Consider the following 84,895-nt stretch of genomic DNA (forward strand, 5'->3'; position numbering starts at 1 on the left):
CGGGGCACGGATCCGGGCGCTGAGCAGGACGGCGAGGACGAGCAGCCGGTACAGGGGCTGCGGGGTGTCCTTCAGCCGGATGCCCGCCTCCTCCGCGTACGTCCGCCCGTGCGCGGCGACCAGCTCGGCGAGGACCCGCCCGGACCTGCCGGTCTCGCCGGTCTTGTCGGCGCGGCTCATGGCTTTACGGCTTGAGCGGGTCGTGGCCGAGGGTCATCAGCCGGTGCCGGCGGCGCGTGTCCTCGGGCGAGTTCTCCGGTTCCGGCTCGTTCTCGACGTCCGCCAGGTCGCTGACGCGGTCCACGACCCTGTGCATCACGCGGACGTCGTCGTCGGTGAGGTCCGTGCGCCGCTTCTGAAGGATGGCGAGGACGTGCTGCCCGGTGGGCGTGCCCGCCTCCTCCGGCAACGGCTCAGCGTCCTCGTCGGCGTCGCGCACCCGCAGCCAGGCGGCGAGTTCCGCCGAGGTCATGTTCACCGCGCGGTGGAAGTCCTCCCACAGCGCGTCCATCTCGAGGGCGTCGGTCATGCTGTGTTCCCTTCGTTCCCGCGGGTCACTTGTCCTCGCGCGGCCAGTTCTCGGCCTCGAACATCCAGCGCTGCTTCTCCAGTTCGGCGGTGATGCCGATCAGCAGGTCCTGGGTGACCGGATCGGCCTTCTCGGTCGCGTCGATCCGCGCCCGCAGCCGTGCGATCGCCGCCTCCAGGGACTCCACCAGCAGCCGCACGACCTCCGTGTCACGCAGCCAGCCGTCCTTGGTGCCCGGCAGCGCGAAGGTCGCCGCGATGGTCTCCGGCCGCCCGTCCGGCGCCACGCCCAGCGCCGCGGCACGTTCGGCGACCGTGTCGGCGTAGGCGCGCGCGGTGTCCACCACCTCGTCGAGCTGGAGGTGGATGGACCTGAAACGCGGCCCCACGATGTTCCAGTGCGCCTGCTTGCCGACCAGCGACAGACCCAGCAGGTCCACAAGGGTGTCCTGGAGAGCAGGGCCGGTGACGCGGAGCGCCTCATCGGGCAGCGTGCTCTTCACCACGGTCATAGAACGCTTCTCCCTTTCTCGAGCTGTCCTTCGTCCCTCGACATGCGCCTGGGCATGCCTCTGGACGCACGGAGCTGTGCGTCGCGCTCCTCCTCGCAGGTACCACCCCACACACCCGAGGTCTGCCCGCACGCCAGCGCGTATGTCAGGCACTGGGTCGTCACGGGGCAGCGGGCACAGACGCGCTTGGCGGCAGCTGCGTCCCGCAGCGCCGGCCCGGTCGTGCCCACCGGGAAGAACAGCTCGGGGTCCTCACCCACACAGGCGGCAGCGCGCAACCACTCCATGGGGGCGCGGGTGCCCCCGGCGCACACCCGCAAACGCGGTGCTGAGCGGGCCGGAACCGGGTCTTCGGCGCCTCGTGCTAGAGCCCGGGCAGCCCGTCGAGGAAACCGGTCACGTCCGCGAAGACCTCCGCCCGGTTCGTCTCGTGGAACACCTCGTGCCGGGCCCCGGCGTAGATCCGCTCGGCCGCCCGGCCCCCGGTCAGCCGCTCCACGCCGGCCCGGCTGCCGGGCAGCGGGACCAGCCGGTCCTCGTCGCCGTGCAGCCACAGCACCGGCAGCGGGCCGACGTCACCGCTGTCGCCGACGGTCGCCAGGGTCCGTACGAAAGCCTCCAGCGTCGGCCGTTTCATCGGGCCGTGCCACACCAGCGGGTCGGCGGCGTACGCGGCGCCCACCGCCGGGTCGCGGGAGAGCGCGGCCGGGCTGATCGGCCGGTCCGGGATCTCGGGGAGGGCGAGGAGCCGTCCGGGCAGCTCCCAGGCGCCGATCACCGGCCCCGAAAGGACGAGCGCGGTGAGCTCGTGGCCGTACCGCTGGGCGTGGCGGGCCGCGATCAGGCCGCCCATCGAGTGGCCGACCAGGACGAGCGGGAGGCCGGGATGCGCGGCGCGGGCGAGGGCGGACACGCCGTGCACGTCGGTGACGACGTCCTCGAAGTCCTCGATCACCACGCGCTCACCGGCCGACCTGCCGTGCCCCATGTGGTCGGCTGCGTAGACCGCCGCGCCGTGCTCGGTGAGGACACCCGCCAGCCCTTCGTACCGGCCGGCATGCTCGCCGTAGCCGTGCACGACGAGGGCGACGTACCGCGGCTCGGCGTGCTGCCACACGCGGGCGGTGATCGTGCCCCGGGTCCCGGTGAGGACGTGCTCGCGGGCGTCGGCCATGGCTCCTCCGGCTGCGTCGGTGAAGGTACCCGGGGATCTTCCCAGGGGGCTGCCCGGCGGTCTATAGTCCAAAACTAGCGGTGCTAATTAACAGCGGTGCCGATCAGCGGTGCCGGTCAACTCAGTGCTGATCCACAGCGTCGTCGGTCAGGAGTCCTCCCGTTGCGTCCCGTCCACTTCGCGGCCGCCCGCCGCACCCCCATCGGCAAGCTGCGCGGAGCCCTGTCCCCGGTGCGCCCGGACGACCTCGCGGCGACCGTGATCCGCCGCCTCGTGGCCGACGTGCCCTCCCTCGACCCCGCCCGGATCGACGACGTCTACTGGGGTGCCGCCAACCAGGCCGGCGAGGACAACCGCAACGTCGCCCGCATGGCCGCCCTGCTCGCCGGCCTGCCCGAGACGGTGCCCGGCGCCACGGTCAACCGGCTGTGCGCCTCGGGCCTGGAGGCGGTCACCCTCGCCGCGCGCACCGTCGCCGCCGGCGAGGCCGACATCGTGCTCGCGGGCGGCTCGGAGTCGATGAGCCGCGCCCCGTTCGTGCTGCCCCGCCCCGACGAGGCCCTGCCGCACCGCATCGAGACCGCCGACACCCGCCTCGGCTGGCGGCTGGTCAACCCGGCGATGAAGGACCTGCACGGCCTGCTGTCCATGGGCGAGACCGCCGAGGAGGTCGCCGCACGGTACGGCATCCCGCGCGAACGTCAGGACGAGTTCGCGCTGCGCAGCCACCAACGGGCCGCCGCCGCCCGCAAGGACGGCCACTTCGACGACGAACTCGTGCCCGTCGAGCGCCCGGACGGCGTGGTCGTCACCACCGACGAGTGCGTCCGCGAGGACACCTCCATCGAGAAACTGGCGCGGCTGAAGCCGGTCTTCCGCGAGGGCGGCACCGTCACCGCGGGCAACGCCTCGCCGATGAACGACGGCGCCGCCGCGCTCCTGCTGGTCAGCGAAGTGGCCCTGAACGAACTGGGCCTGGAGTCCCTGGGCCGCTATGTCGCCGGCGCCTCGGCGGGCGTGCACCCGGACGTGATGGGCATCGGCCCGGTGCCCGCCACCCGCAAGGCGCTCACCCGGGCCGGCTGGGAGATCGAGGGCATCCGGGAGGCCGAGTTCAACGAGGCCTTCGCCGCCCAGGCCCTGGCCTGCGTCGACCAGCTCGGCATCGACCCCGACCTGGTGAACCCCAGCGGCGGCGCGATCGCCCTCGGCCACCCCCTCGGCTGCTCCGGCGCCCGCATCCTCACCACCCTGCTGCACCGCATGCGCCGCACGGGCGCGGCGCGCGGGCTGGCGACGATGTGCGTGGGAGTGGGGCAGGGGAGCGCGGTGCTGGTGGAGCGGCACTGAGCGCTCCGCTGGTTGTGCCGTGATGTGCCGTCGTCCGACTGCGGCGCCGCCGTGGCTGGTCGCGCAGTTCCCCGCGCCCCTTTGGGGTGCTGCCGAACCGTGGCGGAGTTGGCCAACTGGCGAGACGGCGCTTACGCCGCAAGATGCATGCGCATAGCATCGGCCCGGCATGAACACGATGACGCTCTGGCACATATCCGGGTGGGGATTCACCGCGCTGGCCTTCGCGGCGCTGCTCGTCGGCTTCTCCAAGACCGCCGTCAGCGGGGCCAACACCGTCAGCCTCGCCGTCTTCGCGGCGGTGCTGCCCGCCCGGGCCTCCACCGGGGTGCTGCTGCCGGTGCTCATCGCGGGCGATGTGCTGGCCGTGCTCACCTACCGGCGGCACGCCCACTGGCCCACGCTGTGGCGGCTGTTCCCGGCGGTGGCGGCCGGGGTGGTCGTCGGCACGCTGTTCCTGATGTGGGCCGATGACGGCGTCGTACGGACCTCGATCGGCGCGATCCTGCTGCTGATGGCGGCCGTCACGGTGTGGCGGCGGCGTCGGGCCGACACGGAAGGGGTCACGGAAAAGGACACGGAGGGAGAGCCGGAGCCGGTCGGCAGCCGGGCGGGCCGGGTCAAGGCGCGTTCGTACGGTGTGCTCGGTGGCTTCACCACGATGGTCGCCAACGCGGGCGGCCCGGTGATGTCCCTGTACCTGCTGTCCGCGGGCTTTAGGAAGCTGGGCTTCCTGGGCACCTCGGCCTTCTTCTTCCTGATCGTGAACGTGTCCAAGGTGCCCTTCAGCGTCGGCCTGGGCCTCATCGACGGCCGCTCCCTGCTGCTCGACGCCGCCCTCGCGGTGTTCGTCGTACCGGGGGCGTTCATCGGCAAATGGGCTGTGAACAGGATCAACCAGCGGCTGTTCGAGCAACTGGTGATCGCGGCGACGGTCGTGGGCGGGGTCCAGCTGCTGTTGCGCTGAGCCCGGACGACCCGCGATCCGGCCGTCGGACCGGCCCGTACGCTGACGCCATGTCCCCGCGCCCCACCACCCCGCACGTCCTCGTCCTCGGCGGCACCACTCAGGCCCGGCTACTGGCCGCCGGGCTGACCGCCCGTGGCGGCGTCCGGGTCACGACCTCCCTGGCCGGGCGAGTGGCCCGCCCCGGGACGCTGGAGGGGGAGGTCCGGACCGGCGGGTTCGGCGGGGCGGAGGGGCTGGCGGAGTGGCTGCGGGCGCAGCAGGTGGACGTGGTCGTCGACGCCACCCATCCCTTCGCCGCCGGGATCACCGCCAACGCGGCGCGGGCCGCGACGGCGACCGGGCTGCCGCTGCTGGTCCTGCGGCGCCCGGGCTGGCGGCCCGGCCCCTCGGACCGCTGGCACCCGGTCCCCTCGCTCGGCGCGGCGGCCGACGCGCTGCCCGCCCTCGGCCGCCGGGTCTTCCTCACCACCGGCCGCCTGGGCCTGTCGGCCTTCGCGCACCTGGACGACCTGCACTTCGTCCTACGGTCGGTCGAGCCGCCCGAGCCGCCGATGCCGCCCGGCCTCGAAGTCCTGCTGGCCCGCGGCCCCTTCACCGTCGCCGGCGAACTCCAGCTGCTGCGCGGCCACCGCATCGACGTGCTGGTGACCAAGGACAGCGGGGGAGAGGCGACCGCCGCCAAGCTGACGGCCGCCCGTGAACTGGGACTGCCCGTGGTGGTCGTACGCCGGCCCCCACTGCCCGACGGCGTGACGGCGCTGCCCGACGAGGCGGCCGTACTGGACCGGCTGGAGAGACTTCGCCGGCTCGGCCTCAACCGGCCGTGACCGAGGCCCGCAGCCGGTCGATCGCGCGCATTACCTCGGTACGGTTCTTGGCGTCCTTGATCCACGCGGGCAACCGGGCCACGTAGGTCATCTTCCGCCCGTGCTCGTACCAGGGCGCCCGTTCCCGCAGCGAGGCGGCCACGAACCGCCGGAGCAGGTCCAGGTGTTCGAGGTTGTACGCCCAGATCTCCCCGTGCCGGGTGGTGGTCCGCAGCCACAGCGCCGGCCACTGGCCGCCGACGAGCCACGAGGTCCGGGACAGACCGCAGGACCGGCAGACCAGGCGGTCGCGCGCGCCCTCGGCGAGGTCCGCCCGTGTCTCCGCGTGGGCGATCCGCGCACAGCGCGGGCAGCGGACCAGCATCGCGGACCGGAACCGGCAGGCCGTGAGGCCGGTGTCGTAGAAGCGCACGGGTGTGGGGGACATGCCGGGAGTATGACGGCGGCCGATCCCCCCGGGCACCCGGTTTTCGAGTGCCGTCGAGTGCCTTCGAGTGCTTTCGAGCGGCCGGCCTCAGGCGTCCTTCGGGTTCCGGCGCAGCAGATACGTGTCCATGATCCAGCCCTTGCGCTCCCGGGCCTCGGCACGCAGCCGCTCGATACGGGGGGCGGCCTCGGCGATCGGTCCGGAGACGAGGATCTCGTCCGGGGTGCCTATGTAGGCGCCCCAGTAGATGTCGAGGTCGTCGCCCGCGTACTGGCGGAAGGTCTGATGGGCGTCCAGCATCACGACCAGGTCGTCCACCTCCTTGGGGAAGCCCTCGGCCAGCCGCCGCCCCGTGGTGATCTGCACCGGCCGGGCGACCCGGTTCAGCCCCGTGCGGTGCCGGGCGGCGAGCGCGGAGACGCTGCTGATGCCGGGCACGACGTCGTACCCGAAGGCCACGGCGCCCCGCTCCAGCACCTCCTCGAGGATCCCGAGCGTGCTGTCGTACAGCGCCGGATCCCCCCACACCAGGAAGGCGCCGCACTCGTCCTCGCCCAGCTCCTCGGCGATCAGCCGCTCGTAGATGCCGGCGCGGGCGCTGCGCCAGTCCCCGACCGCGGGGGAGTAGGCGGCGCCGCCCGCGCTCCGGTCCCGCTCCGGGTCCCGGGCCTCGACCAGCCGGTACGTCCCCTCCGGCAGGTGCGCGTCGAGCATGTCCCTGCGGAGCCGGGTGAGGTCCGACTTCACCTCACCCTTCTCGAGAAGGAAGAACACGTCCGTGCCGCGCAGCGCCTTGACCGCCTGCAGGGTCAGCTGGTCGGGGTCGCCCGCGCCGATACCGATGACATGAATCTTTCGCACGCCCCGAGTCTGCCGCATGCCACTGACAGTGCGTGCACCGACTCCGCACGCCCCGCTACACCCGCAGGCGGGGCGCCAGGGCCTTCGCGTCGACCGGCTCGCCGCCCCGCTCCACGGCCTCGGCCAGCTCCCGCGCCCAGGCGGCGACCCCGGCGAGATCGATCCCGTACGGCTGCCGCTCCCCGGAGCCGTCCGCCCACTCCTCGACGGCACCCGCCCCCCGCCGCAGCAGCCGCGCCCCGCCGGTGACGTTCCCCCGCGCGGCATGCGTCAGCCCCACGGCCAGCTGCGCCAGCCCCCGCCACAGGGCACGCTCGGAGTCCGGGCCCGACTTCCAGGCGTCCTCGAAGACCTCGTGCGCGTGGAACGGCATCCCCTCCGCCAGCAGCGCCTGCGCCTCCCGGACGGTCTCCCGCGGGGTCCGTACGACGCCCTCCGGCTGCCGTGCCACGCCCTGAGCCCCGTACGGCAGAGGCCGCCCCAGCCCGTCCCGCGGCCGCGCGTTCCGCGCCCGCCCCTCACCGTCCCGGTCCCGCCTGCTGCCCATACGCCCGATTCTCCCCCGGCCCGCGTCCCCCGGCCCGGGCGCCCCCTTCGGCCGGCCCTCCGGCGTACGGTAAAGTGCTGTCCGCGCGATCACACGGCACGCCGTGGGCGAGCGCACCGGGACGTGGCGCAGCTTGGTAGCGCACTTGACTGGGGGTCAAGGGGTCGCAGGTTCAAATCCTGTCGTCCCGACAGCGATGTCGGAAGTTTCCGCGGTCAGGGGCTCTCTTCGGAGGGCCCCTGACGCGTTGGTCTCAGCCTGCCGCCGGTCGTGCGGACCGGTGGGTGAGGGGCTCGCGCAGCCCCAACTGCTCACGCGGCGTGGTACCGGTGTACTCGGTGCGGTACACGCCGCGTTCCGGCACGAGCAGGTCGACGTGCCGCCGGGTGATCAGGCGCGCACCATGCGGTGCCGCACCAGGCACGTGCATCGAGGGCCTCCACCCGTCAGGAACTCGCCGGCTCGACGTACGCCGTCCGCCCCGCCGAGTGTCAAGAGCACCCGTACGGCCCGCCCGCCGCGCGCTCACCGGCGGACGCGGCGCCGGCCCGCTTCGGGCCCGAAGCCCGGACCAGGCTCCGCACGGAGCCGGGCCGAGGGCGTCGGCGAGGCCGCCGGCCACCGCGTGCGCTCCGCACAGCAGGAACGTCGAAAGCTCCAGCGGGATCAGCCGTTCGCGCAGGGGCGAGGGCGGCCCTCCCGCGCCCTCGCGCCGGCCGGTCCCGCGCGCGGGCACGTGCCTCAGCCCAGCGCGTCACCGACCAGGGCGAGGTCCTGGATGGCCGCCAGGCCGTACAGCGCCGTGGAGTTGGAGCTGACCCAGGGCGCGTCGGACCCGGCGTTGAGCACGGTGGGGCCGCTGATCTTCGTGGTGGCCCACGGGGTGCCCGCGTCCGGGTAGCCGTCGCTCGCGGTGAAGTTGCGCCAGGCTCGCTCGGCCAGCGCGGCCTCTCCGGTCAGTTTCGCCGCGTACGCGTCCAGGCGGCTGTGTCCCTGGACGAGGCTGACCTTGTAGCCGGCGCCGTAGCGGGCGGTCTTCTCGGCCGTGGTGGCGTTGAAGTAGCGGCAGTAGTCCAGCCAGGCGGCCCGGAAGCCGGGGATGTCCTTCTCGTCGACGGCGTCGATCAGTTCGGCGGCCAGTTCGGGCAGGCCGAAGCTCGCCGAGAGGTGGGAGACGTCGATCACGGGCTTGGTCTGGAGGGCGAAGGCGCCCGTGTCGAGGTCGTACAGGCCGCTGCCCTGGACGAAGCCGTTGGGCTGGGCGGCGATGGTCGAGGCGCTGGCCAGCAGCTTCTTCTTCGCCGTCCGCCACTTGGGGCCGCGCCGCTCCCACTCGGTCCACCAGCCCCAGCCCAGCCCGCTCCAGTCGGTGCCGAAGCCGATGGACAGGGCGTGCCGGTTCCCGGGGACGTAGCCGTCGGTGCGGACCTTGCGCTGGGGGTCCAGGCGCAGGAACGTCTCGTCCGCGTCGACCTGGGCGTGCATCAGGTCACCGGTCCGCTCGTCGGCGGTGAGGTAGTAGAAGAGCCGCCGGTACACCGGGGTGGAGATACGGACCTGTTTGGCGCTGTCGCCGAAGTGCTGGACGCCGTGCCGGGTGCCCAGGCCGGCCCACTTGCCGAGGTGGTAGACGTCGACCTCGCTGGTGTGGCGGGTCATGGCCTCGGCGAAGCGGTAGATGTCGGCCCGCCCGGAGCGCAGGTAGGCCAGCCAGAGCCACAGGTCGGTGGAGAGCTCGGAGTTGTCCCAGGCGAAGCCGCCGACGTCGTAGGCCCAGGTGTGGCGGTCGGGGTCGTAGGTGTGCTGGACGTCGCCGTAGTCCAGGAAGCCGTACCAGCGGCGCTGCTCGCGCTGGTCCCGGTAGTAGCCGAAGAGGAGGTCGAGGCGGTCCTCGACGGTCTTCCGGGCGGCACTGGAGCGGTCCACCGGGGACCAGAGCCCGGCGAAGACACCCGCCCCGTGCAGGGTCTCGGGCGCGGCGACGAGCTGCGGCGGGGCGGTCAGGGCGTCCTTCTGGGCGACGAGGGTGCCGGCCGTGGGAGTGGCCGCGTTGGCCCACAGGTACAGCTCGGAGGTGCGGGCGATGCCGTACGGGGTGCCGAATCCGGGCTCGTAGTCCTCATAGGTGATGGCGAGTCCGGCGGTCTGCTCCTCGTACGTGTCCTGGCCGAGACCGTCGTGGTAGAAGCGCAGGTCGAGCGGCTGGGCCTCGGGCGACCAGAGCCAGAGGGTGACGGTCGCCTCGTCGGAGGCGGCGTCGCGGACGTCGAGCTGGGCGGGGTGCTTCTGCCAGAAGTCCCGCAGGCCGAAGGAGAGTCCGCCGCTGATCCCGCCGACGTAGCCGAAGCCGGGGGCACGGGTGCCGCCGGTGGTGTGGATCCACCCGTGGCCCGCCTTGGTGCGCTTGCGGACGGTGAAACCGTCGGCCGAGAGCTGGGCGAGGGTGTGGTCGCCCCAGGCCGGGACGTACCGCAGGGCGGAGGAGACCCGGGTGTCCCAGGTGGAGACATCCGGCAGCTTCTCGCCCTTGACCTGCGCGGCGCGCACGGCCGCGCCGGGGTCGCGGCGCAGGCCGGTGACGCCCTGGACGGCTTCGGTCAGGAAACCGTCGTCGGCACCGGCGAGACGGATGTGACGGTTGTAGAGCTCGTCGGAGAGCGGGACGCGGATGCGCAGGCCCAGGCCCCTGATGAAGTCGCCGCTGCTCTTGCCGGGCTCCTGGGTGCCGTCGTACGTGAGGGTGTGGACGACGCGGATCGCCTCCGACCCGGCGTAGAGGTAGAGGCGGATGACGAAGGGCAGCCAGGAACGGTTGCCGCGCTCGTGTTCGCCCTCCAGGCGGATGACGGCGCGCACCGGGCCGGACTGCTCGACGGTGACGGAGCCGACCCGGCCGGTGAAGCGTTCCCAGGTGGTGCTCGAACCGCTGCCTTCGTAGCCCTCGTCGATCTCCGGCTGGCGCAGCACGACCAGTTCGGCCTTGTTCGCGATCTCGGTGCCGGCACGCTTGATGGAGCGTATGACGTCGTGGGCGCCGGCCTTGGCGATGCTGACCTGGATGACGCCGGTGTCGACGTCGATCGTGCCGCCCTCGGTGTCCACGGTGAGCGCGGTGTCCGGCTTCGCGGGTGTGCCCGGAGCCAGGGTGTAGCTCTCGGCGGGGCCGGTGGTGGCGCCGACCGCGTGGGCGGTCCACTTCAGGGTGCCGTCCGGCCAGTAGGCGGTGGGCCAGGACTGTACGGGGACGGCGGTGCCGTCGGCGGCCGTGAGGGCGAAGGCCCGGTCGGCGGGGAGCGCACCCTTGGGCCAGGCTACGCCGAAGGTGGTGCCGGGGGCCTCGGCGGGGGTGCCGTCCTCGAGCCAGGTGAGCTTCACGGGACCAGGGGCGGCCGCTTTCCCCGGCGCCGCCGCGGCCGGGTCGGCGGCGAGCGCCCAGGAGAGCTGGGTGGCCACGACGGCCGCGGCCGCCGCCTTGAGGGCGTCTCTGCGGGAGATCTCAGGCACCGTGGCCGCCTTCGTGCTTGAGCCGCCAGACGCGGAAGTCGGTGATGTGGAAGTGGCTGAAGGTGGTGCGGAAGGCGAACCAGCCGCTGGTGTAGGGGGCTTCGTCGGTGTAGTCGAAGACCAGCTCGCCGTTGTCCCAGTACTGGATGTGCTTGCCGTCGGAGACCAGCCGGACGCGGTTGGGCTCGTTGGCGGTGAGCAGTGGCGAGGTGTAGTCGTAGATCAGCGGCCGGGAGCCCGCCACGCCGACGTAGCGGCGCAGCCGGGTCGTGGTGTTGTAGTTCGCGCCGAGGCCCGCGTAGTACGTGGTGAGGTGGTCGTAGTCGGCCAGGGCGCCGCTGCGGGGGGTGGCGAACAGGTCCTCGGGGGAGCGTGCATCCCGGGCGTTCCAGAAGGAGTTGAGGTCGCTGACCCGGTCGTTGGGACCGCCCTGCGAGACCGGTGTCGCCGTGAAGTCGATCTCGTACCGGCCGGAGAACGGCCGCTTGAACCACACCGAGGCCCCGGCGGGCACGTCGACGTCCAGCACGCCGTCCTTCGCCGTGACGCTGCCGCCCTGCTCCAGCTCGGCCGACCACTGGCCGGTGCCGTGCCGGAAGTCGTCACGGGCGAGCAAATGACGGTGGTGGTGCGGGTGTTGACGGTGAGGTGCGGCGGCGGCACCGGTGGTGAGCACGGCGGTGGCCGCGACGGCGAGACTCACCAGAGCGGCGGGCCAGGTTCTGCGCATCGGGGGATTCCTTCCTGTGGACGACCAGGAGCGTACGGAAACCAACAATTCCGAGCAATGGAAGCCACAGAATCGCAAACAGGCGTTCATGTACAGCCGAACTGGCCGTGAGATCCCACCTGTTGGGACCGAACGTGACGCGCCGTTAAATCCTTGTGGCCGATCGGCCGCGGATCTCCGATCGGCGCCATGCGGGCGGGCAGTCTGTTGCCACCTTCTCCCAACCGACCTACTCAACACAGGAGTTGTCCGCATGTCCCACGACGGCCCGCTGCCCCGCCGTACCTTCCTCGCCGGAGCGGCCGGACTCGCCCTGGCCCTCGCCACCCCCGTCGCCGCCTCGGCCGCGGGCTTCGGCTACACCGACGACGGGACCCACTACGTCGTCGACACCGGCGCCGGCCTCGTCTTCAAGGTCGACCACGGCAACGGCGACCTGTCGTCCTTCGTCTACAACGGCACCGAGTACCAGGGCTACGACGGCAAGAACTCCCACGTCGAGAGCGGCCTCGGCACCTCGACGGTGACGATCTCCACGCCCTCCACGGGAGTCGTCCTCATCAAGGTCGTCCACGGCACCCTCGTCCACTACTACGCCGCGCGCAGCGGCGAGAACAACATCTACCTCTTCACCTACAAGTCCGACACCTCCGTCACCGCCAGCCGCTACATCGCGCGCCTCAAGCCCGGCATCTTCCCCACCACCTACCCGGACACCTGGTCCGACTCCGACACCGTCATCGAGTCCGCCGACGTCTTCGCCAAGACCGACGGCACCACCCGGTCCAAGCACTTCTCGAACCTGCGGACCATCGACTACGACTACTTCGGCTTCAGCACCTCCGGCGCCGCGGTCTGGGTCGTCCGCTCCACCAAGGAGAAGGACTCCGGAGGCCCCTTCATCCGCCAACTGCTGCGCCACGGCAACGAGTCCGGCGCCGGGCTCTACGAACACCTCTACTACGCCGAGGGCCAGACCGAGGCCGAGCGCTTCGGCCTGCACGGCCCGTACGTCCTCGCCTTCACCGACGGGTCAGCGCCGGCCACCGCCGTGTCCGGGCGCGACAACACCTCCTGGGTGGACGCCCTCGGCCTCACCGGCTGGACCGGCGCGAGCGGCCGCGGACGGATCGTCGGCAACGGACTGTCGGGCTGGGATCCCTCGTATCCCTACGTCGTGGGCGTGTCCAACGCCGAGGCCCAGTACTGGACGAAGGCGAACGCGAGCACCGGCAAGTACGCGGTCCCCGGGATCCTGCCCGGCACGTACACCCTGACCGTCTACAAGGGCGAACTAGCCGTGCACACCCGGGACGTCACGGTCACCGCGGCCGCCGTCACCACCGTGCACACGATCACTGTCACCGGCGATCCCTCCACCGACACCGCGGTCTGGCGGATCGGCGACTGGAACGGCACCCCGGCCGGCTTCAAGAACGCCTCCCTCGTCACCCACGCCCACCCGTCGGACTCCCGCGCCGCCGCCTGGACCGCCGGCACCTACCTCATCGGCACCTCGACGGCCTCGGTCTGGCCCGCCTACCAGTTCAAGGAGATCAACCAGGGCCTGCTGGTGTCCTTCACCCTCACCGCCGCCCAGGCCGCCACCGACCGCACCCTGCGCATCGGCATCACCACCGCCAAGGCGAACGGCCGCCCCCAGATCACCGTCAACGACACCTGGACCTCGGCCATCCCGGCCGCGGCCACCGAGCCTTCCACCCGGACCCTGACCGTCGGCAGCTACCGCGGCAACAACCACACGTACGCGTACGTGATCCCCGCCGCACACCTGCTGACCGGCAGCAACACGCTGCGCGTCGACGCCGCGAGCGGCTCCGCGGGAGGCGGTGGCTACCTCAGCCCGAGTTACGCGTTCGACGCCCTCGACCTGCTCTGAGGGCGCTTTGTCCGTCGGCGACGTACGCTCCTTCATGAGACCGAGGAGCGGGGTATGACCATACTTCCCACCGCCCATTCCCTGCGCAGCACCCCGGAGGGCTTCCTGTGGGAGCCCAGTGACCGCTGGGTGCGCGGAGTGAGGGGCGAGGTCACCGTCGTGGACAGCCGGCATCCCCTGCTGGTGTGGGAGCCCGGACTGCCCGTACCGCAGTACGCCTTCCCGCGGGCGGAGGTCCGTGAGGATCTCCTCCGCCCGGCGGCGCATCCCCCGACCGGCGCGCACGCCGGGTCGCGGGTCTTCTACGACCTCGACACCGGCGGCGAGCCGCTGCGGAACGCGGCCTGGACCTACCCGGGCCGCGAGCTCGCCGGGCACATCACCTTCGCCTGGTTCCAGCGCCGGGACCCGGGCCTCGACCACTGGTACGAGGAGGAGGAAGAGATCTTCGTCCACCCCCGTGACCCGCACAAACGCGTCGACGCCCTGCCCAGCAGCCGCCATGTGGTCGTCGAGATCGACGGCACGGTGGCGGCGGACACCCGGCGGCCCGTGCTGCTGTTCGAGACGGGCCTGCCCACGCGGTTCTACATCCCCCGCGAGGACGTCCGCCTCGACCTGTTCGAGGCCACCGACCACAGCAGCCGGTGCCCGTACAAGGGCGTCGCCGAGTACTGGTCCTGGCGGGGCGACGCGGACGTGCCGTCGAACGTCCTGTGGAGCTACCCGGACCCCCTGCCCGCGGTGGGCGCGGTCAGGGGGCTCCTCGCCTTCTACAACGAGGCCGTCGACATCACGGTGGACGGCGAACACCGCAAACGCCCCGTCACCCTGTTCACCTGGGCCCTGCTCAGCGGGCCCGAGGCCGACGGGCGCCAGGCGAGCACGGTCTAGCCGGGGTCAGCCGGGGCTAGGCGTCCGCGCGCGGTTCCCGTACGACCGCCACGTCGCCGGGGGCCAGCGTGAGCGAGCCGGTGGTCTCCTTGCCGGTGAGGAGTTCCGTGGCGCCCGCCGGGACCGGGATCTCGGCGCCCTGCCCGGAGTGGTCGATCAGGAACACGTAGTCCGCGTCCGTGCCGCGCCGCCGGACCACCTCCACGCCCGCCGGCACCGCGCGGACCGGCTCCACGCCCGCCTCCGCGCGCACCCGGTCGAGGAGTGCGCCGAGGGTGTCCGGGTCCGGGAGCGTGGCCACGTACCAGGCCGTGCCCGTGCCGTGCGTGTGCCGGGTGACGGCCGGTACGCCCGCGAGGGGCCCGTCCGTGTACGAGGCGACCGCCTCGGCGCCCGCCAGGCGCAGCCGCTCCGACCACAGCGTGCCCGTGGCCCCCGCCGGCACCTCCCCGGCCAGGCCCGCCTTCTCGCCGGGCAGCAGCGGGAACGGCTCGTCGGAGCGCACGCCCAGCGCCTCGCGGAAGGCGCCCGGGTAACCGCCCAGCCGTACATGGCAGTTGGCGTCCACCATGCCGCTGTGGAAGCCCACGGCGAGGGTGCCGCCGCGCTCGGCGTACGAGGTGAGGTTCTCGGCGCCCGCGTCGTCGACCAGGTAGAGGCTGGGCGCCAGGACCAGGCGGTACGCGGAGAGGTCCGCGTCCGGGCGGACGAAGTCCACGGCCACCCCGGCCCGCCACAGCGGCTCGTACCAGGTGCGCACCAGGTCCAGGTAGCGCAGTTCGCCGCTCGGCTGGGAGGGCAGTTCGAGGGCCCAGCGGGCGTTCCAGTCCCAGACGATCGCGACCTCGGCCGTGCCCGTGCTGCCGCGCACCTCGGCCAGCGCCTTCAGGTCGGCGCCGAGCCCGACCACGTCCCGCCAGATCTGGCTGTCCGTACCGGCGTGCGGCAGCATCGCCGAGTGCCACTGCTCGGCGCCCGCCTTGGCCGCCCGCCACTGGAAGTAGGCGATGCCGTCCGCGCCGTGCGCCACGTGGGCGAGGGCGTTGCGGCGCAGCTCTCCCGGGCCCTTGGCCCGGTTGACCGGCTGCCAGTTCACGGCGCCCGTGGAGTGCTCCATCAAGAACCACGGCCCGCCCGCGAGCGAGCGCGTCAGGTCGCCGCTGAGCGCGATGTCGATGTGCGACTCGGTGTCCGTGGACTGCAGATAGTGGTCGTTGGAGACGATGTCCAGCTCCGGGGCCCACCGCCAGTAGTCCAGCGCCTCGAAGCTGAAGTTCACCATGAAGTTGGTGGTGGCCGGCGTGTCCGGGGCCGCGACGCTCAGCACGTCCCGTTCCGCCGTGTACAGCGACAGCAGCTCGTCGGAGCAGAAGCGGCGCCAGTCCAGCTGGTGCGTGGGGTTGGGCACGGCGCCGGTGGCGCGGGGCGGCAGGATCTCGTCCCAGTGGTAGTACCACTGGCTCCAGAAGGTGGTGCCCCAGGCGTCGTTGAGGGCGTCCAGGTTCCCGTACCGGGCCCGCAGCCAGCCGCGGAACGCCTGGGCGCTGGTGTCGCAGTAGCAGGCCGCGTTGTGGCAGCCGTACTCGTTGTGCACGTGCCACATCGCGACCGCCGGGTGGTCGGCGTAGTGCCGCGCCAGCCGGTCCGCGATGCGCAGGGCCGCCCTGCGGTAGGCGGGGCTGGACGGGCAGAACGTCTGGCGGCTGCCGTACGACAGCGTGCGGCCGTCCCGGTCCACCGGCAGGGCCTCCGGGTGGGCGCGGAAGAACCAGGCGGGCGGCGCCGCGGTCGGCGTGGCGAGGTCGGCGGCGATGCCGTTCTCGTGCAGCAGACCGAGGATCCGGTCCATGCGCGAGAAGTCGTACACGCCCTCGGCGGGCTCCATCAGCGCCCAGGAGAAGATGCCGACGCTGACCATGGTCACCCCGGCCTCGCGCATCAGGCGCACGTCCTCGGCCCACACCTCCTCGGGCCACTGCTCGGGGTTGTAGTCGCCGCCGTAGGCGATGCCGGGGACGGACAGGGTGCGCTTCATCGGACGTCTTTCGTGAGGAGGCGGCGCGTGGTCTCCACGCCCCACCGGTCGAGGGAGAGCAGTCGGTCGCTGGAGGCCATCAGGCCGCCGGTGGCCTCCACGTGCGCGGCCCAGCGCTCACGGGTCTCAACGGCCGGCCGGGCCATCAGGCAGTCGGGGTCGTTGACCCAGAGCCGGCCGTGCTGCCACTGACGGGCGGCGCCGGTGAACTCGGCCGCGTCCTGCCCCGGCTGGCTGAAGTCGCCGGCCTCGGGGTCGCGGTGCGGGGCCGTGTCGGGGCTGACCCGCATCGCGTCGAACAGGCCGAGGGAGGGCAGGATCGGGGCGCCGCAGCCCAGCAGGTAGGCGTCCTCGCCGATCGCCTCCCGGATCAGGCCGATGCCTGCCCGGTAGGCGGTCAGCGCGTCCACGTCGTCATGACGCACGCCGTCCAGCGCGCCCGCGTACAGGAAGTCCACCTTGAAGTAGTCGTAGCCCTCCGCGCGCAGCGTCCGGAAGACGCCGGCCAGGCAGGCGGCCGCCTCGGGGTGGGTGGTGTCCAGGACGCACAGGTCGTGGCCCCAGTTGCGGCCGGCGTGCGCCGGGCCGCCCTGGGTGTCGCGGACCAGCCAGTCGGGGTGTTCGGCGGCCAGGTCGCTCGCCGGGTCCACCAGGAACGGCGCCGTCCAGATGCCGGCCCGGCGACCGCGCGCCCGGATCGTGTCCGCGATGCCCTCGCGGGAGCGGAAGCGCCCGGAGAGGGTGAGCCAGTCGCCCAGCGCGCGCTGGTAGCCGTCGTCGATCTGGACGACGTCGACCGGCAGGTCGAGGGTGTCCATCGCGCGCAGGTTCTCGTGGATGTCGTCCTCGGTGACCTGGGTGAAGTACTCGTACCAGGAGCACCACACCGTCGGCGCCGGGCGCGGGGCGGGCAGTCCGAGGGCGCCGGCCCAGTCGCCCAGCACCGACGGGATGTCCGTGCCGGTCCACTCCTTCACCGGGCCGTCGGCCTCCACCTCGGCGTGGCCGCCGGTGACGGTGAGGCGGACGGACGGCACTTCCCGGGTCGGGTCGGCCGCCGCCCACAGCCGCGTGGGGGAGCCGTCGCCGGGGTCCAGGGCGAGCAGCCCCTCCCCCTGGAAGGTGCCGGCGGGCACGGTGACCCCCGGCCGGTAGCAGACGGTCGCCCAGTTGTCGTTCGTCGGGCGGTACGGCATGGCGTCGAGGGCGTAGGCGCCGCTGGGGCTCCAGGACTGCCAGCCCTCCTCGTGGACGCGTGCGCGACGCGGGTCCACGAGGACCGAGGCGACCGGGGTGAAGGGGTGCACGGGGTTCTCTTTCGCGAGTGGGGCGCTCAGCCCTTGTTCGCACCCAGCGTCAGACCGCTCACGAACTGCCGTTGCAGCGCGAAGTACACGATCAGCGTCGGGATCGCGGTGAGCAGGGCGCCGGCGGCGACCAGGTTGGGATCGGTGAAGTACTGCCCGGAGAGGTTGTTCAGCGCCGAGGTGATCGGCATGTTCTCGCCGGTCGAGATCAGCACGATGGCCCAGAAGAAGTCGTTGTAGATCCAGATGGACAACAGCGTCGCCAGGGCGGCCATCGCGGGCTTGCACAACGGCAGCACGATCTGCCAGTACATCCGCCACACCGACGCGCCGTCGACCAGCGCGGCCTCGGTGAGCTCGTGCGGCAGCATGCGCATGTAGTTGCTCAGCACGAACGCGCAGAAGCCGGACTGGAACGCCACGTGGATGAGGACCAGGCCGAGCGCGGAGTCGTACAGCTTGCCGCTCATCGTGATGCCGGGCAGGTCGATGAGCAGGTACATGCGGTACAGCGGGGTGATGATGACCTGCTGCGGCAGCAGGTTGCCTGCCGTGAACACCAGCAGCAGGAAGATGTTGAGCCGGAAGTCGAAGCGGCTGACGTAGAACGCGACCATCGACGACAGCAGCAGCGTCAGCAGCACGGCCGGGACCGCGATGATCAGCGTGTTGCCGAAGTAGTGCATCATGTCGGACTGCTCGAACGCGTTCTTGAAGTTGTCGAGGCTCAGCTTGTCCGGCCAGGAGACATAGCCCTTGGTGCTGGTCTCCGAGTACGGCCGCAGGGCCGCCAGGACCGCCCACAGCAGCGGGGCGAGCCAGGCGAGCGAGGTGACGACGAGGAACACGTGCAGCAGGACCCGGGCCGGGCGGACCGGGGTGCGCTGCCGGCCGAGCGCGGCGGTGGGGGTGGTCATGCGCGCCGCTCCTTCCGGAAGGTCGCGATCAGGTACGGGATGATGACCGCGAGGGAGATGACCAGCAGGACGACGGCGATGGCCGACCCGTATCCGATCCGGCTGGACTCGCCGATGATGTTGTTGGTGATCAGGATCGACAGCAGCTCGGTCCCCTGGGCGCCCTTGTTGAAGACGAACACCAGGTCGAAGGCGCGCAGCGCCTCGATGATGGTGACGACCAGGACGACCGTGTTGGTCGGGCGCAGGGTCGGGAAGATGACGTTCTTGAACGTCTGCCACTCGTTCGCGCCGTCCAGCGAGGAGGCCTCGCGCAGCGACGGGTCGACGCCCTTGAGGCCGGCCAGGTAGAGGATCATCATGTAGCCGGTGTGCCGCCAGGAGGCGGCGACCAGGACGGCCCACAGGTTCAGGTGCGGGTCGCCGATCCAGTCGATGTAGTGGCCTGGCTTGTTGGCCCCGATGAGGCTGTTGATCAGACCCGTGTCGGGGTTGTAGACGAGCTGCCAGACGAACCCGGTGACGGCCAGCGACACCACGACCGGGAGGAAGAACGCGGTCTGGTAGACGCGGCTGAAGCGGATCTTCTTGTCCAGCTGGACGGCCAGGAACAGTCCCATCGGCGTCGGGATCAGGATGAGCACGACGAACCAGATGATGTTGTGCTGGACCGCCGGCCAGAACTGCGGGTTGTCGCTGAACAGCTGCTTGAAGTTGTCCAGCCCCACCCACTTGATGGAGTCGAAGCCGATGCCGTCCCAGCTGGTGAAGGCCAGGGCGATCGAGGCGAGGGCCGTGAACCAGACGAGGGCCACGTGCAGGACGGTGGGCACGCCGGCCATGAAGCCGAGCGTGATGCGGTCACGGCGGGTCAGCAGGCGCTTGTGGCCCCGCGGGACCCGCTTCTTCTCAGGCGCGGGGCCCGGAGGCGGCGCGGGCGCCGCCTCCGGGCTCTTCGGAGTGATGTCGGTGCTCATGCGGAGGCGAAGATCTGCTTCTTCTGGCGGTCGATGGAGGACAGCAGGCTGTCGACGCCCTTGGGGTTCTGGAGGAACTTCTGCAGTCCGGGCTGCATCACCGTGGAGGTGAAGTCCGGCCGGGAGTCGCGGTCCATGAACTGGGTGAGGCTCTTGGCCTCACTGATCATCTTGTACGCCTTCTTCTGCAGCGCGGTGTACGAGGAGGTGTCGGCCTTGCTGGAGGCGGCCACCACGCTGTTGTCGGCCTTGAGGTAGACCTGCTCGGCCTCCGGGGTGCCCAGGAACTCCATCAGCTTCACGACGCCCGCGTGGTTCTTCGGGCTCTTGCTGACCATGAAGCCGTCGGTGGGCGCCTCGACGGTGTCCTGGCCGTACGCGGAGTTGATCTCCGGGAACGCGAAGAAGTCGAGGTCCTCGAGGTCGGCCTTGTTGGTGAACTGCTGTCCGACGAAGGAGCCCAGGAGGTACATGCCGGCCTTCTTCGACACCAGTGTCTGGGCGGCGTCCTGCCAGGTGCGGCCCATGAAGCCGTCCTGGTGGTAGGGCAGCAGCTCGGCCCAGTGGTCGAAGACGGCCTTGACCTTGGCGTCGGTCCACGACTCCTTGCCCGCCATCAGGGACTTGTGGAAGTCGTAGCCGTTGAGGCGGAAGTTGATCTGGTCGAAGGTGCCCATCGCCGGCCAGGCGTCCTTGTCGCCGAACGCGATCGGGACCAGGCCGTCCTTCTTCATCTTCTTACAGAGGGCGACCAGCTGGTCCCAGGTGGTGGGAACCTCGTAGCCGTGCTGCTTGAAGACGCTCTTGCGGTAGAACAGCGCCCACGGGTAGGTGTACAGCGGCACGAAGTAGTACTTGCCGTCCTCGCCCTTGCTGAGCTGCTTCATCGCGTCGGGGAAGTTGTCCCCGATCTTGGCCCACACGTCGTCGATCGGCGAGGCGAGCTTCTTGGCCGCGAAGAACTGCATGCGGTAGCCGGCGAACCAGGTGAACACGTCGTCCGGCGTGCCCTGGAGGTAGGAGTTGATCTGCTCCTGGAAGGTGTTGTGGTCCTTCGTGTTCACGTCGACCTTGATGCCGGACTTCTTGGTGAAGGCCGCGTAGATCTCGGCGAACGCCTTCTTCGGCACCGCGTCCGAGGAGTTGGAGCCGAGGGACACCGTCTTCGGGTCGGAGGAAGAGCCGCTGCTGCCGCAGGCGGACAGCAGGGGTATGCCGGCGCCGGCGAGGAGGGCGGCTCCGCCCGCTCCGCGGAGCAGGGAACGGCGGCTGGGGCCCGGGACGGCGAGGCCGGAGGGCGAGAGGCGCATGGCGGCTCCTGGAAGGCAGGGGTTCGGACAAGGGGAGAGCAGGATTCCGAAAGGTCCTCGAAACCGATCAGAAACCAACTCGACCGAACATCGTGGGCGTAATAACAGCCGCATGTCCGCTCATGCGTCAATACCTTCCGTCCGTCTCGTGCGTCTCTTGCCCGAAACGTAATCGACATGGCCACCAGCGAATTCGTTCACAAAGCGACAGTCACGGTCTGACCAGCAGCTGGAAGTCGAAGGTGTACCGGGATGCCCGGTAGATGTGGGTTCCGTACTCGACCGGGCGGCCCGCGTCGTCGTACGCCGTGCGCTGCATGGTGAGCAGGGCGGCGCCCGCCTCCTCGTCGAGGCGGGCGGCCTCCTCGGCGGTGGCCGAGCGGGCGCCGACGGTCTGCCGGGCGCTGTGCAGGGTGATCCCGGCGGAGCGCATCATCCGGTACAGACCGGTCGACTCCAGCCGGGCGTCGTCGAGTTCGAGCAGGGCGGCGGGCAGGTAGTTGCACAGGAACGCCACCGGCCGGCCATGCGTGAAGCGCAGCCGCTCCAGGACGGTGACCTCGCCGCCCTCCGGCAGGCCGAGCGCGGCGGCCACGTCGGTGGCGGCCGGCACGCGCTCGTGGCGCAGCACCCGCGTCGTCGGGCCCTGCCCGGCCGACTCCAGGTCGTCGTAGAGGCTGCTGAGCTCCAGGGGCCGTCTGACCTGGCTGTGCACGACCTGCGTGCCGACACCCCGGCGGCGCACCAGCAGCCCCTTGTCCACCAGGGACTGGATCGCCTGCCGCACCGTCGGCCGGGACAGGCCCAGGCGTACGGACAGGTCGATCTCGTTGCCCAGCAGATCGCCGGGAGCCAGCGCCCCGTGCTCGATCGCCGCCTCCAGCTGCTGGGCGAGCTGGTAGTACAGCGGGACCGGACTGGTCCGGTCCAGGGTGAAGTCGAGGGAGTCGAGCGCGGAGACAGTCGCGGGGCGGTTGCGGGCACCGGTCCTCGGCATCGGGACACTCCTTGGGGGCGTGGGGAAGGTCAGAGGTGCCGGCGGCGGGCCGCGACCTGCCGGTCGTAGTCCTCGCGGGCCCGTACGGCGGCCTCGCGCGAGGCCGTCTCGGCGACGGGTACGTCCCACCAGGCCTCGGCCGGGGGAGCGGCGGGGGCGGGACCATGCAGGTCCGTCTCGACGTACACACAGGCCGGCCGGTCGGCGGCGCGGGCCGTGGCGAGCGCCTCGCGCAGCTCCCGGACCGTCTTGGCGCGCAGCACGTCCATGCCGAGGCTCGCCGCGTTGGCGGCCAGGTCCACGGGCAGCGGGGCGCCCGAGAAGGTGCCGTCGGCCGCCCGGTACCGGTAGGCGGTGCCGAACCGCTCGCCGCCCACCGACTCGGACAGGCCGCCGATGGAGGCGTACCCGTGGTTCTGGATCAGCACCAGCTTGACGGGCAGCCCCTCCTGGACGGCGGTGACGATCTCGGTCGGCATCATCAGATACGTACCGTCCCCGACCAGCGACCAGACCACGGTGTCCGGGGCCGCCTGCTGGACGCCGATGCCCGCCGGGATCTCGTAGCCCATGCACGAGTAGCCGTACTCCAGGTGGTACTGGCGCCGGCCGCGGGCTCGCCACAGCTTGTGCAGGTCGCCGGGGAGCGAGCCCGCCGCGTTGATCACCACGTCCTCGTCTCCGGCCACCGCGTCCAGGGCGCCCAGCACCTGTGTCTGGGTCGGTACGGCGTCCTCGTCGTCGGCCCGGTAGGCGGCCGTCACGACCTGCTCCCAGCGCTCCTTGCCCGCGCGGTACTCCGCCTCGTACGCCGGGTCCACGCGGTACCCGGTCAGCTCCGCGCCGAGCGCCTCCAGGGCGGCCCGGGCGTCGGCCACCACGGTCCGCGCGGCCAGTTTGTGGGCGTCGAAGCCGGTGATGTTGACGCCCAGGAAGCGGACGCCCGGGTGCTGGAACAGCGTGCCGGAGGCGGTGGTGAAGTCGGTGTACCGGGTGCCGATCCCGATGACCAGGTCGGCGGTGCGGGCGAGGCCGTCGGCGACCGCCGTGCCGGTGTGGCCGATGCCGCCCACGTCGGCGGGATGGTCGTACCTGAGGGAGCCCTTGCCCGCCTGCGTCGAGGCGACGGGGATGCCGGTGGCCTCCACCAGCTCCCTGAGCGCCTCCTCGGCCCGGCTGTGGTGGACTCCGCCGCCCGCGACGATCAGCGGCCGCTCGGCGGCACGGACGGCCTCTACGGCGGCGGCGAGCTCGGCCGGGTCCGGGGCGGGGCGGCGGACGTGCCAGACGCGCTCGGCGAAGAACTCCTCCGGCCAGTCGAAGGCCTCCACCTGTACGTCCTGCGGCAGCGCCAGCGTGACGGCACCGGTCTGAGCGGGGTCCGCCAGCACGCGCATGGCGTTCAGCGCGGAGGGGATCAGGGCCTCCGCGCGGGTGACGCGGTCGAAGTAGCGGCAGACGGGGCGCAGGGTGTCGTTCACGGACACGTCGGCCTCGGACGGGTGCTCCAGCTGCTGGAGCAGGGGATCGGCGGGGCGGGTGGCGAAGGTGTCGCCGGGGAGGAGCAGCACGGGCAGGCGGTTGATCGTGGCCAGGGCCGCGCCCGTGACCAGGTTGGTCGCTCCCGGACCGATGGACGTGGTCACCGCCTGCGCGGACAGCCGGTCGAGGTGCCGGGCGTGTGCGACGGCCGCGTGCACCATGGCCTGCTCGTTGCGGCCCTGGTGGAAGGGCATCAGATCGGGGTATTCCACGAGGGCCTGCCCGATCCCGGCGACGTTGCCGTGGCCGAAGATCCCCCAGGTGCCGGCGATCAGCCGGTGCCGGACGCCGTCGCGTTCGGTGTACTGGACGGAGAGGAACCGCACCAGCGCCTGCGCGACGGTCAGGCGGCGGGTTGACTGACTCGAGTGGCTCATGCCTCTTAGATGTAGGCGCGGGCGGCGGCACTGTCAATTGATTGTACTTACATACGGACCTGATCCTGAAAGGATGTCTTGACAAAGTTATTGACAGCGGGCGTGCCCAGGGACTTGGATCGCGTCCCAGCGCAACAGCGTCCTTTCCCCCGTCGCACAGTGAGGTGCAGGACAAATGGACCGCTCTTCTCTCTCCCGCTCCCGCAGACTGGCCCCCGTCGTGGCCGTGGCCGCCGTGGCAGCTCTGACCCTCGCCGGCTGCTCCAGCAGTTCGGGAGGGAAGAAGGCCGAGGAAAAAGCGTCGGACGCCTCCGCGGGCAAGGCCACCACTCCCCGTATGACGGTCGCCCTCGTCACCCACCAGGCGCCCGGCGACACCTTCTGGGACATCGTCCGCAAGGGCGCCGAGGCCGCGGCCGCCAAGGACAACATCAACCTCATCTACTCGCACGACCCGAACGCCGGGCAGCAGGCCAGCCTGGTGCAGAACGCGATCGACCAGAAGGTCGACGGCATCGCCATCACCCTCGCCAAGCCCGACGCCATGAAGGACGTCGTCAGCAAGGCGACCGCCGCGAAGATACCCGTGGTCGGCCTCAACTCGGGCGTCAGTGACTGGAAGAAGCTGGGCCTGATGGAGTTCTTCGGGCAGGACGAGAGCGTGGCCGGCGAGGCGCTCGGCAAGCGGCTGAACCAGGAGGGCGCCAAGAAGGCCGTCTGCGTGGTCCAGGAGCAGGGCAACGTCGGCCTCACCCAGCGCTGCGACGGTGTGAAGAAGACGTTCTCCGGCAAGACCGAGACGCTGTACGTGAACGGCACCGACATGCCGTCCGTGCAGTCGACGATCACCGCCAAGCTCAAGCAGGACTCCGCCATCGACTACGTCGTCGCCCTCGGCGCCCCCTACGCGCTGACCGCCGTGCAGTCGGTGAGCGAAGCGGGCAGCAAGGCCAAGGTCGCCACCTTCGACCTGAACAAGGACCTGACCAACGCCATCAAGAAGGGCACCATCCAGTTCGCCGTGGACCAGCAGCCCTACCTCCAGGGCTACCTGGCGATCGACTCCCTCTGGCTCTACAAGAACAACGGCAACTACAGCGGCGGTGGCGAGCAGCCGGTGCTGACCGGCCCGGCCTTCGTCGACAAGTCCAACGTCGACACCGTCGCCCAGTTCGCCGCGAAGGGCACCCGGTGATGAGCATGGCCCAGCAGGCTGACCCGGCGGTGGGCGCACCGCCGGGCGGCGGCCCCAGGAAGACCGACGGACGCACCACCGAACGGCCCCTGGTGCTCCGGCTGCTGGCCCGCCCCGAAGTGGGCGTCTTCCTCGGCGCCGCGGCCGTTCTGGTCTTCTTCCTGATCGCGGCGCCCACGGTCCGCCAGGGCAGCTCGATGGCCACGGTCCTCTACCAGTCGTCGACCATCGGGATCATGGCGCTGCCGGTGGCCCTGCTGATGATCGGCGGCGAGTTCGACCTGTCGTCCGGTGTCGCCGTGATCACCTCGGCGCTCACCGCGAGCATGCTCAGCTACCAGCTGACCATGAACGTGTGGGTCGGCGTGATCGTCGCGCTGTTCGTCTCGCTCGGCATCGGCGCCTTCAACGGCTGGATGGTGGTCCGCACCGGGCTGCCGAGCTTCCTGGTCACCCTGGGCACCTTCCTGATCCTCCAAGGGGTCAACCTCGCGGTCACCAAGCTGATCACCAACAACGTGGCCACCGACGACATCAGCGACATGGACGGCTTCGACCAGGCGAAGAAGGTCTTCGCCTCCTCGTTCGACGTCGGCGGGGTGCAGGTGAAGATCACCGTGGTGTGGTGGCTGGTCTTCGCGGCCATCGCCACCTGGGTGCTGCTGCGCACCAAGTACGGCAACTGGATCTTCGCCGTCGGCGGCAACAAGGACAGCGCGCGAGCCGTCGGCGTCCCGGTGAACTTCACCAAGATCACGCTGTTCATGACCGTGGGCTTCGGCGCCTGGTTCCTCGGCATGCACCAGCTGTTCTCCTTCAACACCGTGCAGTCCGGCGAGGGTGTCGGGCAGGAGCTGATCTACATCGCCGCGGCGGTGATCGGCGGCTGCCTGCTGACCGGCGGCTACGGCTCGGCGATCGGCCCGGTCTTCGGTGCCTTCATGTTCGGCATGGTGAACCAGGGCATCGTCTACGCCGGCTGGAACCCGGACTGGTTCAAGGCGTTCCTCGGCGTGATGCTGCTCGGCGCCGTACTGATCAATCTGTGGGTCCAGCGCACCGCGACCAGGAGGTGACCCGATGACGACCAACGGAACCGGAACGCACGGCGCCGTCCTCGAGGACACGGTGCCCCCCGAGGACGGGGCGATCGTCGAACTGCGCAACGCGGGCAAGTCCTACGGCAACGTCCGCGCCCTGCACGGCGTCGACCTCAAGGTCCACCCCAGCCGGGTCACCTGCGTCCTGGGTGACAACGGTGCGGGCAAGTCCACCCTCATCAAGATCGTCTCGGGGTTGCACCAGCACACCGAGGGCGACTTCCTCGTCGACGGCACCCCCGTGCGCTTCTCCACCCCCCGCGAGGCCCTCGACCGCGGTATCGCCACGGTCTACCAGGACCTGGCGACCGTGCCGCTGATGCCGGTGTGGCGCAACTTCTTCCTGGGCTCAGAGATGACCAAGGGCCCGTGGCCCGTGCGCCGTCTCGACATCGCCGCCATGAAGCAGACCGCGGACCAGGAACTGCGCAACATGGGCATCATCCTCGACGACCTCGAACAGCCCATCGGCACCCTCTCCGGCGGCCAGCGCCAGTGCGTCGCCATCGCCCGGGCCGTCTACTTCGGCGCCCGCGTCCTCATCCTCGACGAGCCCACCGCCGCGCTCGGCGTGAAGCAGTCGGGCGTGGTCCTCAAGTACATCGCCGCCGCCCGCGACCGCGGCCTCGGCGTCATCTTCATCACCCACAACCCCCACCACGCCTACATGGTCGGCGACCACTTCAGCGTCCTGCGCCTGGGCACCCTCGAACTGTCCGCCGACCGCAGCGAGGTCAGCCTGGAGGAGCTGACCAACCACATGGCCGGCGGCGCCGAACTCGCCGCCCTCAAACACGAACTGGCCCAGGTCCGCGGCGTCGACGTCGAAGAACTCCCCGAGGAGAAGGACCTCACCGCACCCGTGGCGAATTCTCCGGAAGGGAGCTCCTGACCATGGCCAACGCCCTCGACCGCATCCGGGTGGGCTCGGCCCCCGATTCCTGGGGAGTCTGGTTCCCCGACGATCCGCGGCAGGTGCCCTGGCAGCGCTTCCTCGACGAGGTCGCCGGCGCCGGCTACTCCTGGATCGAGCTGGGACCGTACGGCTATCTGCCCACCGACCCGGCCCGCCTCACCGACGAGTTGCACCGGCGGGACCTGAGGGTGTCGGCCGGCACGGTCTTCACCGGCATGCACCGCGGCCCGTCCGTCTGGGAGTCCACCTGGGAGCACGTCGGCCAGGTCGCGGCGCTCACCCGGGACATGGGGGCGAAGCACCTCGTCGTCATCCCCTCCTTCTGGCGGGACGACAAGACCGCCGAGATCCTCGAGCCGCCGGAGTTGACCAACGAGCAGTGGGCCCACCTCACCAAGGGCATGGAGCGGCTCGGCCACGAGGTCAAGGAGGTCTACGGCCTCGACATCGTCGTCCACCCGCACGCCGACACGCACATCGACACCGAGGGCCATGTCGAGCGGTTCCTCGACTCCACCGACTCCGAACTCGTCAACCTCTGCCTGGACACCGGTCACTACGCCTACTGCGGAGGCGACAGCGTCAAGCTGATCGAGACCTACGGCGAGCGGATCGGCTATCTGCACCTCAAGCAGGTCGACCCGGAGATCCTCGCCGACGTCGTGAAGAACGAGGTGCCGTTCGGCCCGGCGGTGCAGCGCGGGGTGATGTGCGAACCGCCCTGCGGAGTACCCGAGTTGGAGCCCGTACTGGTCGCGGCACAGCGGCTCGGCGTGGAACTGTTCGCCATCGTCGAGCAGGACATGTACCCCTGCGAGCCCGACAAGCCGCTGCCCATCGCGGTGCGCACCCGGCAGTTCCTGCGCTCCTGCGGGGCCTGACACGACGCCCGCGCGTCACCGCCGACAGGCGGCGGCGCGCGGGCGCTCCTATCGTGGAATGACCGACTCCTGGGGGCAGCCGACGTCGGGAGTACGCCCATGTCGCACATGCCAGCACGACTGCGCAGGGGGGCCGTCGCCGCCACCGCGGTGGGGACGCTGGTGACGCCGGCCGCGGGCTGGGCCGCCGCCCCGCCGCCGTCGGCCGCCTCCGCCGCCCCGGCGCAGCCCTCGCCCTCCGTCTCGGGTGACGAGGTCCGCGAGCTCACGCCCGCCGTGCGGCGGCAACTCGACACGGCCGTGCAGGGCGTGATGCGGGAGGCGAACGTCCCCGGGGTCGTCGTCGGGCTGTGGACACCGGACAAGGGCCGGTACGTGAGGTCCTTCGGCGTCGCCGACAAGGCGACCGGCCGGCCGATGTCCTCCGACCTGTACATGCGGATCGGCAGCGAGACGAAGACGTTCACCGTGACGGCGCTGCTGGAACTGGTCGACCAGGGCAAGGCCGGGCTGGACGACACGATCGACAAGTACGTCGACGGCGTGCCGAACGGCGACCGGATCACCCTGCGCGAGCTGGCCGGCATGCGCAGCGGACTGTTCAACTACTCCGAGGACGACGGCTTCTTCAAGGCGCTGACCTCGGATCCGCAACGGCCGTTCACCCCGCAGCAACTGCTCGACTACGCCTTCGGCCATCCCGTGCTGTTCCCACCGGGGGCGAAGTTCGACTACAGCAACACCAACCTGATCCTGCTCGGTCTGGTCGTCGAGCGGATCAGCGGCCTCTCGCTCGCGGACTACATCCACCAGAACGTGCTGGGCCCGGCCGGCCTCGACCACACCCTGTTCCCCGCCGGCGACGAGTTCCCGAGGCCGCACGCGCAGGGGTACACCGACCAGACCGCGACCGGCCGGGTCGAGGACGCGGCGGACTGGAACCCGTCCTGGGGCTGGGCGGCCGGCGCGATGATCTCCGACCTGGACGACCTGCGGGTCTGGGCGCGCACGGTCGCCACGGGACAACTGCCCGACGGACGCACCCTGATCAGCCCCGCCACCCAGAAGCAGCGGCTCACCACACCCCCGACGCCCATCCCGGGCGCCGGATACGGCCTCGGCGTCTTCGACGTCCAGGGCTGGATCGGCCACAACGGCTCCCTGCCCGGCTACGAGTCCCTCACCGTCTACCTCCCGGCGGCCCGGGCGACCCTCGTCGTGCTGCTGAACACCGACATCGACCACAGGGGGACCGAACCCAGCACCCTCTTCGGACAGGCCGTCACCAGGATCGTCTCCCCGGACCACGTTTTCGACCTGCCCGCGGAACCGGCGGCGCGGTGAGGACGTTGAAGAGGGTGACGGGGTGTTGCCACCGCGACGGGGAGGACCGGATGAACGGCGAGTCGAAGAACGAGGGCACACAGGCCACGCAGGCCACAGAGGGCACACAGGACACCGCCGAGGCCGGCGCGCGCCGGTCCCGGTTCGGGGCGCTGCCCGAGCCCGTGCGGCTGGAGGACACGGTGGAGGAACGACCGGCCACCCGGCCGGACCCGGCGCGCGACGCCTACAATCCGGACGAGTGGATGGTGCGTTACTGCCTGTGAGGCCTGAGGGTCCAAGGGCCTGAGGGCCCGCTCAGGCGCCGCGGACCTCCGCGATGGTCACCGGCCGGTGCTCGTGCAGCGACAGGGTGCAGGCCTCCGCGATCCAGCCGGCCTCCAGGGCGTCCGCGATCGTGCAGGGCGAGGGACGGGTACCGGCGACGACCTCGGTGAACGCGGTGAGTTCGGCGCGGTAGGCGTCGGTGAAGCGGTCCATGAAGAAGTCGTGCGGGGTGCCGGCCGGGAAGGTCACACCGGGCTCGACGGAGCGCAGCGGGAGCTTGTCGTCCAGGCCGACGGCGATGGAGTCCGTGAAGCCGTGCAGCTCCATCCGGACGTCGTAACCGCGGGCGTTGTGACGGCTGTTGGAGATCACCGCGATCGTGCCGTCGTCGAGGGTGAGGATCGCGCCGGTGGTGTCGGCGTCGCCCGCCTCCTTGATGTACTCGGCGCCCCGGTTGCCGCCGACCGCGTACACCTCGGTCACCTCGCGGCCGGTCACCCAGCGGATGATGTCGAAGTCGTGCACGGAGCAGTCGCGGAAGATACCGCCGGAGGCGGCGACGTACGCGGCCGGGGGCGGGGCCGGGTCCAGCGTCGTCGAGCGGACCGTGTGCAGCTTGCCCAGCTCACCGGCCTGTACGGCGGCCCGCGCGGCCACGAAGCCGACGTCGAAGCGGCGGTTGTAGCCGATCTGGACCGGTACGTCGCTGCCCTCGACGGCCCGCAGCACCTCGACGCCCTCCCGCATGGTGCGGGCGACGGGCTTCTCGCAGAAGACGGGTACGCCGGCCTCCACGCCGGCCACGATCAGGGCGGGATGGGCGTCGGTGGCCGCGGCCACCACGAGAGCGTCCACCCCGGCGGCCAGGACCGCCTCGGGCGAGTCCGCGACCTCGGCCCCGAACCGGTCGGCGGCGGCCTTGGCCGCGTCCGCCACGGGGTCGGCGACGACGAGGGACTCGACGGCGTCGAGCCCGGAGAGGGTCTCGGCGTGGAAGGCGCCGATGCGGCCGAGGCCGAGGATTCCGATACGCATGCCGGTGCAGCTCCTAAGGTGCGGGGGGGTGCGGGGGTGCCAAGGGGGCTAGTCGAGGCCGCCGAGGACGTTCTGGTCCCAGTCGATCACCGAACCGGTGACCACGCCGGACCGGTCGGACAGCAGGAGGACCACGAAGTCGGCGATCTCGTCCGGCTGGCCGAGCTTGCCCATCGGCAGCCGGGACGCGGCCTGTTCCCGCCAGTCGTCACCGGCGCCGTGGAAGGCCCGCTGCGTCGCGTCCTCGCCCTCGGTGGCGGTCCAGCCGATGTTCAGGCCGTTGATCCGGATCCGGTCCCAGCGGTGGGCGTGCGCCGCGTTGCGGGTCAGGCCGGCCAGGCCGGCCTTGGCGGCGACGTACGGCGCGAGGAAGGGCTGCCCGCCGTGCGCCGAGGAGGTGATGATGTTGACGATCGTGCCGGGGGCCTTACGGGCCACCATGTCGGCGACGGCCGCCTGCATGGCGAAGAACGGTCCCTTGAGGTTGATCGCGATGTGCTGGTCGAACAGTTCGGGCGTGGTGTCCAGCAGAGTGCCCCGGGAGGTCAGGCCCGCCGAGTTGACCAGGCAGTCCACCCGGCCGCGGGCGTCGACGACCTCCGCGACGGCGGCCTTGGCCTGCTCGGCGTCCGCGAGGTCGGCGCGTACGTACAGGGCCTCGGCGCCGGCCGCCGCGAGCTCGGCCACCAGGGCCTCGCCCGGCTCGGGGCGCCGCCCGGTGACGGCCACGACCGCCCCCTCGCGGACCGCGGCCCGCGCGATCGCGGCACCCACCCCCTGGCTGCCCCCGTTGACCAGCACGACCTTGCCGTCGAGAAGTCCCATGTGTGTCCTCAGCTCTCGCGTCGCTCGGCACCGGCGCGCAGCTCCGCGCGAAGCGCCTGTGGGGTCCATTGCGCACTGAGCGCCCGCCGGACGAGGTCCGCCTGCGAGGGCGGGGCCAGTCCGTCCACCGGCGGGTCGCTGTCGAGGTTGGTGGGGAAGGGGTAGCCCTCGGCGCTCGCCGCGACGACGTGCTCCAGCCAGGCCTCGCCGACGCCCTCCGCCTTCCGCTTCAGCAGCACCGGGTACAGCGCGTTCACCACCGCCTCCCGGTCGACGGTCTCCATCGCGCGCCCGAAGGCCGAGGACACCTGGAGGAGATTGGCCGTGCGCCGGACGTCCGTGGTGCGGTTCGGGCCGGCCGCGTGGAACAGCGCCGGGTTGAAGAAGGCCGCGTCGCCCTTGGCCAGGGGCAGCTGGACGTGGTGGGCCTCGAAGTAGGCCTGGAACGCGGGCAGCCGCCAGGCCAGGTAGCCGGGCTCGTACGCCTGCGAGTACGGCAGGTACAGCGTCGGCCCGGACTCGACCGGCATGTCGCAGTGGGCGACGGCACCCTGGAGGGTGAGCACCGGGGAGAGCCGGTGCACGTGCGCCGGGTACGCGGCGGCGGCCTCGGCCGTGAGGAAGCCCAGGTGGTAGTCGCGGTGCACGGTCTGGGCGGCGCCGCCGGGGTTGACCACGTTGACCTGGGAGGTGACCTGGTAGCCGGGGCCCAGCCAGGCCCTCGACACCAGGGCCAGGATGTCGTTGGCGTAGTAGTCGGCGAACGCCTCGGGGTCGTACAGCGCCGCCTTCTCCAGCGCGTTCCACACCCGGTCGTTGGCGCCCGGCCGGGCGAAGTGGTCCCCGCCGCCCGCGCCCGAGGCCCGCTGCTCGGCGATCAGCGCGTCGAACACGGCCGTGGCCCGGTCGACGACCGCCGGATCCGGGAAGGCGCCCTGGAAGACCACGATGCCGGGACCGTCGGTCAGCGCGCGGACCAGCTCGGCCCGCACGGCGTGGTGGTCCCCGGCCGCCCGCAGCCGCTCGCTGTCGTAGACGAGGACGTTGTGCTCCACCCTCGCGGCGAGCGGGTAGTCGGCGGGGTCCGTGGTGCGCTCCACGAGAGCGCGGAAGGCGTCGAGATCGCAGTCCTGCTCGGACAGCCAGGCGGGGCCTGTTGCGGAGGCGAGGGACATCGGTGTCCTTCCTTCGGTCACGGGAGCGAGCCGGCCCTTCGGCCAGGGGAGCGAGCCGGCTCCGGGGGCGACACGCGGCTCTGTCATTCTTGTCAGTACAAACCCCTCGAACAACCAGCACGAGGCCATCAAAAACCCCTCAAGGAGCCGAGGAGTCCCCGTCATGGGCCATCCCTTCCCGATACGTGAGATCGCACGTCAGGCCGGTCTCAGCGAGGCCACGGTGGACCGCGTGCTGAACGGCAGGGGAGGCGTGCGGCAGAGCACCGCGCAGGAGGTGCGCCGGGCCATCGCGGACCTGGACCGGCAGCGCACCCAGGTCCGGCTGGTCGGCAGGACCTTCATGGTCGACATCGTGATGCAGTCACCCGAGCGCTTCAGCACGGCCGTGCGCGCCGCCCTGGAGGCCGAACTGCCGGCCCTGCACCCGGCGGTGCTCCGCTCCCGGTTCCACTTCCGGGAGACCGGGCCGGTGCGGGAACTGGTCGCCACCCTGGACCGGATCGTCCGGCGCGGCTCGCAGGGCGTGATCCTCAAGGCCCCCGACGTCCCCGAGGTCACCGCCGCCGTCGGACGGCTGGCCGCGGCCGGGATCCCGGTCGTCACCCTGGTCACCGACCTGCCCGCCAGCGGCCGGCTCGGCTACGTCGGCATCGACAACCGGGCGGCCGGGGCCACCGCCGCCTACCTGATGGGCCAGTGGCTCGGCGACCGGCCCGGCAACGTCCTCACCAGCCTCAGCAGCGGCTTCTTCCGCAACGAGGAGGAGCGGGAGATGGGCTTCCGCAGCGCCATGCGGGCCCGGTACCCCGAGCGCGCGCTGGTGGAGCTCGCGGAGGGGCAGGGGCTGGACGCCACCCAGTACGACCTGGTGCGGGCCGCCCTGGAACGGGACCCGGAGATCCGCGCGGTGTACTCGATCGGCGGCGGCAACATCGCCACGCTGCGGGCCTTCGCGGACCTCGGCCGCCCGTGCGCCGTGTTCGTCGCGCACGACCTCGACCAGGACAACACCGGTCTGCTGCGCGAGCACCGCCTGTCCGCCGTGCTCCACCACGACCTGCGCCACGACCTGCGCGAGGCCTGCCACCTGGTGATGCGCGCCCACGGCGCCCTGCCCCCGGCAGGGCCCACCCTGCCGTCGGCGATCCAGGTCGTCACGCCCTACAACATGCCCGTGCAGACAGCGAGTTGAAGGGGGCGCAGTGACGCGCGCCGAGCGGACCGAACAGATGGAGCACGTGGAGATCGAGGGCGTCCCCCTGGTCGCGACCCTCGTGCGGGGCGGCGACAGGGGCGGCGACGTAGGACTGCTGGCCCTGCACGGCAGCAACGAGGGCGGCACGGCCGAACTCGCGCACCTCGTGGCCCGCCGCTGCGGCGCCACCAGCCTGGTCTTCACCCAGCCGGGGACCCCGCGGCCCGTGCACATCCCGTCCCCGCGCATGGCCGTGGACCACTGCGCGCTCCTGCGCGCGTTCCTGGCCCGGGTCTCCCTCACGGTCTCCCTGCACGGCCACATGCGCCCCGAGGCCCCCCGCACCGTCTTCCTGGGCGGCGGCAACCGCGACGCGGCGCTCGTCCTCGCCCGGGAACTCAGGGCCTGTTCTGAGTTCCCCGCCTGCGCCCCGACGCCCGGCACGCACGCTCGCCGCACGGTGTCGCAGGACAGGTGGCTCCGCCACATGACCTGCGACACCGCACGCCGATCGCACGCACCGAACGCCGCTGCGCCCGCGCTCCGCGCGGACGACGGGGAACTCAGAACAGGCCCTGGCGCCCTCGCCCCCGGGTTCCAGGTCGTCACGCACGTCCCGGAGATTCCGGCCGGCCTGCGCGGGCTGCATCCCAGGAACCCGGTGAACCTCACCCGCCGGGCGGGAGTCCAGGTGGAACTGCCGCTCCTGGCCCGCACCAGCGGCCCGGCGAAACGGGACGGCGTCCCCGACGAACCCCCGCCACCGGTGATCGAGGCGCTGGTCGCCGGGGTCGGCCGCCTCACCGCGGGCCCGGACGGTCAGGGACCGGCCACCTCCACCCAGGAGCCGCTCTGAGCCGACCGCACCATGGCGTCCAGCGCCTCCGCACTGTGCACGGCGTCCGCGAGCGTCGCACCGTACGGCTTGCCCTCGGCGACCGAGCGCAGGAACCGGGCGGCCTCGACGACCTTCAGGTCGTCGTAGCCCATGGCGTTGGCGGCGCCCGGCTGGAACGCCCCGAACTCGCCGTCGCCGGGACCGACGTAGACGGTGCTGACGGGCTGGTCCTGGTAGGCCGTGCCGCGGCTGACACGGAGTTCGCCCATGCGGCGGAAGTCCCAGAAGACCGCTCCCCGGGTGCCGTGCACGTCGAAGCCGTAGTTGTTCTGCTCGCCGACCGAGACCCGGCAGGCCTCCAGGACACCGCGGGCGCCGGAGGCGAAGCGGAGCAGGCAGTTGACGTAGTCCTCGTTCTCGACCGGGCCGAGTTCGCCGCCGGTGGCCCGGGTGTGGCCGGCGGTGGCGCCGGTGGGACGGGCGCGTTCGGGTACGAAGACGGCCGTGTCGGCGGTCAGGGACGCGATGTCGCCGAGGAGGTACCGGGCGAGGTCCACGCCGTGCGAGGCGAGGTCGCCCAGGACTCCGCTGCCGCCCCGCTCCCGCTCGTACCGCCAGGTCAGCGCACCTTCGGGATGAGCGGCATAGTCGCTGAAGAGGCGGACGCGGGCGTGGGTGACGGTGCCGATCCCGCCGGAGGCGATCAGGTCGCGGGCGGTCTCGACGGCGGGCGCGTTGCGGTAGTTGAAGCCCACCGCGCCGCGCACACCCGCCTTCGCCACCGCGCCGGCGACCGCACGGGCGTCGTCGGCGGTCAGGCCCACGGGTTTCTCGATCCAGATGTGCTTGCCGGCCTCGGCCATCGCGACACCGATCCGGCGGTGCAGGAAGTTCGGCGCGGTGATGCTGACCGCCTGCACCCGGGGGTCGGCGGCCACCTCGCGCCAGTCCCGGGTGGCGGAGGCGAACCCGAACCGCTCGGCGGCCTCCTCGGCCCGGCCCGGCACCTCCTCGGCGACCGCGACCAGCTCAGGCCTGAGGCCCAGCCGCGGATAGTGGTGCGGGAGACGGGCGTACGCCTGGGTGTGCACCCGGCCCATCCAGCCGAACCCGACGACCGCGACCCCCAGCGTCTCCACCATGACAGCCCTTCTTTGGACCGGTCCATTTTCTGTCCAGGCCACCCTGAGCGGGCCTCTCCCGCGTGTCAACCCCTTTGACAGCTCGGCAGCCGCATGGAACGGTCCACGGCATGAGAGCGCCGACCATCCGCGACGTGGCCGAACGGGCCGGCGTGTCCAAGTCCCTGGTCTCGCTGGTGCTGCGCGGCTCCGGTCAGGTGCGCCCGGAGAAGCGGGAGGCCGTGCTGCGGGCCGTACGGGAACTCGGCTACCGGCCGAACGCCGCCGCACGCAGCCTCAGCGAACAGCGCACACGCACGGTCGGGGTGCTCCTCAACGACCTCCGCAACCCCTGGTACGTCGACCTCCTCGACGGCCTCAACCCGCTGCTGCACGCGGCGGGCCTGCACATGCTGCTCGCCGACGCCCGCCTGAACCGTCGCGGCGGCCACGACCTGACCGGCCCGTTCCTGGACCTCGGCGTCGACGGCCTGGTGGTCGTCGGCACCCTGCCCGACCCGGACGTTCTCACCGCGGTCGCCGAGCGGCTGCCCGTCGTCGTCGCGGGCGCCCGCGAGCCGGTGCTGCCCGGCGTCGACATCGTGGCCGGGGACGACGAGCAGGGCGCCCGGCTGGTCACCGAGCACCTCATCGGGCTCGGCCACCGCCGCATCGCGCACCTCGCCGGCTACGGCGCCGTCGCTGAGCTGCGCCGCCGCGGCTTCGAGGCGACGATGCGGGAGCACGGGCTCGCCGACCGGGCGGCGGTGGAGCCGGGCGACCTCACCGAAGAGGGCGGCTACCGCGCCGCCGTACGGCTGCTCAGCCGCCCGGAGCGGCCCACCGCACTCCTCGCCGTGAACGACATCGCCTCCGTCGGCGCGCTGTCCGCCGCCGGGGAGCTGGGGCTGCGGGTGCCCGGGGACGTGTCCGTGACCGGCTACGACAACACCAGCATCGCCCGGCTGCGCCACGTCTGGCTGACCACCGTCGACACCGCCCCGCACGAGGTCGGCCGCCGTGCCGCCCGCTGCCTCCTGGACCGGCTCGGCGGGGGCGGGGGAGCGGGCGGCGTCCACCTGGCCGCGCCGGCGCTGCGGATCCGGGGGACGACGGCGGCGCCCTGGGCCGTCACAGGTTGATCGCGTACACCTTCCGCAACGTCTCGTGGACCGTCCACGTCGTACGGTCGCCCGCGCGCAGCACCGCCATGTCGCCGGGCCCGACCCGGAGCGTGGGCCCGCCCTCGACCTCGATCGTGGCCGAGCCGCCGAGCACCACGAACAGTTCGTCCGCCTCGGTGTCCGTGACCACGCCAGGGGTGATCTGCCAGATGCCGCGGAGCTGCCTGCCGTCCGCCGACTCCCAGACCACCTTTGAGGTCACCTCGGGTGTGCCGGAGAGGATCTGCTCCGGGTCGAGAGGCTCGGGTTCGAGCTCGGCGTCGGGGACGTGCAGGGCGAAGCTGTGGGTCATGGCGGCGACCCTAGCCGGGGGGTACGACGCCCGGGCGTGGACACAGTGTGGGGGATCGGCGCGGCCCGGACGACGGTTCGTCGCGGCCACCGTGCGGTGGCGGGGCGCCTCGGAGCGGGTGATCGTTGGGAGCACCGCACTTGTGAGCCCGCGAAGAGAGCAGCCCATGACGGACCCCGCGGAGCCCGTGCCCCGGCGAGGGGCGCACGACCGCCGGTCCATGCTGCTGTTCGGCGGGGTGTACGGCGCCGTGGTCGCCAGCGCCATGGTGGCGGCGCTCACCGAGTACGGGCGCTTCAGCCGGGCCGACCGGCGCTACGACGCCGCGTGGCTGCTGGTGACCGCGCTGGCCTCCGCCCTGGCGCACGGCTACGCCCACTACATCGCCGAGCGCGGCCCCAGCCGGCGCGGGGAGGCCCTGCGCGCTCTCGCCGCCGAGTGGCCCCTGGTCGTCGCCATGCTGCCCAGCGCCCTGATCCTCGCGGGCGCGGGCTGGGGCTGGTGGCCGACGAGGAGCGTCGAGTACGCGGCGTTCCTCCTCAACACCGTTCTGCTGTTCTCCCTGGGCCTGGCCTCGGCGAGGTCCGCGGGCCGCAGATGGTTCTTCGCGGTGGCCACCGGGGTGGGGGACGCGTTGATCGGGGTGTTCGTGGTGGTGGCCAACGCGATCATCAAATAGCGGGCCTTCGTGTCAATATGTTGCTTATGGCCCATATGACCGGTGTCCGTGCGATGTCGCTGTGCGCCGCCGCCCTGCTCGCCGTGGCCCTCCAGACGCCGGCGGTGCCGGCCGCCGAGCGCCCCGGCCGGGCCTGCGTCGCAGGCGGGCAGAGCACCGACGACCGGGCGCGGCGGGTGAGCGACATCGTGCGCAAGGCCCAGCGGGAGCTCGATCTCAAGGCCGTACTGGTCCGGGTCACGGTGAACGGCGGCGAGGTGGTCACCGACGCGACCGGTGAGTCGATGGCCGGCGTCCCGGCCACGCCGGACATGCACTTCCGCTCCGGTGCGGTCGCCTTCGCCTACCTCACCACCGTGCTGCTCCAGCTCGTCGACGAGGGCCGGGTGGGCCTCGACGAACCGGTCTCCCGCCGGCTGCCCGGCCTGCCGCACGGCGACGGGATCACGCTGCGGATGCTCGGCGACTCGACCTCCGGCCTGCACGACTACGTCACCGACCCGGCGTTCGTGAAGCGGTTCTACGCCGACCCCTTCCGCCAGTGGACCCCGCGCGAGTTGCTCGCGTACTCGCTCAGCCACCCGCTGTGGTACGAGCCGGGCTCGAACTGGAGCTACTCGCACGCCAACTTCGTCCTCCTCGGCCAGGCCCTGGAGAAGATCACCGGCACCCCGCTGGACCGGCTGCTGCGCGAGCGCGTCCTGGACCCGCTGGGGCTGAGCGGGACCGCCAACGGCTTCACCCCAGAGATCCCGTCGCCCGTGCTGCACGCCTACGACGCCGAACGCGGCAGGTACGAGGAGTCCACCTTCTGGAACCCGTCCTGGACCACCGCCCCGGGCGCCGTCCTCACCAGCGACATCTGCGACCTGGCGCGCTCGGCCCGGGGCATCGGCTCGGGGGAACTCCTCTCCCGGCACTCCCACCAGGTGCAGCTCGACCCCGGTACCCCCGGCCTCGGCACCCCGACCGCGGGCTGTCCCGCCACCGTGTGCCTGAAGCAGACCGACGCCCTCCACTTCGGGATGGGCGTGATCGTGAGCAACGGCTGGGTGGTGCAGAACCCGTCCTTCGCCGGTTTCGCGGCGGTGCAGGCGTACGAGCCCGACGAGAAGCTCGCCATCGCCGTGTCCACGACCGTGGGACAGAAGGCGCCGCAGGGCAACACCGCCCAGACGATCACCGCCCGCATCGCGGCCGCCCTGGCGCCGGACCACCCCCTCGACCTGCCCTGACCTCGGCAGGCGGCCCGCACCCCGGCCACGACAGCAGCACCCGTACGGGTGCGGTAGGGTTGACCTGCGCGATCACGCGGGCCACCCGCGTGACACCGCACCGGGACGTGGCGCAGCTTGGTAGCGCACTTGACTGGGGGTCAAGGGGTCGCAGGTTCAAATCCTGTCGTCCCGACGGTGCGAGGGTCCTCGCGGACGGAAGTCCGCGGGGGCCTTTTCGTTTGCCGGGACTCTCAGGCGCCCTCGGCCCGGTCCGCCCACAGCCCCCGTACATGGCCCAGATGCCGGGTCATGACCTCGCGTACCGCCTTCTCGTCGCGGGCCAGCAGGGCGTCGAGCAGTTCGAGGTGTTCCTCGGCGGAGGCCAGCAGGCGGCCCGCCTCCAGCAGAGCGGTGAGACCGTAGAGGCGGGAGCGTCCGCGCAGGTCGGCGACCACCTCGACCAGGTGGGTGTTGCCGGCCAGGGCGAGCAGGCCGAGGTGGAAGCGGGTGTCGGCCTCGACGTACGCGATGAGGTCGCCCGCCGCCGCGGCGGTGACGATCTCCCGGGCGGCCGGCCGCAGCGCCTCCAGCCGGGCGCGGTCCGCGGTGCCGGTCAGGGCGACCACGGTGGGGATCTCGATGAGCGCGCGGACCTGCGTGTACTCGTCGAGCTGCCGGTCGGAGACGGCGGTGACCCTGAAGCCCTTGTTGGGGACCGCGTCGACCAGGCCCTCCTTGGCCAGGTCGAGCATCGCCTCCCGCACCGGTGTCGCGGAGACACCGAAGCGGGCGGCCAGGGAGGGGGCCGAATAGACCTCGCCGGGCCGCAGTTCACCCGCGATCAGCGCGGCCCGCAGCGCGTCGGCGACCCGCTCCCGGTAGCTGCTGCGCCTGCCGCCCAGCCGGGGGAGTGCGGGGGTCTCGGCGGCCGGGGCCGGCTGCTGCGGCTGCTGTGCCATGTCACGCATCACCGGGGGAGTCTAGGGGAGGCTGGAGGAGGCTAGAGGACGAAGCCCGCGGGGAACGGGTCCGTGGGGTCGAGCAGGTACTGGGCCGTGCCCGTGATCCAGGCGCGGCCCGTGAAGCTCGGCAGCACGGCCGGGATCCCGGCGACCTCGGTCGTGCCGAGCAGCCGGCCGGTGAACCGGGTGCCGATGAAGGACTCGTTCACGAACTCGGTGTGCAAAGGGAGTTCGCCCCGCGCATGCAGCTGCGCCATGCGCGCGCTGGTGCCGGTGCCGCAGGGCGAGCGGTCGAACCAGCCGGGGTGGATGGCCATCGCGTGCCGGGAGTGGCGGGCGGTGGCGCCGGGCGCGTACAGGTGGACGTGGTGGCAGCCGCGGATGGACGGGTCCTCGGGGTGGACCGGCTCCTCCTCGCCGTTGACGGCCTCCATCAGGGACAGGCCGGCGGCGAGGATCTCGTCCTTGCGGGCGCGGTCGAAGGGCAGGCCGAACTCCTCCAGCGGCAGGATGGCGTAGAAGTTGCCGCCGTAGGCGAGGTCGTAGGTCACCGTCCGCCCGTCGGCGAGCACGGCCTTGCGGTCCAGGCCGACGGAGAAGGACGGCACATTGCGCAACGTGACGTTCCGGGCGGCACCGTCCTCGACCGCCACCTCGGCGACGACCAGCCCGGCCGGGGTGTCCAGGCGGATGGTGGTGACCGGCTCGACGACCTCCACCATGCCGGTCTCCACCAGCACGGTCGCCACGCCGATGGTGCCGTGCCCGCACATCGGCAGATAGCCGGAGACCTCGATGTAGACCACGCCCCAGTCGCAGTCGGGCCGGGTCGGCGGCTGCAGGACCGCGCCGCTCATCGCGGAGTGCCCGCGCGGCTCGTTCATCAGCAACTGCTTGATGTCGTCACGGTGTTCACGGAAGTACAGTCGCCGCTCGTTCATCGTCGCGCCGGGGATCGTGCCGATCCCGCCGGTGATCACCCGGGTGGGCATGCCCTCGGTGTGCGAGTCGACGGCGTGCAGGACGAGCTTGCTGCGCATGATCGGACTCCTCCTAGGCCAGGCCCGCCGCGACGGCCTTCTCGGTGGCCGCCCGGACGGCGGCCTCCTGCTCGGACGTCAGCGGCATGCGCGGCGGCCGCACGGGACCGCCGTACCGCCCCACGACATCCATGGACAGCTTGATCGCCTGCACGAACTCCGTGCGCGAGTCCCAGCGCAGCAGCGGGTGCAGCTGCCGGTAGAGCCGCTCGGCCGTGGCGAGGTCGCCGCCGGTGGCCGCGTGGTAGAGCTCGACGCAGGCGGTGGGCAGCGCGTTCGGGTAGCCGGCCACCCAGCCCTTGGCGCCGGCGATCGCCAGCTCCAGCAGCACATCGTCGGCCCCGATCAACAGATCCAGTTCCGGGGCGAGTTCAGCGATGCGATAGGCGCGGCGGACGTCGCCCGAGAACTCCTTCACCCCGTGGATCAGGCCCTCGCCGTGCAGCCGGGCCAGGAGTTCGGGCACGAGGTCGACCTTGGTGTCGATCGGGTTGTTGTACGCCACCACCGGCAGGCCCGCCTTCGCGACGTCCGTGTAGTGGGCGAGCACGGAACGCTCGTCGGCACGGTAGGCGTTGGGCGGCAGCAGCATCACCGCGCCGCAGCCCGCCTCCCGGGCCTGTTCCGCCCAGCGGCGGGCCTCGGCCGAGCCGTAGGCGGCGACGCCCGGCATCACCCGCCGGCCGCCGATCGCGGCGACGGCCGTCTCGACGACCTTGGCGCGCTCGGCGGGGGTGAGCACCTGGTACTCGCCGAGCGAGCCGTTCGGCACCACGCCGTCGCAGCCGTTGTCGACGAGCCAGGCGCAGTGCTCGGCGTACCTGTCGTAGTTCACCGTGAGGTCGTCGTCGAGCGGGAGTGCGGTGGCGACGAGGACGCCGTGCCAGGGGCGGTGATCGGTCATCAGGGTCCTTCCTCGGTGGGGTCATCGCTCTCCCGGGCCAGCACGCCCAGCGGTACGGGCCGGGCGAACGGCCGCCGGGCGGGGGTGGGTTCGCAGCCGGTCAGGCCCGCCACCGCCGGTTCGCACATCCGGCCCTGGCACCAGCCCATCCCGGCCCGGGTGAGCAGCTTCACGGTGCGCGGATCGCCCGCGCCGAGCTCGCGCACGGCCGCGCGGACCTCACCGGCGGTGACCTCCTCGCAGCGGCAGGCCACGGTGCCGTCCGGGACGCGGTCCGGCCAGCGGTCGTCCGGTGCGTACACCGCGTCGACGGCCGCGGAGAACGCCCGCAGACGGGTACGGGACCGGGCCGCCGCCGACCAGGCCGCGGGGTCGGGTTCCCGGCCGTGCAGCCGGGCTGCGGCGGAGCGGCCGGCGATGTGCCCCTCGGCGAGCGCGAGGGCCGCGCCGCCGATGCCGGTGGCCTCGCCGGCCGCCCAGACTCCGGGGACGTCGGTGCGCTGCTCGTCGTCGACGTGCACCCGCCGCCCGTCCAGGGCGCAGCCCAGCGTGTCGGCGAGGTCGGTGTGCGGCAGCATGCCGTGGCCGACCGCGAGGGTGTCGCAGGCCAGGCGGCGCGCACTGCCGGACCTGACCCGGCCGGCGGCGTCCAGGGCGGCGACGGTCACCGCTTCCAGCCGGTCCGCGCCGTGCGCCTCGACGATCGTGTGGCGGGCCAGGAGGCGTGTGCGGTGCCGCAGGAGCCGTACCGCGTACCCGGCGCCCTCGGCGAGTTTGCCGGGCTGCGCGGCGAGCGCCGCCGGGCGGCGGGCCAGCGCCTTCGGGTCGGCGGACTCCACGAGCGCCGTGACGCGTGCGCCCGCCGCCGCGAGACCGGTGGCGACCGGCAGCAGCAGCGGCCCGGTCCCGGCGACGACGGCCGTCCGCCCCGGCAGCACCAGCCCGCCCTTGAGCATGGCCTGCGCACCGCCCGCGGTGACGACTCCGGGCAGCGTCCAGCCCGGGAAGGGCAGTACCACCTCGTGGCCGCCGGTGGCCAGGAGCACCGCGTCGGCCCGCACCACCGCGGGTTCCTCCTGCGCGGGGCCGCGCAGCGCGTGCACGGCGAAACCGGCCGACTGCCGCTCGGCACACCATACATGATGGTCCGTCAGGTGAGTGACGCGTCCCGTCGCTCGATGCCCGTCGAGTCCGTCCCGCAGCCGCTCCCAGGTGCGCCACTGATGGTGCAGCGCGCGGGCGCGGCGCGCGCCGAGGGCGGTGGCGGGCTGCCGGTAGAACTGGCCGCCCGACTCCGGGCCGGCGTCCACCAGAGTGACGTGCACGCCGCGTGCCGCCGCGGCCAGGGTCGCGGCGAGCCCCGCCGGGCCCGCGCCGATCACGGCGAGCCGCACCCGCTCAGCCGTCGTGGCCATCGTGCCCCGTCCCCTCCTGCGTGCGGATGACGTCACCCGGTCGTACGGGCACCAGGCAAGCCCGCTGGTTCGGGCTGCCGTTGACCGTCACCAGGCAGTCGAAGCAGACCCCGATGCCGCAGAACACCCCGCGGGGGCGGCCCTCGCGCCGGGTGGTGCGCCACGCGGTCACCCCTGCTGCCCAGAGCGCGGCGGCGACCGTCTGCCCGGGCAGCGCCTCGACCGGGCGGCCGTCGAAGGTGACCGTGAAGGCGGGGCCGGGCCGTGCTCCGGCCAACTCCAGTGGATTCACGCGGTGTTCACCCCGTTCACCCCGTGCGTCGCGAACCGCTCGGGCCGGAAGGGCGCGAGGTCCAGTTCCGGCGGTGTCCCGGTCAGCGCCTGGGCGATCAAGTGCCCTGTTCCGGTGGCCAGTCCGATGCCCGCGCCCTCGTGCCCGCAGGCGTGCAGCAGCCCGGGCACGCGCGGATCGGGCCCGATCGCGGGCAGGTGATCGGGCAGGTACGGCCTGAAGCCCAGGTACGTCCGCATCGCGCGCACCCGCTGAAGGAACGGGAACAGCCGCGTCGCCCCCGCCGCCAGGGCCCGTACGACAGGCAGCGAGAACGAGCGGTCGAAGCCCACCCGTTCGCGGCTCGCGCCGATGAGCACGGGCCCGGCGGCCGTCCCCTCCACGACCGGTGAGGTCTGCAGCGCGGCCGAGTCGCTGGCCACGTCGGCCACATAGTCCGCGGCGTACACCTTGTGCCGCACCAGCCGGGGCAGCGGCTCGGTGACCAGGACGAAGCCGCGCCTCGGCAGGACGGGGAGGCGCACACCGGCCAGGCGGGCCAGGTCGCCGCCCCAGGTCCCGGCGGCGTTCACCACGGCCGGCGCGTGGACGTCCCCGCGGTCGGTGCGCACGCCGCGCACCGCGCCGCCGGCCGTGCGCAGCACGCCTGTCACCGTCCAGCCGGTGCACAGACGGGCGCCCGAGGCGCGGATCAGGCGGGCGGCGGCCAGCGCCGGCATGACCTGGGCGTCCTGCGGATAGTGCACGGCGCCCGCGAGGCCGGGCGCCAGCTGGGGTTCGAGATCGGGGAGCCGGTCCGCGTCCACGGGCACCGCGGTGACCCCGGCTCCCCGCTGGCCGGCGGCGAAGCCGGCCAGGGCGGTGAGGTCCTCGGGGGTGGAGGCCACCACGAGACCGCCCTTGGGTTCGTACTCGTACGCCGAGCCGTCCTCGCGGGCCAGGTCCGACCACAACCGGGCGGAGAGCAGGGCGAGTTCGAGTTCCGGGCCGGGCTCCTTGTCGGAGACGAGCAGATTGCCCTCGCCCGCGCCGGTCGTGCCGCCGGCCACCGGACCCCGGTCGACGAGGACGACGTCCAGACCCGCCCGCGCCGCGTACAGGGCACAGGCCGCGCCCGTCATCCCGGCGCCGACCACCACGACATCGCAGGTCAGCTGCTTCGCCACGGCAGTACTATGTCACATATCGCTGTCGCTGGGGAGGGTCCGCCGGTGCCGTCTCCGGGCGGCGGTCAGCCGGACGGGCTCGGGGTGGCGGCCGGCGTCTTCCCGGCGAGGACGTCCTTGAGGCGCTGGGTGCCCTGCTGTACCGCGGTCGCGGTGGTGTCGTGGTTCGCGCCGGACGGGCCGCCGTTGGTGACGGTGATGCCGGAGGCGCCGACCCGCACGGCGGCCAGGTCCACCGTGACGGTGACCGGCTTGCCGTCCGCGGTGCCCCGCACCGTGACGGTCAGCCCCTGGCGCTGGTCGCCCGCCGCGGGCAGCGACTTCTTGACGACCTGCACCGTCCGCTTGCCGCCGTCGGAGCCGGTCGCGGTGAACTGGGCGCACTTGTCCGGGAGGCCCTTGACCCAGTCCAGGGACTTCTCCAGTGAGGCCTGGCCGTAGTCGCCGACCTGGTAGAGCAGCCGGGCGTCGCCCTGGGTGAAGCCGGTCAGCGCCGACGCGCCGGGCGGCCGGCCCAGGAGGGTGTCGGAGTACAGGCTGTCGAGCAGCTTCTGGCAGTCGGCGGTGGTCGTCCTGGCGTTGAGGAACGCGGCGACGTCGACGTTCTTGACCATGAGCTTGTCGCGCCAGGTGGAGGCGTTGTTCACCTGCGTCCAGTTCGTCCCCAGGTCGGCCGGCGTGATCAGTGCCGCCCTCGCCCCCGAGCCGGTCAGCGCGGGTGTGGCGGTGGCGGCGGGCGTCGGTGTCCGTTCGGCCGCGGGTGAGGCGGACGCGGTGCCGGACGAGCCGTCCTCGTTGCTCCCGCAGGCCGCCGCGGTCAGCAGGATCCCCGTGGCCAGGACCGGGACGAGGACACGTACGGGACGGGGCGGACGGTTCATCGCGATGGCCTCCTCGGAACGCGGTGCGTCCTCCCACGCCACCATCCCCTGCGGCGGACGGCCATCCGCGCGGCGCCGTTCGGGCGAGGATCGCCACGCGCGGCGTCCGCGGCGCGTTCGGGTGTCGTCACGTCGACCTGCCGTCCGCCGCAGCGGGGGCAGACCGCGTCGGCGAGGGGCGATCGCAGGGCCCGCCCGGCCTCGTCCACGTACTCCTGGGTGTACAGGGAGACCGGGTCGGTGAAGAACACCACCTGGAAGACGGCCTGCCAGACGTGACCGCATCCGGCGCACCCGAACACGAACGTCTCGGGCACGGCTCCGGGAACCGCCCCGGTCACACGGCGCGACTCCTCACCCATCGCGTCCGGCCCCCTTCCACCCGGCGTGCCCGGTCCCAGGCCCTACTACCAGGCCACCGCGCCGACCGCCGTCCGGCAACCCGACCGCCCCGCCCCCATGCCGCGGCCCCCGGGTGTCCCAGGCGTGGACGCCCACTTGACGGCGTCGCGAGCCGGATCGACACTCGCCATGGGAATCCTAGTGAACAGGTAGGGAAACATGAGGCGCCTCGAGACGGTCACCGGCCACGTGAGCCGCACACCGGCCTCACCCCTGCTCACCTCCCGCCGGCACATCGACCTGCTGCGCGTGTGCAGCGCACGATCAGCCCCCTGGCCGGTCTGAGCCGATCCGGGAACCCCGGACCCGCCCGGTACGCCTCGGCGCCCACGGTCCGACGCCCGCTGTCCGGCGCCCCCTGTCCGATGACGCTTCCGCCGCGCGTACGTCCGCGCGCCCGTACCCGGGGAGACGCATGTCCATCACTCCGCTCGCCGCCGTCCCGTCCGCCCGCCGCGCCGCCCCCGCCTTCCGGGGCCGTCTCGGCCGGGACGCGCGCAGCGGCCACCACGCCGTGCCGCACCGCTACCGGATCCATCTGTCGACGGCCTGCCCCGACGGCCTGCGCCTCGCCATCGGGCACAGCCTGCTCGGCCTCGACGGCAGCTGTCAGGTCACCTTCCTGCCCGCCGAACCGGACTGTCCCGGCGGGGGCCACTCGGCCCTGCGTCCGCTGTACGAGGCGAGCGCGCACCACTACGCCGGGCCGGCCCTCGCGCCGGTGCTCAGCGACGACTGGTCCGGACGCATCGTCAGCACCCACGCCCCGGACATCCTGCGCGACCTGGACCGCTTCCCCTCAGGCGGCCGCGCCTCGCTGTACCCGTGCGGCACCGAGAGCGAGATCGAAGCCGTCGAACGGCTCTGCGCCGGAGGCATCCAGGAGGCCGCGCAGCACGCCGGACAGGCCGGCGCCGACCCCGCCGAGCGCGCCGCGGCACTGGAGTCGCTGCTGGACACGCTGGGCAGGCTGGAGCGGTACCTGGACGGCGAGGAGTACCTCGTCGGCGGCCGGCTCACCGCCGCCGACGTCGAACTGTGGGTCGCGCTGGTGCAGTTGGACACCGTGCACCGCTGTCACCTCGACGCCCGTGCCGTGCACCGCATCGCCGGCCACCCGGTGCTGTGGGCCTACGCCCGGCGCCTGGCCGCCCACCCCGCCTTCGGCGCCCACCTCGACCTCGACGGCATCGCCCGGCGCCACCACGGCCGCTGCCAGGGCCTGGAGGCCGCCGGAGCCGCCGTCCAGATCCTGGACTGGACGGGCCACACCGCGGACTCATCGGGCGCCGCTGCGCAGGTCAGGGGCGTCTGAGGCGGTCCAGTAAATGGACGGGCGTTGACATCCCTCCGGCTCGACTGCCTTACTTACGGCTCTGGCAAGCGCACGGCTCCTCCGGGCCGGCACGGCGACAGGTGACGGACATGTACGCAGCATTCAGGACGGCGGCCCGCCGCCCCCTGAGCTGCGTACAGCCGTACGCGAACCCCCTGGTCGCCGACCGCGCCGTCGATCTGCTCCGCGTCAGCAGCGCACTGTGTACCGCGCCGGGCCGTGCCCGCCGCCGGGGCTGACCGCTTCCTCTCCCTCCCCAGCCGCGCGGCCCCGCGTCAGCCCCGACGACCCCCGCACGCCCGCCGTGCCGTCGTCCGTCCAGGCCCCGCCCGCCCCGTACGTCGCCGTGCGCCGCTCCCCGCCGCGCCGCAGTGCGCCTCCCGCGCTGCCGCCGTAGCACCGTAGCCGCGCCGAACCGCCGCCCGGGCCAGGGGTGTTCCGACTCCGCTGGAGCCCGTCAATGAGTGAACCACCAGGCGCCGTCGTGTCCCTCGCCGAGGCACCACCCGCCGACATCCCGTCAGAACTCCTCAGAGCACAGCGCGTTCAGCCGCTGCGTCGGCCAGGCCGGTGGATCGTCACCGCCGTCGTCCTCGTGCTCGTCGCGCAGATCCTGCACGGACTGGCCACCAACCCCTTCTACCAGTGGGACCGCTTCCGCTACTGGTTCCTGCGCCCCACCATCCTCGACGGGCTCGGCGTCACCCTCGAAGCCGCCGCGCTCAGCGCCGTACTGGGACTGCTCGGCGGCATTCTGCTCGCTCTCGGCAGGCTCTCCGGCAGCCCGGTGCTGCGGGCGGTGAGCTGGACCTACACCTGGCTGTTCCGCTCGGTCCCGCTGATCGTCGTCCTGATCTTCCTCTACAACTTCAGTGCCCTGTACAAGACGTTGAGCCTCGGCATCCCCTTCGGGCCGGCCTTCGTCACCTTCGACGAGTCGAAACTCGCCACCGACATGACGGTCGCCGTCATCGGTCTGAGCCTCAACGAGGCGGCGTACGCGGCCGAGGTGGTGCGCGGCGGCATCCTCTCCGTCGACCAGGGCCAGCACGAGGCGGCGGCCGCGCTCGGCCTGCCGAAGGGCTACCAGTTCACCCGCATCGTCTTCCCGCAGGCCCTGAGGTCCATCACCCCGAACTACGTCAACCAGCTCATCGGCCTGATCAAGAGCACGTCCCTGGTGTTCTACGTCTCCCTGCTCGACCTGTTCGGCTCCGTGCAGACCATGGGCAGCACCTACCCCGGCGACATCGTGCCGCTGCTGCTCGTCGCCACCGTCTGGTACCTGATCCTCACCAGCGTGGTGTCCGTCGTCCAGTTCTACGTCGAGCGGTACTTCGCCCGCGGCGCCACCCGCAGCCTGCCGCCGACCCCGCTCCAGAAGGCGCGGGCGGGCCTCGCCGGATTCCGGGCCCGGCTGCGCGGGGAGGCCGCCGTATGACCGCCACCGACACCCTGACGACCGCCCCGGCCGCCCTCGAGGTGCACGACGTCCACAAGTGGTACGGCACCCACCGCGTCCTCGACGGCATCGACCTGACCGTCCGCCCCGGCGAGGTGACCGTCGTCATCGGCCCGTCCGGCTCCGGCAAGTCCACCCTGCTCAGGGTCATCAACCACCTGGAGAAGCCCGAGGTCGGCCATGTCAGCGTCGGCGGCGAGCTGATCGGCGTGAAGCGCGACGGCGAGCGGCTCAAGGAGCTCAGCGAGCGCATCATCCTGGCCCAGCGCAGCCGGATCGGCTTCGTCTTCCAGAACTTCAACCTCTTCCCGCACCTGACCGTCCTGGACAACGTCGCCGCCGCGCCCGTCGCCACCGGCAAGCTGACCAGGCCCGAGGCGCGGGAGCAGGCACACGAACTGCTCACCCGGGTCGGCCTCGGCGACCGTACCGGCGCCTATCCGCGGCAGCTGTCCGGCGGCCAGCAGCAGCGGGTCGCCATCGCCCGCGCCCTGGCCCTGCGTCCCGGGATCATCCTCTTCGACGAGCCGACCTCGGCGCTCGACCCCGAACTCGTCGGCGAGGTCCTCTCCGTCATCAAGGACCTGGCGACCAGCGGCACCACGCTCGTCATCGTCACCCACGAGATCGGCTTCGCCCGCGAGGTCGCCGACCGGATCGTCTTCATCGACGGCGGACGGATCGTCGAACAGGGCCCGCCCGCCCAGGTGCTGGACAGCCCCCGCAACGAACGCACCCGGGACTTCCTGAGCAAGGTCCTCTGACCCTCCTCCTGTCACACCCCATCGCACCTGCACCACTCATCACCGAACGACAAGGACAGCCATGCCCAGCCACTTCTCCCGACGCGGCCTGATACGCGGCATCACCGCGGCGACCGCCGCCGCCACCCTCGCCACCGGGCTCGCCGCCTGCGGTGGTGACAGCGAAGCCGCCACCACGACCGACACAGCGGGCACGGTGACCGTGGGCAGAGTGTCCAACGCTGCGGCCAAGCAGACCCAACTCAAGGTCTCCGAGGTGAAGTCCATCAGCGCCGAACTGCCCGCATCCGTCCGCAAGAGCGGCACCCTGAGGATCGGCGTCGGCGCCCTGCCCGACGGCTTCCCGCCGCTGGCCTACATCGGCGACGACCAGAAGACCCTCACCGGCGCCGAACCGGACCTCGGCCGCCTCGTCGCCGCCGTCCTCGGCCTGAAGCCGCAGTTCTCCAACGCCACCTGGGAGAACATGTTCGTCGGCATCGACAGCGGCAAGTACGACGCCGCCTTCGCCAACATCACCGACACCGAGGAACGCAAGAAGAAGTACGACTTCGCCTCCTACCGCAAGGACAACGTGGGCTTCGAGGTGCTGAAGAAGAGCACCTGGAACTTCGGCGGCAACTACGAGAACCTCGCCGGCAAGACGGTCGCCGTCGACAACGGCACCAACCAGGAGAAGATCCTCCTCGAGTGGCAGACGAAGCTGAAGAAGGAGGGCAAGAACCTCACCGTCAAGCACTACCAGAGCAAGAACGCCACCTATCTGGCGCTGACCGGCGGCAGGATCGACGCCTACTTCGCCGCCAACCCCGGGGTCGCCTACCACATCACCCAGACCGCGAAGTCACCGAACCCCACCCGCAGCGCGGGCACGTTCTCCGGTGCCGGCGCCACCCTTCAGGGCCTGATCGCCGCGACCACGAAGAAGGACAGCGGACTCGCCAAGCCCTTCGCGGACGCCATCAACCACCTGATCAAGAACGGGCAGTACGGCAAGTGGCTGGCCGCCTACAACCTTACCGACGAGGCCGTCGCCAAGGCCGAGGTCAACCCGCCCGGACTGCCCCTGGACAACTCCTGACCGGCGGACGGGCCGGGAACACCGGGCCGGGCCACGGTGTTGTGACCGAGCACGGATGTGCCGGGCGCCGCCGGGTGCGGCCCGCCGGGAATCGACGGAGGAGGTGCGGGAGCGTGTCGCGTGTCCTGCGGTCCGCCCTCCTCCACTCCCGGCCCCACATCGACCTCCAGCGCGTGGCCGGCGCGCTCTGTTGTTGCTCCTGAGCAGTCCTTTCCCTCGCCGTGCCCCCGTTCCCGTGCGGGCCGGCGCCCTCGTACGGACCCGCAGGAAGGCACCCATCCGTGTCATCGACTCCCGTTTCCCCCCTGCATCTCGCCGTCGCCCTGGACGGCACCGGCTGGCACCCGGCGTCCTGGCGCGAGCCGGTGGCCCGGCCCCGGGATCTGTTCACCGCCGGATACTGGGCCGGCCTGGTGGCCGAGGCGGAGGCCGGTCTCCTCGACTTCGTGACCATCGGGGACGGCCTCGGCCCGCAGTCCTCGCACTTCCTTCAGCCGGACGAACGCACCGACCAGGTACGCGGCCGGCTCGACGCCGTGCTCATCGCCTCCCGGGTCGCCCCGCTCACCCGGCACATAGGCCTGGTGCCGACCGTGGTGGCCACGCACACGGAGCCGTTCCACATCTCCAAGGCGATCGCCACGCTCGACTACGTCAGCGGCGGCCGCGCGGGCCTGCGCGTGCAGATCACGGCCCGGCCGAACGAGGCCGCGCACTTCGGCCGCCGGACCGTTCCCCTCATCGACGCCTACGACAGCCCGGCCGCGCGGGAACTGGTCACGGACCTGTTCGACGAGGCCGCCGACCACGTGGAGGCCGTCCGCCGCCTCTGGGACAGCTGGGAGGACGACGCGGAGATCCGGGACGCGGCCACCGGCCGGTTCATCGACCGCGACAAGCTGCACTACATCGACTTCGAGGGCCGCCACTTCAGCGTCAAGGGCCCCTCGATCACACCCCGGCCGCCCCAGGGCCAGCCGCCGGTCAGCGCGCTCGCCCACCAGACGGTGCCGTACCGGCTCGTGGCCCGGCAGGCCGACGTCGGCTACGTCACCCCGCACGACGCCGAGCAGGCCCGCGCGATCGTCGCCGAGATCCGCGCCGAGCAGGAGGCGGCCGGACGCGCCGACGACCGCCTGCACATCTTCGGCGACCTGGTGGTCTTCCTGGACGAGGACCCGGCCGAGGCCGCGGCCCGCCGTGAGCGCCTCGACGCCCTCGCGGGCACCCCGTACTCCAGTGACGCCCGGATCTTCACCGGCACCCCCGGCCAACTCGCCGACCTCCTGGAGGAGTTTCAGGCCGCCGGTCTATCCGGTTTCCGGCTGCGGCCGGCCGTGCTCGGCCACGACCTGCCGGGGATCACCCGGGGGCTCGTGCCCGAACTCCAGCGCCGGGGCCTGTTCCGCGGCGCCTACGAGGCCGGCACCCTGCGCGGCCTCCTCGGGCTCGCCCGCCCCGCCAACCGCTATGCCGCAGCCACCGCCTGAGCCGGAGGGACCCACGACCATGAGCAAGCCGCTGAAGCAGATCCACCTCGCCGCCCACTTCCCCGGCGTCAACAACACCACCGTGTGGAGCGACCCGGCCGCCGGCAGCCACATCGAGTTCAGCTCCTTCGCGCACTTCGCGCGCACCGCCGAACGCGCCAAGTTCGACTTCCTGTTCCTCGCCGAGGGCCTCAGGCTGCGCGAACAGGGCGGTGAGATCTACGACCTGGACGTGGTCGGTCGCCCCGACACCTTCACCGTGCTGGCCGCGCTCGCCGCCGTCACCGACCGGCTCGGCCTGACCGGCACCATCAACTCCACCTTCAACGAGCCCTACGAGGTGGCCCGCCAGTTCGCCAGCCTCGACCACCTCTCCGGCGGACGCTCCGCCTGGAACGTGGTCACCTCCTGGGACGCCTTCACCGGCGAGAACTTCCGCCGCGGCGGCTTCCTGCCGCAGGACGAGCGCTACGCACGCGCCAAGGAGTTCCTCGCCACCGCCAACGAGCTGTTCGACTCCTGGCGCGGCGACGAGATCCTCGCCCACCAGGCCACCGGCACCTTCCTGAGCGACGCGAAGGCCGGAGCCTTCGTACACCGGGGCGAGCAGTTCGACATCCACGGCCGCTTCAACGTCCCGCGCTCCCCGCAGGGCCGCCCGGTGATCTTCCAGGCGGGCGACTCCGAGGAGGGCCGCGAGTTCGCCGCCTCCAGCGCAGACGCCATCTTCAGCCGGCACTCAACCCTCGAACAGGGGCAGGCCTTCTACACCGACGTCAAGGGCCGCCTCGCCAAGTACGGGCGAGGACACGACCAGTTGCTCATCCTGCCCGCCGCGACCTTCGTCCTCGGCGACACCGACGCCGAGGCCGAGGAACTGGCGCGCGAGGTACGCCGGCAGCAGGTAAGCGGGGCCACCGCCATCAAACACCTGGAGTTCGTCTGGAACCGGGACCTGTCGGCGTACGACCCGGAGGGCCCGCTGCCCGACGTCGACCCGCTGGTCGGCGAGGAGCACATCTCCCGCGGCCGCGCCCAGGTACGGATGTACCGCGACCCGATCGCCATCGCCCGCGAGTGGCGGGAGCTCGCCGAGGCCAACGACTGGTCCATTCGCGACCTGGTCATCAACACCGGCAACCGGCAGACCTTCGTCGGCGCCCCGTCCACCGTCGCGAAGACCATCAACGAGTTCGTGCAGGCGGACGCGTCCGACGGCTTCATCCTCGTCCCGCACATCACCCCCGGCGGCCTCGACCCGTTCGCCGACCAGGTCGTCCCGCTCCTCCAGGAACAGGGCGTCTTCCGCGCCGACTACGAGGGCACCACCCTGCGCGACCACCTCGGGCTCACCCACCCCGACGCGGCCTGATCACCCGCCCGGTCGAGCCGCACGCCGCGGAATCCGGCGTGGCCGCGGACGTCTCCCTCCCCCGAAGGTGACGTCCGCGGCCGCTCCCCCGGTGCCGGACCGTGGTCCGGGCGCCCGCGTCGCGGCCTGTGCTCTCACCAGCACATGACGGCCGTCTCACCCGAACCCCAGGTGGAGTACAGGCGGACGCGGACGAAGTAGCGGCGGCCCTTGACGAGCCGGACCTGTACGGTCGCGTTGCGCGGTGTGCCCCCGTCGTCCCGGCCGGCGAGGTAACGCGGCTCCCCGTCGCGTTCCTCGAAGACGACGAGCACACTGTCGGCGTCCCCGAAGGTGCCCACGGTGTACGCGCGGGTCTCCGCCGGCTCGACGGTGAAGTCGGCCTGCCCGCCCGGGCCGAGACCGAGCGGCGCCGAGCGGAACGGCACCAGCGCGGGCGGCCGGGCCGGTCCGGCCGGCGGATACCAGCGGAGCACGAACTCCTTGTCCGCCGGGGACAGGGAACCCGGCGGGTGCAGGCCCGCCCGGTACTGCTCCGGCTCCAGAACGAGCCCCGGCCCGAACGGGAACTCCATGACCGACCGCGGGTCCCACACGGACCCGTTGGCCTCGGCCGGGTCCAGCTTGCGCAGGACGGCGGCGTACGTCGTGTCCCGGCTCCAGAAGTTCGGCGGGCCCGCCAGATCGGCGTACACGGCCTCGTCGTCCCAGTGGATCCCGGCTGCCGGGCTCTGGTGTTCGTGCAGCATGCCGAGCGCGTGCCCGATCTCGTGCAGGGCCGTCCCGCGCTCGCCGGGTGCGGTCAGGTCCCAGCCGAAGTTCATGGTGCGTATCCCCCGGCCGACCGTCAGCGCGTCCCGGCCGACCGCCGACCACGAGCCGTCACCGGTCTGGAAGCCGATGCGCAGTTCCGCCTCCCGGCGGTCGCCGACCTCGGCGAAGGTCACGCCGATGCCGAGGCCCTGCCACTGCCCAAAGCCCTCGCGCACCGCGTCCCGCTGCTCCTCGGACCCGACCCACGACACCCGGCGGGTCTGACCGGTCCCCGGGACGGGGATCACCGACGCGTCGGTGCCGGCGTCGAAGAAGTGGTAGTGCAGAACCGTGCCGTTGATCCACATCCGTCGCCCGCCGGTCAGCGCGCCCAGCCGCTCGGCGGTCAGCCCCGGTGCGAAGGAGGGGGCCGACTGCTGCGGGAGCGAGCAGTAGCGAGCGGTCATGCGCCCAGACTGCCGCCGCCTCCCCGCCGGACGCCTGAGTCGAGGCCTACTCAAGTCCCCCTGTATCAGACGTGAGTATCCCGCCTCCCACTGATGTGACGACCTACGAACCGGACGCGCGGACACTCGAACCGCCCTGGCCGTTCACCGGCCGGGAGGACGAACTGGACCTGGTCCGCCGGTCCCTGACCGGCGCGCGGCACGGCACCGTCGTGACCGGACCGTCCGGCCGCGGCAAGACGCGGCTGGTCACCGAGGCCGTCCGGGGTACCGACCGCACCCGGGTGACCGGGACGCCCGAGACCCGCCGGCTCGACTTCGCCGCGTTCGCGCACCTGCTGCCCGGGGAGGTCTCGCTGCACCGCGCGGTGCGGCTGCTGTCCGCCGTGCGCCTGCTCGTGGTCGACGACGCGCATCTCCTCGACGACGCGTCCGCCGCCCTGGTCCACCAGCTCGCCGTGCACGGCCGGACCCGCCTCGTGGTGATCGCGGCCGACGACGGCACCCCGGCGCCCGCCGCCGTGTCCCGGCTGTGGACCGGCGAACTGCTGCCCCGCCTCGCCCTGGAGCCGCTGCCGCGCGAGGACACCGCGAGGCTGCTCACCGCGGGGGCGGGCCGTGTCCTCGAGCCGCTCACGGTGGGCCGGCTGCACCGGCTGTGCGGGGGCGACCTGAGGCTGCTGCGGGAACTGGTGGGAGCGCTGTGCGAGGGCGGCCTGCTCACCCCCGTGGAGGGCGGCGAGGAATGGGCCTGGCGCGGCCCGGTGCCGGTGACCGCCGCCGTACGCGAACGCCTCGCCCACGTCCTCGACCGCCCGGGTCCCGGTGAGCGCGAGATCCTCCAGCGCCTCGCGTTCGCCGAGCCGCTGCCCCTGTGCCTCGGCGAACGGGACCTGGAGACCGTGGAAGGCCTGGAGGCCGACGGTCTCGTACAGGTCGACGACGAGGGTGCCGTCCGCCTCGCCCACCCCCTGCACGGCCCGGTCCTGAGCGCCGGCGCCGGACGGCTGCGCGCCAGGCGCATGGCGCGCGCACCGGAGGACCGCGGCCCGGCCCTGGCGGCCGAACGGGACGCGCTGGCCCGCCGGATCGAGGAGGCGGATGTACGGGCCCTGCCGACGCCGGTGGGGGAGTGGCTGGTGGGGGAGGGCACCCGCGTACCGGCCGGGTACGCCGCCGTACGAGCCCGGTTCGCACGGCTGCGCGGCGAGGTGCGGGAGGCGGCGGCCTGGGCGCGCGAAGGGCTGCGGGACACACCTGAGGACCCCGCCTGCCGTGGCGAACTGGCCCTCGCGCAAGGGGAGTACGGTCCGGAGCGGGCCGCCGGGCGCCTTCCGTCAGGGGGCGTGTTCGCCCGACACGCCGACGCCCTCGCCCGCGGCGACGGACCCGCGCTGGACCGGGCGGCCGAGGAGCTGCGGCAGCGCGGTTTCCTGCTGTTCGCGGCGGAGGCGTACGCACAGGCCGCCCACGCGCACCGCGACCCGGGCTCCGCCCGCACCTCCCGCACCCGCGCGCTCGCCCTCGCCCGCCGCTGCCAGGGCGCCCGCACCCCGGCCCTGTCCGGTCTCGTCCTGGGCGAACTCACGGCCCGGCAGCGGCAGATCGTCTCCCTCGCGGCGGCCGGGCTGAGCAACCGTCAGATCGCGGAGCGGCTCACCCTGTCGGTGCGCACCGTCGGCAACCACCTGTACAGCGCCTACTCGCGGCTCGGCGCGAGTGACCGGGGGCGGCTGCCGGGGCCGGCGGAACCGCCGGTCGAGCAGTCCGCGTGAGGCGGCGTCAGGCCGCCCCGAACGCGGCGAACGCCCACCCGGTCGCCCGGTGCACCGCGTCCCCGGGCAGCGCGGCCCGGGCGTCGCGGAGCGCCTCGGCGAGGGACAGGCCCGCGTCCAGGCCCTTGTGCAGCGCGAGCATCAGCGGCACCACCGCCGCGTCGCTGACCGGCGCGCTGCTCGCCACCACCCCGGCGGTGCCCAGCGGCAGCAGCGCGGTCACCAGGCCCAGCAGCTCGTCGGCACCGACCGAGGCGAGCCGGGCGGTGTCGCAGCTGGAGAGGATGATCCGGTACGGGCTGCGGTCCAGGCGTTCGAAGTCGTGCACGATGAGCGGGCCGTCGGCCATCCGCAGCGACGAGAACAGGGGGCTGTCCGCGCGGAACGTGCCGTGCGCCGCCAGATGGGCGAGCGTGGCGCCGTCGAGTTCGTGCAGCACCCGGGGGACCTGCGCGTCGTCGCCCTCCAGGACCGTCGCCGTGCCGTAGCGGCCCGCGAGTTCCGGCACCTCGGCGCCGCCCGTCGCCAGCCCCGGGCCGCGCACCAGCACCTGCCGGCCGCCCGGCGGCGGCTCGGTGTCCCGGGCGCGCAGCCAGCTGCCCGCCGACGGCGACACACTCAGCACCCGCTCCCTGAGCGACGGCAGCAGAGCCCACGGCACCCGGTGCAGCGCGCCCGGCGGCACCACCACGACCGGCCCGGACCCCAGATGCCGTACCGCCCCGGCGAGCAGCAGCTCCTGAAGCCGGTGGCCCGCGGCCTCCACCACCGGCAGCCTGGCCTCCGCCCCCGGGTGGGCGAGCCGCCGCAACCCGGCCTGGACGTGTTCCGCCTCGGCCACCGCCTCCGCCAGCGCCCCGCCCTCGAACCGCCGCACCCGCCCCCGCCCGCACAGCAGCACGTGCACCCGCCCGTCCAGTACGGCCAGTTCGACCAGCCGGGTGTCACCGAGCCGGTCCAGCAGCCGGCCCGGATCGAAGGACCAGGTGTCCCCGTATCCGGGGGCGGCGCCGCGCATGTGCAGGGTGCGGGAGCGGATCTCCCGCTCCAGGCGCCGCTGTTCGCGCTCCAGGGCGGGCACCGGGCGGCCGTCCGTCCGGGCGGCCTCCGCGCGGGCGGCGATCTCCCGGAACGCGGTCAGGCCGCTGAGCAGCGCGGGGTCGGCGGGCGGCCGGGTGGGCGGCGCGGACAGAATCGTGGCCCGCCACCGCTCGCTCCACTCCAGCAACTGCCGCGGCCCGCCCCGGGCGAGGCCCGCCTCCTGGGCCAGCGCCGCGAGTTCCGCGCCCTGCGCGGTGGCCCGGGCCCGCAGTTCCGAGGCGCCCAGCGTCATCCGGTGGTCGTCGAGCACGTCCAGACCGCGCCGGCACGCCTGAAGCACGCCCCGGCCCGAACCGGCCGCCCGCGCCCTGAGCGCCTGCGCCGCCCAGCCCGTCATCCTCGCCAGCGGCGGCCCGGCCCGTCTGCTGCGGGCGGCCACCGCCAGATGCCGTTCCGCGTCCGCCGTCCAGCCCAGGGCGAGCGCGATCCGGCCCGCGAGCAGCGAGGCCTCCGGCGCGGCCGGCGAGCCGAACGAGGCCAGCCGGTCCGCCACCCGGGCCGCGTCCGCGACCAGCCGCCCCGACCGGCGCCCCGCCGCCACCCGCGCCTCGATCAGCACCAGCCGGGCGTGCGTCTCCCACCAGGAGCGCCGCTGCCCGGCGAACAGCCGTACGGCGGCGTCGGCCCGCGCGATCGCCGTGTGCGGGTCCCCGGCCGAGCGGGCCGCACGGGCGGCGGCCAGCAGCAGTTCGGCCTTGCGGGTGGACTGCCCGCCGATCTCGTCGAGCGCGGCGATCGCCGCGTCCGCCTCGGCGAGGGCCTCCGGGGCGAGCCCCGCGGCCATCAGCACCTCGCAGCGCCGCACGCACAGCATGAACGTGGGCGTGCCGAGCTTCGCGTACCGCTCCTCGGCCTCGTCGAGCAGCCTGAGCGCCGCCGGGATGTCACCGGAGCGGAACGCGGCCAGGCCCCGGCTCTCCACCGCGTCGGCCTTGTCGTGCTCCTGGCCGGTCGTCTCCCACAGCCGCTCGGCCGCCGCGAAGTCGGCGTCCGCCCGGTCCACCGCGCCCAGCGCCAGGTGCACGGTCGCCCGCAGGGTCAGCGCCCGCGCCGTCCAGATCACGTCGTCGGCCTGCCGCAGCACCGGTATCGCCCGGCGCACGTCTCCCAGCGCCTCCCGGTGCCGGCCCAGCACCCACCATACGTAGGCCCGCCGGAACAGCACCCGCGCCCGGGTGTGCCCGGTGCCCCGCGCGATCCCGCGCTCGAACGAGGTGAGCCCCTGCCGCGTGCGCCCCGCGTGCACCAACGCGACCCCGAGGGTGGCCAGTACGTCCGCCTCCCGGTCGGCGGACCCGGCCCGGGCCGCGAGGTCGCGGGCGCGCCGCAGATGCCCGAGGGCGATCCGGATGTCGCCGAAGTCCCGGTGCCAGATGCCGATGACCTGGTGGGCGACGGAGGCGTGCAACGGCGGCGGATCGGCGTCCAGCACCCGCCGCGCCCCGGCGAGGGCCTCGGTGGGGGCGGCGAACACCATCGGCAGCAACTTCAGGACGGACGCGTCTGTCGCTGTCACTCCTCGGATGGTAGTGCTCCGGTCACGGCCCGTCATGGTCCGGGCCTGTATCAATCGGCGGCCTGCGGGCTCAGACTGACGAAACCGGCCTCAGGGGGAGGACACACCATGGCACCTCAGCGCTTCCACGAACAGTTCGCACAGGTCCAGCGGTCGATGCCGGACATCCCGCTGGCGATGGGGCCGGACGACTCCGCCGAGTTCTTCTACGAGAAGGGCGTCGTCCTCGCCCGCGACGGCGAGGAGGCCCGGCTCGTCGAGGACACGGTCCGCGGCCACTTCGCCGAGGCCACCGGCCTGGTCGCCGACCATGTGCGCCGGGAGAGCCCCGAGACCAACCGGACCGGCGTCACCCGCATCCGCGTCGGCGACCCGGGCCACGGCGACCGCAGCGGCGACCGCGCCGTCGCCCACGCCCTGCGGGCGATGCGCGAGCACGAGGGCCGCGAGGGCCGCCGGCTGGTCAGCCGCAACCACGTGGTGTCGATCGCGTCGGTCAACGCCTGCCCCGGCGACGAGCCCGTGCCCGCCCCGCTCACCGGGCCGTGCAACCCGGCGGCGGACGGGACGCCGTACGACCCGGACACCGCCGTCGCCGTCCTCGTCATCGACAACGGCCTCATGCACGACTACCGGTCCTACCCGCTGCTCGCCCGCACCGAGGGGGACGCCCAGCGGAAGGAGACCGGCGACGACGGCGTCCTCGGCCAGTACGTCGGCCACGGCACGTTCATCGCCGGACTGCTCGCGGCCGTCGCGCCCAACACCGACCTCACCGTCCGGGGCACGCTCGACGACGCGGGCGCCGTCCTGGAGTCCGAATTCGGCGCGAGGCTCTTCGAGGCCGTCGACCGGGGCGGCTGGCCGGACCTCATCAGCCTCTCCGCGGGCACCCCCAACGGCCGCACCGACGGCCTGCTCGGCGTGGACGCCTTCATGCGCGAACTGCGCGAGCAGCACACCCTGTTGGTCGCGGCGGCCGGCAACAACGCCAGCGCCACACCCTTCTGGCCCGCCGCCTACGCCTCGCTGCCCGGCTACGAGGACGCCGTGCTGTCGGTCGGCGCGCTGCGCGGCGACGGCGAGTTCGGCGCCTGCTTCACCAACCACGGCTCCTGGGTACGGGCGTACGCGCCCGGAGAGCGGCTCACCAGCGCCCTCACCGGCTTCGACCGGCCCGTGCCGTACGTCTACCAGCACTCCACCTACGACTCCTGCCGGTTCGGCTTCGCCTACGCCTGCACCTGCCAGTACCCGCGCCACACCGGGGTGCTGAGCGAGGAGCGGCAGGCCACCTCGGGCACGGCGGACCAGGTCATGTTCGAAGGGTTCGCGCAGTGGAGCGGAACCTCGTTCGCCACCCCGGTCGCCGCCGGACTGGTCGCCGCCCACATGACCGCGCACAAGGAGCCCGACCCGCGCGCCGCCCGCAGGCAGTTGCTCGACTCCACCACCGAGTACGCCGAAGTACGCGGGGCGCACGTACCGGCGCTGAAGCCACCCACCTGGCGCCCGGTCCCCGTCGTGCGACTGGTTCCCGGCGTATGAGGACCGGATGCGTCCCCTCCGCGGCGTACGATGACGTGCCGTACACGAGGGGTGGGACCGTGGACCGAGCAGATGTCGGGGCGCTGGTCCGGTCGGCCGTGGAAGGCGACGCGGCGGCCTGGAAGGCGCTCGTGGAAGGGCTGAGTCCGCTGGTGTGGTCCGTCGTGCGCGCGCACCGGCTCTCCGACGCCGACGGCTCGGAGGTCTACCAGACCGTGTGGTTCCGCTTCGCCCAGCACCTCGGCCGTATCCGTGAGCCGGAGAAGGCGGGGTCCTGGCTGGCGAGCACGGCGCGGCACGAGTGCCTTAAGGTGATCAAGGGCCTGACCCGGCTGACGCCCACGGACGATCCGCAGGTCCTGGACCGGGTCAGCGAGGACCGTACGCCCGAGCAGTCGCTGCTCGACTCGGAGGAGGCGGCCGCCGAGGCCGAGCGGATCCGGCGGCTGTGGCAGGAGTTCGAGGAACTGGGCGACCGCTGCCGCCAGTTGCTGCGCGTCCTGATGGCCTCGCCGCCGCCCAGCTATCTGGAGGTGTCCGCCGCCCTCGGTATCGCGGTGGGCAGCATCGGACCGCTGCGCCAGCGATGCCTGCGCAGACTGCGGGCGCGGCTCGACGCACGGGGGGCGGTGTGAGCGGCATGCACGAGGACGACTTCGGCGCTCTCCTGGAGGAGGAACTGCGCCAGGCCGCCGCCATCCTCGACCCGGTCCCCGCCGAGCTGCGCCAACTGGCGATCGACGCCTACGCGTTGCACGACCTTCAGGCCCGCGTCGCCGAGCTGACCTTCGACTCCCTGGTCGATGCCCTCCCGGTACGGGGCGCGCCGGACCCGCCCCGGATGCTGACCTTCCGCGCGGGCGGGCTGACCGTGGACGTCGAGGTCGGCGAGGACGGGCTGATGGGGCAGGTGCTGCCCCCGCAGCCGGCGCGCGTCGAGGTGCTCGGCGGCCCCCAGCCGGCGGTCCCGGTCGCGGCGGACGCCCTGGGCCGCTTCACCGGCGCGGCGCCGCCCAGGGGCCCGTTCGCACTGCGGCTGCGGACCGGCGGGGACGTGATCGTCACTCAGTGGCTGCGGGCCTGACCCTCCAGGTCACCGGGAGAGGCCGTCCACCAGGGCGGCCAGGCCCGTGGCCAGCCGGGACAGTCCCGGTTCCACGGTGGGTCCGCCGGGCTCGGTCATGTAGGTGTCCCGGCGGATCTCCACCATCAGGGCGCCGACCCGCCGGTCCGTCCCGTAGAACTCGAGCGGCACGTACGTACCGCTGAACGGGCTGTCCAGTCCCGTCTCCCCGCACCGTGCGAACGACTTCCGGGCCAGCTCCGCCAGCTCGGGCGGCGTGTGGAAGGCGTCGGTGCCCAGGCAGACCGGCGGGCGGGGCCCCGCTCCGTGCAGCTCGTAGGGCAGCGCCTCGGTGGGATAGGAGTGCACGTCGATCACGACGGCCCGCCCGGTCGCGGCCAGCCGGTCGGCCACCGCCCGCGTCATGGCGTCGGCGTACGGCCGGAAGTACCGCTCGACCAGCGGCTCCGGGTCGGTGCCGGCGGGCCGCAGCTCGGCCCGGTGCGTGGTCCGCGTGTACACCGCGCCCATGCCCACGGCGAGCATCTCCTCCCGCTCGTCCGGGAACCGCTCCGGGTCGACGACCAGCCGCGACAGCCGGTTGACGAACCGCCAGGGCGTCACCCCGGCCAGCCCGGCCGCCGCCTCGGCGATCCCGTCCGTGTGCGCGTCGGTGATGTGGTCCAGCTCCCGCTCCAGCGCGGCATCGTCCAGCACGATCCCCGCCCGTACGGACTGAGGTATCTCCCGCGCGGAGTGCGGCACATGCAGGATGACGGGCGAGTCCTCGGCACCGGGCAGGAACTCGAACGGGGGCAGCGGACGGGACACGGGCGGCTCCGGGTTGTCAGTGGCAGGGCGCGGGATCAAGGGGCGGACCAATATGCCGGATCGATGCCGGGCCATGCGTGGCGCGCAGGGGGCCGCGTCTACCTCCGGTGCCGGACCCAGCCCACCACGACGACCAGCAACGAGCCGAGGAACGCCCAGAGGGTCGCCGCGGTGTCATAGGACCGGTAGCCGATGAAGGCGAGCATGCCAGGTCGGATACCCGCGCCCGCCGACGGCACTCCCGCTCGGCTGCCCGTACGGCTCCGCCCCGGCCGGGAATGCCGGCCGGGGCGGGGTCACTCAGCGGGACGGCTCTCGGGCCGGGTGCGTCAGCTGAGGGACGCGAGGGCCTCGTTCCAGGTGGCCGACGGGCGCATGATCGCGTCCGCCTTGGCCTTCTCGGGCTGGAAGTAGCCGCCGATGTCGGCGGGGGAGCCCTGGACGGCGGCCAGCTCGTCGACGATCGCCTTCTCACCCGCGGTGAGCGTCTCGGCGAACGCGGCGAACGCCTTGGCCAGGTCGGCGTCGTCGGTCTGCTTGGCCAGCTCCTGCGCCCAGTACAGGGAGAGGTAGAAGTGGCTGCCGCGGTTGTCGATGCCGCCGACACGGCGGGTCGGGGACTTGTCCTCGTTGAGGAAGGTCGCCGTGGCCCGGTCGAGGGTGTCGGCGAGGACCTTGGCCCGGGTGTTGCCGGTGGCCTCCGCGTACTGCTCGAAGGCGGGGACGAGCGCGAAGAACTCGCCGAGCGAGTCCCAGCGCAGGTAGTTCTCCTTGACCAGCTGCTGGACGTGCTTCGGCGCGGAACCGCCGGCGCCGGTCTCGAACAGACCGCCGCCCGCCATCAGCGGGACGACCGACAGCATCTTGGCGCTGGTGCCCAGCTCCAGGATGGGGAAGAGGTCGGTGAGGTAGTCGCGCAGCACGTTGCCGGTGACCGAGATGGTGTTCTCGCCGCGGCGGATGCGCTCGACCGACAGCTTGGTGGCGTCGACCGGGGCGAGGACGCGGATGTCCAGGCCCTCGGTGTCGTGCTCCGGCAGGTAGGCGTTGACCTTGGCGATCAGGTTGGCGTCGTGCGCGCGGGTCTCGTCCAGCCAGAACACGGCCGGGTCGCCGGTGGCGCGGGCGCGGGTGACGGCGAGCTTCACCCAGTCCTTGATCGGCGCGTCCTTGGTCTGGCAGGCGCGGAAGATGTCGCCGGCGGAGACCGTCTGCTCGATCACGGCGTTGCCGGCCTGGTCGACCAGGCGGACCGTGCCGGTGACCGGGATCTCGAAGGTCTTGTCGTGGCTGCCGTACTCCTCGGCCTTCTGCGCCATGAGACCGACGTTCGGGACGGAGCCCATGGCCGCCGGGTCGTAGGCGCCGTGGGCGCGGCAGTCGTCGAGCACGGCCTGGTAGACACCGGCGTACGAGGAGTCCGGCAGCACCGCGAGGGTGTCGGCCTCCTGCCCGTCCGGGCCCCACATGTGGCCCGAGGTGCGGATCATGGCCGGCATGGACGCGTCGACGATGACGTCGGACGGGACGTGCAGGTTGGTGATGCCCTTGTCGGAGTCGACCATGGCCAGCGCCGGGCCCTCGGCGAGCTCGGCGTCGAAGGAGGCCTTGATCTCCGCGCCCTCGGGCAGCGACTCGATGCCCTTGAGGATGCCACCCAGACCGTCGTTCGGGGTCAGGCCGGCCGCGGCGAAGGTCTCGCCGTACTTCGCGAACGTCTTCGGGAAGAAGGCGCGCACCACATGACCGAAGACGATCGGGTCGGAGACCTTCATCATCGTGGCCTTCAGGTGCACGGAGAAGAGAACGCCCTCCTCCTTGGCACGGGCGACCTGGGCGGTCAGGAACTCGCGCAGGGCGGCGACGCGCATCACGGAGGCGTCGACGACCTCGCCCTCGAGGACCGGTACGGACTCGCGCAGCACGGTCGTGGAGCCGTCGTCACCCTTGAGCTCGATACGCAGCGAACCGGCCTCGGAGATCACCACGGACTTCTCCGTGGAGCGGAAGTCGTCGACGCCCATCGTCGCCACGTTGGTCTTGGACTCGGGGGTCCAGGCGCCCATGCGGTGCGGGTGGGTCTTGGCGTAGTTCTTCACCGAGGCCGGGGCGCGGCGGTCGGAGTTGCCCTCGCGCAGCACCGGGTTCACGGCGGAGCCCTTGACCTTGTCGTAGCGGGCGCGGATCTCGCGCTCCTCGTCGGTCTTGGGGTCGTCCGGGTAGTCCGGCAGCGCGTAGCCCTTGCCCTGGAGCTCGGCGACGGCGGCCCTGAGCTGCGGGATCGACGCCGAGATGTTCGGCAGCTTGACGATGTTGGCCTCGGGCGTCTTGGCCAGTTCGCCCAGCTCGGCCAGCGCGTCCGGGATGCGCTGGTCCTCGTCCAGGTACTCCGGGAAGTGGGCGATGATGCGCCCGGCCAGCGAGATGTCGCGAGTCTCCACGTCGACACCGGCCTGCGAGGCGTACGCCTGGATCACCGGCAGGAACGAATGCGTCGCCAGGGCCGGGGCCTCGTCTGTGTAGGTGTAGATGATGGTCGAGTCAGTCACCGGGTGCTCCGCTCCACGTCTGCAACATTGCTCGACATCAAGATATCTCGTGACCGCCGTCCACTCGACAGGGGTCCGCTCTCTCTCCGCCCTCACTCCGGGATCACACCGGTGTCGTCCGCGTGCAACCTGGGGGATCGATTCTGCGGTCCAGCAAGTAGCCAGCAAGCAGATCGCCCACTCACCGGCGGCCGGGCCCGACCACCCGGCCGCCCGAGCGAAAGCGGACCATGAGATATCGCACCAGAGTGACGGCCCCGGCGGCCGCCCTGATCGGCACGGCGACCGCACTGACCGTGGGCTCCGCCGCCCACGCCGCCCCCCGCACAGGGGGAGACCCGGGGGCCCCGGGCCCGGAGACCCTCGGTGACCCGGTCTTCCCGGCCCTCGGCAACGACGGCTACCGCGTCTCCTCGTACGACCTCGACCTCGCGTACGACCCCGCGACGGGGCTGGTCGACGCGACGGCGACCCTGACGATCCGCACCGACCGGCGGCTGACCCGGTTCTCCCTCGACTGCCTCGGCCTGGACATACGTTCCATACATGTCGACGGCTGCGAGGCCGGCTTCGAGCAGGCGGACGAAAAGCTGCGGATCACCCCCGCCGAGGCCCTGCGGGCCGAGGACCGGGTCACGGTGTGCGTGGCCTACTCCGCCGACCCGCACCGCGCCCTGCCGCACACCGGCTGGGTCGTCACCCCCGACGGGTTCGCGGTGTGCGGCCAGCCGAACTCGGCGCACACCGTGTTCCCCTGCAACGACCACCCCTCGGACAAGGCGGACTTCACCTTCCGCGTCACGGTCCCGAGCGGACTGCGCGGCGTGGCGAACGGCGTGCTCACCCGCACGGAGACCCTGTCCGACGGCCGCACGGCGTACGCGTACCGCTCCCGCTCCCCGATGGCCACCGAGCTGGTCCAGATCACCGTCGGCGACTACGTCGTCAAGGACCGGCAGGGCCCGCACGGCCTGCCCCTGCGCGACGTCGTACCGGCCGCGCGCGCCACCGCCCTGGAACCGGCGCTCGCCCTCACCCCCGGCCTGGTGGAGTGGCTGGAGGCCCGCCTCGGCGCGTACCCCTTCGAGACGTACGGTCTGCTGCCCTGCAACTCCGACGACCCGAACGCCTTCGACTTCACCGGCCTGGAGACCCAGACCCTCACCCTCTACAAGCCGAACTTCCTGCTCCAGGAGGAGAAGAAGATCGGCTCGCACATGATGCACGAGCTGGTCCACTCCTGGTTCGGCAACCTGGTCAGCCCCGCCACCTGGGCCGATCTGTGGCTGAACGAGGGCCATGCCGACTTCTACGGGCTGCTGTACCGCTACGAGCGCGGCTGGGCGGACTCCCTGGGCCTGACCACCATGGAGGCCCGGATGAAGGACACCTACGCCCGCGGCGACCAGTGGCGCCACGACTCCGGCCCGGTCGCCGCCCCGAACGCCGTCAACCTCTTCGACAGTCAGCGGTACCTGGGCGGCGTCCTCACCCTGTACGCCTTCCGGCAGCTGGTGGGCGAGGACGTCTTCCACGCCGTGGAACGCGCCTTCCTGGAGTGCTTCCGGAACTCCGCGGCCTCCACGGAGGACTACATCGCCGTCGCCTCGAAGGTCTCGGGCCAGGACCAGTCCGGCTTCCTCCGCGACTGGTTGTACGGCACCACGACCCCGCGCATGCCCGGTCACCCGGACTGGACGGTCACCCCGGTGACCCCGTCCCCCGCGACCCCGCACAGCCTGCGCGGCGGCCACCACCACGACAACTCGGCGACGCTCTAGACGGGCTGACCGCTCAGCTCCCGCTCGATCCAGCGGCAGATCACGGCCACCACGTAGGCGCGCTCCGAGCGGCTCAGCTCCCGCCCCTCGGGAATCCGGTGCCAGCGCCGGAGACAGCCCCGGCAGCAGGTCGCGGTGGCGTGCTGGGCCACGAAGACCGGGTGACCGCGGTACGGCGTCTGCCTGCCGTCCTTGTACGGCTCGGCCGGCGCCAGCCGCTTGGCGATCAGGTCGTGGGCGTGCCACCGCATCGTGGCCGGGCCACCCAGCTCCGCGGTGGCCCGGTCCCGCCCGCGCAGACGGAACCTGGCGCGGAACGGCTGCCGCGCGAGCGCGTCGAGCCGCTGGTCGAGCACGCGGGCCGGCGGATCGGGAACCGGGGAGTCCGGGGGAGAGGTCATGCTGCTTCGAGCATACGGCGGCCGGGCCCGAGGCCGCCGAGACGCCTCCTGGCCCCGCCGCACGGAACACCGGCGCGGGGCGCGCGACGGGGAACCGGCCACTCGGCCGGGGTGCGCGCCCAGCGGCGTGGGCGGGGGGTACCGGCCGGGTCCCGTGGCGGCCGGCGCCGCCCGCCACCGCCGCCCGGCGCTGGCGCAGGCGGGTGGTGCGGGGCGCGTGCGAGGGCATCCTGGCCAGTCGGCCGGGGTGCGCCACGGCGGCGTGGGCGGGGGTGCCTGCCGGGTGCCCCGGCCGCCGCTGCCGGTCGGCGCCGGTGCCCGCCCCCCCTGCCCGCCGGACGGCGCACGGTGTCAGCCGATGATGCCGGGGCCCGACGGCACGTCCTCGGCGCTGCGCTGGTGGGGGATCACCACCGAGCCCTGCTGGAGTGCGACCGTGCGGGCGGGTGCGGGGATGCGGATGCCCTCCTCGCGGTAGCGGCGGTGCAGGCGCTTGATGAACTCGTGCTTGACCCGGTACTGGTCGCTGAACTCGCCGACCCCCAGGATGATCGTGAAGCCGATGCGGGAGTCGCCGAAGGTGTGGAAGCGGATCGCGGGCTCGTGGTCCGGGACCGCGCCGGTGACGTCGGTCATCGTCTCGGCGATGACCTCCATGGTGACGCGCTCGACGTGGTCGAGGTCGCTGTCGTAGCTCACGCCCGCCTGCACCAGGATCGTCAGCTGCTGCTCGGGGCGGGTGTAGTTGGTCATGTTGCTCTTCGCCAGCTCGCCGTTGGGGACGACGACGAGGTTGTTGGAGAGCTGGCGGACCGTCGTCTGGCGCCAGTTGATGTCGACGACATAGCCCTCCTCGCCGGTGTTCAGCCGGATGTAGTCGCCGGGCTGCACGGTCTTGGAGGCGAGGATGTGGATGCCCGCGAAAAGGTTGGCGAGGGTGTCCTGGAGGGCCAGGGCGACCGCCAGACCACCCACGCCGAGGGCGGTGAGCAGGGGCGCGATCGAGATGCCCAGCGTCTGCAGCACCACCAGGAAGCCGATCGCCAGGACCAGCACCCGGGTGATGTTGACGAAGATGGTGGCCGACCCGGCGACACCGGAGCGGGACTGGGTGACGCTCTGCACCAGCCCGGCGATCACCCGGGCCGCGGACAGGGTCACCACGAAGATGAGCAGCACCTTCAGGCACTGGTTGGTGTGCTGCTGGACGGACCGGGTCAGCGGCAGCGCCGCCCCCGCGCCGGCCGCGCCGGCCGCGATCGCCGCCCATGGCACCACCGTGCGCAGCGCGTCCACGATCACGTCGTCGCCGCTCCACTTGGTGCGCTTGGCGTGCCCCGCCAGCCAGCGCAGCAGCGTGCGGGAGGAGAAGGCCACCAGCAGACCCGCCGCCAGGGCGATGCCCGCGAGGATCAGGTCGTCCAGGGTCAGCGCGCGGTTCACCGGTCACCTCCGGGGCGGGAAGCCGCGGCGAACGGCGTCGCCGACGGCCCAGTGTGAAGACCGGCGTGAGGAATCGTCACGTTGTCACCTGTTCGTCTCAGGGAAGTGCGGTCGCGCCGGCCGGTCGGACGCCGCTTGGACGTCCACGCCCGGCGCGACTTTTCATCCTGCCGTATCCGGAACGGCAGTTCGCACCCGTGCGGCCCCTCAGCGCGAGAACGAGCCGTGTCGTCCCTCACCCCCGGCGAACCGCGCCGCGCCCTCGAGCGCCTCCGTCAGCACACCCGCCCCGTGCCGGAGTTCACCGCGCAGCGCGCTCACCTCGTCCAGCCCCTCCTGCTCCAGCACCGACGCCCGGTCGGCGCGCAGACAGGCCTGCGGGAACCGGGCGACGGCCGCCGCGAGCTCCTCCGCCTCCGCGCGGGCCCGGCCCGTGGGGACGAGCCGGTTGGCCAGGCCCGTCTCGCAGGCCTCGCGGGCCGGCACCGGGCGGCCGGTGAGGATCATGTCCATCGCGCGGCTGGTGCCGATCAGCCGGGGCAGCCGTACCGTGCCGCCGTCGATGAGCGGGACGCCCCAGCGGCGGCAGAACACGCCGAACACGGCGTCCTCCTCGGCGACCCTGAGATCGCACCACAGGGCGAGCTCCAGACCCCCGGCGACGGCGTGTCCGGCGACCGCGGCGATCACCGGCTTGGACAGCCGCAGCCTGGTCGGGCCCATCGGGCCGTCCCCGTCCTCGGCGACCCGGTTGCCGCGCTCCGTACCCATCGCCTTCAGGTCAGCGCCCGCGCAGAAGGTGCCGCCCTCGCCCCACAGCACGGCCACCCGCGCCTCGTCGTCGGCCTCGAACGCGCGGAAGGCGGCCACGAGAGCGTCCGCGGTGGGACCGTCGACGGCGTTGCGGACCTCCGGGCGGGAGAGGACGACGGTGGTGACGTGTTCCTTGTGTTCCACGCGGACCGACACGGGGGACTCCTTCGCTGACCGGGCGCTGACAGATCACCTTGCCTCAGATCACCTTGCCTCAGATCACCTTGCCTCAGGTCACCTTGCCTCAGGTCACCTTCCGTCAGATCACCTTCAGCCGCACCAGCGCCCCCAGCGTCAGCGCGCCGGGCACCAGCGGCACCCACACCGTGATGATCCGGTAGGCGAGGACCACCGCGGTGGCGACGGCCGCCGGGCCGCCCACCGCGACCAGGGCCACGATCAGCGCGGCCTCCACGGAGCCGAGCCCGCCCGGCGTCGGCACCAGCGCCACCGCGACCGTCGCCGCCAGGTAGGCCAGAGCCATGTGCGCGGCCGGCACCGGCAGCCCCAGCGACTGCCCCACAGCGGCCAGGCCGGCCGCCTGCAGCGCGGGGAACGCCAGCGAGCCGCCCCACAGGGCCAGCGCCCGGGCCGGGCGGGCGTGCACCGACCGTGCCTCGCCCAGCGCGGTCCGCACGAAGGAGAGCGCGGCCGTGCGCAGCCGTCGTACGAGCAGCAGCGCGGCCACCGCGAGCAGCAGCACGGCACCGATGGCCGCCGGCAGCGGGCCGAGCGCACCGCCGGGCAGCAGGCTGCCGAGCCGCAGCGCGTCCGGGAAGGCGATCAGCAGCGCGCTCAGCAGGACCAGCCGGCCCACGCACTCGGCGAGCAGATACAGCGCGAGAGCCGCCGAGGAGCGGGCGAGCGGCACCCCGCACACGGTCATGAAGCGCAGATTGACGGCGCTCGCGCCGAGCCCGGTCGGCAGCAGGTGATTGGCCGCCCCGGCCGCGAACTGGGTGGCCAGCAGCCGCCGTCTCGGCAGCGGCTGCACGACGGCACCCTGCCGGGTGAAGGCGGCGGCGACCCAGGTCAGACAGGTGGCGCCGGCCGCCGCCAGCAGCCACGGCAGGGACGCCGTGCGCAGCTGGCCGAAGCCCGCGGCGAGCACGGAGCGGTGCCGCACCGCGGCCACGGTGACCAGCAGGAGCGGGACCAGGCACAGGGCCTGGCGGACGGGGACGCGTCGGGGGAACCGTCCCGGGCGGAGTTCGGGGAGCTGTACCGCTGTCACATCCGGTGTCACGTCACAAGAGGCTCTCCGCGCCGTGCCAACGGCGGGTGGCGGAATCGGGACCGGCGGCTTACGGACGGGAAGCGGCTGGGCGAGAAGACGCGGGGGAGGGGTCATCGGGTCCTTCGGGCGAGGGGACGGCCGGCGAGGGGACGGCGGGCGGGTATTGACCTCAACGATGCTTGAGGTTCTACGTTCTCTCCCATGAGCATGGAGACCACAGCGTGGACACAGCTGCACAGCGTGATGAACGCGCAGGCGGAACGCCGCCCCTTCGACCGCGGGACGCTGCGGCGCATCGCCGCCTTCGCCCGCCCGCACCGCCGCCGCATCGTCTGGTTCGTGCTGCTCGGGGTGGTGACCGCGCTGCTCGCCGTCGCGACCCCCGTGCTCGCCGGCCGCGTCGTCGACGCGATCGTGTCGCACGGCGACGAGGGCACGGTCGTACGCCTGGCCGTGCTCATCGCGCTGATCGCCGTCGCCGAGGCCGCCCTCGGGATCCTCGGCAGACGGCTCTCGTCGACGCTCGGGGAAGCGCTCATCCTCGATCTGAGAACGGCTGTGTTCGATCATGTGCAGCGCATGCCGGTCGCGTTCTTCACACGTACTCGTACGGGAGCGCTCGTCTCCCGACTCAACAACGACGTCATCGGCGCCCAGCGGGCCTTCAGCAACACCCTGTCCGGCGTGGTGAGTAACATCGTCACGCTGCTGCTCACCCTCGCCGTGATGCTGACCCTGTCCTGGCAGATCACCCTGCTCGCGCTGGTGCTGCTGCCGGTGTTCGTGGTGCCCGCCCGCCGTATGGGCAGCCGGATGGCCCGGATGCAGCGGGAGGCGGCCGCCCTCAACGCGGAGATGGGCACCCGGATGACCGAGCGCTTCTCCGCCCCCGGCGCCACCCTGGTCAAGCTGTTCGGCCGCCCGGAGGAGGAGTCCGCCGAGTTCACGGCCCGGGCCGCCCGGGTGCGGGACATCGGCGTCCGCACGGCGACCGCCCAGTCGGCGTTCATCACCGCCCTGACCCTGGTGTCGTCCCTGGCCCTCGCGCTGGTCTACGGGCTCGGCGGCTGGTTCGCGCTGCGCGGCCACATGGAGCCCGGCGCGGTCGTGTCGCTGGCGCTGCTGCTGACCCGGCTGTACGCCCCGCTCACCGCGCTCGCCGGGGCCCGCGTCGAGGTGATGAGCGCACTCGTCAGCTTCGAGCGGGTCTTCGAGGTGCTCGACCTCGAACCGCTCATCCAGGACAAGCCGGACGCCCGTGAGGTGCCCGAGGGCCCGGTGGCGGTCGAGTTCGACGGCGTCCGCTTCGGCTACCCGTCCGCCGACAAGGTCTCCCTCGCCTCCCTGGAGGAGGTCGCGGCCCTCGACGGCCGCCGCGGCGGCGAAGTGCTGCGCGGCGTCACCTTCCGCGCCGAACCGGGCCAGACCGTCGCCCTCGTCGGCTCCTCCGGCGCCGGCAAGTCGACCATCGCCCAGCTGCTGCCGCGCCTGTACGACGTCGACGAGGGCGCCGTCCGGGTCGGCGGCGTCGACGTACGGGACGCGACCGCGACCTCGCTGAGGGCCACCCTCGGCATGGTCACCCAGGACGGCCACCTCTTCCACGACACCGTCCGCGCCAACCTGCTGCTGGCCCGCCCCGCGGCGAGCGACGACGAACTGTGGGACGCGCTCGGCCGCGCCCGCCTCGACGACGTCGTACGGTCCCTGCCCGACGGCCTGGACACCGTGGTCGGCGAGCGCGGCTACCGCCTCTCCGGCGGCGAGCGGCAGCGGATGACCATCGCCCGGCTGCTGCTGGCCCGGCAGCGCGTCGTCATCCTCGACGAGGCCACCGCCCACCTGGACAACACCTCCGAGGCGGCCGTGCAGGAGGCCCTGACGGAAGCCCTCAGGGACCGCACCGCCCTGGTGATCGCCCACCGCCTGTCCACCGTCCGCGCCGCCGACCTGATCCTCGTCGTCGAGGCCGGCCTCATCGTGGAACGGGGCACGCACGACGAACTCCTGGCGGCCGACGGGCGCTACGCGCAGCTGTACCGCACCCAGTTCGAGAAGCGGGACACCGAGGCCGAGGCCGAGGCCGAGCCCGAGACAGCGACCGAGACCGCTTCCGGGACCGCGCCCGAGGCCGTGACAGCGACCGAGACCGTCACCGCTTCCGAGACCGAGGCCGGGACAGCGACCGGAACCGCGACAACGGCAGCGACCCCGACCGCGACAGCGACCGAGACCGGGACCGAGCCGGTCACCGAGGTGGCGGCCGGGGCGTGACCGGCGACCGGCGGGGCACCCGAGGGGGCGTCAAGTACGTACCAGGCAACCTTGTTCGGGAGGCAGACACCGTGTCGAAAGCACAGATCACAAGTGCCGTGGCCACGCTCGTCCTGGCCGCCGGTTTAGCGGCCTGCGGCAGCGAGGACGGCTCCGGGAAGGGCGGCGACGCCAAGACCGGGACGAGCGCGACACCCAAGACCGAGGCCGTCCAGGACGCCTACCGCAACACCGTGGCAGAGGACACCGCGAAGATGACGGTCAGCAGCAAGGCCGTCGCCGACGGCCAGGCGGTCACCGCACACGGCACCGGCGTGGTGGACCTGGAGAAGGGCGCCAGCCGGATGACGCTCACCTCACAGGGCACCGAGATCGAGCAGCGCGTCGTCGACGGCGTGGTCTACCAGAAGCCGTCCGGCGGGCAGCGGGCCAAGATCCCGGGCGGCAAGACCTGGATGAAGATCGACCTGGCCCGGCTGAACCGGTCCAACGCCACGGGGCAGTCCCAGGCCAGTGACCCGGCTGCGCCGTTCCGCTACCTCAAGGGCGTCGGCAGCGAGGACGTCACCCGGATCGGCACCCAGACCCTCGACGGCACCCGCACCACCCACTACCGCGTCGCCGTGCCCGTCTCCTCGCTGGCTCGGGACAACGCGCGGCAGGCCGAGGAGCTGAAGCGACAGCTGGGGAAGTCCTCCCTGCCGGTGGACCTGTGGCTCGACGACCGGGGCCGCATCCGTCAGGAGAGCGTACGACTGGCCCTGCACCCCCTGAAGGGACGGACACCTCAGAAGCAGAACACCCAGGTGACCAGCACCACCGTCCTGCGGTTCACGGACTTCGGCACCAAGGCGAGCGTGGCCGCGCCGCCCGCCTCGGACACCGCGGACGTCACCGGCCGGCTGACCAGGTCCGCCGGGTCCGCACAGACCGGCTGACCCGGCCCCCAGGGCTCCTTCGGGGCGCCCCCGGGGTGCTGGAAGGTGTCAGCTGCCGCAGCCTGGATACGCGGTCAGCCACAGCGGCACCGCGCGTCCGGAAGGTCTCCACACCATGGGCAGCGACACGTACAGCGACAAACGGAGCAGGACGGCGCCCCCGGCCCCGTACCGCTCGGAGGTCACCCTCCGCGTCAACGGAAAACCCCACACCGTCCTCGTCGACCACCGGCGCGCCCTGCTCGACCTGCTGCGCGAGGACCTCGGCCTCACCGGCGCCAAGAAGGGCTGCGACCACGGCCAGTGCGGGGCCTGCACGGTCCTGGTCGACGGGCGCCGGCTCAACAGCTGCCTGCTGCTGGCCGTGACCCTCGACGGCAGCGAGATCACCACCGTGGAGGGCCTCGCGGGCGCCGGCGAGGAACCGCACCCCCTCCAGCGGGCCTTCCTGGACCGCGACGCCCTCCAGTGCGGCTACTGCACACCGGGCCAGATCTGCTCCGCCGTGGGCGCCCTCGCCGAGGCCGCCGCAGGCCACCCCTCGCACGTCACCGACCCGGCGGCACCCTCCGGCCGGCCCTTCCCGCTGGACCGGGCCGAGATCCGCGAGCGGCTCAGCGGCAACCTCTGCCGCTGCGGGGCCTACCCGCGCATCGTCGATGCCGTGGAGGACGTGAACCGGTGAAGCCCTTCGACTACGTACGGGCCCGCAGCGTCGAGGAGGCGGTCGAGGCGTACGCCGCGCACCCCGGCGCCCAGTACCTCGGCGGCGGCACCAACCTCGTCGACCTGATGAAACTCGGCGTGGTCCGGCCCACCGCCCTCGTCGACATCGGCCGCCTGCCCCTGGACACGGTCGAGGAGCTGGACGACGGCTCGCTGCGCGTCGGCGCCACGGTCCGGGGCAGCGACCTCGCCGCCCACCCGCTGGTCCGCGACCGCTACCCCGCCCTGTCCCAGGCTCTGCTCGCGGGCGCCTCCGGCCAGCTGCGCAACGCCGCCACCACCGGCGGCAACCTGCTCCAGCGCACCCGCTGCCCCTACTTCCAGGACCTCTCCAAGCCCTGCAACAAACGCGACCCCGGCTCCGGCTGCGGTGCCCGCGACGGTGTGCACCGCGACCACGCCGTCCTCGGCCACTCACCGCAGTGCATCGCCACCAACCCCTCCGACATGTCCGTCGCCCTGTGCGCCCTCGACGCCCGTGTCGAGCTGTACGGCACCGACGGCACCCGGAGCGTGCCGGTGGCCGACTTCCACCGGCTGCCCGGCGACCACCCGGAGCGGGACACCGAGATCCGGCCCGGCGAACTGATCACCGCCGTCGTGCTTCCCGCCGCCACCGCAGGAGTCCCCTCCGCCTACCGCAAGGCCCGCGACCGCGCCTCGTACGCCTTCGCGCTCGCCTCCGTCGCCGTGCTGCTCCGGGTGACGGACGGCAGGGTCAGCCAGATCGGCCTGGCCTTCGGCGGGCTGGCGCACCGGCCCTGGCGGGCCCGGCTGGCGGAGGAGGCCCTGCTCGGCGCCGCCGCCACCCAGCCCGCCTTCGAGGGCGCCGTGGACCTCGAACTCGACGCCGCCGAACCCCTGCGCGACAACGCCTACAAGGTGCCCCTCGCCCACAACCTGGCCCTGGAGGTCCTGGGCCGCCTCGCGCCGACGCCCGTGGGGAGCTGAACCGGTATGCCACAGGAGGACACCATGGCCCGCACCGGCCCCGCCCTGGGCGCCCCGGCCGAGCGCCGGGAAGGCCGGGAGAAGGTCACCGGCCAGGCCCGCTACGCCGCCGAGTACCCCCTGCCGGGCCGCGTCCACGCCTGGCCCGTACCCGCCACCGTCGCCCGCGGCCGGGTCACCGCGGTCGACACGACCGCCGCCCGCACGACCCCCGGCGTCCTGGACGTGCTCACCCACGAGAACGCCCCCCGGCTCACCGAACCGGAGGACGCCACCCTCGCCGTGCTGCAGGACCCCCGGGTGCCGCACCGGGGCTGGTTCGTCGCCCTGGTCGTCGCCGACACCCTGGAGGCGGCCCGCGCGGGCGCCCGGGCCGTCCAGGTCACGTACGACACCGAGGAGCACGACGTCACGCTCCGGCCGGAGCACCCCGGCGCCTACGAACCCCAGGAGGCCAACGGCGGCTACCCCGGCCGCACCGAACACGGCCATCCGGACGGCGCCTTCGCCGCCGCGCCCGTCCGCGTCGACACCGAGTACCGGGTGCCGCCGCTGCACAACCACCCCATGGAGCCGCACGCCAGCACCGCGCACTGGGACCGGGCCGGCGACCGGCTCACCCTCCACACCTCCAGCCAGGGCGGCACCACCGTCCGCTCCGTGCTCGCCGCGCTGTTCGACATGCCCGAGGACCACGTCACCGTCGTCGCCGAGCACGTCGGCGGGGGCTTCGGCTCCAAGGGCACCCCGCGCCCCGACGTCGTCCTCGCCGCGATGGCCGCACGCCACACCGGCCGGCCGGTGACCGTCAACCTGCCGCGCAAGTACCTGGCCGCCGTGGTCGGCCACCGCGCCCCCACCCTGCAACGGCTGCGCCTCGGCGCCACCGCCGACGGCCGCCTGACCACCGTCATGCACGAGGTGACCACCCACACCTCCCACGTCCGGGAGTTCGTCGAGCAGGCGGCGGTCCCGGCGCGGATCATGTACGCCGCCCCGCACCTGCTGACCGTCCACCGGGTCGTCCCGCTGGACGTGCCCAGCCCGTCCTGGATGCGCGCCCCCGGCGAGGCGCCCGGCATGTACGCGCTGGAGTCCGCGATGGACGAACTCGCCGACGCGCTCGGCGAGGACCCGGTGGAGCTGCGGATCCTCAACGAACCCGACAGCGAGCCCGACAGCGGCAAGCCGTTCAGCAGCCGCCACCTGGTGGAGTGCCTGCGGGAGGGCGCCCGCCGCTTCGACTGGGCGCACCACGCCCCGCGCCCCCACGCCCGCTCCGAGGGCTCCCTGCTGATCGGTACCGGCGTGGCCGCGGCGACCTACCCCGTCCTGGTCTTCCCGTCCACCGCGGCGGCCCACGCGCTGCCGGACGGCACCTTCCTGGTGCGGGTGAACGCCGCCGACATCGGCACCGGCGCCCGTACCGTCCTCGCGCAGGTGGCGGCGGACGCGCTCGGCGTACCGCTGGAACGGGTACGGACCGAGATCGGCAACAGCGACCTGCCGTCCGCCTCGCTGGCCGGCGGCTCCTCGGGCACCGCCTCCTGGGGCTGGGCCGTGCACGCCGCGTGCGCCCGGCTGGCCGACCGTCTGGCCGGCCGCACCGGGGCGCTGCCCGACGCCGGCCTCGTCGAACGGGCGGACACCACCGGCCGCGCCGACGCGGACAGCGGGTACGCGCGCCACGCCTTCGGCGCCCACTTCGCCGAGGTCGCCGTCGACACCGTCACCGGCGAGGTCCGGGTGCGCCGGCTGCTCGGCGTGTACGCGGCCGGACGGATCCTCAACGCCCGTACCGCGCGCTCCCAGTTCATCGGCGGCATGACCATGGGACTCGGCATGGCCCTCACCGAGGGCAGCACCATGGACGCCGCCTTCGGCGACTTCACCGAGTCCGACCTCGCCTCGTACCATGTGCCCGCGCACGCCGACGTCCCCGACATCGAGGCGCACTGGATCGAGGAGGACGACCCCCATCTCAACCCCATGGGCAGCAAGGGCATCGGAGAGATCGGCATCGTCGGCACCGCCGCCGCCATCGGCAACGCCGTCCACCACGCCACCGGCATCCGCTTCCGCGAACTACCCCTCACCCCGGACCGGGTGCTGACCGGCCTGTCGGGGGTCTGATCCGACGAACCCGGCCCATGCGCTCCGCGCGAAGGTGAGTTGGTGGCCGCCGCGGTCTTTGGAGTCCCGTACGTGTATGGCGGTCGCGTCGGTGGCGACCTCGACGCACGCGCCTCCTTCGCCGCTGCTGTCGCTGCTCTTGAACCAGTCCAGCCGTACGGGCTGTTCGGTGTTCATCGGTCTCCCGGCATCTTCTCGATCAGGGTCAGCGACTCTTCCGGCGTGAGCGCCTGCGCCCTGATGCTGCCGTAGCGTGCGGCAAGGATACGGACCTCGTTCGGATCCGCGATCAGGCGGCTGATGTGCTGAACTTCCAGGTACGCCACCTGTGTTCTGCCCGCGGGCTGCCGTGTCCCGAACACCACGTTCGTGTGCGCATCGGTCTGCAGAAGTCCGGGAATCGCGAGCGAGCTGTAGTCGTGCAGCTCAACCGCTCCCTCCTCCAGCCGCGCATAGTCCCTGAACCACTCCGGATGCCGCACCCTCCGCCGGGTCTTCGCCCGCTCCACATCCTCCGCCGCCGAGGCCAGCAGGCCCCCGCACTCCAGCAACCGGTCCACGGCGACCAGCAGTTCGGGCTGCGGCGTGCGACGCCCGCGCTCGACCGACGAGATCGTCTCCTCCCCGTACCCGATCCGGTCGCCCAGCTCCTTCTGGCTCAGCCCGGCCCGCTCCCGGGCGACCTCGATCTGCCGGCCGAGTGCCCGGAACAGGTCCGCGACCTCGTCCGTCCCGTCCGCTCACCGTACGTACCACCCCCTATGGCTGTCCTGGGCCGGACCTTCATTCGCATACTGGGATAATCTGTTAAAAAAGCGTCCCCTGCCGAGCAGCAGGAAACCTGGTCGATTTCCATGGACCTCAACACCATCACCGAAGTAGTCCGGCGACCGTCCGAGCGGCCGGGCGCGGACTGGCACGAGGGTGATGCCTGGCTCGCGGGTGGAACATGGCTCTATTCCACGGAGCAGCCGGACCTGCGACGGCTGATCGACCTGACGGCGTTGCCCTGGGAGCCCCTTGTCCCGACGGACGAGGGCCTGGAGATCAGCGCCACCTGCACCATTCGCGACCTGTACGCCTTCTCGTGGCCGCAGGGCTGGACCGCCGGAATCCTGTTCCGGAAGAGCTGTGAGGCGTTCCTGTCCTCGTTCAAGGTGTGGAACGCGGCGACAGTCGGCGGCAACATCTGCATGTCCCTGCCCGCCGGGCCGATGATCACGCTGACGGTCGCGCTGGAGGCGCGGTACGAACTGTGGGCGCCCGACGGCTCCGTCCGCTTCGTCGACGCCCTCGATTTCGTCACGGGCGACCACCACAACATCCTCGCGCCCGGGGAGATCCTCCGCCGCATCACCGTTGCGGAGCACGCGCTGCGCAAACGCACCGCGCACCGTCGCTTCACGCTGACCCGGCTCGGCCGTTCGACGGTGTTCCTCGCCGGCACCCAACGGCTGGGAGCGAACGACCTGTTGCTCACCGTCACCGCCGGCACCACGCGGCCGGTCCGCATCGACCGCTGCAACCCGACTGGGTCGTCGTGTACCGGTTCGACTCGGTGGCGCATCTGCAGGCGTGGATCAACAGCGGGACCAGGCAGACCTATCTCGACGTCGGCGCCAAGTACTTCGACGGTCCGGCGACCCAGCAGGTGGTCAGCAGCGGCACCCAGTCACTGGATCCGCTGGTCACCGTGGTGGTCACCCATCGCGTCCCCCCGAACCAGGTCGACGACTTCCTCGACTGGCAGCACCACATGATCCAGGAGGAGAGCAGGTTCGAGGGGTTTCGCGGGACCGAGCTCTTCCGCCCCATCGAGGGGCTTCAGGAGGAATGGACCACGCTGTACCGCTACGACAGCGCCGAGCACCTCGACGCCTGGCTGACGTCGCCCGAGCGGCGGGAGATCCTGGCCGAGGGCGAGAAGTTCAGTGACTTCAAGCTGCGCACGATCGACAACTCGTTCGGCAGCTGGTTCGCCTTCGAGGGAGACGGCAAGGAGGCACCGCCGCCTCCCTCCGAGACCAGGACCTCCCTCGCCATCTGGGTCGGCCTGTACCCGACCGTCGTGCTGCTGACGCTCGCTCTGTCCCCGCTGCACATGCCGCTCTGGATCGGCCTGCTCGTGGGCAACCTGCTGTCGAGCCTCATCATGAGCTTCCTGACCATGCCCTACTACGTGAACCCGCTGCTCGGACGATGGCTGCGGCCACCCCCGAACGAACCGGCGGCGAGAACCAACCTCCGTGGCCTCGGCGTCGTCGCGGTGGCGATGGCCTTCTGGGCCGTCGTCTTCTACCTCGTCACGGTCCGCTTGTGGACGCTGCCCTGAACGGGAGCCATGCTGCGTCAGGACGGTGGCTGGAGAACCGCGTCGATGACGTAGATGGTGGCGTTCGCGGCCTTGATGTTGCCGCAGACGATGTTCGCCTTGCCGTTGACCTTGAAGTCGGTGCCCGAGCCCGACGTGGTCAGTTTGCTGCCTTCCACCGTCGTGAAGGAGCCGCCCGGGAGTTCGTCCGGGGTGATCTGCTTCTCCACGACGTGGTAGGTCAGCACCTTCTTCAGCTGCCCCTGATCGCCGAGGAGCGAGGCGAGCTGCGACACGGTGACCTTTTCGAAGGCCTTGTTGTCGGGAGCGAAGACGGTGATGCCGGGCTTCCCGTCGAGGGCACTGCTCAGCTGTGCCCTGACCGTGGCCGAGACCAGCTGGCTGAGCTGTGGATATGCGGCCGCGGCCGCTGAGACCTTGTCCTTGGCCGTGTTGACCTTCTGGGAGAGCGCCGAGCAGCCGGGACCGAACGTCCCCGACGGACTGGGAGACGCGTCCTGTGCGTGGCTCTGCGACGCCAGGCCTCCGAACGCGAACGGGACGGCGACCAGAGCCGCCGCAGTGGCCTTTGCTGTACGCAGGCGGGTGAACCTCATCGCAACCTTCCTCCCGTGGAGGCGTGAACACTGCAGAGGTCTTGGACTGCGGAAACAGTCTTGTCCGCGGGTGGCGGGGTGGCCGGCCACTCAGCGAGCGTATCCAGCAGGTGCGGGTGACCGCATCTCGAAGCCCGGAGACCACCTTGGTCACTAATTCAGGACGAAATTCTGTATGTATGATCAGTTATTGTCATCTTCCATCTTTTCAGAGGAATTCCGTCGGGTGCGTGATGTCCTGGAGACGTGTACGGGCCCGGGATGGGCACCGTGGAAGGGGGGAAACGATGAGGTCGCATACCGGCAAGCGCGCCGGGTTGTTCCTGGTCTCACTCGTCATGACGGTCTCGGTGGGGGTCGCACCGGCGGCTTGGGCGTCGAGCGGCCCGCCCGTCTCCGTGCCGGGCAAGTCGAAGCCGGCTCCGCCGCCGCCCAAGCACTGCCCCTGGTACAAGCTGTGGTGCTGACCGTCAAGGTGCCTGATTGTTGCGGCCGTTCCCCTCTGGGGAGCGGCCGCTGTCATGTCGCGGAGATCTTCAGATGGGTGATGCCGAGGGTGGCTCCCCAGGCCCGGATGGTGACCCCGCCGCATTCGACGGCGGGCAGCCGGTAGGCGACCGAGGTGTGGTCGACGGTCATCCTCAGAGTCGTTCCCGTCGCCGACACGGTGACGTGATGGCTCCTGGTGATGTCCGGTGCGGCGGACGGGTTGGTGGTGCCCTCCCAGGCCCCGCCGGGCAGCTCCGCGGGCCTGAGATAGGCGCCGGTCCTGGCGTTGATGTCCGCCGACTGCCATTCGTACTGGACGGAGTAGCCGTGGGGAGTGCGGCTGCTGTCCATGGTGCTTCTGGGGGCGATCGCGTAGCCGTAGCCGGCCCGGGGGTCGGTGTGGGTCATCCGGGCGTCGAAGGTGACGGTGGTGGCACAGGCGTCGGCAGGGGCGTAGGCCCCCCACAGATGGTCGTAGCGGTGCTGTCCGCCGGGAGGCGACAGCGTGATCCGGTCCGCGGCCAGGTGGGCGGCGAAGGGGATGTACTCGTTTCCGAACTGGCGGAAGGCGTGGACGTCCGCCTGACGGCCGGGCGGAGGGTCCGAAGCGGGCAGCAGCCTCGCGACCGTTACCGCGAGGACCGCTGCGAGGGCGGCTACGAGGGCCATGCCGCGGCGTGAGCGCAGGGGCCGGCGTCGGGGCGACGGCGTGCGGGGGTATCCGGCGAGGGCGAGCGCCTGGTCGGCCCACTGCTGCGGGCGGCTGGGCCGCCGGGCCGGGACGGGGTCCAGCATGAGCAGGATGTGGTCGGCGAAGGCCTGAGCGTCGGGCAGTTTCCGGTCCTCGACCGCGGCCATCAGTTCCTGGCGCATGATCCCCGCCGCGGCCGGCCCGGTGTCCGCGGGCGGAGGGGCGGCGACGATACAGAAGTAGGCGACCGCGCCCAGCGCGTAGAGGTCGGAGGCCTGTGTGCGGGGGGAGTGCGGGTCCTGCAGTACTTCGGGTGCGGCGTACTGGCGGGTGTGCATGCCCAGGGGGTCGTAGCCGTCGTCGACGCGCCGCAGTGTGCCCAGGTCGACCAGGACGGTGCCCCGCCCGGGGTCCTGGATGCAGTTGTCCGGTTTGATGTCGCGGTGCAGCAAGGGGTTGCCGGAGGTCTGCGTGGCGGAGTGCAGCACGGAAACGGCCTCGGCGAGGTCCCGCACGCAGCGAAGTCTTCGGGCGAGGTCGGCGTCGCCGTGGCGGATGTCGGTCTGCAGGGTGGGGCCGTCGACCCAGTCCATCACGAGGTACGGGACCCAGTACTCGCGGCCGTCCCCGGCCGGCGGATAGGTGCCCGGCCGGTGCGGTTCGGGTCCGAAGAACAGGTCGTGCACGCGCACCAGGTGGTCGTTGCGGAGGGCCTGCAGCAGGTGCCGTTGGTCCTGCCAGCGCTGCACGTCGGCCTGGGACGGCCAGCCGCCCGGTGCCGAGGGAGGGCGCAGCAGTTGCTTGACGGCGCGGATGACGGGCTGTCCCAGGGCGCCCCGGTAGCGGCCGCGCCAGGTGATGCCCTCGCTTCCGCGCAGCCCCTGTCCGAGGAGTTCGAAGCGGTCCGGCTCGTGACTGGGGCCTGCGAAAAGTCCGTTGGCCTCGTGCGACGAGGGTCTCCTGCCGCTTCGCGGGCCGGGTACGACGAATGTCTGGGCGGCTTCCGCGCCGGTGGCGGGATCCGTGGGGGTCTCGTCGGCGGGCTGTTGTGGGCTCACGGCGTCTCCGCGTCGGGGCCGGGCCGGCCGGTGCGCCGCCGGGGCAGGAGTCCGAGGTGCTCGGTGGTCACGGTGCCCGAGCTCAGCGCCCACTGGGCCAGGGCCGGCCCGAACGCGTCGGCGCGTGCGCCGCCGGGAGTGTCGTCGTTGCGCAGTCCCGGGATGCCGTCGGCTTCTGTCAGCCGAGTGCGCAGGGCGTCCAGGCAGGTGCGCACGCTGGCAGGGGTCCCTCCCACCCGGTCGGCGATCTGCCGGTAGGTGGCGGCGGCAGCCTCCTCGCCTGCCAGAAGCAGCAGCGGCTCGCACAGGGCCGTCAGCAGCCGCAGCTCCCGTGCGGTGATCTTCGTGGCCTGGGCCCGGGTCGGTACGACCGAGGCCGGACGGGTGTCGAGCGTGCAGGTCTCGGCCTCCGGTCGCGGCTGTGCCCGCAGCCCCCGGGTGTCGAGCAGCAGTGCGTACCGGCTGCCGTGCCGTCCGGGCACGACCAGCCGGACCTGCTCGTAGGGCATCGTTCCCACGGCCATGTGCGGCCCGACCGGGATCTCCGGTCCGGGGAAGGCCTGCATGATCAGCCCTTGGGTCCGCGAGTCGTTGCGCACCAGGACGCCGTCGTTCAGGGCGATCAGCGAACCGGCCTGCCGGGAGACGAAGTCGTCCTGCGGATCGTAGGCGAAGCGGATGTCGCGTTCGGCGCCTCGGCCGAAGGTCAGAACGTCCCCCGGCTGCATCGTCCAGTCCTGGTTGGCCGCGCGTACCCGTACTACCCGTACGCATCCGTCGGCGGGCGCCGGGGGCCTCTCGGGCTCACTTGCCGTCATATCTCCTGCCTGATAAGCGAATTACCCGCAATAGAATAGGAAAACTGGACAGATGGCGGAGGGGGAACGCCTCAAGTCGGCTCTTGTGCGCGGGCATGGCTCTGCGGCCGCAGTCGGCGGCCGCAGAGGTGACGAGGGTGATGACTCGGTGGGTGTGTCAGGCGACCGAGGGAGACCAGCCGCAGTGGACGTGGTTGCCGCTCTGTCCCGCGCCGGCGCGGCTCGTGTCGACTCGCTCCAGCCAGGCCTCGGTGGCCCCCATGGCGGTGCATGTCGCGACCACCGGGTCGGCCTGCGCGTGGGGCAGGACGTTGCCGGTTCCCCCCACGCCGGAGATCCGGTCGATGTCGAAGGCCGTGCCCTGGTAGTGGAGTGAGTTCGGCGAGTGCGACGCGCCGGCGATCTCGCTCACCTGGACCCGCTGACCGCGGGTGATGTCCAGCAGTGCCTGGAGCATCGTGGCGTGCAGCCGGACCGTGCCGCAGGGGGCGTTCTTGTAGCAGGACCGGGCCGCCTGCTTCCCGGCGGCGGTGTCCTTGAGGTTCTGGAGTGCGAAGGCCTGGTCCTTCACGCCGCTGGGGTGGGACGTGGCGAAGGTGGATGCCGACGCCAGGAGCTGCTGGGCCAGTTGCTGGGCCGACGCCGTGGCTCCCGACGAGGTCTGGCCGGTGTAGATGGCGTGGCCGTGGAAGGTGGCGTCGCCGAAGGAGAAGAGGCCGCCGTCCTCGGCGGTGAGCCAGTAGCCCTTGCCGGAGGGTGTGGCCGCCATCCCGACGACGGGCTTGTTGAGGGGCTTGCCGCCCATGGAGCCGTAGGAGGCCGCGTCCCCGAACGCGAACACCCCGCCGTCGGCGGCCACTTCCCAGTACCCCTTGCCGGAAGGCGTGGCCGCCATCCCCACGACCGGCTTGTTCAGCGGCTTGCCGCCCATGGAGCCGGAGAAGGCCGCGTCCCCGAACGCGAACAGGCCGCCGTCCTCGGCGGTGAGCCAGTACCCCTTGCCGGAGGGTGTGGCCGCCATCCCGACGACGGGCTTGTTGAGGGGCTTGCCGCCCATGGAGCCGTAGGAGGCCGCGTCCCCGAACGCGAAC

General features: G+C 72.3%; 83 protein-coding genes and 2 tRNA genes (1 of these 85 running past the window's edge). 40 read left to right on the forward strand and 45 right to left on the reverse strand.

The annotated features are described in order from the left end of the window. From ACH45E_RS27545 to ACH45E_RS27565, 5 genes are all read right to left on the reverse strand, one after another. Nucleotides 1-180 carry the start of an endonuclease gene (locus tag ACH45E_RS27545; protein ID WP_361446718.1) on the reverse strand. The gene continues 495 nt to the left of window position 1, outside the view, so only the first 180 of its 675 coding nucleotides appear in the window; it begins with the start codon at nt 178-180; the stop codon falls past the left edge of the window. 4 nt (nt 181-184) lie between these two features. Then, nucleotides 185-529 carry a DUF3140 domain-containing protein gene (locus tag ACH45E_RS27550; RefSeq protein ID WP_361446720.1) on the reverse strand — a complete coding sequence of 115 codons (345 nt, stop codon included), beginning with the start codon at nt 527-529 and terminating at the stop codon, nt 185-187. Nucleotides 530-554: 25 nt separating this feature from the next. Further along, nucleotides 555-1,040 carry a DNA starvation/stationary phase protection protein gene (locus ACH45E_RS27555; RefSeq protein ID WP_361446722.1) on the reverse strand — a complete coding sequence of 162 codons (486 nt, stop codon included), beginning with the start codon at nt 1,038-1,040 and terminating at the stop codon, nt 555-557. Then, complete coding sequence (locus ACH45E_RS27560) at nt 1,037-1,327, reverse strand: WhiB family transcriptional regulator (protein ID WP_361446724.1); 291 nt, start codon at nt 1,325-1,327, stop codon at nt 1,037-1,039. Before ACH45E_RS27560 ends, ACH45E_RS27555 begins: the two co-directional genes overlap by 4 nt. 77 nt (nt 1,328-1,404) lie before the next feature. Then, complete coding sequence (locus ACH45E_RS27565; protein WP_361446726.1) at nt 1,405-2,214, reverse strand: lysophospholipase; 810 nt, start codon at nt 2,212-2,214, stop codon at nt 1,405-1,407. Between the two features lie 162 nt (nt 2,215-2,376). Here ACH45E_RS27565 and ACH45E_RS27570 point away from each other — a divergent pair, with 162 nt between their 5' ends. The 3 genes from ACH45E_RS27570 to ACH45E_RS27580 all read left to right on the forward strand — a co-directional run bounded on the left by ACH45E_RS27570 (nt 2,377) and on the right by ACH45E_RS27580 (nt 5,361). After that, a complete protein-coding gene (locus tag ACH45E_RS27570) occupies nt 2,377-3,564 on the forward strand; it encodes a thiolase family protein (RefSeq protein ID WP_361446728.1) in 1,188 nt (395 codons plus the stop codon). Nucleotides 3,565-3,733: 169 nt separating this feature from the next. Beyond that, a complete protein-coding gene (locus tag ACH45E_RS27575) occupies nt 3,734-4,531 on the forward strand; it encodes a sulfite exporter TauE/SafE family protein (RefSeq protein ID WP_361446730.1) in 798 nt (265 codons plus the stop codon). Between the two features lie 50 nt (nt 4,532-4,581). Further along, nucleotides 4,582-5,361: a cobalt-precorrin-6A reductase gene (locus ACH45E_RS27580; protein WP_361446732.1), complete on the forward strand. Its 780-nt coding sequence runs from the start codon at nt 4,582-4,584 to the stop codon at nt 5,359-5,361. Here ACH45E_RS27580 and ACH45E_RS27585 read toward each other — a convergent pair. The 3 genes from ACH45E_RS27585 to ACH45E_RS27595 form a co-directional block, all read right to left on the reverse strand. Beyond that, complete coding sequence (locus tag ACH45E_RS27585; protein WP_361446734.1) at nt 5,348-5,788, reverse strand: hypothetical protein; 441 nt, start codon at nt 5,786-5,788, stop codon at nt 5,348-5,350. The genes ACH45E_RS27580 and ACH45E_RS27585 overlap by 14 nt on opposite strands. Nucleotides 5,789-5,875: 87 nt before the next feature. Continuing rightward, nucleotides 5,876-6,649 carry a precorrin-6A synthase (deacetylating) gene (cobF, locus tag ACH45E_RS27590; RefSeq protein ID WP_361446736.1) on the reverse strand — a complete coding sequence of 258 codons (774 nt, stop codon included), beginning with the start codon at nt 6,647-6,649 and terminating at the stop codon, nt 5,876-5,878. 55 nt (nt 6,650-6,704) lie between these two features. Continuing rightward, nucleotides 6,705-7,196 carry a DUF309 domain-containing protein gene (locus ACH45E_RS27595; RefSeq protein WP_361446738.1) on the reverse strand — a complete coding sequence of 164 codons (492 nt, stop codon included), beginning with the start codon at nt 7,194-7,196 and terminating at the stop codon, nt 6,705-6,707. Nucleotides 7,197-7,313: 117 nt separating this feature from the next. Here ACH45E_RS27595 and ACH45E_RS27600 point away from each other — a divergent pair. Then, nucleotides 7,314-7,387 (forward strand) — tRNA-Pro (locus tag ACH45E_RS27600). Nucleotides 7,388-7,449: 62 nt separating this feature from the next. Here ACH45E_RS27600 and ACH45E_RS27605 read toward each other — a convergent pair. From ACH45E_RS27605 to ACH45E_RS27615, 3 genes are all read right to left on the reverse strand, one after another. Continuing rightward, the gene (locus ACH45E_RS27605) at nt 7,450-7,626 is read right to left on the reverse strand and encodes a hypothetical protein (RefSeq protein WP_361446964.1); all 177 of its coding nucleotides are present in this window, start codon (nt 7,624-7,626) and stop codon (nt 7,450-7,452) included. Nucleotides 7,627-7,937: 311 nt separating this feature from the next. After that, the gene (locus ACH45E_RS27610) at nt 7,938-10,700 is read right to left on the reverse strand and encodes a Tat pathway signal sequence domain protein (RefSeq protein ID WP_361446740.1); all 2,763 of its coding nucleotides are present in this window, start codon (nt 10,698-10,700) and stop codon (nt 7,938-7,940) included. Further along, on the reverse strand, nt 10,693-11,430 hold the full coding sequence (locus tag ACH45E_RS27615) for a DUF6250 domain-containing protein (protein WP_361446742.1): 738 nt from the start codon (nt 11,428-11,430) through the stop codon (nt 10,693-10,695). Before ACH45E_RS27615 ends, ACH45E_RS27610 begins: the two co-directional genes overlap by 8 nt. A gap of 253 nt (nt 11,431-11,683) precedes the next feature. Between ACH45E_RS27615 and ACH45E_RS27620 the strand changes: the two genes are divergently transcribed. After that, nucleotides 11,684-13,330, forward strand: coding sequence for a rhamnogalacturonan lyase B N-terminal domain-containing protein (locus ACH45E_RS27620; protein WP_361446744.1), 1,647 nt, complete (start codon nt 11,684-11,686; stop codon nt 13,328-13,330). 54 nt (nt 13,331-13,384) lie between these two features. Beyond that, on the forward strand, nt 13,385-14,224 hold the full coding sequence (locus ACH45E_RS27625; protein WP_361446746.1) for a DUF427 domain-containing protein: 840 nt from the start codon (nt 13,385-13,387) through the stop codon (nt 14,222-14,224). A 16-nt stretch (nt 14,225-14,240) separates the two neighbouring features. On the opposite strand, the gene ACH45E_RS27630 is transcribed toward ACH45E_RS27625, so the two are convergent. The 7 genes from ACH45E_RS27630 to iolD all read right to left on the reverse strand — a co-directional run bounded on the left by ACH45E_RS27630 (nt 14,241) and on the right by iolD (nt 23,686). After that, nucleotides 14,241-16,259, reverse strand: a complete 2,019-nt coding sequence (locus ACH45E_RS27630; protein WP_361446748.1) for a beta-galactosidase — start codon at nt 16,257-16,259, stop codon at nt 14,241-14,243. Further along, nucleotides 16,256-17,566, reverse strand: coding sequence for a glycoside hydrolase family 36 protein (locus ACH45E_RS27635; protein ID WP_361446750.1), 1,311 nt, complete (start codon nt 17,564-17,566; stop codon nt 16,256-16,258). The genes ACH45E_RS27630 and ACH45E_RS27635 overlap by 4 nt, the downstream gene beginning before the upstream one ends. 26 nt (nt 17,567-17,592) lie before the next feature. Further along, on the reverse strand, nt 17,593-18,483 hold the full coding sequence (locus tag ACH45E_RS27640) for a carbohydrate ABC transporter permease (protein ID WP_361446752.1): 891 nt from the start codon (nt 18,481-18,483) through the stop codon (nt 17,593-17,595). After that, complete coding sequence (locus tag ACH45E_RS27645) at nt 18,480-19,460, reverse strand: sugar ABC transporter permease (RefSeq protein WP_361446754.1); 981 nt, start codon at nt 19,458-19,460, stop codon at nt 18,480-18,482. The genes ACH45E_RS27640 and ACH45E_RS27645 overlap by 4 nt, the downstream gene beginning before the upstream one ends. Further along, nucleotides 19,457-20,770, reverse strand: coding sequence for an ABC transporter substrate-binding protein (locus ACH45E_RS27650; protein WP_361446756.1), 1,314 nt, complete (start codon nt 20,768-20,770; stop codon nt 19,457-19,459). Before ACH45E_RS27650 ends, ACH45E_RS27645 begins: the two co-directional genes overlap by 4 nt. Before the next feature lie 211 nt (nt 20,771-20,981). Continuing rightward, complete coding sequence (locus tag ACH45E_RS27655) at nt 20,982-21,767, reverse strand: GntR family transcriptional regulator (protein ID WP_361446758.1); 786 nt, start codon at nt 21,765-21,767, stop codon at nt 20,982-20,984. Between the two features lie 29 nt (nt 21,768-21,796). Beyond that, complete coding sequence (gene iolD, locus ACH45E_RS27660; RefSeq protein ID WP_361446760.1) at nt 21,797-23,686, reverse strand: 3D-(3,5/4)-trihydroxycyclohexane-1,2-dione acylhydrolase (decyclizing); 1,890 nt, start codon at nt 23,684-23,686, stop codon at nt 21,797-21,799. Between the two features lie 175 nt (nt 23,687-23,861). On the opposite strand from iolD, the gene ACH45E_RS27665 reads away from it, so the two are divergent. From ACH45E_RS27665 to ACH45E_RS27690, 6 genes are all read left to right on the forward strand, one after another. Continuing rightward, a complete protein-coding gene (locus ACH45E_RS27665; protein ID WP_361446762.1) occupies nt 23,862-24,881 on the forward strand; it encodes a sugar ABC transporter substrate-binding protein in 1,020 nt (339 codons plus the stop codon). Then, nucleotides 24,881-25,957 (forward strand): ABC transporter permease, encoded by a 1,077-nt coding sequence (locus ACH45E_RS27670; protein WP_361446764.1) that lies wholly within the window; start codon nt 24,881-24,883, stop codon nt 25,955-25,957. The genes ACH45E_RS27665 and ACH45E_RS27670 overlap by 1 nt, the downstream gene beginning before the upstream one ends. Before the next feature lie 4 nt (nt 25,958-25,961). After that, the gene (locus tag ACH45E_RS27675) at nt 25,962-26,873 is read left to right on the forward strand and encodes an ATP-binding cassette domain-containing protein (RefSeq protein WP_361446766.1); all 912 of its coding nucleotides are present in this window, start codon (nt 25,962-25,964) and stop codon (nt 26,871-26,873) included. 2 nt (nt 26,874-26,875) lie between these two features. Beyond that, nucleotides 26,876-27,778, forward strand: a complete 903-nt coding sequence (locus ACH45E_RS27680) for a sugar phosphate isomerase/epimerase (RefSeq protein WP_361446768.1) — start codon at nt 26,876-26,878, stop codon at nt 27,776-27,778. 99 nt (nt 27,779-27,877) lie between these two features. Further along, nucleotides 27,878-29,122: a serine hydrolase domain-containing protein gene (locus ACH45E_RS27685; RefSeq protein WP_361446770.1), complete on the forward strand. Its 1,245-nt coding sequence runs from the start codon at nt 27,878-27,880 to the stop codon at nt 29,120-29,122. A 50-nt stretch (nt 29,123-29,172) separates the two neighbouring features. Then, nucleotides 29,173-29,388 carry a hypothetical protein gene (locus tag ACH45E_RS27690; RefSeq protein WP_361446772.1) on the forward strand — a complete coding sequence of 72 codons (216 nt, stop codon included), beginning with the start codon at nt 29,173-29,175 and terminating at the stop codon, nt 29,386-29,388. 31 nt (nt 29,389-29,419) lie between these two features. Here ACH45E_RS27690 and ACH45E_RS27695 read toward each other — a convergent pair whose 3' ends face one another. From ACH45E_RS27695 to ACH45E_RS27705, 3 genes are read right to left on the reverse strand one after another with little or no spacing between them, the layout of a single operon-like run. Beyond that, entirely contained in the window at nt 29,420-30,424 is a 1,005-nt protein-coding gene (locus ACH45E_RS27695) for a Gfo/Idh/MocA family oxidoreductase (RefSeq protein ID WP_361446774.1), read from the reverse strand. A gap of 48 nt (nt 30,425-30,472) precedes the next feature. Continuing rightward, on the reverse strand, nt 30,473-31,249 hold the full coding sequence (locus ACH45E_RS27700) for an SDR family oxidoreductase (protein ID WP_361446776.1): 777 nt from the start codon (nt 31,247-31,249) through the stop codon (nt 30,473-30,475). A gap of 8 nt (nt 31,250-31,257) precedes the next feature. Then, nucleotides 31,258-32,424: a phytanoyl-CoA dioxygenase family protein gene (locus tag ACH45E_RS27705; protein WP_361446778.1), complete on the reverse strand. Its 1,167-nt coding sequence runs from the start codon at nt 32,422-32,424 to the stop codon at nt 31,258-31,260. Nucleotides 32,425-32,587: 163 nt separating this feature from the next. On the opposite strand from ACH45E_RS27705, the gene ACH45E_RS27710 reads away from it, so the two are divergent. After that, the gene (locus ACH45E_RS27710) at nt 32,588-33,619 is read left to right on the forward strand and encodes a LacI family DNA-binding transcriptional regulator (protein ID WP_361446780.1); all 1,032 of its coding nucleotides are present in this window, start codon (nt 32,588-32,590) and stop codon (nt 33,617-33,619) included. Nucleotides 33,620-33,629: 10 nt separating this feature from the next. Further along, nucleotides 33,630-34,478, forward strand: a complete 849-nt coding sequence (locus ACH45E_RS27715) for a poly-gamma-glutamate hydrolase family protein (protein WP_361446782.1) — start codon at nt 33,630-33,632, stop codon at nt 34,476-34,478. Here ACH45E_RS27715 and ACH45E_RS27720 read toward each other — a convergent pair. Then, complete coding sequence (locus tag ACH45E_RS27720; protein ID WP_361446784.1) at nt 34,442-35,602, reverse strand: Gfo/Idh/MocA family oxidoreductase; 1,161 nt, start codon at nt 35,600-35,602, stop codon at nt 34,442-34,444. The genes ACH45E_RS27715 and ACH45E_RS27720 overlap by 37 nt on opposite strands. A gap of 110 nt (nt 35,603-35,712) precedes the next feature. Here ACH45E_RS27720 and ACH45E_RS27725 point away from each other — a divergent pair, with 110 nt between their 5' ends. Further along, nucleotides 35,713-36,723: a LacI family DNA-binding transcriptional regulator gene (locus ACH45E_RS27725; RefSeq protein ID WP_361446786.1), complete on the forward strand. Its 1,011-nt coding sequence runs from the start codon at nt 35,713-35,715 to the stop codon at nt 36,721-36,723. On the opposite strand, the gene ACH45E_RS27730 is transcribed toward ACH45E_RS27725, so the two are convergent. Then, the gene (locus ACH45E_RS27730) at nt 36,713-37,057 is read right to left on the reverse strand and encodes a cupin domain-containing protein (RefSeq protein ID WP_361446788.1); all 345 of its coding nucleotides are present in this window, start codon (nt 37,055-37,057) and stop codon (nt 36,713-36,715) included. The genes ACH45E_RS27725 and ACH45E_RS27730 overlap by 11 nt on opposite strands. Before the next feature lie 166 nt (nt 37,058-37,223). Between ACH45E_RS27730 and ACH45E_RS27735 the strand changes: the two genes are divergently transcribed. The 3 genes from ACH45E_RS27735 (at nt 37,224) to ACH45E_RS27745 (ending at nt 39,146) form a co-directional block, all read left to right on the forward strand. Further along, nucleotides 37,224-37,736, forward strand: coding sequence for a hypothetical protein (locus tag ACH45E_RS27735; protein ID WP_361446790.1), 513 nt, complete (start codon nt 37,224-37,226; stop codon nt 37,734-37,736). A gap of 26 nt (nt 37,737-37,762) precedes the next feature. Next, on the forward strand, nt 37,763-38,971 hold the full coding sequence (locus ACH45E_RS27740) for a serine hydrolase domain-containing protein (protein WP_361446792.1): 1,209 nt from the start codon (nt 37,763-37,765) through the stop codon (nt 38,969-38,971). Nucleotides 38,972-39,072: 101 nt separating this feature from the next. Continuing rightward, nucleotides 39,073-39,146: transfer RNA gene (locus tag ACH45E_RS27745), tRNA-Pro, on the forward strand. Nucleotides 39,147-39,204: 58 nt separating this feature from the next. Here ACH45E_RS27745 and ACH45E_RS27750 read toward each other — a convergent pair. The 8 genes from ACH45E_RS27750 to ACH45E_RS27785 all read right to left on the reverse strand — a co-directional run bounded on the left by ACH45E_RS27750 (nt 39,205) and on the right by ACH45E_RS27785 (nt 45,954). Next, a complete protein-coding gene (locus tag ACH45E_RS27750; RefSeq protein ID WP_361446794.1) occupies nt 39,205-39,921 on the reverse strand; it encodes a GntR family transcriptional regulator in 717 nt (238 codons plus the stop codon). 32 nt (nt 39,922-39,953) lie between these two features. Next, a complete protein-coding gene (locus tag ACH45E_RS27755) occupies nt 39,954-40,955 on the reverse strand; it encodes a proline racemase family protein (protein ID WP_361446796.1) in 1,002 nt (333 codons plus the stop codon). Between the two features lie 13 nt (nt 40,956-40,968). After that, a complete protein-coding gene (locus ACH45E_RS27760) occupies nt 40,969-41,859 on the reverse strand; it encodes a dihydrodipicolinate synthase family protein (RefSeq protein WP_361446798.1) in 891 nt (296 codons plus the stop codon). After that, the gene (locus ACH45E_RS27765) at nt 41,859-43,274 is read right to left on the reverse strand and encodes an NAD(P)/FAD-dependent oxidoreductase (protein WP_361446800.1); all 1,416 of its coding nucleotides are present in this window, start codon (nt 43,272-43,274) and stop codon (nt 41,859-41,861) included. The genes ACH45E_RS27760 and ACH45E_RS27765 overlap by 1 nt, the downstream gene beginning before the upstream one ends. After that, entirely contained in the window at nt 43,258-43,566 is a 309-nt protein-coding gene (locus ACH45E_RS27770) for a (2Fe-2S)-binding protein (RefSeq protein WP_361446802.1), read from the reverse strand. The genes ACH45E_RS27765 and ACH45E_RS27770 overlap by 17 nt, the downstream gene beginning before the upstream one ends. Beyond that, on the reverse strand, nt 43,563-44,732 hold the full coding sequence (locus ACH45E_RS27775; protein WP_361446804.1) for an FAD-binding oxidoreductase: 1,170 nt from the start codon (nt 44,730-44,732) through the stop codon (nt 43,563-43,565). The genes ACH45E_RS27770 and ACH45E_RS27775 overlap by 4 nt, the downstream gene beginning before the upstream one ends. 65 nt (nt 44,733-44,797) lie before the next feature. Next, nucleotides 44,798-45,613: a hypothetical protein gene (locus ACH45E_RS27780; protein WP_361446806.1), complete on the reverse strand. Its 816-nt coding sequence runs from the start codon at nt 45,611-45,613 to the stop codon at nt 44,798-44,800. Further along, the gene (locus tag ACH45E_RS27785; RefSeq protein WP_361446808.1) at nt 45,610-45,954 is read right to left on the reverse strand and encodes a hypothetical protein; all 345 of its coding nucleotides are present in this window, start codon (nt 45,952-45,954) and stop codon (nt 45,610-45,612) included. Before ACH45E_RS27785 ends, ACH45E_RS27780 begins: the two co-directional genes overlap by 4 nt. Before the next feature lie 220 nt (nt 45,955-46,174). Here ACH45E_RS27785 and ACH45E_RS27790 point away from each other — a divergent pair, with 220 nt between their 5' ends. From ACH45E_RS27790 to ACH45E_RS27830, 9 genes are all read left to right on the forward strand, one after another. After that, nucleotides 46,175-46,300 carry a hypothetical protein gene (locus tag ACH45E_RS27790; protein ID WP_361446810.1) on the forward strand — a complete coding sequence of 42 codons (126 nt, stop codon included), beginning with the start codon at nt 46,175-46,177 and terminating at the stop codon, nt 46,298-46,300. Nucleotides 46,301-46,430: 130 nt separating this feature from the next. Next, nucleotides 46,431-47,330 carry a glutathione S-transferase C-terminal domain-containing protein gene (locus ACH45E_RS27795; protein ID WP_361446812.1) on the forward strand — a complete coding sequence of 300 codons (900 nt, stop codon included), beginning with the start codon at nt 46,431-46,433 and terminating at the stop codon, nt 47,328-47,330. A gap of 110 nt (nt 47,331-47,440) precedes the next feature. Further along, complete coding sequence (locus ACH45E_RS27800) at nt 47,441-47,590, forward strand: hypothetical protein (RefSeq protein WP_361446814.1); 150 nt, start codon at nt 47,441-47,443, stop codon at nt 47,588-47,590. Nucleotides 47,591-47,811: 221 nt separating this feature from the next. Beyond that, entirely contained in the window at nt 47,812-48,792 is a 981-nt protein-coding gene (locus ACH45E_RS27805) for an amino acid ABC transporter permease (protein WP_361446816.1), read from the forward strand. Further along, a complete protein-coding gene (locus tag ACH45E_RS27810) occupies nt 48,789-49,577 on the forward strand; it encodes an amino acid ABC transporter ATP-binding protein (protein ID WP_361446818.1) in 789 nt (262 codons plus the stop codon). The genes ACH45E_RS27805 and ACH45E_RS27810 overlap by 4 nt, the downstream gene beginning before the upstream one ends. A 61-nt stretch (nt 49,578-49,638) precedes the next feature. Further along, nucleotides 49,639-50,658: an ABC transporter substrate-binding protein gene (locus ACH45E_RS27815; RefSeq protein WP_361446820.1), complete on the forward strand. Its 1,020-nt coding sequence runs from the start codon at nt 49,639-49,641 to the stop codon at nt 50,656-50,658. A gap of 113 nt (nt 50,659-50,771) precedes the next feature. Then, nucleotides 50,772-50,861, forward strand: coding sequence for a putative leader peptide (locus ACH45E_RS27820; protein ID WP_361446822.1), 90 nt, complete (start codon nt 50,772-50,774; stop codon nt 50,859-50,861). Nucleotides 50,862-50,939: 78 nt separating this feature from the next. Further along, nucleotides 50,940-52,148 carry an LLM class flavin-dependent oxidoreductase gene (locus tag ACH45E_RS27825; RefSeq protein ID WP_361446824.1) on the forward strand — a complete coding sequence of 403 codons (1,209 nt, stop codon included), beginning with the start codon at nt 50,940-50,942 and terminating at the stop codon, nt 52,146-52,148. A gap of 19 nt (nt 52,149-52,167) precedes the next feature. After that, nucleotides 52,168-53,520, forward strand: coding sequence for an NtaA/DmoA family FMN-dependent monooxygenase (locus ACH45E_RS27830; protein WP_361446825.1), 1,353 nt, complete (start codon nt 52,168-52,170; stop codon nt 53,518-53,520). Nucleotides 53,521-53,654: 134 nt separating this feature from the next. On the opposite strand, the gene ACH45E_RS27835 is transcribed toward ACH45E_RS27830, so the two are convergent. Continuing rightward, nucleotides 53,655-54,740, reverse strand: a complete 1,086-nt coding sequence (locus tag ACH45E_RS27835; protein WP_361446827.1) for a M12 family metallopeptidase — start codon at nt 54,738-54,740, stop codon at nt 53,655-53,657. A gap of 95 nt (nt 54,741-54,835) precedes the next feature. On the opposite strand from ACH45E_RS27835, the gene ACH45E_RS27840 reads away from it, so the two are divergent. Beyond that, nucleotides 54,836-56,515 (forward strand): LuxR C-terminal-related transcriptional regulator, encoded by a 1,680-nt coding sequence (locus ACH45E_RS27840; protein WP_361446829.1) that lies wholly within the window; start codon nt 54,836-54,838, stop codon nt 56,513-56,515. A 7-nt stretch (nt 56,516-56,522) separates the two neighbouring features. Here the strand turns inward: ACH45E_RS27840 and ACH45E_RS27845 are convergent, their stop codons facing one another. Continuing rightward, the gene (locus ACH45E_RS27845) at nt 56,523-59,093 is read right to left on the reverse strand and encodes a CHAT domain-containing protein (RefSeq protein ID WP_361446946.1); all 2,571 of its coding nucleotides are present in this window, start codon (nt 59,091-59,093) and stop codon (nt 56,523-56,525) included. Between the two features lie 147 nt (nt 59,094-59,240). Here ACH45E_RS27845 and ACH45E_RS27850 point away from each other — a divergent pair, with 147 nt between their 5' ends. The 3 genes from ACH45E_RS27850 to ACH45E_RS27860 are packed head-to-tail and all read left to right on the forward strand — an operon-like array spanning nt 59,241 to nt 61,764. Next, a complete protein-coding gene (locus ACH45E_RS27850) occupies nt 59,241-60,680 on the forward strand; it encodes a S8/S53 family peptidase (protein ID WP_361446831.1) in 1,440 nt (479 codons plus the stop codon). Further along, nucleotides 60,677-61,315, forward strand: a complete 639-nt coding sequence (locus ACH45E_RS27855; RefSeq protein WP_361446833.1) for a sigma-70 family RNA polymerase sigma factor — start codon at nt 60,677-60,679, stop codon at nt 61,313-61,315. Before ACH45E_RS27850 ends, ACH45E_RS27855 begins: the two co-directional genes overlap by 4 nt. Nucleotides 61,316-61,320: 5 nt before the next feature. After that, nucleotides 61,321-61,764 (forward strand): hypothetical protein, encoded by a 444-nt coding sequence (locus ACH45E_RS27860; protein ID WP_361446948.1) that lies wholly within the window; start codon nt 61,321-61,323, stop codon nt 61,762-61,764. A 9-nt stretch (nt 61,765-61,773) separates the two neighbouring features. Here ACH45E_RS27860 and ACH45E_RS27865 read toward each other — a convergent pair whose 3' ends face one another. Together ACH45E_RS27865 and ACH45E_RS27870 are read right to left on the reverse strand one after the other, a co-directional pair. After that, entirely contained in the window at nt 61,774-62,574 is an 801-nt protein-coding gene (locus ACH45E_RS27865) for an N-formylglutamate amidohydrolase (protein WP_361446835.1), read from the reverse strand. 329 nt (nt 62,575-62,903) lie between these two features. After that, nucleotides 62,904-65,123, reverse strand: a complete 2,220-nt coding sequence (locus tag ACH45E_RS27870) for an NADP-dependent isocitrate dehydrogenase (protein ID WP_361446837.1) — start codon at nt 65,121-65,123, stop codon at nt 62,904-62,906. Between the two features lie 230 nt (nt 65,124-65,353). Between ACH45E_RS27870 and ACH45E_RS27875 the strand changes: the two genes are divergently transcribed. Beyond that, nucleotides 65,354-66,904 (forward strand): M1 family metallopeptidase, encoded by a 1,551-nt coding sequence (locus tag ACH45E_RS27875; protein WP_361446839.1) that lies wholly within the window; start codon nt 65,354-65,356, stop codon nt 66,902-66,904. Here ACH45E_RS27875 and ACH45E_RS27880 read toward each other — a convergent pair. The 4 genes from ACH45E_RS27880 to ACH45E_RS27895 all read right to left on the reverse strand — a co-directional run bounded on the left by ACH45E_RS27880 (nt 66,901) and on the right by ACH45E_RS27895 (nt 70,795). Continuing rightward, nucleotides 66,901-67,305: a DUF4186 domain-containing protein gene (locus ACH45E_RS27880; RefSeq protein WP_361446841.1), complete on the reverse strand. Its 405-nt coding sequence runs from the start codon at nt 67,303-67,305 to the stop codon at nt 66,901-66,903. The genes ACH45E_RS27875 and ACH45E_RS27880 overlap by 4 nt on opposite strands. 351 nt (nt 67,306-67,656) lie before the next feature. Next, complete coding sequence (locus tag ACH45E_RS27885) at nt 67,657-68,748, reverse strand: mechanosensitive ion channel family protein (RefSeq protein ID WP_361446843.1); 1,092 nt, start codon at nt 68,746-68,748, stop codon at nt 67,657-67,659. Between the two features lie 207 nt (nt 68,749-68,955). Further along, nucleotides 68,956-69,717, reverse strand: coding sequence for a crotonase/enoyl-CoA hydratase family protein (locus tag ACH45E_RS27890; protein WP_361446845.1), 762 nt, complete (start codon nt 69,715-69,717; stop codon nt 68,956-68,958). A gap of 103 nt (nt 69,718-69,820) precedes the next feature. Next, nucleotides 69,821-70,795 (reverse strand): lysylphosphatidylglycerol synthase transmembrane domain-containing protein, encoded by a 975-nt coding sequence (locus tag ACH45E_RS27895; protein ID WP_361446950.1) that lies wholly within the window; start codon nt 70,793-70,795, stop codon nt 69,821-69,823. Between the two features lie 210 nt (nt 70,796-71,005). Here ACH45E_RS27895 and ACH45E_RS27900 point away from each other — a divergent pair, with 210 nt between their 5' ends. The 5 genes from ACH45E_RS27900 to ACH45E_RS27920 all read left to right on the forward strand — a co-directional run bounded on the left by ACH45E_RS27900 (nt 71,006) and on the right by ACH45E_RS27920 (nt 77,820). Continuing rightward, nucleotides 71,006-73,072 carry an ABC transporter ATP-binding protein gene (locus tag ACH45E_RS27900; RefSeq protein WP_361446952.1) on the forward strand — a complete coding sequence of 689 codons (2,067 nt, stop codon included), beginning with the start codon at nt 71,006-71,008 and terminating at the stop codon, nt 73,070-73,072. Nucleotides 73,073-73,143: 71 nt separating this feature from the next. Continuing rightward, a complete protein-coding gene (locus ACH45E_RS27905) occupies nt 73,144-74,010 on the forward strand; it encodes a hypothetical protein (protein WP_361446847.1) in 867 nt (288 codons plus the stop codon). Between the two features lie 115 nt (nt 74,011-74,125). Further along, the gene (locus tag ACH45E_RS27910; protein ID WP_361446849.1) at nt 74,126-74,695 is read left to right on the forward strand and encodes a 2Fe-2S iron-sulfur cluster-binding protein; all 570 of its coding nucleotides are present in this window, start codon (nt 74,126-74,128) and stop codon (nt 74,693-74,695) included. Beyond that, on the forward strand, nt 74,692-75,687 hold the full coding sequence (locus tag ACH45E_RS27915; RefSeq protein WP_361446851.1) for a xanthine dehydrogenase family protein subunit M: 996 nt from the start codon (nt 74,692-74,694) through the stop codon (nt 75,685-75,687). The genes ACH45E_RS27910 and ACH45E_RS27915 overlap by 4 nt, the downstream gene beginning before the upstream one ends. Nucleotides 75,688-75,693: 6 nt before the next feature. Continuing rightward, nucleotides 75,694-77,820 carry a xanthine dehydrogenase family protein molybdopterin-binding subunit gene (locus ACH45E_RS27920; RefSeq protein WP_361446853.1) on the forward strand — a complete coding sequence of 709 codons (2,127 nt, stop codon included), beginning with the start codon at nt 75,694-75,696 and terminating at the stop codon, nt 77,818-77,820. Here ACH45E_RS27920 and ACH45E_RS27925 read toward each other — a convergent pair. Then, a complete protein-coding gene (locus ACH45E_RS27925) occupies nt 77,773-77,997 on the reverse strand; it encodes a DUF397 domain-containing protein (protein ID WP_361446855.1) in 225 nt (74 codons plus the stop codon). The genes ACH45E_RS27920 and ACH45E_RS27925 overlap by 48 nt on opposite strands. Beyond that, nucleotides 77,994-78,533 (reverse strand): Scr1 family TA system antitoxin-like transcriptional regulator, encoded by a 540-nt coding sequence (locus ACH45E_RS27930; protein WP_399041692.1) that lies wholly within the window; start codon nt 78,531-78,533, stop codon nt 77,994-77,996. The genes ACH45E_RS27925 and ACH45E_RS27930 overlap by 4 nt, the downstream gene beginning before the upstream one ends. Nucleotides 78,534-78,674: 141 nt before the next feature. Here ACH45E_RS27930 and ACH45E_RS27935 point away from each other — a divergent pair, with 141 nt between their 5' ends. Together ACH45E_RS27935 and ACH45E_RS27940 are read left to right on the forward strand one after the other, a co-directional pair. Further along, nucleotides 78,675-79,580, forward strand: coding sequence for an FAD binding domain-containing protein (locus tag ACH45E_RS27935; RefSeq protein ID WP_399041669.1), 906 nt, complete (start codon nt 78,675-78,677; stop codon nt 79,578-79,580). Further along, complete coding sequence (locus ACH45E_RS27940; protein WP_399041671.1) at nt 79,514-80,152, forward strand: antibiotic biosynthesis monooxygenase; 639 nt, start codon at nt 79,514-79,516, stop codon at nt 80,150-80,152. The genes ACH45E_RS27935 and ACH45E_RS27940 overlap by 67 nt, the downstream gene beginning before the upstream one ends. Before the next feature lie 17 nt (nt 80,153-80,169). Here ACH45E_RS27940 and ACH45E_RS27945 read toward each other — a convergent pair whose 3' ends face one another. Further along, nucleotides 80,170-80,748, reverse strand: coding sequence for a fasciclin domain-containing protein (locus tag ACH45E_RS27945; protein ID WP_361446859.1), 579 nt, complete (start codon nt 80,746-80,748; stop codon nt 80,170-80,172). Between the two features lie 287 nt (nt 80,749-81,035). On the opposite strand from ACH45E_RS27945, the gene ACH45E_RS27950 reads away from it, so the two are divergent. Then, a complete protein-coding gene (locus ACH45E_RS27950) occupies nt 81,036-81,215 on the forward strand; it encodes a hypothetical protein (RefSeq protein ID WP_361446861.1) in 180 nt (59 codons plus the stop codon). A 52-nt stretch (nt 81,216-81,267) separates the two neighbouring features. On the opposite strand, the gene ACH45E_RS27955 is transcribed toward ACH45E_RS27950, so the two are convergent. The 3 genes from ACH45E_RS27955 to ACH45E_RS27965 form a co-directional block, all read right to left on the reverse strand. Further along, nucleotides 81,268-82,986 (reverse strand): hypothetical protein, encoded by a 1,719-nt coding sequence (locus ACH45E_RS27955; RefSeq protein WP_361446863.1) that lies wholly within the window; start codon nt 82,984-82,986, stop codon nt 81,268-81,270. Then, entirely contained in the window at nt 82,983-83,804 is an 822-nt protein-coding gene (locus ACH45E_RS27960; protein ID WP_361446865.1) for a hypothetical protein, read from the reverse strand. Before ACH45E_RS27960 ends, ACH45E_RS27955 begins: the two co-directional genes overlap by 4 nt. Before the next feature lie 157 nt (nt 83,805-83,961). Next, nucleotides 83,962-84,895 (reverse strand): hypothetical protein (locus ACH45E_RS27965; RefSeq protein WP_399041674.1); only part of this gene is annotated, 934 nt, incomplete at its 5' end.

This window comes from Streptomyces sp. NPDC020299, assembly GCF_044387825.1.
Classification (GTDB): domain Bacteria; phylum Actinomycetota; class Actinomycetes; order Streptomycetales; family Streptomycetaceae; genus Streptomyces.

Coding starts and splice junctions, on each gene's coding strand:
- ACH45E_RS27675 (WP_361446766.1), top strand. CDS start 25,962: ATGACGACCAACGGAACCGGAACGCACGGCGCCGTCCTCGAGGACACG.
- ACH45E_RS27560 (WP_361446724.1), bottom strand. CDS start 1,327: ATGGAGTGGTTGCGCGCTGCCGCCTGTGTGGGTGAGGACCCCGAGCTG.
- ACH45E_RS27585 (WP_361446734.1), bottom strand. CDS start 5,788: ATGTCCCCCACACCCGTGCGCTTCTACGACACCGGCCTCACGGCCTGC.
- ACH45E_RS27680 (WP_361446768.1), top strand. CDS start 26,876: ATGGCCAACGCCCTCGACCGCATCCGGGTGGGCTCGGCCCCCGATTCC.
- ACH45E_RS27695 (WP_361446774.1), bottom strand. CDS start 30,424: ATGCGTATCGGAATCCTCGGCCTCGGCCGCATCGGCGCCTTCCACGCC.
- ACH45E_RS27765 (WP_361446800.1), bottom strand. CDS start 43,274: ATGGCCACGACGGCTGAGCGGGTGCGGCTCGCCGTGATCGGCGCGGGC.
- ACH45E_RS27960 (WP_361446865.1), bottom strand. CDS start 83,804: ATGACGGCAAGTGAGCCCGAGAGGCCCCCGGCGCCCGCCGACGGATGC.
- ACH45E_RS27630 (WP_361446748.1), bottom strand. CDS start 16,259: ATGAAGCGCACCCTGTCCGTCCCCGGCATCGCCTACGGCGGCGACTAC.
- ACH45E_RS27690 (WP_361446772.1), top strand. CDS start 29,173: ATGAACGGCGAGTCGAAGAACGAGGGCACACAGGCCACGCAGGCCACA.
- ACH45E_RS27595 (WP_361446738.1), bottom strand. CDS start 7,196: ATGGGCAGCAGGCGGGACCGGGACGGTGAGGGGCGGGCGCGGAACGCG.
- iolD (WP_361446760.1), bottom strand. CDS start 23,686: ATGAGCCACTCGAGTCAGTCAACCCGCCGCCTGACCGTCGCGCAGGCG.
- ACH45E_RS27620 (WP_361446744.1), top strand. CDS start 11,684: ATGTCCCACGACGGCCCGCTGCCCCGCCGTACCTTCCTCGCCGGAGCG.
- ACH45E_RS27795 (WP_361446812.1), top strand. CDS start 46,431: ATGTCCATCACTCCGCTCGCCGCCGTCCCGTCCGCCCGCCGCGCCGCC.
- ACH45E_RS27640 (WP_361446752.1), bottom strand. CDS start 18,483: ATGACCACCCCCACCGCCGCGCTCGGCCGGCAGCGCACCCCGGTCCGC.
- ACH45E_RS27655 (WP_361446758.1), bottom strand. CDS start 21,767: ATGCCGAGGACCGGTGCCCGCAACCGCCCCGCGACTGTCTCCGCGCTC.
- ACH45E_RS27705 (WP_361446778.1), bottom strand. CDS start 32,424: ATGTCCCTCGCCTCCGCAACAGGCCCCGCCTGGCTGTCCGAGCAGGAC.
- ACH45E_RS27850 (WP_361446831.1), top strand. CDS start 59,241: ATGGCACCTCAGCGCTTCCACGAACAGTTCGCACAGGTCCAGCGGTCG.
- ACH45E_RS27720 (WP_361446784.1), bottom strand. CDS start 35,602: ATGGTGGAGACGCTGGGGGTCGCGGTCGTCGGGTTCGGCTGGATGGGC.
- ACH45E_RS27710 (WP_361446780.1), top strand. CDS start 32,588: ATGGGCCATCCCTTCCCGATACGTGAGATCGCACGTCAGGCCGGTCTC.
- ACH45E_RS27670 (WP_361446764.1), top strand. CDS start 24,881: ATGAGCATGGCCCAGCAGGCTGACCCGGCGGTGGGCGCACCGCCGGGC.
- ACH45E_RS27910 (WP_361446849.1), top strand. CDS start 74,126: ATGGGCAGCGACACGTACAGCGACAAACGGAGCAGGACGGCGCCCCCG.
- ACH45E_RS27755 (WP_361446796.1), bottom strand. CDS start 40,955: ATGCGCAGCAAGCTCGTCCTGCACGCCGTCGACTCGCACACCGAGGGC.
- ACH45E_RS27750 (WP_361446794.1), bottom strand. CDS start 39,921: ATGCGTGACATGGCACAGCAGCCGCAGCAGCCGGCCCCGGCCGCCGAG.
- ACH45E_RS27615 (WP_361446742.1), bottom strand. CDS start 11,430: ATGCGCAGAACCTGGCCCGCCGCTCTGGTGAGTCTCGCCGTCGCGGCC.
- ACH45E_RS27565 (WP_361446726.1), bottom strand. CDS start 2,214: ATGGCCGACGCCCGCGAGCACGTCCTCACCGGGACCCGGGGCACGATC.
- ACH45E_RS27580 (WP_361446732.1), top strand. CDS start 4,582: ATGTCCCCGCGCCCCACCACCCCGCACGTCCTCGTCCTCGGCGGCACC.
- ACH45E_RS27645 (WP_361446754.1), bottom strand. CDS start 19,460: ATGAGCACCGACATCACTCCGAAGAGCCCGGAGGCGGCGCCCGCGCCG.
- ACH45E_RS27835 (WP_361446827.1), bottom strand. CDS start 54,740: ATGACCGCTCGCTACTGCTCGCTCCCGCAGCAGTCGGCCCCCTCCTTC.
- ACH45E_RS27950 (WP_361446861.1), top strand. CDS start 81,036: ATGAGGTCGCATACCGGCAAGCGCGCCGGGTTGTTCCTGGTCTCACTC.
- ACH45E_RS27605 (WP_361446964.1), bottom strand. CDS start 7,626: ATGCACGTGCCTGGTGCGGCACCGCATGGTGCGCGCCTGATCACCCGG.
- ACH45E_RS27650 (WP_361446756.1), bottom strand. CDS start 20,770: ATGCGCCTCTCGCCCTCCGGCCTCGCCGTCCCGGGCCCCAGCCGCCGT.
- ACH45E_RS27735 (WP_361446790.1), top strand. CDS start 37,224: ATGACGGACCCCGCGGAGCCCGTGCCCCGGCGAGGGGCGCACGACCGC.
- ACH45E_RS27815 (WP_361446820.1), top strand. CDS start 49,639: ATGCCCAGCCACTTCTCCCGACGCGGCCTGATACGCGGCATCACCGCG.
- ACH45E_RS27550 (WP_361446720.1), bottom strand. CDS start 529: ATGACCGACGCCCTCGAGATGGACGCGCTGTGGGAGGACTTCCACCGC.
- ACH45E_RS27810 (WP_361446818.1), top strand. CDS start 48,789: ATGACCGCCACCGACACCCTGACGACCGCCCCGGCCGCCCTCGAGGTG.
- ACH45E_RS27790 (WP_361446810.1), top strand. CDS start 46,175: ATGAGGCGCCTCGAGACGGTCACCGGCCACGTGAGCCGCACACCGGCC.
- ACH45E_RS27855 (WP_361446833.1), top strand. CDS start 60,677: ATGAGGACCGGATGCGTCCCCTCCGCGGCGTACGATGACGTGCCGTAC.
- ACH45E_RS27880 (WP_361446841.1), bottom strand. CDS start 67,305: ATGACCTCTCCCCCGGACTCCCCGGTTCCCGATCCGCCGGCCCGCGTG.
- ACH45E_RS27700 (WP_361446776.1), bottom strand. CDS start 31,249: ATGGGACTTCTCGACGGCAAGGTCGTGCTGGTCAACGGGGGCAGCCAG.
- ACH45E_RS27555 (WP_361446722.1), bottom strand. CDS start 1,040: ATGACCGTGGTGAAGAGCACGCTGCCCGATGAGGCGCTCCGCGTCACC.
- ACH45E_RS27780 (WP_361446806.1), bottom strand. CDS start 45,613: ATGAACCGTCCGCCCCGTCCCGTACGTGTCCTCGTCCCGGTCCTGGCC.
- ACH45E_RS27900 (WP_361446952.1), top strand. CDS start 71,006: ATGGAGACCACAGCGTGGACACAGCTGCACAGCGTGATGAACGCGCAG.
- ACH45E_RS27665 (WP_361446762.1), top strand. CDS start 23,862: ATGGACCGCTCTTCTCTCTCCCGCTCCCGCAGACTGGCCCCCGTCGTG.
- ACH45E_RS27800 (WP_361446814.1), top strand. CDS start 47,441: ATGTACGCAGCATTCAGGACGGCGGCCCGCCGCCCCCTGAGCTGCGTA.
- ACH45E_RS27945 (WP_361446859.1), bottom strand. CDS start 80,748: ATGAGGTTCACCCGCCTGCGTACAGCAAAGGCCACTGCGGCGGCTCTG.
- ACH45E_RS27740 (WP_361446792.1), top strand. CDS start 37,763: ATGGCCCATATGACCGGTGTCCGTGCGATGTCGCTGTGCGCCGCCGCC.
- ACH45E_RS27860 (WP_361446948.1), top strand. CDS start 61,321: ATGCACGAGGACGACTTCGGCGCTCTCCTGGAGGAGGAACTGCGCCAG.
- ACH45E_RS27685 (WP_361446770.1), top strand. CDS start 27,878: ATGTCGCACATGCCAGCACGACTGCGCAGGGGGGCCGTCGCCGCCACC.
- ACH45E_RS27925 (WP_361446855.1), bottom strand. CDS start 77,997: ATGAACACCGAACAGCCCGTACGGCTGGACTGGTTCAAGAGCAGCGAC.
- ACH45E_RS27805 (WP_361446816.1), top strand. CDS start 47,812: ATGAGTGAACCACCAGGCGCCGTCGTGTCCCTCGCCGAGGCACCACCC.
- ACH45E_RS27725 (WP_361446786.1), top strand. CDS start 35,713: ATGAGAGCGCCGACCATCCGCGACGTGGCCGAACGGGCCGGCGTGTCC.
- ACH45E_RS27875 (WP_361446839.1), top strand. CDS start 65,354: ATGAGATATCGCACCAGAGTGACGGCCCCGGCGGCCGCCCTGATCGGC.
- ACH45E_RS27845 (WP_361446946.1), bottom strand. CDS start 59,093: ATGGTGTTCGCCGCCCCCACCGAGGCCCTCGCCGGGGCGCGGCGGGTG.
- ACH45E_RS27920 (WP_361446853.1), top strand. CDS start 75,694: ATGCCACAGGAGGACACCATGGCCCGCACCGGCCCCGCCCTGGGCGCC.
- ACH45E_RS27730 (WP_361446788.1), bottom strand. CDS start 37,057: ATGACCCACAGCTTCGCCCTGCACGTCCCCGACGCCGAGCTCGAACCC.
- ACH45E_RS27830 (WP_361446825.1), top strand. CDS start 52,168: ATGAGCAAGCCGCTGAAGCAGATCCACCTCGCCGCCCACTTCCCCGGC.
- ACH45E_RS27625 (WP_361446746.1), top strand. CDS start 13,385: ATGACCATACTTCCCACCGCCCATTCCCTGCGCAGCACCCCGGAGGGC.
- ACH45E_RS27575 (WP_361446730.1), top strand. CDS start 3,734: ATGAACACGATGACGCTCTGGCACATATCCGGGTGGGGATTCACCGCG.
- ACH45E_RS27935 (WP_399041669.1), top strand. CDS start 78,675: ATGGACCTCAACACCATCACCGAAGTAGTCCGGCGACCGTCCGAGCGG.
- ACH45E_RS27760 (WP_361446798.1), bottom strand. CDS start 41,859: ATGACCGATCACCGCCCCTGGCACGGCGTCCTCGTCGCCACCGCACTC.